This window comes from Algoriphagus marincola DSM 16067 (genome assembly GCF_000429405.1).
Classification (GTDB): domain Bacteria; phylum Bacteroidota; class Bacteroidia; order Cytophagales; family Cyclobacteriaceae; genus Algoriphagus; species Algoriphagus marincola.
On sequence record NZ_AUBU01000013.1, the window covers coordinates 1 to 115,343 of the forward strand.

Here is a 115,343-nt window from a genome sequence, read left to right on the forward strand (position 1 = left end):
AGCGACTGCGATCCAGAATCCGGGCATCGGCTTGATCAAGGTATCGGACAAGAAGGAATACAGCCAGGTAGGCGAGGTGTTGACCTATACGCTGACGGCGGTGAACACGGGCAACGAGACGCTGACCGATGTAACGATCACTGATCCGCTGACCGGACTGACGCAGAACGTGGGCAGCTTGTCACCGGGCGAGAGCCAGAGTGTGACGACGAGCTACACGGTGACCCAGCAGGACCTTGACAGCGGGCGTGTACTGAACACGGGCACGGCGAGCGGCACGGATCCGAACCAGACGGTGGTGAGTGCGGATGCACAGGCGGTTTCATTTGCTTTAGCAAATCCACAAGTTGAATTGAGAAAAATTGCTGAAGAAAGCACCTTTAGCAAAGTTGGAGATGTAATCAATTACCAGTTGGAAATTGAAAATACCGGAAATATCACCATTCGAGATATTGTCGTTGAGGATCCATTAACTGGTTTGACAGAAGAGATTGAGCAGCTCAATGTTAATCAGACGATCACACTTTCTACCACATATACTATAACTATTGAGGATGTTCAGCGTGGATTCTTTACCAATACGGCTTTTGTAAGTGGCAGCTATTTTGGTTCTGAACTAATTGAAGCTAATGGATTTGCAACCTCTAATTTTATTCCGTTTGAAATCATTGCAAATAATGATGAGTTTGGAGTATTCCCATTGAGTTATGCCGGATCATTAGGCAATGTGTTGAATAATGATTTAGTCGGTGGATCCAGTCCTGATCCGGTAGATATCATTATTGAATTGATTGATGCAGGTGGTTTAGCCGGCGTAAGTTTTGACGATGAAGGAAATCTAATATTGATTCCAGGTCTAAATGAACCGGGTATTTTCCAATTGACATATAGAATCAGTCAGGTTGGATTTGAAACAAATCAGGATGAAGCAACTATCACTGTGGAGTTGGAAGAAGACAGAGTTGATATTTCTGTTCAAAAATCGACTTTGGCAACGGAAATCTTTGAAGGAGATGAATTTGTATATGAGATTTTGATTCAAAACTTGGGAGAGACTCCAGCCAAAGGAGTGGTCATACGGGATGAGTTGCCAAGTGGAGTGCAGCGAATCAGTGAGGAAATTATCCGAATCAGCGATCCTCAAATAGTGATTACACCTGTTGTTTCTGGTAGTGTACTCACTTGGGAAATTCCTTTCCTTCCAAGTGGATCTGAAGTTGTTATTCAAATCAAAGTTAAAGCCGGAGACCCAGGAATGGTAACCAACGTGGTTTCAATCGAATCTGAAGGTGTAGATATTGATATGAGTAATAATCAAGATTCAGTGACAGATGAAATCCGAGCATTTAGAATTACAAATGTGATTACTCCGAATTCAGACGGATTCAACGATGAATTTGAGATCAAAGGTCTTCATAAGTTCACCGAGAATAGATTGGTTATTTTTAACAGATTGGGTGATTCTGTATTAGAAGTAGACGATTATCAGAACAATTGGTCTGCCGAAGGCCTGAGTCCAGGAACCTATTTCTATGTTCTTAAGGCTAAGAATTCTTCCAATGAAGAATTTGTATTTCAGGGCTGGATTCAAGTAATCAAACGTTAAAGTATGAGAGCTATGATGAAATCTTTTTTCCTTCTTGGAATGGTATTGATCCTCTTGAATTCAAGTCTGAAGGCTCAGCAGCTTCCTCAGTTTAGTCAGTATATTTTTAATGGGCTTCATATCAACCCCGGGTATGCTGGGTATAAAGGGGAACCTTACATTCAGTCTACATATCGTAGTCAATGGCTGAATTTCCCAGGCTCCCCTTCTACCTTTTCATTGACAGCAGATTTAAGCGCAAATGAAGGAACGATGGGATTTGGCCTTTCTATACTAAGTGATGAAATCGGGCCCACGAATACTTTTTCGGGAATGCTCACATATGCTTATCGAATACAATTGGGAAAAGAAAGCTTTCTGGGTCTCGGAGCAAGTTTTGGAATTTCAGAATATAAGATTGACGGGAGCCTTTTGGATCCAAACGACCCTAATGATCCAGAAATCCCTGATGGAACTCTGAATATGTTTACACCTAATTTAAATTCCGGATTGTTTTTTCATACTCCTACATTCTACGCTGGGTTTAGTGTTTTCAATATGATCGGTCGCAAATCCTTAGAACGTGAAGACCTCGCGTTGGCATATCATGATTTCCACTATTTCTTGACATTCGGAGCATTGTTTAATATTTCGGATCAGGTAGCCTTTAAACCCAATATTTTATTTAAAGAAGTAAAAGGTGCCCCGACTAATGTGGACACCAATGTGATGTTTCTTTTTTATGAAAGAATATGGCTTGGAGCTGCTTACCGGTCGAATCTTAAAATTTGGAATGAAAACTTGCAAGGCAACCTGTCGAATAGAAATGCTATTGCGGGAATCCTAGAGGTCTTTATGACAGACCGGTTACGTTTGGGCTATGCTTACGACCATAATTTGAATGTTCTTCAAGACTTCAGAAGCAATTCACATGAATTTTCCCTTGGTTTTTACATGATTCCAAGAAAAGCAGTAATGAAAAATCCTCGCTGGTTCTAGATTCTACAAAATAATTAGGTTCCTATCAGCGGCCTCCGCATCATCCAATCCAGCTGCTCATCATTGCCTAGTTTGAAAACATGTTGGTCGAAAATCTGAAATCTGTTTTTTTGGTAAAAATTGATTGCTTTGGTATTCTTTTCCCATACACCAAGCCAGAGCCAATCCAATCCCAGCACCTTTCCTAAATCATAAGCTTGTTTTAAAAGTAATACCCCAATTCCTCTTCCCTGAAAGCCCTTGTCCACGTAGATTCGGGCGATTTCTAAGGAAGAATCCAACGTTTCACTTTGCGCTTTTCCCCAATTGAGTTGAATGTATCCGACCACCTTGTTTTCTAGTTTGACAAAAAAGAATTTGATTTCGGATTCAGTCAGAAGTTGCAAGATTCGTTCTTCGGAAAACTCATCCCGAAGGTAGAGATCCATGTTCTCCGTCGTGTTTTGACTGGCGTAGGTATCCACAAAGCAGGCACGTGCAAAACGATGTAGCATTTTCAAATCAGAAGCTTGAACTTCATGGATCTTGTAGGTACTCATGGAAGCTTAAAAATCTACTTTTTCACAATTACCACTCCCTTACCCAGCATTTTTCGCTCTAAGATCGCATTCAAAGCTTTTGGTGCTTCTTCAAGCGAATACTTTCCTCCGATATGCTGAGAAATCTTTTCTTGCTTTATCCATTGCATCAATTGAGCGATATTCTGAAAACTCAATTCAGGCTCAAGTTTTGAAAATTGCCCCCAAAATACTCCGACTATAGAGCAACCTTTCAGGAGGGGCAGATTCATCGGGATTTTCGGAATTTCCCCATTGGCAAAGCCGACGATGAGATAACGTCCCTTCCAAGCCATTCCACGCAAAGCGGCTTCGGTGTATTTGCCACCCACAGGATCATAGACCACATCCACTCCTTTGCCTTGAGTTAGTTCTTTGATGCGAGCCTTCAGGTCTTCTTTTTGATAATTAATGGTTAGTTCAGCTCCTTTTTCCTTACAAAGAGCCAGTTTTTCCTCGGAAGAGGCTGCTGCGATGACTTTTGCTCCCATCGTTTTTCCCAGCTCTACTGCCGCGAGGCCTACTCCTCCCGCCGCACCAAATACCAGCAAGGTTTCTCCGGGCTGTAGATTTGCACGGTCCTTCAAGGCATGATAGGAGGTGCCATAGGTGTAGAGAGTCGTGGCTGCAATCTCGGAAGGAAGACCAGATGGAAGTTTGAATACCCGGTCGGAATCCACAGCTACCTTCTCTGCAAACCCACCCCAGCCGCAAAGTGCCAAAACGCTATCTCCAACTTGGAAGTTTTTTACTTCGCTACCAATTTCAATAACTTTTCCAGCGACTTCTCCGCCCGGCGAAAAGGGTAATTCAGGTTTGAATTGATATTTGTTTTGGATGATGAGGACATCCGGAAAGTTGACCCCACAGGCATCGACTTGGATCAGTACTTGGCTAGGGCCGGGAGTTGGATCAGGTAGTTCTCCGTATTTGAGGGTTTCAGGAAGTCCAAATTTTTCGCAAATAACTGCCTTCATTGCTTTCTGTATTTTTTGTCACTGAGAAAAGGTCGGTGGAAAATAGGCATTTCCTCCCGAATCAGATAATTTTGGGGACATTCAACAAAGTAAGCTCATGTCAGTCAATCAAATAATCCAAGAAAATAAAGATCGATTTTTAAACGAACTCCTCGACCTATTGAGGATTCCTTCCGTCAGTGCCGACCCTAAATTCAAAGAGGATGTTTTCAAAGCAGCCGAATTTGTAAAAGAGAGTTTGGAGAAGGCAGGTGCGGATGTGGTCGAAATTTGCGAAACCCCAGGCTATCCGATTGTTTATGGGGAAAAAATCATTGACCCCAATCTTCCCACTGTTCTTGTTTACGGACATTATGATGTGCAGCCGGCAGATCCTTATGAGCTTTGGGATTCTCCGCCTTTCGAGCCAGTGATCAAAAAGACGGCAAATCATCCTGAGGGAGCGATTTTTGCCCGAGGCTCGGCTGATGACAAAGGGCAGTTTTACATGCATGTGAAAGCTTTTGAAGCCATGATGGCAGCAGGTGATTTGCCCTGCAATGTCAAATTTATGATTGAGGGTGAAGAGGAAGTGGGCTCTGACAATCTGGAAGGCTTTGTTTTGGCTAACAAGGAGAAATTAAAATCTGACGTCATTCTAATTTCAGATACGCATATGATCTCCATGCAAGATCCTTCGATCACAGTAGGGCTCCGTGGATTGACTTACATGGAGGTGGAAGTAACTGGCCCCAATAGAGATCTGCACTCAGGTACATATGGAGGAGCTGTCGCAAATCCTATAAATGTTTTGGCCAAGATGATTGGTTCGCTGAAAGATGAAAATGAGCATATCACCATACCGGGCTTTTATGACAAGGTGCAGGAACTGACTGCTGAGCAGCGTAGTAGATTGAATGAAGCTCCTTTTGACTTAGAAGAGTACAAGGCCAAGCTTGAAGTCGATGAAGTTCATGGGGAGAAGGGCTATACGACGATTGAGCGCGTGGGAATCCGGCCAACTTTGGATGTCAATGGAATCTGGGGAGGTTATATCGGTGAGGGTGCGAAGACCGTCCTCCCTTCCAAAGCTTACGCAAAAATTTCGATGCGATTGGTGCCGGATCAGGACTGGAAAGAGATTGCTAAACTTTTTGAAGATCACTTCCGCTCTTTGGCACCAAAATCCGTGAAGGTAAAAGTGAAAAGTCATCATGGAGGTTCACCAGCGGTCGTGTCGGACACTTCCGTAGGATACAAGGCTGCTGAAGCTGCCATGGAAGAGACTTTCGGAAAGCGACCCATTCCTACTCGGGAGGGTGGTTCCATTCCGATTGTAGCGCTTTTCCAGAAGGAATTGGGATCTGATCCCATTCTTTTCGGTTTTGGTTTGGATACAGATGCGCTTCATTCACCCAATGAGCATTATGGGGTTCAGAATTATTTCATAGGAATTGAGACTATTGCAGCCTTTTTCCGATACTTCCGTCAGATGAGTCAATCCTAATTGCGAACTATCTTTCCTTCATTTTCCTTTTCTATGCTAACCTGATAGCTTGGTATGAATCAATTTTCCATTTGGCTGAAAAGCATTTTGCTAGTTGGGCTCTTTTCGGTCAGCTTCCTTGCCAAAGCCCAGATAATCTCTCCACCAGAATGGACTGTGAGTGTTTCACCTGCTCAACCCAATGCCGGAGAGGAGGCTGTCTTACGATTGGAGGCAAAAATTCCGATTGGTTGGTATATCTATGGGACTGGATTCGATCCGGATTTAGGCCCTTTGGTGACGACTTTAATTATGGAAGATTCCGAGAGTTTTGACCGAATTGGCAGTTTGCAGGAAGTAGATGCCAAGGAGAAATATGATGAAATTTGGGAAGGAGATATTACCTATTTCATGGGTTCTGGACTCTTTGAGCAAAAAATCTTAGCCAAAAAATCAGGAACTATCCAAGGTGTATTGGAATATCAGATGTGCTCTGACCTTACAGGGCAATGCATCAATTATGAAGAGGATATCTCCATTTCACTGACAGTGCCTGGAGGCGAAATTCTTTCTCCCGAAAATGCATCGGAGTCGACTTCCGTCCAAGAAGAGGATTCAGATGCCACTGACTCTTCCCAAAATGCTTCGGACCTATTCAATTCGGTAGATTCAGGTGAATCTAGTGGGATAGAAGATTCTGAAGTCCAGGTGAGTTTTGAACCGGAGGGCGATGTGGAAGAAAGTCTTTGGGGCTTTATGATTTTGGCTTTTTTGGCCGGACTTGCTGCGCTGGTAACGCCTTGCGTCTTTCCGATGATTCCTATGACGGTGAGTTTTTTTACCGGAAGGGCAAAATCGAAAGCCGCCGGAATCCGAAATGGATTTATTTATGGCCTCTCAATCATTGGAATTTATACCATAGCCGGTACTGCAGTGGCAGCCATTCAAGGACCTGAGTTTGCCAATTGGCTGGCCACTCATTGGCTTCCGAATTTATTCTTTTTTGGAATATTCATCTTTTTTGCTCTGGCATTTCTGGGATTATTTGAGATTACCCTTCCATCGGGCTTTGTCAATAAGATGGATGCCAAATCAGAAAAAGGAGGCTTGATTGGTATTTTCTTTATGGCCTTTACGCTGGTTTTGGTTTCATTTTCCTGTACCGGTCCGATCGTCGGGTCGATTTTGATCTCATCTGCTGGAGGAGAGTTGATCAAACCGGTTTTGGGAATGTTCTCTTTCTCCTTAGCATTTGCGATACCATTTACCCTTTTTGCGGTCTTCCCAGGATGGATGAGTAGCCTTCCTAAGTCCGGCGGTTGGCTCAATTCGGTAAAAGTGGTTTTAGGATTTTTGGAATTGGCTTTAGCCTTCAAATTCCTGTCTATTGCAGACCAGGTTTATCATTGGGGGATTTTGGATCGGGACGTATTTTTGGTGATTCATATCGTGATTTTCTTTGCTTTAGGACTGTATTTGCTAGGTAAAATCAGGCTTCCTCACGATTCTCCTTTGGAACATTTAGGCGTACCTAAACTTCTACTGGCTTTATTCAGCTGGATGATCGCCTTGTATATGATCCCTGGGCTTTGGGGTGCTCCTTTGAAGTACCTAAGTGGGTATTTGCCGCCACTGACTTCACAGCAGTTCAAGGTTGGGGGTTCGGTTGCTGTGGCAGATGATGCAGGATATGCTTTGGATGAGTCGGTCAAATACGCAGATTTGCTGGAGATCCCTCATGGGATCAAAGGTTACTTTGATTATGATCAGGCACTCAGAGCAGCCAAGGCTGCGGACAAACCCCTATTGATTGATTTTACGGGGCATGGCTGTGTGAATTGCCGGAAGATGGAAGAGAATGTATGGGTGGACCCGGAAGTCTTGAGACGATTAAAGGAGGATTTTGTGATGGTGGCGCTCTACATCGATGAGCGATTGGAGCTTCCTGAGACTGAGTGGTACACCTCCGAATATGACGGGAAGGTCAAAAAAACGCTGGGTAAACAGAATGCTGATTTTCAGATAACACGCTTTCAGAATAATGCTCAGCCTTATTATGTGATTTTGGATCATGATGAGGAACTTATCACAAAACCCAGGGCCTACGATACGGATGTACAGGCTTTTGTGGAGTTTTTGGTTGGGGCAAAAAAAGAATTTGAGCGGAGGAAATGATTGATTTTAAACCGAGCTTGTGAAAATTCAGGAGTCTTGAAAAAAAATCCCGCACGAGGCGGGAATGTTTGTTCTCTAAAGGGCCGGTAAGAAGTACCGATTGAGTATGGGTTCGTGTGTTTTTCCAAACATCCGATAACACCAATCTCGAAACTCCATCAACTCAGCGGGTAAAATAAGTCTCAGGCCCTTGCGCAGTTCTTTCTCGAAAAGATATCTCGAGAAACTCACTTTCTGCAAAATGGTCTTTACATATTCTATCATAGCTAAAAGAGTTTAAGGTTAATTAAGAGATTTATTTACCATACGGAGGCTTTTCCTCCGTTGTTGCGTAAAATAAGCTACCCTGATTGGGATTAATCCTTAATTTCGCAACCATGACTAAAACGCTACTAACTTCTGTTTTGGTATTCGTCCTTTCCTTTTTTGCTGGGAAAGTTGTAGCTCAAGAGGTTACTGTTGAGCTAGGGTCTGATCAAATTGGGCTGAATGAAACATTCACCATTAAAATAAGTGTAGCCAACGAAAAAATCAAATCCTACGATCAATTTCCTGACATACCGGGATTCCAAAAACAAGGGGTTTCGCAGTCATCCTCCATGAATGTGATCAATGGGCAAGTAACAAGCTCCAACAGTATCATTCAGTATTACAAGCCTACTAAAAAAGGTGAGTTTCAGTTGCCTTCCTTTTCTATCAATATCAATGGGCAAAATTTCGATTTCCAAGGAAAAAAGATTACGGTAACTGATGCTGTGTCCAATCAAGGCGGTGGACGAAGTGGTGGGCTTTTCGACCCCTTCTCCGATTTTTTTGGGAGAGCTGAGGAGGAGCCGGAATACATTGAACTGGATGATGAAGCTTTTTTCTCTGTAACAGTAGATAAGGAGGAAATCTACGCCCGAGAAGGTTTTACCGTAGCTTTGGCTTTCTACATGTCAGAGACCAATCAAGCTCCTTTCAATTTCTACAAGCCAGGAGAGCAGTTGGATAAGGTCTTGAAACAAATCAAGCCTTCAAATGCCTGGGAAGAAAATTACAACATCACCAATATAGAACCAGAGCAAGTCACGATCAATGGCAAACGCTGGGTACGATACAAGGTCTACGAGGCTACATTCTTCCCATTTTCCGAAGGCACGATAGAGATCCCAAGTATTCCTTGGGAAATGATCAAATACCGGGTTGCCCGCAATCCATCTTTCTTTGGGGCAAGCAGACAGGAAGATTTCAAGACCTTTTACTCCTCTCCAAAAACTGTGACAGTGAAGCCTTTGCCTCCGCATCCGCTACGTAATGAAGTGGCTGTAGGACAGTTCCAACTTCGGGAAAATATCACGGACTTGGAGGTCGAAACTGGACAAGGCTTTAATTACAATTTTGGGGTGACCGGTGTAGGAAATATCAACTCACTTCCTGCTCCGAAACTCATTTCTGGTGCAAACCTCAATACCTATGACCCGAATGTCCGGCAGCAAATCAACCGCGGATATGGAAGAGTTTCGGGGATCAAGGAATTTTCTTATTACCTGACAATCAATGAGCCTGGTGATGTCAATCTAGCCAATCATTTCGAATGGATTTATTTTGATCCGGAGCAAGCAGCCTATGATACGCTCAAGCCAGCTGCACAAATCCGGGTCGTAGGCGAGAGTAAGACCAATCAGGCGATTTCAAATCAGCGACTGGGAGGGGTCTATGACCGGATAGGCACGGAGGATAATGAGTTTTCAAACGAGCGATATAAATACTATTTTGGCACCGCCATTAATGTACTCCTGCTAGCAGTGCTGATACTACTGGCAATCATTATACTTCGTAAAAACAATGGGTAATTCATTTGGAAAGCTTTTTAAGATCACCACTTTCGGGGAGTCTCATGGCAAAGCTTTGGGCGTGACTATAGAAGGATGCCCGGCGGGACTAGCTATCGATGAGGAATTTATCCGGCAGGAAATGCAACGTCGAAAGCCAGGGCAATCCAAGATCACTACCCAGAGACGAGAAGAGGATGACATCGAGATTCTTTCTGGGGTTTTTGAGGGAAAAAGCACTGGTACTCCAATCGGGATCGTGATCCGAAATGCTGATCAGAAGAGTAAAGACTATTCGCATATTTCGGATAAATTTCGCCCTTCCCATGCAGATTATACCTATTTTGAAAAATATGGGCTTCGTGATTACCGCGGTGGAGGCCGAAGTTCAGCAAGGGAAACAGCTGCAAGGGTAGCGGCAGGAGCTATCGCCAAAATGCTATTGAAGGCTAAAGGAATTTCCGTTCAGGCCTATGTCTCTCAGGTTGGAGACTTGACTTTAGAAAAAAACTATCAGGAGCTGGATCTTAGTCAGACCGAAAATAATATCGTTCGTTGTCCAGATCCAGAAATTGCAGAGGAAATGATTTCGCTGATTGACTCTGTTCGAAAAGATCGAGATACCATTGGAGGAGTGATTTCTTGTGTCATTCAAAATACCCCTCCCGGCCTTGGTGAACCGGTTTTTGATCGTTTGCATGCAGAGCTGGGCAAGGCAATGCTCAGTATCAATGCAGTCAAGGGGTTTGAATATGGTAGTGGCTTTGAAGGAGTAAAAATGCGTGGCTCCCAACACAATGACAGTTTTGTCAAAGAAGGAGATCGTGTGCGCACCACAACCAATCATTCTGGAGGTATTCAGGGTGGAATCAGTAATGGGGAAGACATTTATTTTCGGGTAGCTTTCAAGCCGGTGGCAACCATTATGCAGGATCAGGAATCTGTTAATGAGTCAGGAGAAAATGTCACTGTTTCGGGTAAGGGTAGACACGATCCTTGTGTAGTTCCAAGAGCTGTTCCTATCGTAGAGGCTATGGCTGCCTTGGTCATAGCAGATTACTTATTATTAGCAAAAAGCGACAAAATTCAAGATATATAAACCCAAGCTGGATGAAGAAGAAAATACCCTTGCACACCAAAATCATCATAGGATTGGTCCTTGGACTGGTTTTTGGATTGGTAGTGATCAAAACCGATATCCCCAATTCATTTACACTCGATTACATCAAGCCAGTTGGGACTATCTTCATCAATGCTCTAAAAATGATCGCGGTACCGCTGGTGTTGGCATCTTTGATCGTAGGAGTTTCCAATTTGGGTGATATTTCCAAATTAAGCCGAATAGGAGGTAAAACTATTGCGACTTACCTGATCACCACAGTGGTGGCTATCTCCACAGGGTTGATCTTGGTCAATGTTTTTAAGCCTGGTAAAAGTTTGCCGATCGAGACTCGTGAGAATCTCATGAACATGTATGAAGGTGATGCTGGAGCTCGGGTCGGTCAGGCTGCGCAGCTTCAGGAGCAGAGTCCTCTGCAACCACTGGTAGACATCGTACCCCAAAATTTCTTTCAGGCAACCACGGATAATGGAGCGATGCTTCAGGTTGTTTTCTTCGCTATCATTGTGGGAATTGCGCTTCTTCAGATCCCAAAGGAAAAGGGGAATCCAGTCATCGCTTTCTTCGATGGCTTCAATGATGTGATCATTCAGATCGTCAATTACATTATGATGATTGCTCCTTATGGTGTTTTTGCCTTGATGGCATCACTCATCGTAGAGATAGCAGGAGACAATCCCGATTCGGCTGTGGAGTTGCTTTTGGCCTTGTTGAAATACAGTTTGGTAGTGACGGGAGGCTTGCTGTTGATGGTAATGGTTGTCTATCCGATGATTTTGATTTCCTTCACTAAGGTGAAGTATTTGGATTTTTTCAAAGCGATTCGGCCTGCACAGCTTTTGGCATTTTCCACGAGTTCCAGCTCTGCGACACTACCAGTCACCATGAAGCAGGTCGAGGAGGAGATTGGGGTATCGGAAGAGGTTTCCAGCTTTGTGTTACCACTTGGAGCCACGGTGAATATGGACGGAACCAGTCTTTACCAGGGAGTAGCGGCAGTTTTTATTGCTCAGGCCTTGGGAATGGATTTGACCCTTACTCAGCAGTTGATGATCGTTTTGACAGCTACCTTGGCATCGATTGGCTCGGCAGGAGTTCCGGGGGCGGGCTTGATTATGTTAATTATCGTGTTGGAATCAATTGGAGTGCCTGCCGCAGGTATTGCCTTGATTATTGCTCCGGATCGAATTTTGGATATGTTTAGGACGGTGGTCAATGTCACAGGTGATGCTACCGTTTGTACCATCGTGGCCAGTACAGAGGGAGAATTACCGGATGGGTTGATCCGAAAAGGTAATCCGCTCACACCAAACGAATAAGATATAGAAAGTTTCAATCGAAAGGTCAGGCTAAAACTAGTCTGACCTTTTGTCTTTTGTGACAAAAGACAACGAATTCAGAAACTTATACCTTATTTTTGCGCTTGAAAAAGCCAAATTACCCTATGCGCCAATCCTGGTGGAAAATTCTGGCCGTTGCACTTCTTCTGTACACGATCACTGCAGGCCTACTGATGGATGTACCCCGATTACCCATTTTGAATGAAACGATTCGGGCATTGCATTTCCATGTGACCATGTGGTTTGGGATGATCCTGATGCTGATGGTTTCGGTTTACTACAGTGTGCGATATCTCAGAAGCAATGATCTTCGCTTCGATGATCTAGCCATCGAGTTTACCAATGCGGCGATTCTATTTGGAGTTTTGGGAATCATTACTGGAATGCTCTGGGCCAAATTTACCTGGGGAGACTACTGGAGTGGCGATCCAAAGCAAAATGCTTCTGCTATCGGATTGCTGATGTATTTTGCCTATTTAATTCTTCGCAATTCCCTGACCGATATGGAGCAAAGGGCCAGAATAGGTGCGATTTACAACATCTTTGCTTTTGCAGCTTTTATCCCGTTGATATTTGTTCTACCTCGACTGACGGATAGTCTGCATCCCGGAAATGGTGGTAATCCCGGCTTCAATGCTTACGATCTTGATTCCAAATTGAGAATGGTGTTTTATCCCGCAATAATTGGATGGACACTTTTTGGAGCTTGGATCGCAACTGTCCGCGTCAGAATGCGTAGGGTGCAAAGAGTACTTGAAGATCAACTGATCAATTCCTGAAAATGAAAAAATACCTCGTTTTATTCCTCCTTTTTGTCAGTTTGCACGTAATAGCACAAGAGAAGATTCCTGTGACTGAGTCGGACTATTCCAACAACAGCGTAGACATGGCTGATAAGATGCGTGAAGATGGAAAAATCTATGTTTTAGTGGGAATAATTGGAATCATCTTCGCTGGAATTACGGTTTACCTTATAAGCACTGAGCGGAAGATTACAAAAATCGAAAAATCTATTACTCAAAAATAAGATGAAGAAAGGACACTTGGTAGGTATAGGCATTATCGCTGTCGCAATTGTGATCATCATGACCTCTATTGGCGATGCGAGTAGCTATGAGACCTTCAATACAGCTCTAGAAATGAAAAAAGATGGCGATGAAAAAGCCATTCATGTGGTAGGGCAACTTAAAAAAGATGCACAGGGAGAAGTTCAGGGCCTTCAAATCCGAGAGGATAAAACCTCATTTACCTTTGTATTGGTGGACAATGAGGGCACGGAGCAAGAGGTCTTTTATAATGAACCTGTCCCGGCCGACTTTACCAGATCTGAATCCGTAGTGGTAATCGGGTCCTACAAAAATGAAGAGATATTTATTGCAGATAAAATCCTGATGAAGTGCCCTTCTAAATATCAGGAGACTGACGTGCAGGCGGCAGGAATGTGAAGTAGTAGCAACTCAACGAATCAATGATCAATACCTTTATCGGGAATTTGGGCCACATGATGACCATCGTGGCCTTTGTGAGTGCATTGGTAGCAGCTTTTGCCTATTACCAATATTACAAGGCCAATGAGCTGGAGAAAAAAAGCTGGCAGCGCTTTAGTCGCATCGCTTTTTACATCCATGGTGTGTCCAGTGTGTTGATCGCTTTTTCACTTTTTGAGATCATCTACAATCACCGCTTCGAATACTTCTATGCCTATTCCCATTCGAGTAAGGCTCTTCCGGTACATTACATGATATCAAGTTTCTGGGAAGGACAGGAAGGTGCATTTATCCTCTGGATTTTCTGGAATGTGATATTGGGAGTGATTCTGATTCATACCAATAAGCTTTGGGAGGCTCCTGTAATGATCGTTTTTGCGCTCGTGCAGGCCTTTTTGGTTTCAATGATTATGGGTGTGGTGATTGGCGATTTGAAAATCGGTAGCTCACCGTTCATTCTACTTCGCGATGCAACTCCCGCACCGATTTTCGAAATCAATCCCGATTTCGTTCCTGAAGATGGGACAGGTCTCAATCCACTACTACAAAATATTTGGATGGTCATCCATCCACCTACCTTGTTCTTAGGCTATGCTTCTACTTTAGTACCATTCGCTTTTTTGATAGGAGGACTAGCTTTGAAGCGGTATTCAGAGTGGATCAGACCTGCTTTGCCTTGGGCGATTTTCTCCGCTATGATTTTGGGAATGGGGATTTTGATGGGAGCCTATTGGGCCTATGTGACGCTTAATTTTGGAGGATATTGGAACTGGGACCCGGTAGAAAATGCAGTTTATGTCCCTTGGCTGATTTTGGTGGCAGCAGTGCATACCATGATTACTTTCAAGAAAAGTAGTACTGCGCTGAAGACGTCCATCGTCTTGGTAATCCTTTCATTCATTCTTGTATTGTATGCTACCTTCTTGGTGCGATCTGGGGTACTTGGAGATGCATCTGTGCACTCATTTACCGATCTAGGTCTCTCAGGGCAATTGTTGATATACATGTTGTTTTTCACAGCAGTTGCCTTATTCTTCACGATTCGAGCTTGGAAGCACATACCTACTTCTGAGCGGGAGGCATCAGTTTACTCCAGAGAGTTTTGGATTTTCATCGGTGCTACCACCTTGGGCTTGATGGGGTTTCAGGTAATTCTCCCTACCTCCATACCGGCATTTAATGCATTGATTGAAAGCTTTGGAGGTATCTCCAATATGGCTCCACCCGCAGATCAAATAGAGTTTTACACAAAATTCCAATTGTGGTTTGGGATTGCCTTGGCGCTGCTCACAGCAGTTGGACAGTTTTTCTGGTGGCAGAAAATGGACAAAAAAGCGCTGAAAGATGCGCTCTTGACTCCATATATCGTTTCTGTAGTCGCTTCGGCATTGATTATTGTTGCTGCAAAAGTATACGATTGGAAATATATGATCATCGTCGTGGCTGGTACATTTACCGTAGTTGCCAATGCTGTTATTTTAAGTCGACTTTTGAAGAAATCTACCTTCAAGCTAGCAGGAGGTTCTTTGGCGCATATCGGTTTGGGGATGATGCTGATTGGGATCATGTTCAGCTCCGGTTATTCCGAGACGATCTCGATCAATATGTCAGGATTGACTTACAGCAATAGCTGGGAGGATGAGCTCAATAAGGAGCATGTATTGCTTTGGATCAATAAGCCGACCCAAATGAAAGACTATACGGTCATCTATCGAGGAAGGCAAAAGAAAGTGGTGGGCGTACCTGAATATGTCCCTGCCAAAATCTTAGAATCCACAGGAAATGTGAATGAAGCCATTGCTTTAGAGGATTATAAAGACTTTTTCAAGAAAGGCGATGTGGTTGATATTGTATTGGAGGAGAATGATTATTTCAAAATTGATTACTTCCAAAATGAGGTCTTGAAATTTTCCCTAGCTCCCATGTCCCAATTCAACCAAGGAATGGGAGGTTTGATTTCTTCACCTGATTCAAAAATTTACCTCAACAAGGATCTATACACCTACGTAGCGGCGATGAATGACTACGAAGATCCCGAATGGAAAGATGATGAGTTCTATGAAGCAAGCCCGGGTGAGCAATTCCATATCGCTGATTTTGTCACTTATTTTGATGGAGCTGAAGTACTTCAGGAAGTGGAGGGTTATGTACTCCAAGAAGGTGATGTGGCTGTTCGTGCCAACCTTCGGGTGCTTGATTATGATGTTGAGAAAAAGCTCACTCCCACATTCATTATTCGAAATAACCAAGTCGGTAAATTACCTGTAGTGGACAATGAGCTCGGGATCAAAGTCACTTTGGATAACATCGTTCCTGAAGAAAACAAGTTTGTTTTCAAAGTCAACCGCTATCAAAAGGACTATGTGGTGATGAAAGCTATCGTCAAGCCATACATCAATTTGTTGTGGTTAGGATCTATCATCACTTTGATGGGATTCACTGTGGCGATCTATCGAAGATTCGATGAGTTTAAGAAAATGAGAGATAAAGGGATGGAATAAATTTCCCCAACTTTTTCCAAAAGGAGGTTAGCGCCTCCTTTTTCTTTTTTCACTCCGCTTCAAAAAGCCTATATTCAGGTCCATTTTAAACCAGTTTTACCTAATTTTTAACTAACAAAAAGATTATGAAGATCAGTAAGAAGGATTTCGATCAGATGCAGAAAAAGTATGATAAAGAAATCCAAAAGGGGAAACCCGCTCGAGGACCAAAGCAGGATGTAGAAAATCAGACCAAGTGGGTGTTTTTTGATCGAGAGACTCTTGAGGAAGTGCTAAGTAAAGCGGATAAGGATCCCAAGAAAGGTGGAATCAAGTTTTACCTAACTGAATACACGGAAGAGGTAGCAAAGAAGCTTTACCCTGAGAACTCAGAAGAATACATCGGAAGGCTTGCCATCGTCATGTCTCCTGTAAATGAAGCCAAAAAGGGATTGGAAGAAGGGGAAGAAGATTATTACAATCGAGGTACTACTTGTCCTCCTAAATGTGAATAAATTTTATATTCATGGTTAAAGACTTTCTTGCCAGGATTGGAGATAATTATTACATCTATGCTGTCATAATTTGTGGAGTATTGGCTATTGTTTTTTACGGATTTCTCAATCCTGAAAAGAAGCGTAGCCCGTACTTCCTTCTTCCATTTCTGATAGTTTTCCTAGTTTTTTTCTATGAGATTTTGAGCATTTGGATGCTGGTTAATAAGAGTTTCAACCAAAAAATTCACTACTTCCTGACAGACGATCCATTCCAAGGTTGGAATATCTGGGTTGTAAATATTTTCAACTATCAGGTATCTAAGCTGCTACTATTAGGTTTGATCGGAATCAATTTAAGAAAAGTCCTTAGTCAAAAAATCATCTTGTCCCTTGGAGTGATTTTTCTTGCCTATTGTATTTATACCTACTTTTCAGAAGCCACTCCCATTTATGATTTCCAGCCGGTCCTATACTTTTTCGGCAATACCATTTTGATTGTGGCCAGTGGTTTATTCTTCGTGGATTTGGTGTCTGAGGATTATTACATCAATATCAATCCCCTTAAATACTGGCCTTTTTGGTATATCACCTTGATTTTGTTTCAATCAGTCACTTTATTTTTGGCGGATGTAGCCTTTGAGTACTTGGTATTTGAAAATGAAAATGTGTACTTCTTATTCAACTATGTTTCAATGATCCTTTACATTATTTTATTGGTAGTTTTTAACATGCTACTTTACACAGGGAGTAATACAATTTCAAAATGGGCTAAAGCATAATGGAGGGAGAAGATAATCAGATCATTTTTATACTTTTTGCAGGGGCATTTCTGGCAGCCGTTATGGCCACATTTGTGGTCTCTATGGTTATTTTGCACAGGCAGCGTCAGGTCCAAAACAAACAAAAGATGGATCAGATTAAAGCAGAATATGAGAAGACCCTATTGAATATTGAGAATGAAATTCAGCAGGATACCCTGAGGCATATCGGTCGGGAACTTCATGATAATGTAGGCCAGTTGCTTTCCCTCGCAAAACTCTATCTCGGCTCCAGCAAACCTGAAAAGCAGACTGAAGGACGCCTCCTGATCAATCAAATAATTAACGAGGTTAGGGGCCTTTCAAAGACCCTGAACCTAGACTGGGTAGAGTCCATTTCATTGGAAGAATTTATAAAACAGCAGTTGGATAAGATCCAGTCAACTGACTTCTGCGAAACGCTCCTTGTGGAGAGTAATGAGGCCTGGAAATTAAATAAAGACACGAAACTTGTTCTTATACGCGTTATTCAAGAATGCCTAAACAACGCCATCAAGCACGCCAGCCCATCAAATATAAAAGTCCAGATGAAAGAATCAGATGGAAGGTATTTGGTTCGGATAGAAGATGACGGAAAAGGCTTTGACACTTCTCAGCAATCAAAGGGTAGTGGCATGACCAACCTTCGAAAGCGAATGGAGACCATTGGAGGTGCATTTGAAATCATATCATCACCCGGAAACGGCACTCAAATAAATCTTTCTTTGCCTGTATCAGTTTTAGTCCTAAATTAGACTTCACCCTTAAGTAACATGATACGGATTGCTATTGCAGACGACCACACCCTTTTTGCAAAGGGCATAGAAGGATTATTGGATGAGCAGGAGGATTTCTTTATCCGTGGGCTTTTCAAAAATGGATCTGAGCTAATGGATTTTCTAGCCGAAAACCCAGTAGACATCGTTTTGACAGACCTCAATATGCCTGAAATGGATGGCTTTGAGGTATTGGCTGCTGTGAAGCAGCTTGACTTTCCAATCAAAGTCATCGTCCTTTCCATGTATGATGAGGAAAAAATCTTCAAAGAATGCGTTGAAAAAGGGGCTGACGGGTTTATTCTAAAAGATGCTGATCCGGATGAATTGGTTTTTACCATTCGAGAAGTTCATGAAGGAAGGCATTTGATCAATTTTGATAGAATCATTGAGCAGGCACGTCCCAATGCTTTTTTCGATTCCTTTCGGGATAAATATCGTCTTTCCCGGAGGGAGGTTCAGATTATTAAGCTTATCAAAGAAGGTTTGACGAGTAAAGAAATTGCCAAGCAGCTTGTATTGAGTAAGGGGACAATCGAAAGCCACCGGAAAAATATTTTTCAAAAACTCAGCATCAATTCACGGGTAGAACTAGTGAATAAAGCTCACGAAATGAATATCTGATGAATTCAACCAAACCAATCAAAACTGCTATCGTCGGATTCGGTGCCGTAGCAGAAAAAATGCACGCTCCTTTGATAGATGTCTGCCCGGAATTGGAATTGGTCGAGGTGGTCGAAAGGCATTCCAATCTATGTGAGCAACAGTACCCAGAGGTTAAAACTTTTCGCTCATTTGAGGAGCTATTGAGTGAGGGAAGCTCTGAACTCATCGTGATCACGACGCCTAATGAGTTTCATTTTCCTATGGCCAAATTAGCCTTGGAATCAGGGAAGCATGTGGTGGTGGACAAACCAATCACTATACATTCATGGCAGGCCGAGGAACTTCAAAAGCTTGCATCGGAGAAAGGATTGATTTGTACTGCTTTTCAAAACCGCCGTTTCGATGGGGATTTCCGAACTGTTCAGGAGATTTTGCAAAATGGATCGCTAGGGGAAGTTCATTATATCGAAAGTCATTTTGATCGCTTTAGGCCTCAGCCCAGAGATAATTGGCGGGAGAAAGAGGTCCCTGGAAATGGGATTACTTACGATTTGGGCACACACTTAATTGACCAGATTTGTGTACTTTGGGGAGCTCCTGAATCCATTACTGCTACTATCCGCAAGCAACGCCCACAAGTAGTAGCCGATGACTACTTTGATATTCAGCTGGACTATGGGAATCGCTTGGCCCGGGTCACCGCAGGAGTCCTGGTCAATGCACCTACTCCCAAATTCCTAGTATTAGGGGAGAAAGGGACTTATCAAAAATTTGGACTGGATGTACAGGAAGCGGCCTTTAAGGAAGGGCGAAAGCCTATAGGAGAGAATTGGGGATTGGAGGAAGCTGATAAGTGGGGGAAGGTTTATTTAGAGGAGAAGATAAATCCTTATCCCACCTTAAGAGGTGATTATCGTTTTTTCTACAACAATATTGCTAAAGCTATCCTTCTTGGAGAGCCATTACTAGTTCGGCTAGAAGAGGCAATTATGGTTTTGAAATTGATCGAATCAGCTTTTTTGAGCTCCGAGCAAAAGAAAACCATCACTAAGTCGGAAGGAGGCTGGTGAAAAGGTTTAGAATGGAAGCTTCCCTAGGTCCACATTTCCACCGGATAATATTATCCCGACTTTTTTGCCTTTAAAAAGCGCTTTATTTGCCAACAAGGCTGCCAAAGGAACTGCGCAAGAAGGCTCGATCACAATTTTCATCCGCTCATAAATAAGCCGCATCGCATCGATGGTTTGATTATCTGTTGCCAAGAGTATGTCTTTGACGTAGCGGCGGATGATTTCAAAATTCAAGACGCCCAAAGAGGTAAGTAAGCCATCTGCAATGGTATTTGGCTTGGTTTGAGGAATGATTTTTCCTGCTTTGAAGGATCGATAGGCATCGTCTGCTCCTGAAGGTTCTGCTCCGTATACTTCAATGTCTTCATCCCACTCATGACTAAGCAAGGCTGTCCCACCGAGAAGCCCTCCTCCACCTACTGGAGCCAGGATTACTTCCAGGTCTGGTTCATCCTCCAAAAACTCCAAGGCACAGGTGGCTTGTCCTTCGATGACATCCATAAAATCATAAGGAGGAATGAAGGTGGCTCCGGTTTCTTTGACCACCTTTTCAAGGGTAGTCTCCCTCGCCTGAAGGTTAGGTTCGCATTCGATGATTTCTCCTCCGTAGCCTTTGACAGCCTTCTTTTTGATCTCTGGAGCACTAGATGGCATGACAATGTATGCCGGTATACCTGCAATCTGTGCTGCCCGAGCCAAAGCCGCTGCATGATTTCCACTGCTGTGAGTAGCTACTCCCTTGGCTTTCTCTTCATCTGATAATTTCATGACCGCATTCGCTGCCCCCCGAGCTTTGAAAGCCCCTACTTTCTGAAAGTTTTCGCATTTAAAATATATCTCACACCCTGCCATCTCATTGATCGCTGAGGAAGTCAGTATGGGCGTTCGGTGTATGAAAGATTTGATCCGAACGCGAGCATGTCGGATATCATTGAGGGAAGGGAATTGCGGCTTTTGCATGTAATAAAATTATAAAACTACTTCCAAAGCTAACTTCACAAACTGTTATTTTTTCATTTTTCTAGCTGAAAGAAAAGTCTTTTCTTCGGATATGAATTGGAATGTATTGGATTGCTTTCCCGTAATGGGAGAGGCTTTAAACTCGAAAAATACACTGAGGCTGGACTTTAGTGCCAAAAATCAGGCTTTGGAAGAGGTAGACCTTAGCAACACGGAGGCTTTTGATCAATTTGTTTTTTCACAGCTTGAGCGATCTGGCAAACGCTTTGGAATAGGGGGGTATCTGGAAAATCGAGCCATTTACCGTAGATCCAATGTATTTGCTACGGATGCAGAGGATTTTCGAAATATTCACTTAGGAGTGGATGTTTGGTGTGAGGCAGGAGCTCCTATTTTTTCTCCATTGGAAGGAAGAATCCACAGTTTCCAGGATAATGCCGGTTTTGGTGACTATGGTCCTACGTTGATTTTGGAGCATTCCAACCAAGACAAGGTTTTTTACTCATTGTACGGGCACCTTACCCGTACAGATTTGAAGAGTTGGGAGGTTGGAAAAATCGTAAAAAAAGGAGCGATCATTGCACATGTAGGTCCTTTTCCAGAAAATGGCGATTGGCCACCCCATCTACATTTTCAGTTGATGTGGGACATGGAGGGTAAATCAGGAGACTACCCAGGCGTCTGCTCTCAGCGGGAAGTTGCCCATTATTCCGCCAACTGTCCTGATCCCAATTTAATTTTGGGATTTCAGGATTGACTCGATTTCTGGTTTGCTCGTGTAATCCATCGAATCCCATTTAAAGTCAGATAGCGATCGATCTCTTCAAAGTCCTTTTCCAAGGTGGTCAAAATAGCAGAAAGTCCTCCCGTAGCAATGACCTTGAATGGCAGGTCTTTTTCTGTTCGGATGGTTTCTAGCATTCCCTGTACCAATCCAGTGTAGCCATAAAGGATGCCTGCCTGAATCGCATGGATTGTATCTTTCCCAATTGCTGATTTGGGCACTTTCAGGGGCACCTCTGGTAGTTTGGAGGTGCTTGTAAATAGGGATCGGATGGCTGTTTGAAGACCAGGAACAATATTTACGCCCAATACCTTCCCATTATCATCGACGACAGTGAATGTGAGTGCTGTTCCAAAGTCCACGATGATCAAGGCTTGCTGATACTTTTGCCAAGCAGCCATGACATTACACATCAAGTCAGTCCCTATTTCTTTGGGACGAATCGTGCTGATGGGAAGTGATTTATAGCTTTTTGGGCCGATTTGGTAGGCGGCTTTGCCAAAAAACTTTTCGCAAAATTCCTGAATGGGTCCTTGCACTTCAGGAACCACGGTACTAAAACCTATTTCGCTAATGTCAGATGGGGAAATGGAATGCTCCAAAAAATAGAGGGGCACCTTCTTGGTGAGCTGAGAAATTAGGAGTTCGGTTTTGGTTTCTAGACGAAATTGATTGGTCCACTTTTCGGTTTTGGGATCAAATAATGCGAATACCACATTGGAATTGCCTGCATCGATGGCTAGGAACATATTTTTGGAGCTTTTGACTAATTTAGGTTTTCATTCTTGAAAATTAAATCAAATATCCCATGTATACCGTCCGAAAAGGAAAAATCGAAGACTTACCCCGAGTTCTTGAATTGATCAATGAACTAGCCATCTATGAAAAAGCACCTGAGCAGGTGACCAATACAGTAGAAATGATGGAGAAAGATGGTTTTGGACCCCAACCGGTTTTCGGACTTTTTGTCTGTGAAAAAAACGAAACCTCAGAGATCATTGGGATAGCGATCTATTACTATCGATACAGCACTTGGAAAGGAAAGCGCATGTATTTGGAAGATATTGTGGTGACAGAATCCGAACGTGGCAATGGTGCTGGAAAATTACTCTTTGACCGAGTCATGGCTCAGTCTCTTGAAGATGCATGCACCGGCATGATGTGGCAGGTGCTAGACTGGAACGAACCCGCAATTAGTTTCTACAAAAAATATGGAGCATACTTGGAGGCAGGCTGGCTCAATGCGCATTTGCAGTCGGAAGAGATTAGGGAGTTGTTGGATTAATTGCAATTGCAATAATCTCAAATTGCAAATAAAATAAAAAACCGTATCTTTGAGAAAAAAGAAATTATGGATCAGCTATGGAATATTCGTTTTCCGGATGGAAGTAAGCAGGCTCTTTCTACAGGGAAAAGTGGCCATTACTTTTTCCAAAGAATGATAGACTCAGTGAGTGAGCCTGCAGCTATTTATGAGACAGCATTCAAGTATGAGGACACCAAGGATTTTTTTGACTTTTTGGGCTTTACGCAGCAGGATATTTCAGAAGTGATGGAAGTGGACCCGAGTACGCTATTTCGATGGCGCAAAGAAAATCGACAGTTGACTAAGGCAATTACCAAGAATATCCTAGAAATGGATCAAGTAGTGGCAAAGGGAGTTCGGATTTTTGGCTCAGAGCCGCTTTTTTCAGATTGGCTGAGCACCACCAATGTCTCTCTAGGTGATCGCAGACCCATAGATTTGCTTAAGACTCCGTATGGAGTGGATCAGATCGACAGTGTACTAGAGGGGATGTCTTGGGGAGCTTTTCAGTAGTTTGATGCGCTGTTTTCGACTTATTGAAGCCTTACCGGGTAGATCTCCTTTAGGGTATGGCATTGGTTCCGGGCGATGGAATGACTTCGGTGTTCCTATGATCTATGCCTGTAGTGTCAGTTCGCTTAATTTCCTTGAACTTCTAAGTATCAAAGGCCCAATAGTCACTCAAAGTGCATGGCAATTGATTGTGTTGGAAATAGCTGTAGAAATACCGGAGTTGGAAATAGCTGAGCTACCTAGAGATTGGCGGAATCGTCCCTATCCTAGAAGTACGCAGGAGTTTGGCAGTACTTGGTGCAAGCAGTTTTTGTCTCCTGTTTTGAAAATACCCTCTTGTCGGATTCCTTTGGCAAACTACCAGCAGGAATTTAATCTATTGATCAATCCAATTCACCCAGATTTTAATAGAATTGTCAGCGTGAAGGATGTATTGGATGTGAGCTTTGAGGTGAATGGTTCCTAGATTGACAGATGAATTTTTGAGTTAGTTTCAAGATGATTTAATCAATTAAGTTGTCCATAGGTTGATTGGCGATTTGTCGCTGACCGCTTAGGATTCTAGTGCTTAATTCATCTCTAAAATCTTTTTGCTCATTTGAGTCCAAATTTAAATTAGGATCCCTCAAATCATTCCATACGGCATCATTTGTCGGTTTTCTGGCAATACCTTCCATTTGCGTAACATCAAGACTTAGCTCATTTTTCAAGTGAGCGACAATTTGAACTCGTTTCTGAAGGTTTGACAAAGAGGGCGAATTATCGATTCTATCCACATTTCCTTTGAATGTAGAAGAAGGAGCTCTTCCATAAGTTCTTCCCGCCCGGTGTCTAAGCTCATGGAGATTGATTGTCCAGCCTAGCGCCGACCTGTTTGCAGCCCTTCTTTTTAGATTATGCTTTCCGTCAAAAGCTGTTTTCTCAGATGCATATTCAAGTGCTGAATTTTGAGGCTGATGATCAGCTTCAAACTGATCACCGACAGCACCAGCCATCTCACTGTACCTACCAACGGTTCCTTCCAAAGCATACCTTTCTTTAACATTTTCTAGATTGGCTTTACTTCCCATGATTTCTTTTAAAAGCAGAGATAAATAAGAATTATGTTGAAGGATCGCTTCTATTTTTGGTAATCTTGTGCTTTCAGGCTCTCCCCTATCTTCAGATGCTTTAATTTCTTGAATCAGAGGACTGATTTGTTGATTATAAAGTGTTCTTGCCTCGGTTATTTTTTGTTTTCTTTTATTGCTTAGTTTTGGTTTCCTTTCCCAAAAATCAAGAAAATCTAATATGGTGGTAGGTGTACTAGCTACCATCAATTCTGGGGAATTGTTATTGTTATTAAAGAAAATCCGATGATTTTCACCGTTTTCATCTTGGAACCTTTTTTCGGCTCGATTCCAAGGCGTCAAAAATTCGATTGCCGAATTGACAGCATTCCTTCCTGCTTGCAAAATTGCCCCACCCACGCTAAGTGCTTTATCAATTAGCCAGTCAATAGCAGCATTGATTTTTTCTCTCAACCCAGCTATCATCTCCCCAATTCGGGTACCCAGTCCTCTCAAACCAACCTGATTCGCCAAAAATCCTATGGCAACAGGTATAGCTCTTGCCAGTGCATTTTCGAGGTAATTTGCGGCATCTGCGATACTTCCTCGGGCAATATTGGCAACTCCGGCTACGAAACTGTTGACAATCTCAAGCATTTCGCGCAGCTTCTCAATGAAGGACTGTACCGCACGATAGAAGGCGATGAAGCTATTCACGACAGCCATAATACCAGTCGGATCAAGCATACCGAGCAGCTTCACTGTGACTTGCTCGATAATGCGAGTCATAATCCAGTTTTGGATTTGACTGAGAACGATGGACCAGAGATCACTGATTTTCTCCTGGATATATTCCCAAATGGCGACCGGCCCTCTTTCCCACACATCTTTGATGAATGTCCAGATACCTGTCAAGGTATCGATCGCACCCCGGATTTGAGCTACCCGTTCTTCTCCAATTTTCAAGGCAAGACGTTGCCAGATATTCTCCATCGTAAGCCCGAGGACTTCTAGGACAAAGCCTAGAATGGACTGGAAACTCAAATCGGCCGGTGGAGTGATGCCTGCTGAGGCTAGTTCTCCAAACAACCAGTCTCTCAGCCCACCTAGCAAGTGGGTGACAATATTTCCAAAAAACTGTACAAAGCCCTGTTTGACAGCCCGGAGTAGATTTTTCAGGAATCCTATCGGGTCCCGTTTGATATCTTCGAAAGCCGACATGGCATTGGCGATAATCTGCTGTACTGTCTCAATCGGGAAGTTCATCACCACCAGCAATACCTCAACCAGAATCTTCACGATGGTCACCACAAAAGCAAAAAGTCGTTGGATAGGACTTGCCAGCGTTTGTATGATGCGCACAAAAGCCTGGATCGGCGCAAAGACATCCTGGATAGTAAAGCTGTTCCAAAGCGTCATAAATAAGCCTGTGATATACTCCCAGGTGAAATTCAGTGTGGCTACGGCAGCTTCAACTCTAGAAACTGTCTGTTCGATTGCCCCCGTTTCCTTCATTTGCTGATACTGCTCCTCTCCTCCCGGCATCAATCCCATAAATCCCCGAATGATATTCTCGGTTGTCCTGGGGACTTCCTCTTGGGTAAATGGATCTTTGCCTAGAATGACTGTGATCAGGTGAAAGCCCTGCTGCTCTCTGGCATAGGCTGATAGCTGAGATAGGAGGGCATTTTTGATGAATTCGAGAACCTTCACAGCGACATTTGCAGCAAAGGTGAATACCCGAGATAGGAAGGGTGTAAAAATCCCAACGGTTCGCTGAAAAGCACCGAGTGGATCCCGAAGGTCTTCAAGGGAGAAGGCATTCCAGGCAGTTTCAAAAAGTAAGCGAACCTCTTCAAAGCTGAAATTCAATGCGGCTAATTCTGCATCTATCCAGTCTGCAGTCTCCTGAATAGTTCCTTCGGCTCGCATTCTCTCTAGTTCTTGCTCCTTCCCAATCAGGGTAAGGAATGCTTCGATCTTTTCGGCCGTGGTACTGATAACCTCCTCCCCAGTGAGCGGATCTCTACCGAGTAGCTTTGTCAAAAGCGGATATCCCGGCGTCGACTCTGCCAAGGCTTTGAGTCCTGCCATCAAGGCTTCCTTGGTCAGTTCAAATATTTTGTCTTTTACCCTTCCGGCAAAGGATACGATATCGCGGTATAATTGCCCAAAAGTCCGGTCAAGCACTGCCATATTCCCATCCCAGCTATTCCGGATGGATACTTGATCCCAAGCGCTTTCCAGAGTTCTTTCGAGTCGGTTTGTGCTGAGATCCAATGCAGCCATTTCGCTTTGCACCCAGGCAAATGCCGAATCGATAATTCCCAGTTCTGAGAGTTTGGTGAAAAGTAAGGTTCCAAAAACTGGAATTAGTCCCAGCAACCCTCCAAGCAAGTTGGTAGCATTTCGGGCGACAGTTCTTCCAGCCAATGGATCATAGCCAATAATTACTGTTAACAGTGAGTATCCTGGAATATAGCTGGCAAACCTTGATAGTCCTTCCCGAACTGCCCATGGAAGCCTTTGAACCTGCGGTTCGGCTTCAGAAACATTCATTTCTGGCGAGCGTCTTACTGCTGCCCCTTGCTGCACGGTGTGGGTCAACTCGTGAGCAAGCAAGTGTTTCCCCTCTGAGGTGCCTGGCTGGAATTTGCCTTCATTGAAATAGATGTCATTTCCGTGTGTGAAGGCTTTGGCTCCTAATTGCGAACTCATTTGAGCTGCATCTGGTCCCGTGTGGATTTTAACAGTAGAAAAATCGGCTCCAATCTTTTGTCCCATTTCTGCCTGAATGGGACTCGGGAGGTTTTGACCAGAGCCTTTGCTTTGGATGATTTGGCCGGAAACATCACTTGAGACAGTACCACCGCCTTCTCCAAAAAGTTGGACTTGCTCTTCCTCATCTGTGGAAAGCTGAACTTCTTCCTCTTCCTCCTGTCTGCTGACCATTGATATGGTGGAGGAAATAGGCATCATTTGGATTTCCTCTTCTTCCTCCTCCACTTGCATTTGGATCCCATTGCTGAGTGGGCTCATCATAGCAGGTTGAGAATTAGCCGGCATCATCATGACCTGGTTGGCCACAGATTCAGCTTCCTGCTCAAATCTGTCTCCCGGCTTTCCCACTTTGAGGGCAGGCTGTACGATTCCCGTATGCCGAGCGATCGGCGGAGTAGATACTCTGGGAATTCGTTCTGCCTGTGCTGCCATGATTAGTTATTCAGTGGATTCATGGGGCTTTCAGACTCTTTGGGTGTCATCTGAATTCTTTCCTGCTCAACAGGGCTCATTTTTTCAGCTTCCTTTTCTTTTTCAAGAACGGGAGCTTGTTCTTCTACCTCCTCTTCGGGTTCAGGTTTTCTCCTTACTTTTCGCTTCATAGAATTAGGGATTAAATGGTGCGACCTACTTTCTGAAATTCTCGCCGGATACCTTCCTGAATATCTTCCCGATGAACCCTTCGCTCTGGACGGTCCAAGGCCATCAGCAAGCTGTGCTGAACCACATTGATAATTGCTCCTCCGCTGAGCTCATAGCTGTTTGCGAGCTCCTTCAAATCAATTTTCTCTTCTAGTTTTGCTTGGATGGGGAATCCGTTTTTCCAAAGTTGATAGCGCTCTTCAGGATTTGGCACAGGGAAAAATATCGTGGACTGAAACCTTCGCATAAAGGCATCATCCAAGTTGCCTTTTAGGTTGGTGGCCAAAATGACCAAGCCATCATAGTCCTCGATGCGCTGCAAAAGATAAGATACCTCCTGATTGGCATAGCGATCATGTGCATCATTGACAGCGGTACGCTTACCGAAAAGAGCGTCAGCCTCATCAAAGAAAAGAATCCAGCCTTGGTGCTCGGCTTTATCGAAGACTTTTGAGAGATTTTTCTCGGTCTCGCCGATGTATTTGGAAATCATCCTCGAAAGGTCAATTCGATATACATCCAGGTCCATCTTTTTACCCAAAAGTGCTGCTGTTAAAGTTTTCCCTGTTCCAGGAGGTCCGTAAAAAAGGGCTTTGTAACCGGGCTTGAGAATGCGTTTCATTCCCCAGTTTTCCATCAGAAAATCTTTGTTTCTCAGCCAAGACTCTAACTCCCTCAATTGCTGCATCGTGTCATGTGGAAGGATGAGATCCTCCCAGTCCAGATTGGTGCGAAGCGGGTGGGCTGGAAAATCATTTCCAAATCTTGGATTTCGCTTTCTGCCGGTGGTCATGACATCTAGGATTTCTGGCTGGATCAAGAGTGTGCCGGATAGAAATGACTCTTCAGGGTCTACCTCTCCCATCGAAAGGATTTTCTCACGGAAAAGGATGCTTTCTTCCTCAAAAAGTGACTGGTACTTAAATCGCTTTGCCAAATCTCCTCCTGCAAGGATAAACATCACCGTTTCTCCTGTGGGTAAAATTCCACTGGCTCGCTTGCCCTTTTTCACACCAAACTCCGTATAGATTTGCTGAGTCTGTTGATTTCGGCTCATAAACATATCCAAGAGTTGTGGGCGGATATGTGGAACTGCAGCCATCATCAAGAGGAATCGATGTTCAGGACCTAAGTCGTATTTTTTGACCAACTCGACAAAAGGCGCATCCATGCCCTCCAAATCCGGGGCGGGGATTTCTAAAAGGTCACTCGGTCCTGTGCCTGGTTTAGCATTTTGGATGGAACGAGCCTTGAGTATTTGCTGTAGCCATTCGAGCTCCAATTGAATGCAGTGGGCGTTATCATTGTGTAAATTCACCATTCTGTGATTAGGGTTTGATCCATCCAGGGCAGCTTGATAATTGAAATCGCCCAAGGTAATCGGTCTACCAAAATATCGATCGATAGGCGTTCTATTTGAAGTTTGAAGCCTCCATCTGCAGGTCTTATACTACCTTTCCTAGGGAGAAAGCCTTTGGCCATAAAATCTCCAGATGTACTTTTCAATGCTGACCAATGATGAGCAACGGAGTCAAGCAGAGTCCTACACTCCACTTTCTCAAAGTCAGAGAATTCGGCCTTTACCGGGATGGGGTCATGCAATGGTATACCACATAGGATTTTATTTAAAATGAGTTCTTCTTCAGCATATTCTGTTGAGGGATTCAAGAGAAACTGTAGCAAGAGTGCTGCTTGGTACTGAGACTTGTGGTTTTTAAATTCCTTTTCAGAAAGGTACCCTACTTGCGCAAAAAAATGCTTTAAAAATGGAGCTAATAGAACAAGCCCGGCATTGGAAACTGTAAAAACCGCTTCATCATCAACAGAAGGTCCTGTGATTTTTTCAGAAATGAGGTTATTAGGCTTTTTGGAATACTGTTGGTAAGCATGAATGAAACGCTGAAGAAGTACTTTTTTACTCACCGAAGTAGACTGCTTTTTCCTAAACAAACCTAATGTCAACCCCTTCTTTAGCAGCTCTTCAGCTACGCGTTCTATTTCCTGAGACTGGAATGATAAGTTGTTTTTTGCAAGAAGCCATGCCATCAGATGAATAAAAAAATCACTCTCATTCCCTGAGTCATTTTTGAAGAAGCGGGAGCTATACTTTCTGAGTTCCAAATCAGTATCTGAAGCAATAGGCCTAAATTCCAATAAAAGGAAATGGATCAGGTGTTCTTCTAATTTTTCTAGGCTCAGCCATTGATTGACCAGTAGTTTTTTGAATAAGGAATGGATTCTTCTCACATTTCCTGAGAAGTGAGGGGAATACAGGGAGAGCAATTCGTAAGTCGTTTGGAAGTCAAGGCTGTTTTTCAGTCTTTCCCACTCTTGCATGGTAAACTCCTTGGAATTCAAGAAAGCAAGGAGCTTTGAGTCTTCGCTTTCTAATAGTTTTTGAAGAGTTTTTTTTAGGGTATTTTGTCCTGAATAAGTTGCCCACCAAGGACGGACCCCATACTGAAGTAAATGGATGAAAAGCTCCCAGGTATTTTGTTTTTCCGAATCTTCATCGGTTTTTATTTCTGAATTATCAGGACTTTCTATCCCATTGCCTTTTGCTTTTTTATCAGCTGAAATACTGAGTTCGTCGATAAGCTTTTTTTTAAGTCTGTCTCTTAAGATATCGAGGTCCAGTGAAGGAGAGATTCTTCCTAAGTTTAAATCAAGCTTCGTTATGCGTAAATGAATGCCTTTTCTTTCATGGTCATCAAAAACCTCCTCTATGACTGGAAGCAATTCTTGCTCATAGATAGCTGCCCAGCGATTTTGATCCGTCCGGGCATACTCCTCGTTTTTGTAGTCGAGCTCCAGTCTCTGGGTATGGATGACGTGTCGGGACATCAGAAGCGCTTGAATTTATTGATCAGTTCATTCTTGTTTTCACTGGCTCCAAATTCGATTTTTTTGTCTTCCAGAACTTTCTTCAGGGTGTCTTTCTTCAAAACCTTAAGCTCCTCTTCTTTGAGTTTGGATTCAGGATTTTCTTTCAAGAAAGTGGCTATTAATTTCTCTTTGTCAGAGTCCTTTTCATAGGTGATCTTTCTATTGTCAAGTAGTTTTTCGACCTCCTTAGTCTCCAGGTGATCCAAAGTAACTACATAGCCATCTGAAGGAGCTACAAGACGGAAGGGCACCAGTTGGAAATCAGCCCTTTCCTCCGAACAGATAAACCGTTCCTGGGAAATAAACCCAATTCTGTTCACGACAATAGTTTGTCCCGGATTTGGGAAATTTAAACTATAGTTTCCGTTTGGATCAGTGAGGGTCTGAATATCTGTGTCTTTTATTTGAATACTCGCAGCTCTTATGGCTTTTCCATTGGCGTCTGTGACAGTTCCTTGGATGCCTTGGCTTATGCAGGTATTCTCAGAGCCCCCACAATTCGCCTGTTGATAATTTAGAATAAGGCGGTTTAATTTTTCGCCTGATTCGCTGGAGGAATTGATTCCAAGACAGGAAAGGAGTGCCCGCTTATCTTGGATTGCTTCAAGTGGTCCCTGCGTCAATTCCAGAGTTGTAAAGCCTTTGGTTTCTTGGAGACTGCTTAGGAGCAATTGGATTATTTGATCAGGAGTATATAAATCAGGGATATTAATTTCTCGGAAATTCAAAGTTGCTCGCACATTTTTCTCTCCCCAGCATTTCAAAATATCAGCGGAATAGCAGGTTTTGGCGTTTTCATAAACCAAGATGGTCACCTTTCCGGTATCTGATTTCCCCGTTGCTTTGTCCACAAGTTTGTATTCAAAACTATCAATTCCTGAAAAGTCTTTCTTTGGATTAAAGAGGAATTTGGTCTTGTTTTCATCTTGTTTTACTTCACCTCCCTGCTCACTTAAAACAGAGATCAAAACCACTTCATAGGTTCTTTCAATAGGTAGGCGGTCATTTAGACTTGGTTCTACCAGTATGGGCACATTGGCTAGGGTGACGGCGTAGTCCGGTCGGGCAAATGGAGGTAAAAGTCCCCAATCCATATTTTCACAGGCGTCAAAGCAACCTTCGCAGGAGCAGATTTCTCCCGGTAATGAAAAGTCTCCTATTATTCTTTCGGACTTCTGGTGATAAAGCAAAATAAAAGTCCCTCCCCGATAAGCTCCGGCTTGATGCTCTATACCGGGATTTTTTTTCAGAAAATCAGAAAACAGATTACTTTGGTTGATTTGCTGGATTCGATTTAGATAGGAAAGGTAAAGTCGCTGGATCTTGCTAAAGAATACTAAATCCAATAAACGATAAATCAAAGGAGACATTCTTGCGATGATTCCATTGTACATCTGAAGAACAATGTTAGGCGTCTGAGGAGTAACTCGGAGCCGGTTGATCAGGCGAAGCTTAATGAGTAGAAATTCCAACACCATATCCAGGATTTCTTTATAGGATTCCTGAAATTTTTCCCAATTCAATTGATCCAAGCACTCCGGGAGGGATTCACTTACCCGTTGCAGAAAAACCTTACCCGTGTCTTCCTTGATGTTTTCTTTTGCTGTCCGTAAATTTTCAGAGTTAAACTCAGCCTGAATATTTTTGACATAATCGATTACCTCTCGAATATCCCTCGCTGTACCGATTAGCAGCAGGCGCTGATGGGCATATTCTTCCTGCAAATCATGCCATCCGCATCGATCTAGGCTTCTTCCTTCCCCTTCATCAAAATGCAAAGTGTGGAGATGGATAGGTAAGTTAAACCGTTGAATTAGTTGTTGAACCCTTTTTCTAGCTTCATCCAGACTTTGGCTTAGGTGTCCTTCCACTCTAAAAAATGGATAGGGGTCCAAGTCAAAATGAAGTGGTGCTTCCAGGAAACCGCCTTTTTCTGATGGAGAATCAGGCTGATTATCGTAAGAAAGAACTTCGCCTCGACGTGGCGACCAGGTATTTCTTCGCTCAGGATCAGGCCATGATTTTTCTAAGGAAAACCATGAACCTGTTTTGCCTTTGCTTTTGATATCGTAGTAATAGGGAATGCTTCGATCTCCCAGAATTCCATATTTTTCCTTAGAAGGAGTGATTTTCACGGGATGCTCTTTTCCTCCTTCCCGAATGATGGAGAGTTCGAAGGTCTCAATCATGAGTATCAACCGGCGATACTGTTGGGCGAGCCGTTCTATTTCGGCTTTTTGACCGTTGTAAACCGGGGGCTGAACGAAGCCATGCCGGAAAGTATAGAATTCTGCCGCTGTTTCAGTCTGTACTCTGGCCCGTCCGATCATTAGATGTAGGGGAAAGAGCGAGCTGTCAGTAGGGCAACTGTACCAGAGATTCCTTCCGGTTTCCAAAAATTCCGTCCAAGCGGTTACCAGTTCTTTAAAGAAATCATACAGGTATTGAACCCCCAAAATCTCTTTTCCATCAGCAGCGACCAACTCCCCAATTTCTTTGATTTTTTGTCGAAGACTATTAGTTTCAAAGGGATTGCTAAAGTCGAAGGTCTTTCCCAAAATGGGAGAAAAAACCTCAAAGCCTTTTGCCAGGTTTTCCCAGAAATCTTCCTTCAGGAGCTCATTGATAGGGCTTTGGTAGTTTTTTATAAAAGCTTTCCATTCTTTGGATTCTGCTCCCTCTGGTGAGAAGAGTGGGCGCTTGATAAAAAAGTCTTTTAATTCAAGTGCCTGAGCGAAATCTCCCGATACATTACTGGTTCGTTCAGGGAGGATTTTTTCCAGATCAGACTTCGAAATCAAAAGTCTTCGTAAAGTGATGAGCCGATTCTGTCCCCGGTCATCACAGGAGTTGCCAAGACAGGATTTGAGATCCTGATCGAAAATCTCCAGAAAAAGCAATACAAACTTGTCATTCAAAAAATTGGAGGGGTTTGTCAGCTTTTTGACCGTATTGTCTTCTTCTGGTTCTTCGCTCAGAATTTCGAAAAGATCGATGTCTTGCTCGGGAAAACCAAAAGGTTTGTAGCTGACTCCTTCAGGAAGCGTGTAGGGTCGGTAAAATTTGCCATCGAAGTCTTTTCCGATTTGAATCAAAAAGCCCTCTGAGGTAATTCCTAGTCCTTTACTGATTCGTAGACCTCCTGAAAGTGGTTTTATTTGCAAACCACAAACGATACCCATCCCGATAAGTTTGGACCGGGTGAGGCGGTTTTGCTGATCAAGGTAAGCCCCAAGCTGATTTAGCTGGGTACTGGTGAGGACTTGGCTTCCTTCAAAAATCGGATAATTGGAAATAAGCTGGCTCATAGTATTCGGATTAAAACTCTCCCAGAGATGAGAAATTGAGAATGATGGAATTGTCCAAATTTTCGTCTTCATCACAGTCGTGTAAAGTGCCTGCAGGGTAGACATTTCGGACTTTTTCGAGCGCTTCGATCAGCCTTTCATGGGCTTGGGAAAGATGAAGCGGGTGGGATACGGATTTTTGAGCTTCGAGATGCCAAACTTTCCAGGCCATCTCAAGCTCCTCCATACGCACAGGACTGATCCAGCATACTGTCAGAAAGACATGAGCCGGAGTTTCCAGTTTGATCTTTTTTTCAATGAATTTTCGGAAGTCCCTATTGGTGAATCGACCTGCCCAAAATGGTAAAATAAAATGTCCCATGCAGGTGTAGGGATCATCTAGGATACAGTCACACTCTTCTTGAAAGTGCGGATCCATCAATCGATCTTCGATAGTTGAAGTGGTCGGATTACCCATATCATCCGGATAGGTGTATTTGCCTTGGTGCTTGGGCCTCAACAGAATGTGCTCGAACATGTGGCTCCCTTCCAAATCAAAAAATTCCTTCAAAATGAATTCTTTTAATGAAGCCATGGCTTTTGTTTCTTCACCTCCTGCTATCAGCACCTTGTCTGCGATCACCTGCCGAACTTCGAATCTTCTTCGGAGAATTAACTCAGCATTTAGCAAATCAGGTCTAGGGGCTTTTTTGGTAATCAGAATTGTATCAGATTCGGAAAGTCGGGAGTCAAATATTTCATATGAAACAGTCCTTTCTTGTCCATCCAGTATAAAATCTATGTGAATGATGTCTCCTGCTTTCCAAAGGAAAGTATGGTCGCCGTTCAGGGTTATTTCATGCTTCTCTACATCCAGGCCCACAATTGGGAAGACCCTTCGGAATTCAATCCAGTCATTTTTTTGGGGAATTTGATCAAATTTCAGCAGGATTTGACTGCCATTCCCATCTGCTTGTTCGAGTGTTAATTGGATTTCAGGAAAGCCTTCTTGCTGCAAAAAGGGTATTCCAAAAAGACCTGACTGTAAGTCAGCGGCAAGTGAATCATTGAAGTTAAATTCGAAGGATTTGGCTAAAACCCCACCAAAAACAGGATCTACCACATAGTAATGATAAGGGTCTGAGGTATCAGGGTCCAATTGGTATCCTGTGGCGCGAGAGGCAGCGGCCACAAGCTGCCAAATGTGAGTTTTTATTCGTTCTTCGGCGAGATTTTCCAGCTCCTCTTCGGAGACGGCATCGGGAACCTCCTGGGTGATTTTGCCACCTAGGATTTGGTTTCCTTGCCCAAATGGAGCATCAAAAAATTCGAATTCAATTTCGTAAGATGGCGGTGCAGGAGTTAAATAAACCTGAATTGTATATTGGTACCAGTTTTCCAGGTGAAGGCTTAGGCTTTTTCGGTTTGCACGGGCATTATGGAGGAATTCTTCCTTAAAAATAGAGTGAACTTTATCTAAAAGAAGCACTGCATTTCCACCTGGATCGGCATCAGGAAAATCTTTTTTGACGCTTTCGCCCAGGATTTCACCATTCAGAAGAAGCTCAATCAGAAAATTCCCCGCAGTGCCGGTAATGCTGTAGCTTTCCGAACTCGCTCCTAGGCTGATGGCCTTTTCCAAAGCCAAAGAAGCGTTTTCTACCGACTCGAATACTTCTATCAGCGTGAAAATGTCTTGATTTAATTCATCCTTGACCCAAACAGTCCAACCTGTTAGACCCTCCCGAATTTCAAATGAGGGACTAAACCGTAGCCAGCTCCAGTCCTTTTTCTTAAAACCATAAAGAGCTCCTACTCGATCCTCCAGACCCGATTGATTGTCAAGGTGAAAAAACGATTCAGGCAAAGAATAATCATAGCCTTGTCCTCTTCTTGAAGAAATTCTAGGATACTGATTGAGAAGCCAAAGCTTATCATCTATCAGCTGGCGCTTGGCATTTGGATTTCCAATCCTTATGCTGAGACTAGCATAGTCTACCACCTGCTCAGCAAATCTTCCCAATAGGTGGTTCAAAAATTCGTTTCGTCTCGCTAGATAGGTTTCTTTTGATTCAGCCAGGTTTTTTACCAATTCTTCCAAGCCAACCAAATCTCTCCAAATCTCTTTCGAGTCTGGGACTAGGTTTTCAAGGCTTTTGGTGAAAAAGGTTCGGTCAATGATTGGATTCCCAAAAGTATCCCGATCTGCAGATATCGAAAACAAATCCTTGATATGTGTGAGTTGCTGGAGGTAATTGACCAGGAATTGTTCAAAAACCATCAAATAGGCCTTGAGCTGCTTGACTTCATGTTTTTTTGGCCTACCGGGGGCAGCTGGCATCATCCCATTTTCTCCTATACCATAGACTTGGGGAAAGTCATTTTGGATGGAATAGTAGTCTCCCGGGTCCATGTAAGTTCCTCTTGGAGCTTCAAAGTCCAATTGTGGATATCGGATTTTTTGAGGTCTTTCTTGATCCCTTTGATCAGCTAGCAGATCTTCTACCTCCTCCCGATTGGCTACAAAGGGGAGCTCTTCTTTGTAGTATATCAATTTGCTTTCAGGAATATTCAGTCTCGGGACATAGTTTTTGTCAACGGCTAGTTCAAGACACCACTTGACACTTTTGCTGGGAATTGAGCTGCTTTCATTGTCTTGTGGTTTATTGGCAATCTGAATACTCTTTACTGCTTTGACCCCTGGGATATTCATGATCAGGTGGATCAAATCAGAAACATGGATTTTGGATTTTCTACTGGCTTTTTCCAGCTCCTCTTCCACAATAAAGCCATGTTTCAACAGCGGGCCTTCAAAGATCTTCTCGGTTGGGGTGCATTGTTCATCGGACCAATTGCCGATAAAAACCCGGTCATCTTCCTGCAAAATCGGACTGCTGAAGGCAGGGCTGACATGGATTTGAGCGAGATTTGGCTTCTTTGGGTCAGGGCTTACAGAGATGACGGTGTAGTTTCCGCTATTATTTCCCGAGCCTACAATACTGATCGAAGTGCCCTCTTTTGGATATTCTGATTCGGAAAGCTCCAACCAAATTTTCCCAGGCTTTTGCTCAAATCGCCGGATTTCGAGATTCCCTGATTTACAGCGATGCAGCATCTCTTCCAACTGATAAAAATTAACCTGAGGGGAAAGAAATTTGGAGATTTGGGTGAAAATAGCAGCCTCTGTAGCTTCCACATCGGCCTCTGCATGCAGCTCGATATCCGCACAAATAAGAATTTCCTCTACACGAAGGGCATGGAAATTGACGAAATCCTCACAAAGGTTGCGGTTGGCATACAGTGTTTTTTTTGCCTCAGCTAGAATCTCTTTCACCTTCTTGATTTTTAGAAGGTAAAAACTCAAAATCCCATCTTCGTTTTTGAAGACAAAGTTGTTTACTTGGGTATTGATAGCGGTAAGCCCATCTATGGCTTTTGGTCCAGATGGGGTCAATTCACTCCCTTCAATTTTTATGTTTTTGGAAGAGGTAGTGCGATAGGTTAATTCAAAATTATCAGGGACATTCTGGTATTGGACGACAATATCGATAATCGATTTTTTGATGGCCGTGGGATCATTCCAATCGATATCAGCATCCCATCGTGGGAATTCTACTTGGATATCGATGACCATTCCCGCAAGGTCAGGGTGCTCATCGAGTTGGATTTCCATTGAGATTTTATTCTCATTCAGATCTCCGAGCCGTTCGTTTTCATCAAACTCCAATAGTACATCATACAAAATACCCATTTGAAGAGCCTTCTCCGTAGTGGGGAAGGGCTTGTAGGCCAGCTTTTTTTGTTTTCTATCCGGAAAAACCGGGATTTCATTTGATTCCCGAAGTTCAATCCAAGCATTTTTTATTCCGGCAAAATGTAGCTCTTCTCCGATTCTTTCTACTACTTCTACATCCATCAGTAGTTTCCGGTAGTCATTGATTGTCAGGGCTTTCGAAGGGAGTATTTCTGAAGCTTTAAAAAATTGTCCCTTTATGCTGCCCTTTGGGTCAGCAAGCAAATCCGCTATGGGAAGATTACTTCGATAGCCCAAATCAGTAATTGCATAGCAAAGGACCTCCAAGATGGTCATTCCTGGATCATGGGCATTGAAATCTGTCCAGACTTTGCCAGATAGTCGCTGGATATAGGCTATGGCCTCCTTCCGCAGAAGCTCATAATCCATCACTGCGTTTTGCGGTTTTTCCTTCGATATGGTGGTAGGTGTAAGCATAGTTTAAGTATCGTAGGCTTCATCCATGTCAGAATCTTCGACTGAGCCAATGCTGACAGCGGCTTTTATTTCATTATCCGGACATTCGCAGTCATCACCCTCTAGGATTTCCAATTTGTGATCTCCATGATTCCCGATGGTTCCTGTAGATCCCAAGATGGATATTCCCGTACTGCCCTGAGCTTCGTCTACCCGCCTTTTGGAAAGAATACTTCCATCAATGGGGTTTTTGATGATCTGATAGAGTTCGAAACAGGTGAGGAAGTCCACATAAGATCTTTTTTCAATGAAATGAAGGATCTGAGAGCTGTGAATCTCACCGGCAAAGTCAAATCCTTCTGGCAACTGATAGGCCCAGGGGGAAAGAAAGGTCTTGATTTCATCCTCCAGCTTTTTGGTAAAAAAGCTGCTGTCGATACCCGTGTGAAATTTGATCTTGGTTTTAACCTGGAGTTCTTCATAGATCGGATTCACTACATGAAGAAACACCCCAGGAGGATTGATTTTTTCAAGAAATTCCTTTACAGAAGCTATCAAGGCCACGCTTGCCTTTGGTCTCAAAGGGTCAATGGCATTTTGATTGAGTACATTTGCGATGATCACCACTGTGATATGCCGGGGTGACAGAGCACGATATTTTTCCAGGTTGCCGTTGTAAAAGGTGTGGTTGAGCACTTTAACCTGGTAGATTTCCGGAAATTTCTCCAGTACCAGATGCTCATAATCCCATCGGGTAATGGCTCGTTGCTTATGACGAATCCGCTCGGAAACCCTCAGGTAAAAATCCTCCGGTTTTTCCTGAGTTTTTCCTCCAAAGGAAGCAAAGGGCTGAGAAATTTTGCTGATTTGACTTTGCCCTGTCACCAGCTTGGATATGCTTTTTGCAGGGAGTGCTTCTGACAGGCGGTCTGGATCATTTCCTTTGTCTTCAAAAGTCACCCGTATTGCTTGTGTAATGATGTGGGTAAAAAGCGGGATGGTATCGCTGTTGTTATCAACGGAGGCTTTGATCCAGGTGAGTCCATCTGTATGGATGGTATGGGAAGAATTCGCTGCTTTGGGAGGTGTAAATCCAATAATCCCTGTTTGAATCAATCCATTGGTCTCGTCTCCTGTGATATCCAGCTTGGCAAAGGGCAACCAGGTGTTATCACTTAAATAGCTCCAACTTACCGTTGGGACTGGCTTTTCGGGATTTCCGCTTCCGTCCAAGACTCGGATCAATAATTGTAATGACTGGGCCGGCAGATGGTTTTTCAGCCCTATGTATAGACTTCCTTCTGCCTCATAGCTTGGCAATAGGTCAAAGCCCTTGGGGTCCCAATTGATGCTTGCTTCTCCGAATGCACCAATGTGGAAGAATGCAAAGTCTGAATTTCTGCCTTCTGAGTAGGTTTCTACAGCTGTATAGTCCAATTTGACCGATTTGATTTCCGGAGAATATGGTTCCTTGGGAAGCGGTGTCTTAGGCGCTTTATTGAGGGCAATAATAGCCTTGGCCAGATCGGCTGGATATTCTTGATGGCCAAAGTCTTTTCCTGCCAAGTTGAGCCGGATGACCCCTCTTCGGAGCTTGGGGGACCACTCGCTGAATTCATTTAATTCAGGCTCGGCCTTTAATTGATTTAAGAAGGCACTTTCAAAAGAAAGGGTTTGATTGGTCTGAAGGGTTTGGTTGTTGTTTTGATTAAATAATCTTTTTTGTGGGCCAGTCACCCAAGTTTTGTCATCCAATAAGGCTGTTTTCACCAAAAAGCTCTCATTGTCGCGGTCTTTATTGGTATAATTTGCATAATGCTCTCCCAAATTGCCGGGAAGACCAAACCATTCAAAATGAAGATTCAGGCTGTCGAGTTTTTTGGAAAAAGCTTCCCTGCTGCCTATATAAAAAGAGGAGCCAATCTGAGGTCTAAATCCAAAGGGAAAAATATTTTTTCCAACAGGAAGAACGGACTGATCATTTTGGAGAATAAGGCTTTCAAGACCTTTGACTTCCGTTTGGAGTCTGACTTTTGAAACTTTCAGTCCCTTGAGAATGCTGTAAGGGTAACTTTGAAACGTATCAGCCAGCTCTACTTTTAATACAGGTAAGCGGGTTTTGAATTTTTGAAGGAGAATTTCCTCCAAATATCCTACTACTGCTGCTTGGTCTGGGATTAGCTTAAAATTGAGGGCTAAAACGAGGTGATCTCCTTTATCCTGGACCCAGTGTGCCTGCTTTCTGAAGCTGTATTTGAGGTCTTCAATCTTATCATCTCCTACACCTCGGACTTTTCCGACATCTTTTAATTCGAGGAATCTTCCTCCCAGTGCGGTTCTTCTCGCTAGAATATTCTTTGCCGCTACCTCTCCGATGTCATATCCTTGAAATGGCCGATGCTTTCCAATTTCAGGATTATCGAATACTCTACCCATCTGAGGTTCAATTCCTGCGATATCTACCCAATTGTTGGCAGAATTAATGAAATAAAGCGCCTCATCCTCAGCCTCTTCTTCTGTAGCGGCCAGAGCGGGAAGTGCTTCGATCCATTCTTCTTCCCCGCTTAGCCAAAATCGGAATGATTTATCCAGATGGAGAGATTGGAGTCGTTCGAGCAGTCCATCTGATTTTTTGAGTTGAAGGGAAAGTTCGATTTTTCGATGTCCTTCCTGTAAAAAAAGCATGGGCGAAGCAATGGCAAATCCCAACGTGGCTAGTTCTCTTTCGGAATTCGGGAATAGGATCTTAGGTCTTCCAAAAGGTTGCCATCTTCCATCTGATTCTGATATTTCTCCGCCTTTTCCATCGGAAGAATTGGCGATGGAAGATTTATAAAAACGTGAATTTTCATCTTTGAATAGTGCCTGAATGGAAGCAACTTCTGATTTGTTGAAAACCTGATTATGGGGGTTTTCAAAAATGACCTCATTTCCTAAATCGTCTTTGCCGGCTTTGAATCCAGTTCCTTTTAGGAGTAAATGTTCATGTACATGCTTCGCCAGCTGCAAGATGAGATAGGCTTGATCAGACTCTGCAGGCTTTTGCCGAAGTCTCAATACATCTCGGAAGAAAAAGTCGAGATGCTTTTTGCTCAAAGCGTTAAGTTCTTTTTGAGCGATAGAGAATGCATTCAAAAAGGCCAAAAACAAAACAAAATGGGGTGAATTTCGCTGGTCTTCGCTTATTTTTTTGTCAAAAAATGGCTTCCAATCTCCCTTGAATTCAACAGTCTCCTTATCTCCGACCTTTTTGCCTTCAGCAAATTTCAATTCAGCTGCAAGGTTTTTGGCAAATGCCTTTAATTCCTCCAATTTCCGAGGGTCTACTGCTACGTAGTCAGGCAATAGGCTTTCCAGCAGCCGATTTCCCCGGTTGGTGCCGCTCCCTGGAGCAATCAAGTTATGGCAATTGTCCTGACTCATAGTTCGGTGTCTGTAGCTTCAATGCTGAGGTATGGATAGACTAGGTTTTTCCGATTGTTGGTGGCGATAATTCGATAGTTGATGAGTACTTCTACTCTACCTTCCTCGTAGTTTGGCCGCATATCAATCTCGTCTGCCTTCACTCGGGGTTCATGAAATAAAATGGCTCTTTTGATTCGGTTGATAATGATGGTAGCGGTGGTAACATTTAGCGCTTCGAATAGCAAATCTTCCATATTGGCGCCATAATCTGGGCGCATGACTCGCTCTCCCACGGTAGTATTTAGGAGGATGATCAGACTTTGACGAATATCTTCTTCTTTCTCTGCGAGTAATACCTCAGTAGAGTCTCTTTTAAATGCCACAGGGAATCCCCAGCCTCTGCCTAAAAATGAATTATTATCTTCCATATCATCCAATAATTACTGTGGGTTCACCGACTGCTGCCGAAGCACCGCAGCCGCAGGTATCTCCTACTCTTAGCGCAGGCATTCCTCCTATCATAACCGTAGCGCTCCCAATCGTAAAGGGACTGGAAGTCGGTTGATGTCCTGAAGGAGGTAAAGCACAGAGGTGCATATCCCCCATGACTGCAGCGGGCATTCCACCGATCAGCACATTCGGTTTACCGGGCCCGACGATGGTACCTCCGTGATTAGTAAGATCTGTGACTCTGGCTGCTGCTGGCATAGCTTAGTTTATTTGCACGATTGATCCTTTTACTTCTGTATTTCCAGATGAATTCAAAGAGGCAGAGGCACTGCCATCTGCCTTAAATTCAGCACTGGCTTTGAGTTCGATATTGGTTCCTTCCATTTTGATATCCCCATTTGCTTTAATGGTGATATTGTTTTCGCTTTCCAAGTCAATTCCTTCACTGCCCATTTGAAATAGGTTTTTGTTTTCATCTTCAATTTTTATCACTCCTTCATCTTCACTAAGTAGGATTTTATTGCCATTGGGAGTTTCTATGGTGAGGGCAACCAAATCGTCATTGAAGACTAATCGCATACCGGAGCGAGTAAAAATCCCTTTTTCATGATTATCGTCGGAAGGTTCTAAAGGCGCAGCCTTGGCACTGCTGTATAGTCTGCCGAGAACTACCGCATCTCTTGGGTCTTCATTGATAAATCCAATAATGACTTCATCACCTATTTCAGGATAGAAAAAGCTGCCTCTTCCATCTCCTGCATCCATTTGAGCCATTCTTGCCCAGATGCCTTCTTCTTCTGGATTGATCAAAGGGATGACTACTTTCACCCTGAATTCTCCATCAGGATCATTTTCTAGGGCCGTCACCTTGCCGATTTGGAGGCCTTTGATGGCAGGTAAGAGTCCTGCCGCTGGTACATCTTCAATGTCGTCGTAGGTGTATGCGATTAATTTAGGGTCTAATCCGAGACCTATATGAGTAAACCACTTCTGATTAGGGGATATTTCATGGTAAACCGATGAGACAAAGGCTTTGCCGTTAAATCGATCCCCAAAACCTATTAATGAAACCATGTCACCGGGCCGGATCCTGTTATCTCCGAGAGTTTTTAACCTTCCCTGTATTTTTGACAGCCTACTGCGGAGGAGGTGGGTATCAGCCCAAGATTGGAGTTCCTCGTCCTTTTTTGGCCCCCCATGTTGAAGTTTGTTTTCACTGAGGCCGATCACTGCCGCCAGCTCATCCGGGCTGATATTTCCCAGCAAATCAAGACCTGGATCGGTAGCTTCCTTTTCTTTGATCTCTTGAATAGCTGCATCCCAGCTCAAGGTTATACTGGACGAAAATTGCTTTCTTGCGTCCATTTCTGCCTCAAAACTGATGACATTCATCCCAAACTCAAGATCCAAAACGGCCTCGCCTCCAGTGTCAGGTTTGAATATTTCTACTTCACCCCCTTTCACTCTGACGATTTTTCCACAGGACTCAGCCCTTGTCAGAATAAAATCCCAATCGGTACAATAGTATTGAACCATCTCGGCATGAGTGGGCTGCGTGCTTTCGACCTTGGCGTTCAAGTCCGAGTAGTTGCCTATCAGAGACTCCATAATTTCTGAGTCGGAAGAGTCGAAGTAGTAATTGTTTTTTCGTCCTACCGTCATTCGAATTACCGGATCCCGAAGTTCCAGAACTAACTTTGAGGAGTCTTTACTGATATCGAGGCCATGCTTGATAATGATTCCTTCAAAAATTTGCTCCTCGTCATTATTGTAGCCTGCTTTGATTTCGATTTTTTTACCGGGAACAAATAAATCCCCGTCACTTAGGTTAAATTGTCCTGTGGCTACATCTCCATCAAAAAGAACCAGCTTGGCTGCAGGTACTTTGTTGATGGCATAAGTTACAGCAAGCATGGCTACTCCTACAGAAGCAGGCAATTCCTGACCTTCCGATAGGATGGTGAAGGTGGCCAAATCTGGATTGGTCCGTGTGCTGACAGGTAATATTGGCATAGATTAATTTTTTTTGACAGGAGGAAATGAAAGCTCCTCGCCTATTTCTAGTTTTCGAAAATTTTTGAGCTGGTTGATCCTGGCGATTTCCAGGTAATAATCTGGAGTTCCGTAGATTCTTTGACACATGATCGGCAGGGTATCCCCGGCCTTCACTGTGCGGATGTGGGTCAGATCTGGAGAGTTTCTTGAAGTTTCTGCGGCCTGCTCCTCTCGGGAAATGGACTGCTTAAACTTCGCTGAAATGGTAGCCCTAATGGGTAATCCTGCTGAATTGAAGAGCTTGTAATTGATGGTGGCGCTTTCGAGCACTCCGCGGAATTGAAATGCTCCCCAATTGATCTGGAGGAAGTTGGGTTTATGGGTATCAGATTGGATTTTTTGTGTGATGTCCAGAAATTTTTGGATTGCCCGATCCACATGCTTATCCTTCTGAATGATCTGAATGGCTGAGATTTTATCATTACTGATCAAATCGGTATTGGGTTTACTGTCCCCCAAGTAGTCCAGATTGATGTCGCCAGGTGTATCATTCCCCGGTGGGGAGGCTGCGGTGGCATCAAACAGGAATTCAAAAGTGACAGATTCCGATTGATTGGATCGGAATTGGTTTTGTGCTCCGTCGGCCAAACCTTCCTCAGGAACCCATTTGTTTTGCACTTCTTGGCTGTAGGCCGTAGGATTGTACATGACGACATAAGTCTGTCTTGAAGACGTGAAAAAGTCATCAGAAAATGCAGTGATTTTCAGCTTTTCCAGACCTCTTAAGGGAGAAAATATGTCTTTCAGTGCCATGGACTTTTAGCGTTCGTTTTTGTCTTTGATCAATCGGATGATTTCCTCCATGCCTTTTTCCAGTGCTTCAGCCCTTGGAAGAGGGCGGTTTTTACCGGTAGGTTTTTCATCAGCAGAATCGACTGTGGTGCGGATGATGAGTTCTTTGACTTCTATAGGCATATTTAGATAGGTAAAAGGTCCGTAGGATCAATTCTTCGGTAATACTGATATGCAAACTCGATGGATTCTATCATTAATGAATTTTCCATCGCATTTAATCCTTCAATACTCCACTTTACGGGCCAGGAATTGATGAAATTCCAAGCTTGAAGCGGGAGGTGTTGGTCATTGAGTAAGATTACCGTAATGTCCTGGGCTTCAAACTGAAAGCCTTCCATGGAGTCTTTGAACCATTGCATCAATTGAGATCCGATCAGCATTCCTCGCTTCATCGTAAGGTTGGGATAGGATACCGGATTGGGCATTCTGTGCTTAAATCGGTTTTCCCCACCTTCGGCGTATTCCTCTACGCCAATTTCCACACTGAGCCCGCCGACTTCCTGAAAGCCCACGTCCGGGATACCAGGATACTTTAGGAGTAGCCCCTCAAACCGAACCAGAAAATGAAACCCGGTAGGTGGATAGAATAGCGCCATCTATTAGGGGGTTTCTATAGAAAGTCCTTCGTGACAGAGTTCAATGGTCTCAATGGCCACTTCATTGCCAGTAGAGTTTAAAGAAGGTCCTTCTACTTTGCAGGGCCATGCCTCTTTTACTTTCCATACCATCACAGGCTCATGCTCTTCGTTGAGGAGACTGATAGTGAGATCTCTGCGTTCGATATTGTTTTTCCTGACAGTATTCAGCCATTGGAAAAACTCGTTGTCTGCTCTAAAAACACCTCTTTTTAGAGTGATATTGCTGTATTGTGGGATTCCCGGCATCTTGCTGACGTGGTATTCCAAAGAACTACCTTCACGGTAGTCGATGGACTGAAGCTCCACAGTAAGACCGGATACTTCTGTAAAACCAATGCGGGTACCGCCCCATTCTACCTGGAAATGAAAGACGGAAACTGGATATGCTACTGCCATGGTATTGAAATTTTAATTGTTTATGATTCTTGAAGTTTATGAGAAAATTTGAGAATGATGAATTCAGCTGGTCTTACGGCGGCCAGCCCTATTTCCACATTCATGCGACCTTCCAAGATGTCTTGAGAAGTCATAGTCGTACCTAGTCCCACTCTGACAAAGAAGGCATCCTCAGGTTTAGCACCTGCCAGCGCTCCGTCTCTCCAGAGTTTGGAGAGGAAGTTTTCGATCATGGTTTTTACCCGGAGCCAAGTATTGGCATCATTAGGCTCGAATACCACAAATTCGGTAGCCTTTTTGACAGATTCTTCGATGAAAATAAATAGCCTCCTCACGGGGACGTAGCGCCATTCATTGTCATTTCCTGCTAAGGTTCGGGCTCCCCAGACTAAGGTTCCTTTTCCGGTGAAGCTGCGAATGACATTGATAGACTTTCCTGAAGCAGCATCTACATTCAGAGAGGCTTGTTGTTCGTGGGTCACTTTGAGAGAAGGGCCGACAACTGACCTGATGCTCACATTTGCAGGGGCTTTCCACACACCTCGCTGACTGTCGACCCGGGCATAGACTCCTGCAATAGCTCCACCTGGAGGTAAAGTGACATTGAGCTTGCTGATTTCAGCTAGGATAGCCCGATGAAGACTAGGATCATTTCCGGCTACCCAATCCAGAGTTTTACTATTGGCGTCAGTAGGAGTTGAAGGAGCTGGCGTTTCAGTGCCTTCATAGCTACTGTTTTGGACGATGCTTACTGTGGTATTGTCAAATCCATAGCTGAGGGCCGACTTAAGTTTTGGGTAGTAGACGGCCCCATATTTTAAATCTATATTGCCAAACGATCCCCGGAAATTCCCGGCATCTGCGATGGGATCGGTAGTTTCTTCCTTCACATCCATAATGACAAATCGATCCTGAAGCTTATCACACTGTTCCAATGCTTGCTCGTATACCAATCCCGCGTTGACAAGACTCAAATCGTCCGGAAAAAGAATCAAGGTGGGCTCATCTACTTTTTCCAGAGCAGCCAAGCCTCCCAATAATGAGGCGCTGTTGGTAGATTCTCCTACAATGGGGCTAGTCGAGAAATCCTGGACTGATACGATATAGCAGGGGCCCCCTCCATTGTCGAAGAACATTCGAAGGCTGTAATACATTTTGAATGCCGAGTCTGAACCGGTGAGTGCCGCAGTAATTTTTCGATTAATCAACTTGGTTGGTGGTCCTCCATAGGTGTCTTCAATGATGACTGAGATCGCCTCTGGATTTGCCTTTCCGAAAATGGATTCATATTCAAGCATGGATGAAATCCTTGTTGGGATTCCCCGTACATCTTCTCCATTTTTGGAGGCCAAAGCGGTATGTCCGATAAAGGCGGGAATTGCAGTTTCCACTGCTGCAACTGAGGCAGGGAGCGTGGAAATCTCCTCAATGTAAACGCCTGGTGTGAAATAATTTGCCATGATATATTTTGTTAATGGTTAGATCAGCTTTCTTGAAGCTTGTGTGAGAATTTCAAAATGATGAATTCGGCAGGCCGTACGGCCGCTAGGCCAATTTCTACATTCATTCGGCCTTCGAGAATATCCAATGAGGTCATGGTCTGACCCAGTCCCACTCGGACAAAAAATGCCTGCTCGGGTTTGGCACCAGCTAGTGCTCCTTCTCTCCATAGTCCGGAGAGGAAGTTTTCGATCATCGCTTTTACTCGCATCCAGGTATTGGCGTCATTGGGCTCAAAAACCACAAATTCAGTCGCTTTTTTGACAGATTCTTCGACGAAAATGTAAAGTCTCCGTACAGGGATATACCTCCATTCATTGTCATTACCGGCGAGCGTTCTTGCTCCCCATACGAGGTTTCCTTTTCCCGGGAAATTACGGATGGCATTGATTGATTTTCCTGAGGTGGCATCTACGTTTAATGGTTCCTGATCCGGTGCAGATAGTAGAATGTCTGGTTGGGATACGCCTCGGACGCTGACATTTGCTGGTGCTTTCCAGACTCCCCGCTGACTATCCACTCTGGCGTAGATTCCTGCCATGGCAGCGGAGGGATATAATGTCATAAACTTAGATTCCAGCTTTTTTTTGATCTCATTGTACAGAGATTTCTCTGCCTGGGGAATTCGAAGAGTACCTCCTGGGCTGATTGCTGCTCCTCCATCACCATTATCCGTATATGTCAGGACAAGGGTTTCCCCTGCACTTCCTTCTGTGGTGGCTTCGATGATTAGAGTGGCCCCTATTCTTCGGGCGGTGTAGTTTGGATTTGCGGCAGCTTGGATGGCTATTAGTAAATTTTCAGCAGATCCAGCATTCGCTGAAGGCCCCAGTTCTTTATTGAAATCTGTACCTTCTACAAAAGTGTCGGTGTCGATGGTAAATGAGTCAAGATCCAGATTGGCATTATTGGTTATCTGGATGATTCCTACAGCATGGGTTCCACCTTTTCCCAGCATTTCTAAGGGCATTTGATGGAAGGGGCCCTGTGCCGCTCCACCACGGTTATCAGTTAGAATGAGTGTTTTTTCATTGAAGTTTCTAAAGAGGAAAGTTCTCAGTCCGGGGTAATAAGCCGCTCCGTATTTCAGATCACCTGTGCCTACTTCGGCCCGAAAGGCTGTCGCGTCTTGCAAGGGGGTGTTGTTGGAGTAATGAAGCACATCCATGATGGCAAACCGGTCTTGAAGTTTAGCACACTGTGCAAGCATTTGGTCATGAAGGGTGGTCCGGTTGACATCGGACATAACCGCTGCCTCAGGTACTACCAACAGCGTAGGCTCATCCTCTTCCTCTAAGGCAGTCAGACCTGCCAATAGGGCTGCCGGATCAATTTCATTTCCACTGGGATTGGAAATGTGAGTACCTACGGATACGATGTAGCATGGTCCTCCTCCATTCAAAAAGTAGAGATAGACCTGATATGGAAGCAGGTAATGGGAAAAATGACTGGGGTCTGTGATGATAAACCCCGGCTCTGTACTTGATAGGCTGATTTCATAACGCTCGTAGAAGGAATCCCCAAAAATTTCTTTAAACTCTAAATAGGAGGTTATCCTCGTAGGTTTATTATTCGGTATGGGAGTCCCGTTTTTCTCCCGTTTGGCTGTATATCCGATAAATGCCGGAACAGCAGTAGCAACAGGCACTACAGAAGCAGGAAGAGTGGAAATTTCTTGGATGTAAACTCCCGGTGTTTTAAAGTCGGCCATGGTCTATAAGGCTAGATGAATACAAAGATTTCTGATATGGAATCTCCTCCGTCTGATTTGATAGGACTTTGTCGAAGGGGATTGGGAAGATGGGTAAGCAAAACCCTGTTGCCCGGATTTCGCCTGAGCTCTAAGTTGAGCTTTGGTCTTTCGAAATAGGGGATGGGTACCTGAGATCTGAAAATAACCGTATCCTGATCATTGATCCGGATATCCGGATGAGGCGCACTTCCCAACTGATCAAATTGATATTGTGAATAGGGAGAGCTTGGGGGATTTTCCCTGTCCTCGATGATCAGGGTAGATGAGCTCAAGTCTATTCGCTTATTTTGGTTGACGATGTAGTATGTCCACTTTGAGGTCTTTCTGTTTAGTTGTAGGCGATAAAACTCCTGCAATCCATATAAATGATCCGGTGAGTTGCTGTATCGAATCTGTACTACACCAAGGCTATTTGATAAATTTGGATCTGCGGATAAAAAAAAGTCACGCGTCCAAAGCGTCGTGGTATCTAAGTCATTTCGGAGTCGAATTGTGTACACTCCTTCCTTTTTTCCATTTAGATTGATTTCAAATCGAACCTTCCCATCGGGTTCAGCTTGGATATTTCGATCTACCGGAAATGCTTGGCCATTGAAATCCTGACCTGAGCTGATTTTGTTCCCATCCGAATCCAGGACTTGAAGAATGACTATACCGGGATTTGGATTTAGTACTAATTCTGAGCTGAATCTCATGGGACGTCTTCCATCCAATATTTCATGTTCTAGGGACTCTGGACTCGAGGAATCGGTGGAAGCTTGGGCAGGAAGATTTTGAAAATGTAAAAAGTCACCAGAAGAAAATTTTCTGGGTAGTTTATCAAAATCGCTGACAGTTTGGATAAAAGCCTGATCAGTACTCTGCAGCAAAAAAGTGAATGTTTTCGGTCGATGAAGATCTATTTCAGGGCTTACTAGGTCATTTTTTGCCCGATATAAAACTAAGGTGCCATTGGGAGTATCTCTAAAAAGCATTCGCCCACTTTTGAAAAGGTTCTGCGTTTCTTTGGTGGGAATTAGATTGAGGTTTCTTCCTTTCCCATTTGCGAAAAACTCGTGTCGTATAGAAAGCTCGAAAAGTCTCTTGTAGATGATATTCATGACTTGTGCTGGCTTTGTGTGAATATCTGCTCGATCGGCTCACCCTGCTCGAGGACTGCATTTTCCTGAATGCTGATGGTTTTGATTTTATACAGCACACTGGGCAGGTATTTTGCACCTACCACAGACCAGAAATTGTAAAGCTGCTCAAAGGAATAGCTGTACAATTCCACTACTATCTTTTGAAGATTGGGATCGAAACTCCCCAAACCGGGGCTGTTTTCAGGCGTAAAGACGTTTTTCGATTGGAAAAAAGAAATTGCATAGCTCAGCTGCTTTAGCCCTTCCACATAATCATCCGAGGAGTTGTTAGGGTTCTTATTTTGAAAATTAGCCGTGATTAGGACGTAGAGGTTGAGTCGGATTTCGGGGTTTCGCTTCTCGACTTTTCCCACTGCATTGACGAATCGGTTTTGCTGGTCTTTATTGACCCGCTCTTCTTCAATATTGATCAGGGAAATACCCAAAGATTGATCAGGGATGGCTATTCCAGCCTCGTTGGTTACTCCAGAGAGATAAATCCGAGTTGTCGTAGGATCGCCTACCTTTAGTTTGATAAAGGTGTTTAACTCATCCGTAAGAAATTCTAAAACAGAATGGATCATCGACTAAAAGTGAAAGAATGAAAGAATATAAAGATCCTCTTAAGGTATTGAAGTGGCTTGGGCTTTGATAGGAAAAAATAAGATTGAAATAACTTGAAAAATTCTCATGAAAATATTGTAAAATACTGAAAATCAATTAAATATAAACCAAAAAGAGTTTAAAAATAATCTCTATCTTTTTAAGATCTAAATTGCTTTTTATTTGAATAAAAAATTAAAAAAAATTAAATATTGAATTTTATCTAGAAATTATTTAACAATATTTTTATAAAACCACTGATCATAAGGAAGTAATTCAAATCCATCTGGGCGCCACTTGTATTCTCCTATTCTTTGGTTGAGTTTTTCCCATAGCGAAGATTCCAGAAGCCTTTCTACCTCGGTGTGTTGATGTAGATCTGAGAGCAAATGAAAGGCAGAATTCAATCGAATGCTAGCCTTGTGGCTCCATCGAGAAAGGAGTTTTCGAAAGTTTTCCATTTTGTACTCAAGCCAGTCCATATCTTTCTGCTCAAACAAAATCATTAACTCCAGCATTTTTGATCCCAAATAATAATCTGGAACCGACTTGAGGCGGGATTGGCAATCATGAATTAACTTCAACGCTGGTTTGTACTTTTCTAAGGAGAAAAACGTCAAAGCTTTCCAATATTCCCAGTGTGGATTTTTCTGAAGTTCGGGTCCATTAAGTTTTTGATGAATTACCTGTAATGCCTCGTCCCATTTTTTTTGATGAAATAGTGAAAGGAAATAATATTGAAAAAATGTCGATGGAACTTCCTGGTTTTTGAGTTTCGATTGTAGGTATTCTTCGCAAAGGGATTGGGCTGGGAGAAAGTCCATTTTTTCGAAGAGCAATTGCAGCTTGGCATGAAGAAATTCACACAAGGCAGAGTAGTCATCCGGTTCGGAAAACTCTTCACTTTCTACTTGCTCCATCAATAGGTTCGCCTCCTCATAATCTCTTTTTTGAATCGAATTTTTGAGGCTGCTTACCAGTCCCCATTGTTTCCGATTTGCATTCAGTTTTTGAATCATCTGTCTCAACCATCGATTGGAGCTATGCAATTTTCCATCAGCGTGTATTTCAGACTGGCTTACCAATACCTGCAAATGGCACTTGATGGCAAGCTCGAGCTCCGGAAGGTCTTTGGTACTGAGTACGTGGCCAGATCCATATTCTTGTCCAATGGAGAATACAGTCAGTGCCAAATCGTGAAAGCCGCCTTCAATGGCCAATTCCAGGCTCTTTTGAAGGAGTTTTGATCCTTCGTCTCGAAGATTTCGGGCAAGCAGCAGTTGAGATTGTAAGATTAATTCAGAACACCTGATGCGCTGATGGGCTTTGGTATTGACTGCAGATGGCTTGATCAAAACAGAGATTTCCTTGATCTCTTCCTTCAGCCGCTTTTTCAGCTGCGGAAAAGCATTGCTTTGATGATTAGGATAAAGTCTCTTTGCAAAAAAGTCATCCTCTTCATGTGGATTTCTAATCAGTAATCTAAGAAGGTCGAGCTTTTTTGACCTGGCTGTATTTCTTGCAGAAGCTAAATGAAGTAATTGCTCCTTTTCCTGTGTAGAAAAAGCATTCAAAATATCGTTGAGACGATCCATTTGTGAACTGGGTTAAAAAGTAAGAACCAGTCTCAAATAACACTTTAAATCACTGAAATACAAATGTTTGAACCCTTATTTCAAGATAAAGACATTCGTTTTTTCCATTTTATATTTTCGTTCAAGCTCCTTGAACTGACTCAGCAATTGACCAAAGTCACCATGTGGATCATAAACCACTTCAGGCATTTGCTTATTGATCATCCTAAAAAGCTGCACTTTTCTAGCGAAGGTTCGTTCCTTCTCCAAAAGCTCCTGGGATAAATAGTAATTTAGAAAGGGGCCTTTCATGGAATGTTCTTGGTATAAAGAAAGGTCACTGTCAAGCACTAGGACACTTTTTCCCGGCCATTGTGGATTTGCGGATTCTTTTAAGAAATATTCCGATTGTAGCGATCTGTTTTCTGCCCAAAACCACCAAGAACCCAAAGGTAGAAAAATGACCAAGCCCAAAAAGCCTATCTGTAGAGGTAATTTTTTCTTCACCCCCAAGAAAAAAGCAGTAATCAGATAACTTATTAGTGGGAGAAAAACCATCATTTCCAAAGCTGCGTGATGGCTGGAAATGAAAATGGCTAAGCCAGCGAAGATTGCCCAGAAAAATAAAATTTGCCGCTGTTTCTGCTGATTGATGGAGGCTCCTTTAGATAGTACTCCAAAAAAGTATCCTAAAAATCCCAAAACAAGTGGGAATGCAAAGAGAATTCCTAAGGTGGCGAAGGTATGAAACTGGTATGTTTCGGATGTGAAACTCAAAGGCCAAATTCTCAGAAAATCTTCCAGCCCATTCGACCAGAAATAATAAACCACGATAAGTAACAATGGTGTGAAGTAGCCAATCAGTGATAGAATCAACTGCCTAAAGCTAAATCCGCTAATAGTCACTCCAACGATAATCAAAAAGGGAAGAAAAACGATATAAATGGGATGAAAGCCCGTAGCCAACCCCCCATAGATTCCAATTAATAAGGTCGCCTCACTGCTTTCTTTTTGGAGGATGGTCTGGGAGAATAGCTGTGATAGTGCAAATAGCACAAAGGTACTACCCAATAGTGCCGGACTTAGGCTCAGCATATCAAAGCTAATATGGAATAGGCTCAGCAAAACAATAGCCGGGATAAATGTAATTTCATCAAAGACGCGGTATCTGATGAGAGCGCTGTTCCAGTAGATCACTTGTATGAAAATTAAAATCCTACCGATGATTTGATAGGCTAAAGAGCTGCCTCCAAATATCCAATCTATCAGAAAGAAAAAGCCAGCCGACAAGGGACCTGTGTCATCTACTAAATCGCGATAGAAGAGCAATCCATCTCCCAACCGCTCACCGAGTAGCATCCAACTCATTTGAAGCTGAGTGAGCGGAAGGTTCGCAAACACTAAATAAAGAATAGTCCAGAGGAGTAGAAAAAAGACTACACCGATTATTCGGAATGGATCGTTTAATTTGAAAAATTGAAACAAGGCTGTAGAATTGGGGTTAGCTGGGTCGAAATTAAAGCTTGCCCAAGTATTTCGCTAAATTTGTACCATAAATACTTCAAATGGAAAGCAAAAGACAACAAAAACACGCAAAACTTCTGCAGAAGGAGTTGGGAGAAATATTTCAAAAAGAGGCTAAACACCTGGTAGGGAAGGCGATGGTGACGATTACGAGGGTTTTTGTCAGTCCTGACTTAAGTGTTGCAAAAGTTTACCTTAGTTTTTTGCTTGCAGACACGCAGTCTACTTACGAGCTCATTCAGGAGCACAAAAAAGAAATTAGACATCATTTGGGAAGAAGAATCGGCAAGTCTGTTCGAATTATTCCTGAGTTGGCATTTTTTCCGGATGAGTCAGCGGCTTATGCCCAGCATATGGATCAGGTGATCTCCGGATTGGAGATTCCCCCAGCGCCAGATGAGGAGGAAGATGAGTCAGATGAAGATTAATTCCTTGGATACTTGAACCTCAGCTATTTTATAGCGGCCCGGTATTTTCGCAGTAAAAAGAAGCGAAACTTTATCACGGTGCTTTCGACTATCTCCATGATTGGAGTGGTAGTTGGTACAATGGCATTGGTGATAGTCATGTCCGTATTCAATGGACTAGAAGACCTGATCCGGGGACTTTTTGCCAGCTTCGATGCGGAGTTGAAAGTGGAGGCTGTTGTCGGGAAAAGTTTCGAAGTGGATTCCTTATGGCTAGATGGGATCCAAAACGTAGATGGAGTAGCTGTACTTACCGAAGTGATCGAAGACAATGCGCTTTTGGACTACAATGGCAATCAATTAGTAGCTACCATCAAAGGAGTTTCGGATAATTTTTTGGAGCAGGACCGTTTTTCCAAAGGATATTTTTGGGGTGACACTACGCTCGGAAATGATCTCAGACCGGGCGCCATTATGGGTCGTGGAGTTGGGTTTTTCTTGTCTGTAAATCTCAAGGATGTCAATGTCCCCTTGAAGGTCTATTACCCAAAGGCCCCTCGAAGCGCGGCCACTCTCAATCCCAATCAACTCTATTCCTCCGCTTCGCTTGAGCCGGTTGCATTTTTCTCAGTCGAGCGTCAATTCGATGATGAGTATGTAATTGCCCCTTTGAAGTTCACCCGAGAGCTATTGAACTATGGAAACAAACGGACTTCTCTGGAAATCAAGATTTCGGATGGATATTCCATTGATGAGGTACAAGAAAATTTGAAGGCTCACCTGGGACCTGATTTTTCAGTAAAAAATACTGATGAGCAACATGCGGGCTTGCTACGCACAGTCAAGCTTGAAAAGCTATTTGTTTTTTTGACCCTGAGCTTTATTCTGGCCATTGCCTCCTTCAATATCTTCTTTTCCCTTAGTATGCTCGCAATTGAAAAGAAAAAAGACATTGCTATGTTAAAGGCTTTGGGAGCAAAGGATAAGCTAATTCGGGAGATATTTTTGAAGCAAGGCGCGATGATAGCCGTGGTAGGTGCTGCAATAGGCTTAGTCTTGGGATTTGCTATTGTTTGGCTACAAGAGAGTTTTGGATTGGTGTCTCTAGGCATTGCCTCTGCAGTCGTGGATGCTTATCCGGTTCGAATGGTTTGGACTGACTTTGCTTGGATCACCGTGGTGGTCATTTTGATCACATTGGTAGCTTCTTGGAGACCAGCTTGGATCGCCTCAAGGGTGAAGACTACCGAAGAGCTCTAGTCCTGACAGGCTTTTTTAATGACTTCTTGGGCGGCTTCCATTCCCCAATTGGCTGCAAGCTGTAGGTTTTCGCAGGCTTCTTGATTTCTTTTCATCCGAAGGAGCGTGATTCCTCGGTGATAGTAGGCCGTAGGAATCGTGGGATCTATGCCTATCAATTGAATAAAGTCTGCCAGTGCCTCTTCCAATTTACTCTGTTGGTAGCGAGCTTGTCCCCTGGCAAGGATGATTTGCGTATTGGTTTCATCCAGAAAAAGCCCTTCGCTGTAGTACTTTTCGGCTTGAGCCCATTCTTGCTGCCTGGATGCAATTGTTCCTAGGTATAGATATAATTCAGCGTCTTGGTTGTCCAAAGCAAGGGCCTCCCTAAGGTCTCTCTCTGCCAATTTCCAATTTCCTCTTTCTAAAAAATAATAGGCCCGCTTTTTCCATACCTGAGGTTCATTAGGTTTGTTTTTTACGGCAATATTTAGCGGCTCGATCAATTCTTCTGGATTTTTCCCCCGAATCAAAGCAAGACGTTCTTGAGCAAGAAAATGATCCGGGTCTATTTCCAAAGCTGTGATTAAAGCAGATTCGGCCTCATTGCTCCGATCGAGTGAAAGCAAAGCCTGGCTTTTCTCAGTGAGATAGTCTGGTTCGGGTCGGATCTCAATCGCCTGGTCAAAATAATCATTGGCTTTTTCATAGTTTTCCATCCCCATCTGACAAAGCCCAAGGTGGTAAAAGACTTTTGCTGATAGATTTCCCTGGAGGGTGAAAATTCCCGATACGCCAGCTTGGGTGGAATTTTTTTCGAAAAAGATTTGATTGGTTTCTCCTTTGGGAAGATTCTGAAAGGTCAAAAAATCCTTTTCTGCAGCTTCAAACCTTTCCATTTGAAGAAATATTCTCCCACGACTGAAGTAGGCGGAGGCAAGTTGCGGGTTCAAATTGATGGCTTGATTGTAGTATTCGAGTGCGAATGGAGTGTTTTCTCCAGGAAAGGACTCATAGACCTGACCCATATACCAGTGAGCAAGCGCATCTTGGGGATAGCTTTTCAGCCAGTTTTCCAGATGAAAAAAAGCCGCTTCCTGATCCTCACGATCCATGGCTTCCAAGGCAGCCTCAAAGTTATTTTTTGGGCTGTTTTGTCTGGCAAGGCCAAAACCACTGAGGGAAATGAATAAAAGGACAAGAAAGATTCGGGTCATTCAGGAATTACTTTTCCCAAATTTAAAATTTAAAAGCCCACGGTTCAAAAGTGCATAGACACTTCCTAGCAATCCGAGTGAACCGGTTAGGTAAGCATAGGCCTCGGAGAAGAAATTCTGGTCGAAAATACCGATCAATGCAAGACAGATCAATGCGAAACTGACCAGTGAAACCTGAATGCTCTGGGCATTACCTTGTTTTTTCTCAAAAACCCGGAAAGCTTCAAGTTCTGATTCTGAGGTTTGGTCCAAAATATATTTCCTAAAAACCGGACTGTAGAGTTGCCATTCCAACCAAGGGTTTTCTAGCCAAACCGGTTTTTTGACTTTTGTATCCTTTGGTTTTAGGACTCCTTTTTGTGCCAGCCCAATCATGACATCCTTTCGGGCGGGGCTAAAGAATCCCTCATGAGCAAATGAATAACAGACTAAACGCTCTAAAAATGAAAGTTCTGCCCACATATTGGTAAAAAAAGCCTTTCTGCTTCGCATTTCTCTAAGTAGAATTTCTGGTTTTTCGAAGCCGGGTTCTGTCTCAAGGGTTTCATGGGGAATGGCTAAGAATTTAAATCGGAAATCAGAAAAAGCCTCCGAGAAACGCATGGACTGGTCATTGTCCTTGATTTTTGATAGCAACTCAGGCCAGGTTTTTCCAGAGCATATCCAAATGGACTTGCCTGGACCGTCTAGATTTTCGATGATTTCAATGGCTTTTGTAGGGTCAGCTAGACAGTGGAAATTTTGAAAAATATACATGTCGTAGCTCTTGTCTACTTTAAACTGCCAATTGATCTCTTGCGTCAGGAAGTCAATCTTAGCCACAGTTTTAGTGCTATTGGAATGCAATTGATCCAAAATCTCATCAAAATGCCCAGAGTCAATGCTGCATACAAAAAGTTTTGGCTGGCTGAGATCGAAATTATCCTCATGTACAGGTTCAAATGTGAAGAAAATGGTACGCTGCAAATAATAGATCAAAAAGCCAAAAAGGAATAGGAGTCCGATCACTCCAATCCAGCCAATTCCATAGCTCAAGTTTTTCGAGGTCCCTTGCATGGCTGCCCGAAAGACCGTCTGATTTGGTGTGATAAAGTCGAGAATTTTTTGATCAAAAGGATCGGTTACCGTCATCATGATCGATCTTCGGGATTTTTCCAGACTTTCAAGTTGAAGGTTTTGATCCTCTTTTCCAGAGCTTGTGACGCTATTCCAGATTTTTGATTCGAAAATCTGCGTCTTGGACTGAATAAGATAGCCGGGAATAAATCCCACCAATAGAAACCAAGTCACGAGATAAACAGGCAGTACTTTGGAGGCAGGAATGATTTTGATTCTTCCTGGGATTTTTTTGACGAATCCATGCCACAAATAAGTCAGGACAAGAGCCGATAAACTCAATATGAGAATAGGAATCCAACTAATTAAGCCAGATAAAACCGATACTAAAATGATCATAAGGTTGATCCCTAATGGTGCATAGGCAGTCTCATTGAGGTGGTATTTTTTCGAAGAGTTGCCTTTTGAGCTATTGGAATCTGTTGCTAGGTTGATGAATGAAATCCAAAGGGAGGAAATGATCAACAGGAGTAGTAGGCGGATCGGATCAAGTGGTAAATAGTAATAGATCGTAAGGACGATCGCCCCATAAATCAGGAAAGCGAAGGTCAGATATTTTAGCTTTCGAAGATTTTGCTGGGTCGGCTTAAGCCATTCAAACAGGAAGGTGTTAAATCCGAAATCAGTCAATAGTTGTCGAGATAGCCCCTGTGCGGCCATTGAAAGGAGAAGAATCAGAAAATACGCTGATAAAATCAAAACGGCCTCCAAGGATGAAAGCGAGGAAAACACATGGGTAAGGTTGTGATTGACTAGGAAGACCATCCAAACCGGTTGGTCAAATCCCGTATCCCGTATCCGTGAAAATACTCCAGTGTACTGATGACCGTTTAGATAGAAGGGCACCTCGAGAGTTTGGTTTTTACCCAAGTCTCTATTGTTTTCCAGAATAGATTCGATTTCCTGCCATTTGACTAGACTGACTCCTTCCTTAAGGTTGGAAATAGGGGAGATTATCTTCTGGCTTTTATATAAGATTCCTCCATCTTCTTTGATGAGGAGGAATCGGAAATTTTTACTGATATCTGCATCTGGTTGAAGCTTGAATGTTACAGCATGGATGTTTCCTTTATCTGTTTTCCTGCTGATTACTGACTCAAGCTGACCACTCCCCCTACTGTAATGAGAGTTGATGAAAACGGAACTATCGCCGTCTTTGAAATACGTGAAATAAGCCCGGTCACTCAAGTCAATGGGTGAATTTGAGCCATCTCCAAAATTCAAATCCAGGCCCGGACCTTGAAAATACATTTGTTTGGCAAGGCCATCATCAGAGAATTCTATCAGTTCATTTACCTGTCCAAAAGTGTTTTTTTCCCCTTGATCCTGAAAATCTCTCAAAATCGTATTAAAGCGACAAAGACTATCAGTGAACTGTTGGTCTAGGGTCAGGCGTATATTTTTAGTCTCTTGAAGTGGATCAGGTATATTTTTGAAAAAAGAAAAGGCAAATCCCAAAATCAAGGTTAAGCCCAAAAGAGATAAACCCACCTGAAGAATTTTGGATCTTGTCAGCGAATCTCCAAGCCCCAAATTTAAAATGGCCAAAATGGGCACAGAAGAAATGAGTATAACCAAGAAGAAAAGTAAAATGCTCAGCAAGGAAAAGTTGATCCGAAGGCCTACTTTCATGAATTGGGCCTCGGGAACTGTTCCTACTGCGAAAAGCTGAAGGTTTTCCAGTGTCACCGGAGCGATATAGGCTCTGTTTTTGAATCCGGAAAAATTGAGTACTTCGTGATAAACCCCTGATCTTACCACGCCTAGGCTATCTCGTGTCAGGGGGAAAGGCTCAAGTAGCTGAAGGCCTAATTGCTCCTCTGGATAGACTACTTCTCCTTGACTATTCAGTATAAAAAATTGCTGGAATACTTTGTTGTTTTCCTGCTTTCTAAGGAGCTCCTCGATAGGAAAGGTCACATCAATTATCACAGCATCTTTGATGGATTCTGAGCTGGCTTCAAACTTTCCTGTAAATCCATAACTCGTGAAATAATTCATTTTATCTGAGGGGATTTTCACCTTCAGATTCTTTCGCGAGAGTTCGTTTTGATCTAATGAAAGAGATGGGAGAGGAACTTGACTTTTACCTACCAAGCGGACCCTTTCGATTTCAGGTTGAAAGACATTGGCAAGCAGATCGACGAATTTTTGGGACTCCTTACTGATCGAATCTTCTGAAAAAACAGCGTAGGCCTCTCTGAAAATATACCCTTCCACTCGCTGATAAAAGTCAGGCAGAGCAGCTTGCATATCATTTTTGACTGCTTGAATACTTCTCAGGTTTTGCTCTTCCAGTTCGGTGATATTATTCGATGACTGGATATACAAGACAGTCCCGATGATGCCAATTACAGGCAAAAGAAAAAGCCAAACCTTTAGAATTTTTATACGCATGGTAAAAAAAATGGAAAAGAAATTTAATTATAATTATCTGAAAATCAACAAAAAAGGATTTTGACAAAGGGTTTTTACGGGAAGGTTTCAAAAAAAACAGGCTAAATTTGCCGGAAGGCACATTTATTGAATCACCCCTTGAACTCAAAAAATACGATAATGAACAAGCATATAGTATTTCTGGCGCTAACTGTGACACTACTTTCCGGTCAGCTTTTGGCCCAAGAAACCAATGAAAATGCACTTCAATCCGGCACAATCGATGAACAGTTTGACTATATCTACGGAGCTTCAAATAATTATCAAGAGTATAAGGTCGTCAGAAGGTCATTTTTGGATCGATTAAAATCAAATATGCTAGACTCCATCCAAACCATGCGAGGAGAGGTTTTGGAACTAAAAAAAGACGTACAAACCCGACAGGATTCTATTCAATCTATTCAAAATCTTCTTGCACAGACTGAGTCCGAAAAGCAGGAGGCTATAGCCGCCAAGGACAACTTCAACTTCCTTGGGCTTGGAATTCAAAAAGGGGTCTACTCTACGTTTATGTGGGTTTTGGTAGGAGCATTAGCGGCAGCTTTAGCCCTTTTCTCATTTAAATATTTCAGAAGTTTTTCAAAAATCAAAAAGGCCGAAAAAGACCTCGCCGAACTACAGGAGGAATTTGAACAGCACCGCAAAAATACCTTGGAGCGGGAGCGCAAACTCAAGCGAGAACTAATTGATGCCCAAATGGGTAAATCCTGACTTGAAAAGTCTCCATGAAGGATTATGACTATGTGGTAATCGGACTCGGGGCTGTAGGATCCGCCGCCCTTTATTTTCTCTCGAAGAGGGGAAAGAGGATTCTTGGAATCGACCGCTTTGACCCTCCGCATAGCATGGGCTCCTCACATGGGGAAACCCGAATCACCCGACTGGCTGTGGGTGAAGGAAGAGAGTATGTCAAGTTTGCTCGTCGATCCCAAGAGATCTGGCAAGAAATCGAAAAAGAGGCAGGAATTGAGCTTTTCAAACAAGCAGGAGGACTTTTGATCGAGTCCGGCCAAGAAGCTTGGGTGAAATATGGAGGCTCTAGCTTTTTTGATCAAACCAAACAAATCGCTGATTCAGAATCTATTCCACACTCGATTTTTGATCAGAAGAGATTGAGTGGAGAATTTCCTCAGTTCAATTTTCCGGAAAAGGTAAGAGGGTACTATGAGCCAAGTGCAGGATTTGTCTTTCCTGAGAAAACCATACAAGTACAATTGGATCTTTCCGTAAAGAATGGTGCTAAGGTCCGAGTTCATCAGCCGGTGTTGGGTATTCAGCAAAAAGCGGGATTCGTTGAAATCCAACTTAGAGAGGAAACCCTTCGTGCCAAAAAAGTAATCCTATCTACCGGCGGTTGGGTAAAGGACTTTGTCGATCCAAGCTTTCAGAAGAAGTTTAAAATCTGTAGACAAGTGCTTCACTGGGTGAAGATGAAGGAAGATAGTCCTTTGAAATCCTTGAACTCTGTATTTATGTGGGGATATGGTCCAAAGCCCACAGATTTCTTGTATGGTTTTCCAAGCCAAGATCAGGAAACGCTGAAGATAGCCTCTGAGCAATTTTTGGAAACTGAGCATCCTGAGCAAATCGATCGCTCTGTGAGCAAGCTGGAGCAAGAAAGGTTTTGGAAAGAGAAATTGGAAGGAAAGTTTGTGGGACTTTTACCTGAAATCGTGCGAAGTGAGGTTTGTTTCTACACCGTTACCGAAGACGCCCGATTTATTTTGCAGCCACATCCACAGATGGATCGCATTTCCTTAGTTTCTGCTTGCTCAGGTCACGGGTTCAAACATGCAAGTGCTCTTGGGGAAATGCTAGCTGCGCAAGTTTTGGCCGAATAACCCTTTCCTCAAATTTCCATGTTTTGGAAGCTTCTTTTCAATCAAAAGGCTATTTTTGCACCAATATTAATTCAGAATGGCTAAAAAAAGGGGAGCGGCGTTAGAAGATCACGAGAAGCGTAAGTTAAGCAAGCAAAATTTTCAAAAACTAGGCGGAATATTCCGTTTCATGGTTCCATACAAGGGAAGGTTTATCCTTGGTTTGGTGTTTTTGCTTTTGTCATCGCTTACCCTGCTGACCTTCCCCTTTGTTGCAGGCAAACTGATTGATACAGCTCAGGGCAGTGACTGGATCATTCAGGACATTGATTCCATTGCTTTTTTACTGTTGGGCATTCTAGCAATCCAAAGTGTCTTTTCCTTTTTCCGAGTTTGGTTGTTTGCCCAAGTATCTGAGCGCTCTATGCGGGATATACGTCTGGCACTTTATAGCCGAATGTTGAGATTACCGATGACTTTTTTCGACAAGCGAAGAACAGGGGAGTTGATTTCAAGAATCACTTCGGACGTCAGTTTGCTTCAAGACACCTTTTCAGTAACCTTAGCGGAGCTTTTTAGACAGGTAGTTACTCTTCTGGCAGGTATAGCCTTTCTTTTCTTTACTACACCGAAGCTTACCTTCTTCATGCTGGGATCCTTCCCGGTTTTGGTTTTGCTGGCAATGGTTTTCGGTAGGTTTATCCGCTCTCTGAGTAAGAAAACACAGGATGAACTCGCCTCAGCCAATGTCATCGTAGAGGAGACTTTACAGTCGATTTCAACTGTAAAGTCTTTTGTGGGTGAAGCCTATGAGTCTTTACGCTACTCCAATAAGTTGGGAGATGTGGTTCAAGTGGCTTTGCGTACAGCCAAGTTCAGAGGAGCCTTTATTTCTTTTATCATTTTTGCGCTTTTCGGAGGTATCGTAGCAGTAATGTGGTACGGAGCAAGCTTGGTGGCAAGTGGGGAGATGAGTGTGGGTGAATTGGTATCATTTGTTCTTTATACCACTTTTATTGGGGGGTCGATTGCCGGCTTGGGAGATATTTATAGTCAGGTCCAAAAAGCAATCGGAAGTTCTGAAAGAGTCTTGGAAATACTGGAAGAGTCAGAAGAAAAAAGCGGAAAAAGCAGTGCTCAGGAGGAAATTCGGGAAATCGAGCTATCCAACGTCGAGTTTCGATATCCAACCCGCCCTGAAATGGCTGTTTTGAAGTCACTTTCCATGCGAATTAATACGGGAGACAAAGTGGCATTAGTCGGTCATTCCGGAGCAGGAAAATCGACCATCATCCAACTTTTACTGAGGTTTTATGAGGTAGAGAAGGGATCCATTTCCATCAATGGAAAGTCTATCAATAACTGGAATTTGGACGAGCTCAGAAGGCATATCGGGATGGTTCCGCAGGAGGTTTTGCTTTTTGGAGGAAGTATCCGCGAAAATATAGCTTATGCACGTCCGGAGGCTACTGAGGAAGAAATCATTGATGCTGCCAAAAAAGCCAATGCATGGCAGTTTATCTCTCAGTTTCCAGAAGGACTGGATACATTGGTTGGAGAGCGGGGAGTAAAGCTTTCCGGTGGTCAGCGTCAGCGTGTAGCCATTGCTAGAGCTATTTTGAAAGATCCTAGCCTCTTGATTCTCGATGAGGCAACTTCTTCATTGGATGCCGAATCAGAAGCCCTTGTTCAGGAAGCCCTAGACGAACTGATGAAAGGAAGGACAACGATCATCATCGCCCATAGATTAGCGACGATTCGAAAAGTCGACCGAATCTACGTCCTTAGCGAAGGAAGAATAGTAGAGGAGGGAAGCCATCTGGAACTTGCTGATCGAGAGGATGGATTTTATTCCAACTTGGTTCGTTTACAGTTTGCAGAAAATTAATTATCCCAGATTGTTTTTTTCTATCAAATGAATCGAACAATCCCACAGTCCTTCTGTGTTTTCTCATTAAAATTTATTCATGAACAATCACCTGGATCAATTGATCTCGTCGGTAAGCAATGACCGACAAGAATTACTACATCACCCAATTTATCAAAACTTAAATACCCTAGAAGATTTCCGTGTTTTCATGGAATACCATGTCTTTGCGGTTTGGGATTTTATGAGCTTGCTCAAAGCTCTTCAGCATAGACTTACCGGGATGAGTCTTCCTTGGATACCGGCTGGAGATCCTCTCGTGGTCAGATTGATCAATGACATTGTACTTGCCGAAGAAAGTGATGATGATGGAAAAGGAGGCTTTTGTAGCCACTTTGAACTTTATTTAAGAGCCATGCAAGAAGCCGGTGCTTCTACCAAGTCTATCAATAGTCTTGTAAAGTCCGTTTCCGCGGGAATGAATCTTGACGATGCGATGAATGTCGCCCAATTACCAGAATTCGTTCAGAAATTCCTTCGGGTAAATTATCAAACAGCCTTATTCGGTTCTGCACACGAAATTGCATCAAGTTTTACCTTGGGAAGAGAAGATCTGATCCCTGATTTATTTAGAAAATTGGTGGACGAGCTTGTCAAAGATCAACCTGAGGAATTAAAAACGCTTGGTTTCTATTTCGACAGACACATTCATCTGGACGAAGAAGAACACGGTCCTTTGGCTTGGAGAATGGTCTCTCTTCTTCTTGAGACAGACGTTCACCTTGAAGGCGCCAAGGTTTCTGCCAAAGAAGCTTTGTCTGCCAGAAAAATTCTTTGGGACGGAATCAATCAAGAAATTTTGACTCGAAAAGCGACCTTGGTTCACTAAAGTAAATTGTGTGCAGTGATTGACTTGGTCAATCCTGCCACTTTTTCTTTTAGAATTTCTGAACTAGGGAAAAGTCTCTGCAATTCTTTCTCATCGAGTAGCCTGATCTCAGCGATATAATCCGAAGCTTCCTTGCTTGACCATTTTCTAAAACGGCTGAGTGGTGTCTTTGTGAGCGTGTAAAAAAGTAGCTTTTCGGGCCAATATTGGGCATAAGGCAAGGCATAATGCGCTTCGATCGGAAAGTATCGGTTTGGCGTCTGTACGAAATGCTTTTTCCCCACTCGCTCAATTTCTGCAGCCATTTTCTTCTGGTTTTCCCAAGTAAACAGATGCTCGATCACGGAATTTGAAAAGATGAGATCAAATTCATTTTCCTGATACTCTGAAAGGTTAGTTGCATCACCTGTGGTACTCTTGATAGCAGGATGAGAACTCTCTTCGAGATGGAGGTTGAGCAATGTGATTTCGACCTTTGGATGATCGAGTAGTGAGCTGCCTTTCCAAAAATAATCTGTACCTCCGACGTCAAGAATTTTAACCTGCTGATTTACATCGAATTGATTGTAAAAAAGCTGTTCAAATTGCTGTAAACGTTTTTTTCGAAAATACGCCCCAAGAGAATTGGGATCGTCGGAAGAAGCGAACAGCTTAGAAATTGAGAACATTTAGACTAAAAATCGTTTTGCATTTGAAATTACTCGCAAAAGTAAGCATGCTTGACGATTCTTTTCTTAATTTTGGTTTTGAAATCGTGTTTCGGCCAAAAAATGTAGTCTAGCGCGGTTTTTGCAAAAGTGTAATTGTTTGATCAGATTTTTATGAAGCGCAGATTTGACCGGTATTTTCCTTGGCTTTTCACAGCCTCTGATTTTATTGCTTCCCTTGTTTCGCTTTTACTGACCAATTTCTTTCTTCAGAAGTTTGGAGTTTTCGCCAAGGTTGAACTTGACGCCTTTTTGCCGCTTTCCGTGCTTTGGTTGTTGATTTCCCTTCTTCGAAAAGACTATAAAATCGGCCGCACTGATGAGTATGGGGACACACTGAAGCATCTCCTAGGCACGGTCTTTTGGTTTGTCGGTGCTACGGCTATTCTTTGGATTCCGTTCAATACGCCTGAATTGCAGGTTTTGCCAGTCCTTACTTTGGGAGTAGGCATGCTGGTATTGATGGGAAGTTATCGGGTATCTGTTCATATGATGCTCCGGTCCTACAGATCTAAGGGGAAGAATTATCGAAATGCTGTCATAGTCGGCAAAGGAGGAACAAGTCCCCGGCTAGCTGATGTATTTCGGATTCGAAAGGATTTCGGAATCAATTTTCTCGGTTATTATGATAATCTCTCCGATTGTGCACAGACCCGTGGAGGGATTCAGCAGTTTTTCGAACACGCCCCAGAATTAGACCTTGATCTGATCTATATCCACGAGCAATTAGAGCCAGGATTGGTCCGAAAAATCATTGACTTCGCAGATGAAAATTACATCAAAGTCAAGATGATTCCCGGCGGATCCCTTCAATTGGAGAAGAATCTATCATTTTCTAGGTATGGGGATTTCTTTGTCATCAATGTCAATGAAATTCCTTTGGACAATGCCTTCAATAGCTTTGCAAAAAGAGCTTTTGATATTGTATTTGCCAGTTTGGTTATTGTATTTATCCTTTCCTGGTTGATCCCTCTAGTCGGGTTTTTAATCAAACTCGAATCAAGAGGTCCTATATTTTTTATCCAAAAACGAAATGGAGTCAACAATCAAGTGTTCAGCTGCCTGAAGTTTCGGTCTATGACTCCTAACGATTATGCAGATACTGTGCAGGCAAAAAAAGGAGATCCTCGGGTCACAAGAATTGGGTCCTTTTTGCGCACGACCTCTTTGGATGAAATGCCACAGTTTATCAATGTGCTGCTAGGGGATATGTCAATTGTAGGTCCTCGACCTCATACGATTCCTATGAATCAGACATTTCAAAAGCAAATTGAGCGGTATAATTCCCGACACAAGATCAAGCCGGGAATCACAGGTTTGGCTCAAGTGAGAGGTTTTAGAGGGGAAATTGAAAACCCACATCAGATTCGCTCACGGGTACGATTAGACTCTTTTTATATCAATAATTGGTCATTTTTGCTGGATATGGGTATCATGGTGAAGACAGTTCACGAACTGCTTTTCAACCGGGAGAATGCCTATTGATCGATGAATCGCTGTCATTTTTGTAATAGCGAATCGCTTCGGGATTTTCAGGCAGAAGAGAAAATGCTCGGTCTGGGAGAGCAGTTTACTTACCAAGAGTGTCAGGATTGTCAATCCCTTCAAATCAAATCTGTGCCGTCTGATATTTCTGCTTTTTATAAGTCAGACACCTATTATTCCTTTTCTTCTTTAGTCACTTCAGGTTCGCTAAAAAATTTCCTGAAAAAGGGAAGAATGTGGCTCTTTTTGAAAACAGGAGCCTCGGCATTCAGCCCTCCCTATGGATATTGGCTTAGGGAGTTAAATCCTGCCTATTCGGATCGAATAGTTGATATCGGTTGTGGTAGTGGACAGCTTCTCTATGAGTTGTGGGCATCTGGCTTTGAAAATCTGACTGGAGTGGATCCTTTTTTAGATAGTTCAAAGGATTTGGAACCAGGACTGTCATTGATCAAGGGTGGACTGGAGGACCTTCCGGGAGAATTTGACATTATGCTCATGCATCATGCTTTTGAGCACATGGCAGAGCCAAAGAAAACTTTGGAGACTTGTCGCCAAAAGCTTAAAAAAGATGGAAGACTGCTAATCCGTACTCCTTTGGCAGGAAGTAGCGCTTGGGAAGAATTTGGAGATAATTGGGTTCAGCTTGATGCTCCAAGGCACTTGAATATTCCTAGTTTGGAGGGGTTCAAAAAGCTAGTAAATGACCAAGGTCTTAAGCTCGAAAAGATTCTTTTCGACTCTACAGCCTTCCAATTTTGGGGATCCATTTTGTATCAGCGAGGAATTAAGCTTGTAGGGACCAATTGCGAAGCCCATTTTTCGTCAAATGAATTAAGAGAATTTCAAAAAAAAGCCCTCCGGTACAATCAGGAGGGCAAAGGGGATCAGGTTTGTTTTTATCTGCGCCGAGTAGATTAAATTCGGAATAGGGCATCGAAAAAGCCCATCGTTTCACCTTTCTTTTTGAAAATTATCATTGGAAGCGAATTATTGACTTCGATGAGTTTCTCGGCTGTGCTTCCCAATAGAATTGCTGCCGATTTGGTCCGTCCGCGAGAGCCCAGGATAATCATATCCACGTCCATTTTATGAGCTTCTTCCAGCAATTGTTTACCGGAGCTTTCGCCGCTATCTAAGATAAACTCACATTTCAATTCCGGATGATCGTGTTTGGATACGAATTTTTTGAAGTCTTTTTCGGCATTGAGCCGCATGATTTCAGAAAATTCCTCGAAGGATTTACCAGTCTTGGAGTAGCCTGCCGGGACATGGAAAATATGAACTGGAATCAATTCAGCTTTTAATTCATAAGCTATTCGCTCCCCAAATTCATAAATCATGTGATTGTGCTTGGAAAAGTCCGTGGGTACCATAATACGCTTAGGAATCCCAGGAGGGCGCTTTTCCTGAAGCAACATGATGGAGCAGGGGGCTTTTTTTGCCACTCCGTTAGCAAGTGCACCACTACCTACTAGGCTTTCTTTCCTTCCCATCACAATGAGGTCCACATCTTTGATTTTGGCCCATCGGAGGAAGGTCTCTAAAGGATGGCTTCCTTCCTCGGCAAAAATTTCGATCTCGATATTTTCAGGAAATTTCTGCCGTTTGATTTTCTCCTCCATGATTGCCTCGATAGATTCGTCTCCTGGGGCCAAGAGGTCTGGATATTGGCTGAGAATGTCATCTGGAATGGCCAGGTTTTTTGCCACATGCACAAAATAGCATTTTTCAACTCCTAAAAACTTCAAGAATATGTTGGTCTTTTGGATCAGGATTTCATCCATTTCGGTCAAGTCCAAACCGATCATGATTTTTGGAAAAATCTTCATGTGTCTGCGTTTTGATTAAAGGCTTTTGCCCTAATTCGATCTTTCACTCTTACGGAGAGCTTCTCATCAGGGTATTTGATAGCGCTTGTTGGTTTCAAAGGCTTAATTTAAGAGATTGATTGAGTTAATTAAACTGTTTTTGTGAAATTGAGCTTTTCAAAGGTTGATCGGGTAATTTAATGGCTGACTTACAAAAATATTTTTTAGCAATACTTCCTCCTAAAGAATTTAGGGAGCAAGTTCACGATTTGAAACTTTCGCTCAAGGAAGAGTTTGGGGTAAAATATGCCCTGAAGTCTCCGGCTCACATCACCTTGAAAATGCCCTTTCTGTACAACGCCAACAAGGAGGATCGTTTGGTGGAAGCACTAAAAAACTTCAACCAAGGATTTTCTCCTTTCCCCCTGAGCATTCGAGGTGTGGATCAATTTCGGAGGCGTGTTTTGTTTTTGAGTGTGGCGAAACAACCCAAGCTGTTTGAACTGCAGGATGGCCTGAGAATTTTTGGTAAAAGACATTTAAAATTGAATCTAGAGTTGAGCGATACCAATTTCCATCCTCATCTAACGGTTGCCTTTCAGGATATCAAGAAGGAGCAGTTTGATTCTATTAGGTTAAGAGTAGAAAATGCAGGTTTAGAAATAGATTTTAAAGTAGGAAGTTACTATTTGTTAAAGCGAAAAAATGGACTTTGGGAACCCCAAACGGAGATATTTTTAGCAGAAACTTGACCTTTTGCCCATTTTTTAATCCATTCGAATAAATTTTTAACAAAAATTTAATTTTGACAGGTGCTTAAAAAGCTTTTTAAAATTCCGAGAATATGATTTTCAAAAACGAACATCATCAGAATAATATTTTAAAAATATGATTATGGGTTTAATATTCGGAATAATATATCTATCAAATCAATTTTTGCAGAACAAAAAATTAATTGAATTATTCCAAGTTTAAAAATAAACTAGACTGTTTTTTATCGTTTTCAGAATTTATTATGGAGAATTTGAAAATAATATTAAAAATTCGTGGTTTTTGAAATCCGGACACTGATCGGACACATCTAATTCCAAATATTATTTCTAAAATTTGGCATTTTCAGTATTATAGTATGATTTTTACCTTTTTTTTGAGCGTCTGCCAAATTTGCTCTTTCACAAATTAGTTTCGTCTTTTATCTCCACGAAAATTAAATCATTTTATTAAAACTAAACCTATGAAGAAAATTTTACTGGGTTTTGTTTTTGTATTGCTGGCATCCGTGTCGGTAATGGCGCAAAACAAAACCATCACAGGTAGAGTGACATCACCAGGCGAACCTGAGGGTTTGATCGGAGTGAATGTCCTAGTGAAGGGTACGACCATTGGTGTCGTAACGGATTTGGATGGAAGGTATACCCTTTTGGCTCCAGAAAGTGCCACTACATTGGTGTTTAGCTACATCGGCTATCGCAGTGTGGAAGAGCAAATTGGCAATCGTTCTGAGATCAATGTAGTGATGGAAGAAGATTCCCAGAATCTGGAAGAAGTAATCATTACCGCCTATGGTGGTACCGTGGACAAAGGAAACTTTACCGGTTCTGCTGTAGCATTGAAAGGAGATCAAATCGCAAACAGACCGATCAACAACGTAGTAAACGCGATTGAAGGTCAGGCTCCTGGTGTAATCACTACTTCTGCTTCCGGTCAGCCAGGTTCTACTCCAGCTGTTCGTATTCGTGGTATTGGTTCTGTAAACTCTTCTTCTTCTCCACTTTATGTGGTGGATGGGGTTCCATATGATGGAGCACTTTCCAATTTGAACCCAGAAGATATCGAGGACATGACCATTTTGAAGGATGCTTCTTCAGCAGCTCTTTACGGTTCTCGTGCCGCTAACGGTGTGATCATGATTACCACTAAGACTGGTAAGAAAAACAAGCCGACTTTCAATTTGAGATTACAGCAAGGTATCTCAAGCCGTGCACTTCCAGAGTATGATCGCGTAAATGCAGATCAGTACTACCCGCTAGTGTGGGAATCTCTCAGAAACTCACAGCTTGGAAATGGTGCCAGCGGTGCTGATGCAGCTGCTTTTGCTTCTAACAACCTGATTGACATTCTTGGTTACAACATCTACAATGTGCCAAATGATCAAATCGTAGGTCTTGACGGTACTTTGAATCCAAATGCAAGAAACAACTTCCAGGGTCTTAACTGGTTCGACGAGTTGGAGCGAATGGGTGATCGTAAGGAATACAACATGACTTACTCAGGTGGGTCTGAGAAGACTGATTTCTACACCTCTTTCAACTATTTGAATGAGAAAGGATTTATCATCCAGTCTGATATCGAGCGATTCACTGGTCGATTGAATGTAAATACTCAAGCTACTGACTGGTTGAAGACAGGTATCAACCTTTCTGCAACTTTGAGTGAAGGAAACAATGCAAGAGATGGTGGTAGCAATAGCTTTGTGAACCCATTCTTTACTGCAAGATCCATGGGTCCAATCTATCCGGTATTTGCTCAGAATATGCAAACTGGTGGTTTCATCCTTGACGAATTTGGAAATAGAATCTATGACCTAGGTGACTTAGAAGAGCTTGGTTTGCCTCGTAGAGGTGCTGGTGCTTATCCAGGTCGTCACGTAGTTCAGGAGACATTGCTAAACGTAGATAGATTTGATCGTGATGTGATCTCTTCTCGTGCTTACGTTGAGGCTAAGTTTTTGAAGAACTTCACTTTCAGAACCAATATTGCTACTGATATCACTTCACTTCTTGACATCGGATACGACAACACGATTGTGGGTGATGGTGCTCCAGCAGGACGTACTCGTAGAGAGAATGTGCGAATCAACTCTTTGACTTTCAACCAGCTATTGACTTACACCAATACGTTCAAAGAGAAGCACTTCGTAGAGGTTTTGGCAGGTCATGAGAACTATGATTATCAAGTAAATCGTCAATTTATTTCCAAGCAAGATCAAATCTTGGCTGGTAATATTGAGCCAGACAACTTTGTAACGATCAACTCTGCTACAGGACGTCTAGACCGTGACAGAATTGAGTCTTACCTTTCTCGCTTGAACTATGTGTATGACGACAAATACTCTTTCTCTGCATCTTGGAGAACGGATGGTTCTTCTCGATTCTTCGAGGACGTTAGATGGGGAACATTCTTCTCAGTTGGTGCTGCTTGGTCTATCGATCAGGAAGACTTCTTTAACTCAAATTACTTCCAGTTATTGAAGTTTAGAGCTTCTTACGGTGAAGTAGGTAACAACGCAGTGGGTGGTTTCTATCCTTGGCAGGCACTATATGATCTTGGATTCAACAATGCTAACGAGCCAGGTATCTTGCAAGCTTCACTTTCTGCACTTGACTTGCAGTGGGAATCAAACAATACCCTTGACTTCGGTTTGGACTTTGCTTTTGCAAACAGATTCTCAGGTACCATTGAATACTTCAACAGAGAGTCTAGTAACCTTCTTTTCGAAGTCCCACTTTCTTTGACTACAGGTTTGAATAGCCGATTCCAAAACATCGGTACTATGTCTAACAGAGGTATTGAATTCAATATCGGTGGTGACTTGGTTCGTTCCGGTGATTTCCGTTGGAATGCAAACGTAAACGTATCTACCTTCGAGAATGAGTTCAAAGAGCTTCCATTCGATGAGCAAATCGTAGGTACTAAGAAATATGTAGTAGGTCGTTCCATCTACGACTTCTGGTTGAGAGACTGGTATGGAGTAGATGCTGAGACCGGTGAAGGTCTTTACAGAGCAGAAGAGTATGCAGAAGATGATCCTCGTGATCGTATTGTGAATGGTGATACACTTACTACCAATTTCCAGAATGCACGTTTCCACTTCGCTGGTAATGCAATCCCTGACTTCTTTGGTGGTTTGACCAACACTTTCACGTACAAAGGATTCTCCTTGAATATCTTGATGAGCTTTGCAGTGGGTGGTGATATCTACGATGGTATCTACGCTGGCTTGATGTCTGCCGATCCTGATGGTGGCGCACTTCACGTGGATATTCTAAACAGATGGCAGCAGCCAGGAGATGTAACCGACGTTCCTAAAATGGACGTAACGGGTGCAGCTCAAACCAACGTGGCATCTGACAGATGGTTAACGGATGCTTCTTATCTGAACCTTCGATCTGTCAACTTGTCCTACACTTTCCCGCGTACCCTGTTGGAGCGTTGGAAAATGAGAGGAGCTACAGTTTATGTAGCAGGTGAAAACTTGGGATGGCTTTCTGGACGTTCCGGTATGTATGTATCCGGTACATTCAGCGGTACGACTTCCAATACCTTTACCCCAGCTAGAACATTCACGCTTGGTGTTAACTTACAACTGTAATTTACCAAAACAATGAAGAAATTATTAAGTAAAATATTCTTACTCGGAGCAATCCTAAGTTTTGGTTGCGCTGAGGACTACTTGGACACCCTCCCTACGGATGCGGTATCCGAAAATGCTGTCTTTACGACTACAAAAAATGCTTTTACAGCTCTAAACGGTATCCATAGATCCATGTTTATCCGCTATGATTCTCAGGGTCAGCCTGGTGAAGGTGGTGTGATGATCATGAGAGAAGCGCTTGCTGAGGATTATGTATTGACTGGAATTGCAAATGGTTGGTTTATCTCTATGTCTAGATGGCTAAACCATATCAATGAAAACAGTGGTGATGTTCGTTTTGTCTGGAGATTCTACTACAAAATCATTGGTAATGCGAATATGATCATCGCTAATATTGATGATGCTGAAGGTCCTCAGGCTGAAAAAGATGAGATCAAAGGTCAAGCTTTGGCCTACAGAGCTTGGGCTCACTTCAACTTGGTTCAGCTTTTTGCTGAGCGCTATCAAGCAGGTGGTGGTAATAGCCAACTAGGTGTTCCAATCGTATTGGAGCCAATCACCGAAGGTGGTGCTCGTAATACAGTAGAGGAAGTTTATACTCAAATCAATGCTGACATCGATGCTGCTATCGCTCTTTTGGATGAAGGTAGAAACGCAAAGTCTCACATCAACATCAACGTGGCTCGTGGTATCAAGGCTCGTATTGCTTTGACGCAAGGTAACTATGCAATAGCTGCTCAATTGGCTAGCCAAGCTCGCGAGGGCTATGACTTGATGTCTGAAACTCAGCTTTACGAAGGATTCAACAATGTTGATAATCCGGAGTGGATTTGGGGAAGCCGTCAGATTGACGATCAGCAGACATTCTTCGCTTCTTACTTCGCTTACGTTTCTTTGAACTTCAGTTCGACGAATATCCGTGGTAATCCGAAGGCGATCAATAGTAAGCTTTATGCTGAAATCTCTGATACAGACTACAGAAAAGGCCTCTGGGATCCGAATGCCTCTGATCCTGCCTTGAGAGATCCATTCATCGATGAGGTTACTTTGAGCTCCTTTGCAAAGCGTGACTACATGAACCGTAAGTTTATCGCTCAAGCAAATGCAAGCTCTGTAGGTGATGTGCCTTACATGAGAGCTTCCGAAATGTTCTTGATCGAAGCGGAAGCTTTGGCAAGAGCTGGAAATGACAGCCAAGCTGCTCAGGTTTTGTTCAACTTTGCTTCTCAGCGTGATCCTGAGTATACCTTGACTACCAACACTGGTGCAGCTTTGATCGAAGAGATCATGATACAGCGTCGTATCGAGCTATGGGGTGAAGGCTTCAGATTCTACGACTTGAAGCGTCTGAACCTTCCATTGGATCGTACTGGTGCAAACCACGTAGAGACTGTGATCAACTCTAAGTTTGAAGAGCCTGCTGGTACTTCAAACTGGCAGTTCAAGATTCCTATCTCTGAATTGAATGCAAACGAAAACATGGTTCAGAATCCTTCTTAAGGATTTCTAAATCTATAAAAGTAAAAGTCCGGGCTTAGGCTCGGACTTTTTTGTTTTCAGAATATCTACTGCCATAATATTGATTGATCTATAACCTTTTTTAGGTCAGTAATCAAAGAGCACCGTTACAAGAACCTTAGAGGTTCAGAATCAAGGAGCTTCGATCTTCATTCTTCCGACTTCCTTCTGGGAAGTATAGAAATTAGGCTACAGGAATCATTCAGCATATTCAGAATCACTTTTTCAAGCTATTTCAATTCCAATTCATCCGTTTCCTGTCCTTTTCCCAACAGCAAACTTCTAGGGCTTCGGCTATTTCCCTTATAAACATGCACGATGTTTTGCTGTGTGGAGAAGTCTTCAATTAGCACTGAGTTTTTTACCCGAATGCTATTCTCCAGTTTGACCGGGTCAGATTCGATATAAAACCATGCAGCATCTTCTTCTACCTCAAAGCCAAGAAGAACCCAATTGACCTCCTTTTCAGCGATCCAGATTTGAAAATTCTCCTTCAAATAGGCTTCTACTTGCTTTTGAAGAAGTTCAGCGTTTTCAGGATTCAGAAAGTCTATGGATTGCTCATGAAAACTGCTTAAACCTACTTCCAAATCATCCCAAAAAATTTTGGAGGCAATCTCCAATCGTTGGGAATTCGGGTTTTGACGGATTTCTGTCAAGGAAATGTAAAATGGGTGGGATAAAACCATCCATCCCAGGGAAATCATGGAGATGTAAAACTGTTGCATTTGAAAGAATTTGGGGACTATATTATGGGAATAAACCTGTATTATTGCCGCAATTTACTTCAATTGGAAGATTTATTCCCTTATGGATTCATTCGAACTCTATTTCCGCATCGGACTTCAGCATATACTCGATATTCAAGGGTATGATCATATCCTATTCGTATTGGCTCTATGCGCAGTGTATATTCCACGGGATTGGCGCAAGATCGTGATATTGGTTACAGCCTTTACTATTGGTCACTCACTAACTTTAGCCTTGGCGACATTCAAAATTGTGCAGGTAAGATCCGACGTGATCGAATTTCTTATACCGGTCACCATAGCGATTACTGCTTTTTTGACTATTCTGAAGCCAAGACCTTCTTCGGGTAAAAATATTCAGTTAAATTATTTCCTCGCTTTGGTTTTTGGATTGATTCATGGTTTGGGTTTCTCCAATTATCTTCGAGAATTGCTCGGAAAAGAAGCGATGATTTGGAAGCCACTTTTGGCTTTCAATGTGGGATTGGAAGTGGGTCAGTTGGTTATTGTGGGAATATTCTTGACAGTGACTGGAATTCTAGTAGGAATCGCTGGAGTCAATCGTAGAGATTGGACTTTGGTCATTGCTTCCTGTGTCTTTGGGATTGCCCTTTCATTAATGTTAGAAACGAAATTTTGGTAAAATATATAGTATCATGATTAGAAAATTAGGACTTGCATTAGCAGTTTTTGCGCTGGTATCGACCGAATCTTGGTCACAGGCGCGTCGATCTGAGCAAAATCATGCCGAGCGATTTGAGCAGCTCGGAACCATGCTTCGCTCTCCCAATGTCTATCGCACTGCCTCCGGTGCTCCCGGTCATATGTATTGGCAGCAGCAGGCAAACTATGTGATCGATGTCGAACTGAATGATGACAATCAATCCATCTCAGGAAGGGAAACTGTCACCTATATCAATAACTCGCCTGATGTCTTGACTTACCTCTGGGTACAGTTGGAAGAAAATCAGCGAGGTCCGGAATCGGACGCCCCTAAGGTGGCCGAAAGCTCTATCAATTCCCGTATGACCATGCGTACGCTAGAAGGTATTCTTTGGGAAAATGAGGAGTTTGGCTACAAGGTTTTGAATGTCAAAGACTCCGAAGGGAATGCCCTTCCGGTTGCTGTCAATAAAACCATGATGCGAATTGACCTTCCTGAGCCTTTGAAATCAGGGGAAAGCTTCAGCTTTTCCGTAGACTGGTCTTTCAATATCACCGACCGTATGTCTTACATTTCCGGTCGTCCAGGCTATGAGTTTTTTCCAGAGGATGGAAATTACCTCTATACCATGGCAGAATGGTTCCCAAGAATGGCTGTTTACTCTGATTTCGAAGGTTGGCAAAACAAGCAATTCTTCGGAAGAGGAGAATTTGCCCTGGTTTTTGGAGACTATGAAGTTCGAATCACCGTACCAGCAGACCACATGGTAGGTGCTACGGGAGTTCTTCAAAATCCAGAAGAAGTGCTTTCTGCTACCGAATTGGAGCGCTGGAACAAGGCCAAGCAGACCTATGACAATCCTGTCATCATTCGTACGCAGGCAGAAGCTGAAAAGCTGGAAAAAGGAAAATCAAAAGACAAGAAAACCTGGATTTTCAAGGCTGAAAATGTTCGGGACTTTGCCTGGACTTCTTCCCGTAAATTTATCTGGGATGCCATGGCCGTAAAACAAGGCGGGAAAGATGTAATGGCCATGTCTTACTACGCCAAAGAAGGCAATCCACTTTGGGAGCAATATTCCACTAGAGTAGTCGCTCACACCATCAAATCCTATTCAGACAAGACCTTTGACTATCCTTATCCGACGGCGATCTCTGTGGAAGGTAGCAATGGCATGGAGTATCCGATGATTTGCTTCAATTATGGTCGTCCTGATAAAGACGGTACTTACTCTGAAGCTGTCAAATACGGAATGATATCGGTAATTATCCATGAGGTGGGTCACAACTTCTTCCCGATGATCGTCAACTCGGATGAGCGTCAGTGGACCTGGATGGATGAAGGCTTGAATACTTTCATGCAGTTTATGGCCGAGCAGGAATGGGATAGAAATTATCCTTCCCGTCGCGGTCCGGCCCATAAGATTGTACCTTACATGAGAAGCGAAAAGCAATACTTGGAGCCTATCATGACCAATTCTGAAAACATCATTCAATTTGGTCCGAATGCCTATGCCAAGCCGGCAACTGCCTTGAATATCCTGCGTGAGACGGTGATGGGCAGAGAGCTGTTTGATTTTGCTTTTAAGGAGTATGCGAGAAGATGGATGTTTAAGCATCCAACACCAGAAGATTTGTTTAGAACCCTAGAAGATGCTTCTGCAGTAGATTTGGATTGGTTCTGGAGAGGTTGGTTTTACGGGACAGAGCCTGTGGATATCGCGATTCAGGATGTGAAATGGTTTAAGCTGGACAACCGCACTCCGGCTGAGAAAAAGGCTGCTGAAAAGGCTGAATTCGAGCGTGAAGAAACTTACATCAGCAAGGAATTTAATAAAGCGGACGTTCCACAGACCGTTTTGGAAGCGGATCCGGCTACTCGCGATTTCTACAACAGCTATGATCGATTTGCCATTACTCCTGAAGATGAGGAGGAATACAATCGATTCATGGCGAGCCTTTCACCAAAGGAGAAAGAATTGATGAACTCGGATCTAAATTTCTACGAGCTCACCTTTGAGAATGTAGGTGGCTTGGTGATGCCTTTAATTATCGAATTCCAATATGCTGATGGTACTTCGGAAATCGAGCGGATTCCAGCTGAAATCTGGAAACTGAATGAAACTGAAGTGACTAAAGTATTTGCAAAGGAAAAAGAAGTGGTTCAATTTGTGCTAGACCCGATGCGCGAAACTGCCGATATCGATGAGTCGAGCAACTACTGGCCGAGACAGTATCAGCCTAGCCGCTTTGAGCTTTTCAAGGGACGTGGTGGAGCAAGAGGTGCTTCTACCGGAGACAATCCTATGAAAAGAGCTCAGAGTAAAAGGAAGTAAGTTTAAGTTGTGAGTGGGATCCGCCTAAGGAGGACAGGCTACTTACAAAGTCAACAAATAAACGAAGAACCCTCCAAGAGTCTCGATATCTGTCGGGATTCTTGGAGGTTTTTTATTTTTTATTCGCCATTTCCTTGCTATCTCGCTGTCCTGCATCTTCAGACGCTGGACATATTGCTCGGTATTCCTCTGACATAGTGAAAAATGGAACGGAAACCCTATGTGCACTATGTTTCTATGTGGTTTTAAAAAAGAGGAACCACATAGCCACATAGCTATTTAATTTTGAGATGGATACTTTGATTAGGAAGCCTCTCTAGGTTCATTTTTGAAGGTTTTAACTCTTTATTCCAAGTAGGAAACCCTATGTGCACTATGTTTCTATGTGGTTTTAAAAAAGAGGAACCACATAGCCACATAGCTGTTGAATTTTGAGATGGATACATTGATTAGGAAGCCTCTCTAGGTTCAGTTTTGAAGGTTTTAATTCTTTATTCCAAGTAGGAAACCCTATGTGCACTATGTTTCTATGTGGTTTTAAAAAAGAGGAACCACATAGCCACATAGCTGTTGAGTCCTAGGTGAACCTGCGGATTTAATTAATGGTCTCCTGTATGCTATTGAGGGGGATGGAGTCAATGCTACCTTAAGTGTTGTTTCTGCCTTGCCTTTTTACGGATATATTACTTCGGGACCTAAAATCGGATTTAAAGTAATTCAGTCTGCTACAGACCTTCAAAGTAGAAAAGTATTAAGGTGGATTGTTGATCATGAAGGTTTTATAACTTTTGGAGATCAGAGCCAATTAAGACTTGTTATCGGGTTGACTGATACGAATATGCGTGCGCATCATATAATTCCATGGCAAAAAAATATTCAAGAACATCCAGTTGTTCAAAAAGCAGCAAGGTCAAAAAATTCTTTTCATATGAATGAAAGTTTAAATGGAATGCCAGTTCAAAAGAATAGGAACATATATCACAAAGATTATAATAATCTAATATTAAATAAACTAGATCAAATCTATAACCCAAGAAACCGAGATAGAAGTAATGAATTTTTCTATGATGAGTTAATGAATTTGATCAACAATGCAGAAAATGCAATTAATAAATCACCAAATTTGCCAATAAATGATATAAAATTTTGATGTGTTATTATGAATTAGTTCCACATGTCCATGATATTGGAATGGGAGATTTTATTAGGGAATATCATTTAGATGGTACAATCAATGAAAAGAATTATTTAGGAAACTATTCAGATAGAGAAAGAATTATTACTCTTCCCATTATTCCATCTATAGAAATAGGCCGAAATCATACAATTCCTGATTTGTTCAAGGCTGGAGGTGGGATCTCACCAAGGTTTGTCATTTCGAAACGATTAAAAGAATTGCTTGAAAAATATGAGGCAAATAAAAAGATCCAGTTTTTTCCCATTAAAATAGTTCAACAAAAAAGTTCTTTCAAAGATTATTTTGTAACTAACTTTTTTGGAAATGACGATTCTTGGATTGATTTTGAGAAAAGTGAATTTATTGAGCAAATAATTACTAAAGAAGGGAATCGGTTCATAAGGCTAACTTTTAAAACTGAAAATATTGAAAAAAGGTATAGAAACCTTAGTGAGTTCCTAGAACGTGCTGATGATCTATATAATAATGACAATAAACTATTCGCTAAAAGGGTCTTCATTTCATCATCATGTAGTGAAGATGTGTTAATCTTGGATTCCTGTGTATCGCTCAACATGATAATTTCAGATGAATTGAAAAGAACTATTGAAAAGCAAGGGTTTTTTGGTATTGAATTCAAACCCCTGGAAATCTCCGACAAAGAATGGTATGGCCCCAATGGTTTGAGAAAGCAGTTTTACAAATAAATCGAAATCCGGTCCTGAATATTCAGGGCTGGATTTTCTTTTTTACTTGATACTAGTTGTTCTGCGTCTCCAGACGCTGGACATTCTGCTCGTTATTCCTCTGCCATAGTGAAAAATGGATCGTAAAACCCTATGTTCACTATGTTTCTATGTGGTTTTAAAAAAGAGGAACCACATAGCCACCTAGTTTGGAGTTGACTAATTGCAAATGAATTTGAGAAACTGTATGAGTTGAGGGACTCGAATTAAAAGATTGCAAATCTCCCGATCTTACTTCGAGATTACATCCGAGATACTTATCGGGACTCGAAGAGCGGTTTGGTTTACGATTTTATTTCTGATTGATTCCTGACAATTCTATCAAATATCCCCACCCCCGTTTCGATCAATTCATCCGGGAAATCATAAGTTGGTTCATGGAGTTGGGGAGAATTCTCTCCTGTACCCAAACCAAATAAATAAGCGGGACAACTTTGGCTGAAAAGTCCAAAATCCTCGGACCAACGGAAGGGATCTTCTTTTTCTACCACTTCTAATGCTAAATTTTCAAAGGCTTGCTCGGCTAATTTTGCTGCGGCAGGGTCATTCTTCGATACAGCAAAGCTTTCCTGGAATTGCATGTTAATGTCCAGGTTTTCAGTTTTTGCTAGCTGTTTTGCTTTGTTCTCTACCTCTTCGATAAGCTGTTCTAGGTTTTTTTGATCAAAAGCCCGAAGGGTCAAACTCACACTGCCTGTACCCGCACTGGTGCCAAAAGCCAAACTCCCGATCTGAACATGGATGACCGTAGCCAAACAATATCCCGGTATACCTTTACGTATTTCAGGCAATGCCAAAATTAATTTGGAAATGGCCTCTGCAGGATTTCGCCCGTCCTCCGGATGGGCTGCATGGGAGGTTTTTCCTATGAATTGGAGAGTCATGCCCGTACTTCCTGCGGCAAAGCTTCCTTTTCGGGTAATGATCTGATGCAAGGGAAATCCGGGTAAATTGTGAAGGGCAAAAGCAAAATCAGGTCGGATTTTATCAAATTTTGGATCTTCCAAGACGCCTTTGGCTCCCTCGCCGGTCTCTTCGGCAGGTTGGAAAAGCAGGACTACCTCCCCGGATTCGGGACGGTTTTGGGATAGTTTTTCTCCCAAGCCACAGATAATAGCCATATGGCCATCATGTCCACAGAGATGGCCTTTTCCGGGGATAGTACTCCGATAGCTTGGATTTCCTGTTTCAATAATAGGCAAAGCATCTAATTCGCAGCGAAAAAGCAGACGTTTACCGGGACTTTTTCCTTTGAAAATGAAAGCTAAGCCTGTTCCCCCCAATTCTTCTATAATCTCATCTGGCTTTAAAGGCCTGAAAAAATCCAGAATCCGTTGGGCGGTTTGATGCTCATCTCCTGCGATTTCGGGATGTTGATGAAGGCTGTGTCGAAGTTGGATGAGTGGGTTCATGCTGTTAATGTGGGGTTTCCCGAATTACTTTGCAAATCATTTGATTTTTAAAATCCATAATAACTTGAGCTACCGAAGATTTAAAAGAGATTGATCGCATTTTAGCCTTTGGTTTTTGTCTTTTTTTCACCAAATAGGGAAGGGGTTTATGAACACTTATTCCAAATTAGTCTACAGCGATTCATCACTGCTAATATTCAGGATGTGTTGGCTACCATCAACCCATTCAAAATACTCTTTTCAGTCCCGTGAGGACATAGCATAATATTGCTTGTGGTTTTGATCTCTAGAATCCTTTGCTTCTTCTAAACTTTGCGGGAGAGAAATTGCCAAGCCCCGCATCCTTTTGAAAAACTTTGAGACTGCCGCGCTCCGTAAACTACGCTCGCAGTGACGCTCAGACTTTACCTCTTCTAAGCTTTGCGGAAGAAATAATCAAGGCATTAAATTTTTTCTGCCTGATTTTCAATTGGAATCATTTTTGCCCCAGCTTTTTTACTAGCAATCGGGAACTTACGTTTCATTCTTGCTATTTTAACCCATCAATCAACCTTTAACCACAACTTTTATGAGCGAATTACAATTGAAAGAACTCGAAGCACAGATTGCCGAATTGAAAGGCAAGCTTACAGGAGATATGTTTCAGGACATGGATATCCGTGATCAGATCCACAATCTCGAGATGAAACTGAAGGGCGTCAAGCCCATGGATTCCAGTATTGATTGCATCGGTTGCGGAAGCTGATCAGTTTTGAACCGGTACTTTATCATTTACAAACCCTTTGGGGTTTTGAGCCAATTTAGCGGAGAGGGGCAGACACTAGCCTCTCTTTTTCATTTCCCCAAAACAGTCTATCCAGTCGGTCGTCTCGATAAGGACAGCGAGGGCTTGCTCATCATCACCGATGATAAGCAGCTCAATCACCAACTGCTGAACCCCCGGTTTGCCCATCAGCGAACTTACCTGGCGCAGGTGGAGGGAATTCCCGATCAAGAGGCCATGCGCCAGTTGGAAAATGGCGTGACGATCAACGTGGATGGGAAAATGTATTCCACCAAGCCTGCCATCGCAAAAATCCCGGAAGAAATCCCATCCCTGCCAGATCGGAATCCTCCTATCCGCTATCGCAAAAACGTGCCCGATACCTGGATAGCCTTGACCTTGATCGAAGGAAAAAACCGGCAGGTGCGAAAGATGACAGCCGCAGTGGGCTTTCCTACCTTGAGGCTGGTTCGCTGGTCAGTGGAGAAGTTGACGATTGAGGGCTTTCAGGTGGGTGAAGTCCGGGAAATGGGTAAGGAAGAAATATACAAATCCCTAGGCTTGACTGGTTTTCGGAGGAGGTAAGTTTTGGTTTATGCTCACCACGACGCAGTGGTGCCAGGATTTTTTATTTTGGAAAGGGGGAAAATGCGAAGGTTTGATCCCAAAATAGCAGAAATATTGGTTGTAGAGGCTGTCAAATGTGTTTAAGCGCAAATGGGGTTTGGGTTGATACTTGAGCAGGCAGGTCTTATTTGAATAAGGAAGAATTATAAAAAAGATGAAATACATTTCCATCAAATTTAGAAACCGACAATGGGATGCACAAATTAATAGTGGTAGGTATTCTATCATGTTTGTGGCTGTAATTGCTAAGTCTAAGGGATTGGAAAAGTCATTTATCGAACTTAGAGGGAAAAATTTTGTCACAAAAGAAATACATTCTTGGATCAAATTAGAAGACATACAGGCAGAAGAAGAAGTTCAATTAGAACTATGTAATGGAGAACAGTCCAGAAATAAAAATTCACAGCCTGAGGAAGTACAATCTCAAATTGTTCAGCAATTATCTATCGATAGGCCGAGTCCCAATTACTTTACTGTAAGTTTTAATGATCAAATGGTGGAAGGAGTAATCAAATCGGATGCAAATGATACCATATTTCTACTTTCTGTAAAGGTATTTGATAAGGATGAACAGATAGAAGCCTTACTATTTGGAAATGCGGCCCATAATCAGGACGATGAAGGGAGTATTTCGCTGGATATTGGAAATGCACGACATTTTACCCTTCGGTTCAAGCACAAATAAATTGTATTTCTATGGCTGGTGGCTAGGTTTTTCGGTTTAAGGCATATGGAAATTATAGAATGTAATATTGGAAAAAGGAAGGTAGTATTTGGCTTGCCGAATGCTGGAACCATTCACTTTAATTTAATCTGCAAGTTGAATGCACGGGGAGTGATTGAAGGAGCAGAATTAGACATTTCGGCAATTCAGGATGAAATTAAATACAATTTCCTCCACCTGAAGTCAAAAGATCTTTTCCCCATAGAAGTTCAATCTAGTTCGGAGGATACCATCAATTTACCTGCACCGATTTTCAGGAATAAACCGAGAATGCCAGTTGAAGCGAAGCTATTCTGGTATAAAAAGCTGAAAAAAGAGCTGCAGGATAAGGGTTTACTAAAATAAAACGAATAATACGCTATGGAAACACTTTGCTATGAAGATGTTAATAGTCCCAAGCTAATCGCAGGATTCCCAGGGGAAGGAGATTTGGTGTTTTCTATTCTGTTTGATACGGATGAATCAGGTCAAGTCAAGCATACCAGGACAGAAATATCTGGCGCCTATCAAAATTCCTCCTATCTTTTTTATAAAACAATGGAGACAACCATACTTCCTATCAGGATCTCTAAAAAACGTCAAAAAACAATTCAACTACCGGACAGTATCAAGCAAGAGGAACATGAGATGAGCGATGAGTCAAAATTAGATATGTATCTGAAGTTAAAAGCAGACCTGCAAAAAGAAGGACTGATCTAGATGTTGCTGTTCTCTTTCTTTTCCTCTGAAATTATCGGAAGTTGAGTTTGTAAAATTTGGTGACTTTATAATACTGTGTGGAAATTTTTACCATAATTGGGTAGATTTTTTGTCTTGAAAATTTCGGAACTCAAGGAACTTGGACGGAATATAGGTGCCTATTGTAGTGTGAGGTCTAGAATAAAATAATTTAAAAATTGTGAGAGAATGATTGGATTCAAAATAGAGGGTAAAGGAATAAAACTATCAGTTGCCTCAGATGCCATACATGTGATTTTCGCTCTATTGGCCAAAGAATCTGAAGAAGAATTAAGCCTTCATATCAGAGGCTCTAATGATTTCTTTCAAGAACAATTAAACTGGGGTTCAATAAAATTAGAGCCTGGAGATAAGTTTCATATAATGGTTGAGGAGATAGGCGAAATTTCAAAACCAAAAAAGAAAGAGTTTCATGAAATCTCAGAAGAGCGATTAACAGAGGAGGTGGAGACTTATTTTGCTCTTAAGCAGGAACTGGAAGATGCAAACTGGATATGACTTCTAGCCTGATTAAAAAAGCAAATACTAAAATGATGGTATTTATGTAAGATTCTCCCCAAATCGAGATTGTGAAAGATTATGTGACACCTAGAAGATGTAAAAAGTATGAGTAAGGATAAAGTATTGGGGTTTGAATTGATTCATCAGGGAAAGAAGGTATTTGGTGGATTTAAAAATGCATCAATTACTTTGATTTTTTCTAAAAATACCGAAGCTCATGAAAAAGACCTAGAGATCATGTTTTCAGGTCAAAATCTTGAGTCAGACGAATCCGTTGAATGGTTGAATAAAGACATTAAGGTAGGGGATGAGTTTGTCATCAAAGTAAAGGAAACTGATAACATCAGTCCTTACAGAGTCAAAGAGAAACCGCTCCCCTATGCAGAAGTATTGGCGAAAATGATCGAAGAAGAAATATTGGCTATGAAATTCAAGCAGTTTAAATATTTGGAGAGAAAGCTTAAAAGCAAAGGATTGATCTAGCAGATTATCCTCTCCTGCTTTCGGAAAAGCAGGATAACCTACTATTAAAACCCTTTGGTCGTAGTGACTTTGAGAAAGGAATCCCGATTAAAATTCCTTTTGCTATGCTGAGATTGCCACTTTATGCCTTGAAAAATTCAGTCTACTAACCACCTTTTTAATATATTCTATGTCTTGCTGGCACATTGATTTTCATTTCCGTTTTAAAATCATGGGCCAGCGCTTGGGTTGGAAATTGCTTTAAATCCCCGGGATGCTCCCGGGGCTATTACAAGCCGTGCCTTCAGCACTCTACTTTTCCACTTCGCGCCTTTGCGAGAGATATTCCCTCTTAAAAATTCCTAAAAATCCACTTACTCCCCTGAGATTACCGCTTCAAAGAATTAAGATTGCGCTTGGGACAAATTATTCTATTTTTACACTTCTCACAGAAAAATTAAGCAGATGTATCAGGACAAAATCCAAGCTGTCACAGAGGAAGTTCGTAAGGTCGTCGTCGGTCAGGACAAAATGGTCAACCGATTGTTGATCGGCCTTTTTACCAATGGTCATATTTTGCTCGAAGGGGTGCCGGGTTTGGCGAAAACCCTGACCGTTAATACCCTGGCCAAAGTGCTTCATTTGGATTTTAACCGGATACAGTTTACCCCTGACCTTTTGCCTTCTGACCTGATCGGTACCATGATCTACAATCAGCAGAATGGGGATTTTGAAGTGAAAAAGGGACCGATTTTCTCTAATCTGATCTTGGCGGATGAGGTCAATCGATCCCCGGCTAAGGTGCAGTCAGCTCTCTTGGAGGCTATGCAGGAAAAGCAGGTGACTATCGGAGAAACTACCTTTCAGCTAGATCGTCCTTTCTTGGTTTTGGCTACGCAAAACCCAGTGGATCAGGAAGGAACCTACCCCTTGCCGGAAGCTCAGGTCGATCGATTTATGATGAAAGTGCATATTGACTACCCATCCAAGGCAGATGAAATGGAAGTGATGCGCCGCATGGCGAATATGTCCTTTAGCTCCGAAGTCAATGCGGTCCTTTCCAAAGAGGATATCTTTGGTATTCGGGATGAAATCAATGGAATCAAAATCGCCGAACCCCTCGAGCAATACATCATCGAATTGGTATTTGCAACCCGATTCCCAGATCAGTACGGTCTGAAAAATGAAGCTAAGTATATCCAATTTGGTGTATCCCCACGTGCGAGTATCAATCTAAACCTCGCATCCAAGGCGGTAGCCTACATGGATGGGCGGGATTATGTACTTCCGGAGGATATCAAGGAAATCGCCGAGGATGTGCTGAATCACCGGATTATTCTCAATTACGAGGCAGAGGCGGATGGAATCGACACCCGTGACTTAGTGAAAATATTATTGGAAAAGGTGCCGATTAATAAGTCGGTAACATTGAAATAACATGAAAACTTGATTTAAGTGGCTTTCTGAAAGGAAAGCCTTTTTTTATGCTAAATCTGTTAATCCAATATTAAATTCTGAATTCATTTTTAAAAAAAGCATAATTCGAATAATTCTCTTGTGGTAGAAAATTGAATCAGTTTTGCATCGAAATAAAAGCAAAACCAAAATTCAATCTATATCACATGAAAAAGTTTAATTACCTATTCTTGATGTTCGCAGCCATCACTATCGCCTTCACAGGCTGTGATGATGACGAGCCTACGCCTGATAATGGTGTGACAATTTCAGGAATTCCCGCTACAGCTACTATTGAAGCTGGTGGAACTCTAGGTCCTGTTACCGCAACTGCCACCGCTCCTGACGGCTTGGCTCAATTAGTAATCACTAAAGACGGAAGCAGCTTTGCTACTGTTCCTTTGAGCGGTACACAAGCTTCTGCTCCTTTTGAGTACACCGCTCTTCCTGAAGATGCAGGAAAGAATGTAGTTTTCACTTTCACTGTAACTGATGTTGACGGTGATCAGGCTGTAGCTACTCACGTATTGACTGTAGGTGCTGAAGCTACTACTATCAGAATCGAAAGCAATATCACTGCTGACCAGACTTGGGAAACAGGTAAGACTTATATCCTTGGAGGACGTATCGTAGTAGAAGCTGGCAATACTTTGACTATCGAGCCAGGTGTAGTTGTAAAAGGTGAAGTAGGAACTGGTGCCAATGCATCTGCTTTGATCATCGCAAGAGGAGCTACTATCAACGCTGAGGGTAACGCTACTTCTCCAATCATTTTTACCACTGTAGCAGACGAAATCGCTCCAGGTCAGATCGCTTCTCCTAACCTTGATCCAGACCTTAATGGACTTTGGGGTGGATTGATCGTCCTTGGAAATGCAAAAGGTTCTTTCGCGGGAGACGTTGCTGAAATTCAAATCGAAGGTATCCCACCATCAGATACAAATGGTCTTTATGGAGGAAATGATGATGCTGAGTCTTCAGGTATTTTGAAATTTATCTCTATTCGCCATGGTGGTGCAAACATTGGTGAAGGAAACGAAATCAACGGTTTGACACTTGGTAGTGTCGGCTCTGGAACAGTTATCGAAAATGTAGAGGTGATCGCCAATCAGGATGATGGAATCGAATGGTTCGGTGGTGCTGTTAATGTAAGCAACGCTATCGTTTGGAATGCTGGTGATGATGCGCTTGATACTGATCAGGCTTGGTCTGGTACTTTGGATAACTTCATCGTCATCACAGGTGGAGAGACTGATCATGCGCTTGAAATTGATGGACCTGAAGGATCTTTCAATGCTGGTCACACTTTGAGAAACGGTTCTGTGAAAGGCAACGATGTTTCCGAGCTAGGTGACTTCCGTGATGGAGCAAGAGGAACTTTTGAAAACATCTACTTCTTTGGATTTGCAAATCCTGCCGATACAGACGGAAGAGGTGACTTCTCTCTAAGTGGTGACAAAACTCTTGCAACATTTGCTGACGGAGCATTGAAGTTCATGAATCTTGAAATCACACTTGCTGAAGGAGTTGCACTTAGCACAGTGTTCAAAGCAGGAACTGATGCTGCAGCATCATCTGTAGCAGCTGGTGCCAATACTGTTGGTGCTGACAAGTCTGCATTCGCAGGTTGGACTTGGGCTGATGTAGCAGGAGAGCTAGCTGACTTCTAAATCCCGATTAAATCTCAATAAAAGAGGAAGGAAAGACTCGCAAGGAACTTCCTTCCTCTTCCTTATACAAGATCAAATTGCTGTATGAAAACAAAATCCACCCAGCCCATCATGAAAAAATTATTGATTTTAGGGGCTATCGTTCTCACTCAGTTCCTCACAGCCATGGCTTTCGCCCAAAATGGCACCATCAGAGGAACTATCTATGAAGAATCAACTGGAGAACCGCTATTTGGGGTTTCAGTTTTAGTAAAAGAAACATCAACCGGAGCCGTTACTGATTTCGATGGAAAATTCGAAATTCAAGTTGCTCCCGGGACTTACAATCTTCAAATCTCTTACATTTCTTACTCTACTGTAGAACTTACTACCGTGGAGGTGAAAGCAGGTGAAGTCACAGTTTTAGACGATATTCTGATGGCAGAAGAAGCCTCTGAATTGGAGACTGTGACCATTGCGGCTTCTGCGATTCGTACGACAGAATCAGCCTTGATGTCTGTAAAGAGAAATGCTGCCAATCTGATGGATGGTATTTCTGCCAGTTCATTCCGTAAAATCGGTGATGGAGATGCCGCTTCAGCAGTGAAGCGAGTTACAGGTGTATCCATCGAAGGCGGAAAATATGTTTACGTCCGTGGATTGGGTGACCGATATACAAAAACCGTTTTGAATGGCGTAGACGTACCAGGTCTGGATCCAGATCGAAATACCATTCAAATGGATATTTTTCCAACCAATGTGATTGACAATATCATTGTTTCCAAGTCTTTCACAGCTGACCTTCCTGCTGATTTTACTGGTGGGGTGGTAGATATTGAAACAAAAGACTTTCCTGAAGAAAAGGTTGCTAGAATCGGAATTTCTGGAGGCTACAATCCTTCCATGCACTTCAATAGTAACTATGTTAAGTATGAAGGTGGAAAAACAGATTGGTTGGGATTCGATGACGGAACCCGTGCTATCCCCACAGGAGGCCGTACCGACATTCCTCAGTATGCTGATGTGGTAGGAAACCCTAATTCCCCATTAGGTCAGGAGTATCAAAGTATTCTGGGCAACTTCAACCAAACGTTGGGTGGCTTTCGAACCAACAGTATGATGGACTTTGGTTTGAGTTTTTCACTAGGAGATCAATTGGTTCGTCCAAAAGCTACCTGGGGTTATAATTTGGCTTTGACTTATAAAAACGACACCGAGTTTTATCAGAATGCAGAGTTTAATCTCTATGGAAAACCAAGAGAGTCAACTGAAACAGAGCTTGAGGCACTCGAAAGACAGCGTGGAGACTACGGTGTCAACAATGTTCTTCTAGGAGGTATTGCTGGAATTGCCCTTAAGACAGAGGCTTCTAAATTCAGATTGAACTTTATGCACCTTCAGAATGGTGAGACGAAGGCCGGGGAGTTCGATTTTGTCAATACGAACCTCGGAGCAAACTTTGAAGCCAAACAATATAACCTAGAGTATTCTGAGCGAGCCTTAACCAGTATTCTTCTTGGAGGTACGCATTACTTAAATGGTAGAGATTGGGAAATCAACTGGAAAGTAGCACCTACTCGTTCCAGTATCGAAGATCCAGATGTGCGATTCACTCGATTCAGAGTACCAAATAATACGGTGGGCACCGAGGTAGGTCTTCCAACTCGAATTTGGAGATTCTTAGAGGAGGAAAACCTAGTGGGTAAATTGGATCTGACCAAGCAAGCTTTCCTTTTTGAGCGCGATGCCAAGGTGAAGTTCGGTGGAAATTATGTATACAAAAACAGAGATTTTGACATTCAAAGCTTCCAGTTCCCTACCGGAAATGCTGATTTGAATGGGGATCCTAATCAAATTCTAGCTCCAGAAAATCTCTTTTCTGCAGCCAACAGAAACGGGGTAAGATACAACCCGGACTTCATTCCAAACAATCCTAACCAGTACAACTCAAATGTGACGAGCTATGCAGGATATGTATCAGCTGAGTTGCAGCCGGCAGAGCGTCTTAAGGCAATTGCTGGAGTGAGAATGGAAAAATACACGCAGTTCTACACCGGTACCAACCAAAATGCGACGATCGTATTTGATAATGAGCGGGTGTTGGATGATTTGGACTTCTTCCCTACGCTGAACTTAATCTACAGCCTGAAGGAAAATCAGAATCTTCGACTTTCTGCTTCACGTACGATCGCTAGACCTTCTTTCAAGGAGTTGTCTTTTGCGGAAATTTTGGATCCAATCACTGGTCGTACCTTTATCGGTGGCTTGTTCGAAGAGCGAACAAATGGTGGAACAGAATTGCTATGGGATGGTAATCTGACAGCAACCCGAATCAATAACTTTGACCTTCGATGGGAAGCATTCCAGGAAAGAGGCCAAATGCTTTCTGTGAGTGCTTTTTACAAAACCTTTGACCGTCCTATCGAAATCGTACAATTCCTTTCTGATCCGGGAGCTTTCCAGCCTCGAAATGTAGGAAATGGTACTGTGGCTGGTTTGGAACTCGAGTTTAGAAAAGAGTTGGGCTTCATTTCTCCTGCATTCGAGAAATTTAGCTGGAATACAAACGTGACTGTCACTGAGTCTCAAATCAAAATGTCAGAATCTGAATTTAGATCCAGATCCTTGACTGCCCGTGAAGGGGAAGAAGTAAAAGATACTCGTGACATGGCAGGTCAGGCACCTTACATCATCAATACAGGAATCAGCTACCAGGATTTCAATTCTGGCTGGGAAGCAGGGATATTCTATAATGTACAGGGACCAACCTTGAACTTGGTAGGTTTCGGTAACCGTACAGATACCTATACTGTGCCATTCCATGCCTTGAATTTGAACGTGAACAAGTCTTTTGGTGCTGATGAGCGAATCCAGACTAGCTTTGGAGTATCCAATATTTTGAATGACAAGAGACAACTCGTCTTCCGTTCATTCCAGGCTCAGGATCAGTTCTTCACGAACTTGGCACCTGGAACGGAGATTAGCTTTAGCTTCTCTTACTCATTCTAAGATATATTTTGAATTTTGGGAGCCGGTTTGCATTTAGCAGACCGGCTTTTTTATTGCATTTCCAAAAATGAAATAAGCACTGGGGAGTTTCTTTCAAATGCTTAACTTCGGATCAAAGCGCTAGTTATTTATGCCTCACCATCACCACCATCATTCGGCATCCAAGAATCTGGGATTGGCATTTTTTCTCAATTTGGCATTTACCATTCTTGAGATGGTCGGAGGTTATTGGGTCAATAGTGTGGCTATTATTTCAGATGCCATTCATGATTTGGGAGATAGTATCTCCTTAGGGTTTTCTTGGTTGATGGAGCGAAAAGCTAATTCGGCCCCGACCAAGCGCTTCTCTTTTGGTTACCGTCGTTTTTCTCTTTTGGGAGCTTTGATCAACAGTATCATCCTGATTCTAGGATCTGTTTTTGTGATCAAAGAGGCCATAGATCGATTGATCTCACCTGAAATACCGGATGCTAAAGGGATGCTGATATTTGCTGTATTTGGAGTAGCCGTCAATGGCTATGCAGCTTGGAAGCTCAGTGGAGGCAAGACGCTAAATGAAAAAGTGATTACCTGGCATTTGCTGGAAGATGTCCTTGGCTGGGTGGCAGTTTTGATTGCCTCTATTGCTATCTATTTTTGGGAAATTCCTCTTTTGGATCCCATTTTATCTTTAGCCATTACAGCCTTTATCCTATGGAATGTCATCAAGCGATTGAAGGAGACTATCCTTATTTTTCTGCAAAGCCAACCTGCTGAAATTGATCGTAAGAAAGTTGAGAAGGAGCTATTGGAAATAGCGGGAATCTGCTCCGTGCATCATACACATATTTGGTCTTTGGATGGAGAGCGACACGTGTTCAGTACCCATTTGAAATTAAAAAAGGAAACAGTACTCGAAGAGATCGCCACTATTAAACAAAACGTAAAAAAGCGGCTTGAAAAGTTTCACTTTGAGCACATTACCTTAGAGACAGAATTAGAGGGGGATCCCTGTGAATTTGAATGAAGCAAAATGGAAAATGACCAACTAATTGAACTTTGGAAAGAAGGGCGAACGCGATTCACCAAGCTTTTGGATAAGGCTACGGAAGCAGATTTAACCAAAAAACTTGGAGATAGCCCTAATTCAGCTGGTTTTTTGATCCGGCATGTAGCAGAGGTTGAATTGCTTTTTGCAAAAAATGTATTTGGGAAAAGTGATGTAAAAATCACTGCCAAAACGCTCATTGCAGGGAAAGATACAGGCGAGTGGACCAATCTGACTGATTTGAGAGAATATGCAAATTATGCGAGCGAGGAGCTTGAAGCTGCCATTCGTGCGCAGAAGGACTGGTCATCGGTGGTTGAGACAAAAGAATTTGGTATGAAGACCAAGTCAGAAGCTTTTGGAAGGATCCTTACGCACACAGCATACCATTCAGGTCAGTTGGCTTTGGTCCTGAAGTACGGGAATTGATATCAAGTCAATTTTCTGATGATTTCTTCCGAATCTGGATATTGATTTAGCAAGAATTCTATATCCATCAACTCAAAATCCTTAAAATCGAATCCGGGTGCCACTGCACAGGAAACTAAAGCGTAGCTGTTAGGGTGGTCCACTGTACTTCCAAAAATCGTATTTGCAGGCACGAGTTGCTGTGGTGAGCAGCCAGATTCTCCCACTGGCCCAAGGGCTAAAATTTGATGTCCCTTTTCTCCTAAAATATGAACCGATAATGGGCTCCCTTCATGCCAAAACCAATGCTCATCACTTTTGATTCTGTGGAAGTTGGAGTGATTTTCCGAGGTCAGAAGAAAGTAGATAACAGTAGCCAAGTTTCGCTTTCCAGAGGCTGTTTCCAATTTCTCCAGACTTCGATAGGTTTCTGCGAAAAACCCGCCTTCGGGATGAGGCTGAAGTTTGAGCTCCTTTACTAATTGAGCGATGCGTTTCTGGCTATCCATTAGGAGTAGTGCTGGATTAAGATATCTACGATTCGCTCAGCAGTTTTTCCATCCCATTTTGGGATTCCTTGGTATTGCTTCCATTCCCCTGCCATGACCTTTTCCAGATAGGGCTTTAGCTTCGCTGGGTCTGTTCCCACCAGCTCATTTGTTCCTAAATGGATGGTTTCGGCTCTTTCGGTATTGTCACGGAGTGTAATGCAAGGGACATTCATGACGGATGCTTCTTCGGTGATGCCACCTGAGTCAGTGATTACCCCTTTGGCATTTTTGACGAGGTAATTGAACTGCAAATAGCCAAGCGGTTCGCAGAGATGGAGATTAGGTGAGGATATTCCCAAAGCTTGGAGGTTTTTGGCTGTACGGGGATGCACCGGGAAGATAATCGGCAGACCCTGCGTTCCTTCCAAAATGGCTTCAATCATGGCCTTAAGCTTTTGTTCCTGATCTACATTGGCAGGTCTGTGCATGGTCATGACGAAGTACTTCTTCGGTTTCAGTTGCTCGAAAAGCTCTCCTTCAGGTTTCTCAAATCGAGGCATTTGAGCTAGGAGTGTATCGATCATGGTATTGCCTACATAGTGGATTTTTTCTTCAGAGAAGCCACTTTTTCGCAAGTTTTCATTGGCGATTTCGGAGGTGGTGAAAAAGTGATCGGTGATGGAATCCGTGACCATTCGATTGATCTCCTCTGGCATAGTTAAGTCACCGGAGCGAATTCCTCCTTCCACATGGGCTACATCGATGCAGAGTTTTTTGGCAGCAATGGAGCAGGCAAGGGTACTGGTGACATCGCCCACTACGAGTACCAGATCGGTAGGGTTTTCCAACAACTCCTTTTCAAATGCTACCATGATAGCGGCTGTTTGCTCGGCTTGGGTACCGCCTCCTCCACCCAGATTGGCATCAGGCTCGGGAATATTGAGTTGCTCAAAAAAGTCTCCCGACATCTTTTTATCATAGTGCTGACCCGTGTGAATCAGACGGAATTTGATTGCTGGGTTTTTAGCTTGTTGCTTTTGTAATTGGTGGATGATGGGGGCGATTTTCATGAAGTTGGGTCTCGCTCCCGCCACGATCGTAAAAGTAGGCATGTGATTTTTTAAAATTTTATCCAAAAGTAAAAAATTAGGAGCAAGCGACCTGATAATTTGCGAGGATTATCTGCTTCAATTCTGGCTCCTTTTTTGTTTCTTTGTCAATCAAAGATTTTAGGTAATATTCATGAATTCAGCTTTTTGGAGAAGAGTAGTAGGGGCGTTTACAATCTTGATTCTTGCTTTCTTGAGTTCATGCACAGATACTTTGGAGCGTTCTGAAGTGGTGTATGACAATGATTTTTCAAATCTTGATTTAGCAGGCTTTGAAAATGGAAAGCTTTTTATCTTTCAGAATGATACGATTGCCGGCTTTTATCATAATGAGGAGGTTTCTGTGCAACTGGAAAATTTGCCCTCTCATAATATGCTGAAGGTCACTACCGAAATCCTCATTCATGACAGCTGGGACGGGAATCCTGAAGACGGTGTTTCCGGTCCGGATTATTGGTTTTTTGGTTTAGACAATACTGAGATCTTCCGAACCACCTTTTCTAATTCACCTTGTGAATCGACTTTTTGTCTTTATCAATCTTATCCCAATAGTTATTTCCGACAAAATCGTCCAAAGGAAGGAGCAATTCAAACCAATATGCCTGGACTTTGTCTGTTTGGAGCTTTCAGTAATTATACCACCCGCTATCGAATCGAAGAGATTATTCCTCATTCCAATAACTCCGTGAAGATTTTCTGGAATAGCGAATTGCGACAAGAAGAAAATCCTAACCCTGCTTGCGATGAGTCTTGGTCTTTGGCTAGAGTTACTGTGGAGGCATTTGTAGTAAATTGAGATGATGGGCAAAAAAGGACATATCGCGTTAATTTTTTGGATTTTCCTGATCGGAAATGTTTCTGCTCAGACCATTCCTTTAGGCATGCCGGTCTTGGATGATTACCTCCGGAGGGCCCAATTATTGGGTCGGGTAGATTCTGCTTCCAGCTGGATGATTCGTCCGCTTTATCCTACCGAAGCATTTGGAGTGAAAGATGGCTTTGATCTCGACAGCTCTATAGTGGACTTTGATCAAAGTAGATTTCATCGGTTCGTGGATGTGGATTCCGCCCGACAGTTGAAGTTATTGATGCTGCCGGCCAGTTACCGCCTGCAGTACAATTCGACTTATGCTTTTGGGGTCAATGATGGGGCCATGATTCCCAACAGGGGATTTCAGCAGGTTTTATCATTTGGAGCCTATGCGGAGTTTGGTAAGTGGTCATTGCAGTTTCAGCCGGAGATCTTGATGGCTCAAAACAGAGACTACATCGGATTCCCAATTGAGCATCAGGCAACGGTACTCTTTTACTATGAGTACATGAATCGGATAGACATGCCTGAGCGATTTGGCAATAAAAGCTTTAATCGCTTCTATCTGGGGCAGTCTAGCTTACGATATAATGTCAAGGAGTTTTCGATCGGTATGTCCACTGAGAATCTTTGGTGGGGACCGGGAAGAAGAAACTCACTTCTTTTAGGTAATAATGCGCCGGGTTTCTTTCATTTCACCCTAAATACTCGAAAACCTGTTTCCAGTCCAATTGGCTCTTTCGAGGGTCAGTTGATTAGTGGCTTTTTGAATTCCACAGATTTTCTTCCGCCACATCCGGATTATTCCATTCAGCAAAACCCAGTTTACATTCCCAAACGGGAAAATGGCAACCGCTACCTTTCTGGAATCGTCCTGACCTATCAGCCCAAGTGGGTTCCAGGTTTATTCCTTGGCTATGGTGCCACGAATCATCTCTATCGGGATGAGGTGCAGGTGATGGGAGACATTCTACCTATTTTCAACGGTCGCAAAGGGCCGGAAAATGTCTATGACCCGGTTCGTGATAGAAGACAACAGTTTTCTTCAGGCTTTTTCCGTTGGTTGAGTCCTGAAGGACATTTCGAATTTTATGGAGAGTACGGGACCCGAGGGAATAGCCGTAGAGTGAGCGATTTTATGATTACGCCTGAAAAGGGGAGAGCATTTACTTTTGGGTTTTCGCACTTGATGGAATTGGGGAAACCGGGCAGCTACTTCCAAATCAGCTCCGAAATGACTCAAACTGGGCAGACGATTCGTGAAGAAATCCGACAGCTTCGGACTTGGTACATTCACGATCATGTGCGTCATGGCTACACCCATCAGGGTCAGGTGCTTGGAGTAGGAAATGGTCCAGCAAGCAATCAGATTTTTGTAGAGTTTGCATGGGTAAAGGATATGAATCGTTTGGGCTTTCAGATGGAGCGAATTGTTTACAACAATGATTTCTACTATTTCCGCTATGAGGCTTCGAAGGATTTCCGAAACAAATATGTGGACTTAGTGCCTTCTATAGTTGCGGATTGGCGGTTTGGAAATGTATTACTCAGCGGAAGATTCCAATTTGTAAATACTTTGAACTACAAGTGGTTTCTAGAGAATCAACCTGATCAGTATTTTGTGCCAGGTTATGATCGAACGAATTTCGTAGCCAATTTGGGAGTGGCTTATTTATTTAGATAAGATTAGAAGTCTCCTTTTAATCTTCGGTATGAAGCCAAAGACTATGATTTTTAAAAGTTTGATTTTATCCTTTAGAGGAATTTCCGAATCTAGAATTTCCTGAATAGTGACAGCCCAAAGGGAAAATTTTTGATGACTGGTATGCTTCCAAGATTGTGATAGGGTCTTTTTTGAATAGCTCTTTTCAAATAGTAAGTCTGGGATAGTGATGAATTTACCGTAAAAGGCCATTTTCATCAGCCAAATCAAGTCCTTTGAAAATTCTCCTTTACCGAAGAATCGCTTTTTCATTGGAATAATCTTCAAAACTATATCACTTCGGTGTAGCCCATGATAGGCAGCCCACCAAAAGTTTGTATTTCTTCTGATGATTTCTGTGACTCGCTCTACCAAGTTTTCTGACTCTCCTAAGCTATTTATTTGAGACTTGGACACCTCGCCCGTATCGTAGCGATTTATCATTTGGGGACAGCATAGTACCGCCTCTTGGTTTGCCATTAATGCTTCCAATTGCTTGGAAATGAAGTTTGGGTAGGGTGGATCATCATGAGGATTGATGAAGCAGTATTCTGAGTCCTTGGCGCTAAGTATCCATAGTTTTTCTGAATTTTTTAGCCATCCTAAGTTTTCTTTATTTTGGAAGACTTTGAATCTTGAGTCTTGGCCTGCAAAAGTGTTGGCAATTTCAAATGTCCTATCAGTAGAGCAATCATCTCCAATGATTATTTTGAAATTGGGATATTGTATGGCAGCCAAAGCTGTCAGGGTTTTTTCTAAAAACTTCTCTGCATTATAGGTAGGAACAAAGCCGATAACTCTGGGTGATTTCATTCGCCTAGTATTGAATTTACAAAGTTGACTGCGATCATGGGTGCTGTTGTCAACTTCCCGGTTTCGATTGAGTGATAGTTTCCGATACTTCGAAACCCAAGGTCTGACCTATTGTGTAAAGTGCTTTTTGAATCATCAACATCTGTTTTTCCATAGGCTACGATTGGTCCTGCATCAATAATTTTTGGTTTGGAACTAGAGATGCCTGGATACCATTTTTCAATTTCGATAAGGAAGCGATCTGATAGATTTTTTGAAAGTTCAGGTTCTACGATTCCCTGTGCTGCCAATTGCCATTCTTCCGGTGGCTTTACTGCATGGCTCCATCCAATACATGCTTCTGGATACCAACTCAGGTAAGCTGTTCCATTTTTTTGATTTACAACATCGCCATATCTCCCTATCACCATGGTAGCGGATGGTTTATTCCGCAGGTTCTCTGGCAAATCTACAATTACTCGATATTTCAATCTATGGAGTAGCTCAGGAGGGAGAGGGACTTTCATCATTTGGTCCAGAATGTATTTTCCATCCCATGCACAGTTGATAAGTACCTCTGCACTCAAGGAATAATTACCCTTAGAATCAGTTATTTCCACATTAAAAAAACCCCCAAAGGACTCGATTTTTTCAACATTTGAATTGGTTAGTACGGTGATGTTTTTGTTTGATAAAACGGCGTCTCGAAGGTGATTGCGGAGTTTGCTGGTATCAACCGCTAATTCAGCAGTTAGAAAACCTTCTTCGACCAGTTGATTTCCGAAGATTCTTTGAATTTCACTCTGCGGTTTTCTCTCGTAAAGCTTTTCGGGTTTAGTACCCAAATAGTCCCAATCTGGATTATCTTCTTTCCATGCTTCAAATTGCTCTTGGAGTTTTTGATATCCTTTTTCGAGTTCTTCTGCTTTCAAAAAAGAGTCCTTTGCAACCAAGTAATAGAATGGTTCACTAAGACCAAGATCAAAGGATTTTTTTCCAATCCATCTCTCCAGAGATTTTCTGAAAAGTAAGGCGCCTTTAAGCATAAGACTAGGGGTCTTAAAGGAAGGATCATTCATATAAACCAAGCCGAGGTGAACTTTGCCTTCATTGCGTAAACTAGCTCTATTGAATATTAATTTATCTCTTTCAATGAGTGTTACTTTTTTTCCTTTTCTTGCGAGCTCTAAAGCAATTGTACAGCCCTGGATTCCGGCACCGATTATTTTGTAATCGTTCATTAACTTTGTTCGAATTTGTTTGGGTCAATTTATCAAGAAAATGCAGCTAAAAGCAGAAAAAAATAAAGTCATTACCATCTCCTATCGCTTGCTGGCGGATGACGGAGATTCCGGAATGGAATTTTACGAGGAAGTTACTTCCGAACAGCCTTTTGCCTTTCTTTTTGGCCAACAGTACATCCTTCCCAAGCTGGAAGAGGCCATCGCAGGCAAAGAGGCAGGTGAGACTTTCTCGGTTTTTATTGATTTTGAAAATGGATACGGAGATTATCTCGAAGAGCGGAGAGTTATAATCCCTAAAGCCAACTTCAAAGAAGAAGGGAAAAAGAATAAGGATGTCCTTCGTGTCGGAAATGTCATCCCTATGAAAGATGATCAGGGAAACCAAATGCGTGGAGAAATCATCAAAGTGGATTACATGGGAGTTCATATGGATTTTAATCCTCCCTTAGCGGGCTATGATTTGCAGTTTGATGGAAAGATTGAGTCAATCCGGGAAGCTACTCCTGAGGAGATTGAGCACGGTCATGCGCACGGTCCGGGCGGTCATCAACACTAGTTTATAGGGCATTTGACTTATTGATTGGAGAGCCTAGGATTGATTCTTTTGTGCATAAGTCATTGATTCATGCAAAAAGTATTACCCATCATCAGGTTATTAGCTCTGTTATTATTTATTCTAATCTTTCTATTGTAGAGAAGAAATGGACTTGCGAAATATCGAGTGGATTTATTTTTTCCCTAAGTCGGTTCCTGAGCTCTTGTAAGCCTGATCAATAGTCAACTCATAGAGTCCTTCAATTCGCTCGGAGGGATAGAGTTCCAAGGCTTTCTTAAGCTGAACCTCCGAGATTCGGTATGCTTGTTGGTTGAAGTGAAAAATTGCATCGTTGTAATACTGCAATCCAGCTAATTCGCGAAGATTGATCGATCGAAAAATGGTCTTATCGCTGTAGTCTATTTCGGTAGAACCAATTCGCTGATTTAGCGAAAGGTAATAAGAGTCCTCTTCAGGTTTGTAGGCATCAATATACTTTTTGACTTCCGATGATCTCGTGATCATTCCGCCGATTTTCAGTGTGCTTTCCAAAACGATCGGTTGCTCGTCGATCGATAACATCGTGAAGACATGGTAATCGGTTTCGATGATTTCGAAATCAAATCCGTATCTGTCGAGAATCATTCCTAGTACAGCCGTTCCACTGACACAGTCAAACTTTCCAGACTCCATCATTTCATTGAAAGTGGCGTGTTGCTGGTATTTTTTAAAAAGCTCTTTATGGGATAATTGAAAGGCATATCGAATGAAAGCCAACGACTCACCTTTCTTTTGGAATTTGTGGTCTAGTTTAGCTAAAAAGCTTTCCCATTTCTGCTCGGGAAAATCTGAAATGGGATGAACTGCACGAAATAATGCTAGCTCTTGATCTGAAGATAGGCCTTCCTGCCAAAGTTCCTTTTCTACAGTCGAGTCAAAAAGTGTTTCATTGGACTGGGCAAAGGTCACCTGGGCTGCTGATTTTATAATCAACAGACAGGTAAGTCCGATGATAAGCCCAAGATTCTTCATTTCTCTGTAATCCCAATGTTAATTTATTTTCTTAAAGTTAACAATTTGGTAACATTAGAAACAAGAGAATGAGGTAAAAGTTTTAAAAAAGGCTGTTTTGGAGCTCTGGGAATAGTATTGACCTAGATTGATATTTGGGGAGTAGGGAGTGAAGTAAATGGTAAATAGGGTTGGAAGGTTTGAGAGTGGGAAGGTTTGCTGAAAATTCTGATTCTCGATACAATTCTGCTCTGATGCTCGTAATTCGTACTTCGTAAAAAGTGTTGGAAAGTTAGAAAGTTGAAAAGTGGTAATGTTTGCTAAAAATCCCGAATCTCGGTTCAAATCAGCTCTGCCGCCCGTAAATCGTATTTCGTAAATCGTAATTAGGTTTTAAGATAAGTTTAGAAGAGACCTTAAACTTTAACTTGTTTATCAATATTTTACAGAAAAAGCCCCTACAATCTATTCATGATGATAGGGTTCGCCACGAAGAATCGTGAAGGCACGGTAAATCTGCTCCGCTAAAAATATTCGGATCATCTGATGGGAAAAGGTCATTTTTGAAAGGGAAATTTTTCCATTTGCACGTTGGTAAACAGCATCAGAGAATCCATAAGGTCCGCCGATGACTAGCACTAGCTGCTTGATACCAGCATTCATTTTCCCTTGTAAAAAAGTCGAAAATTCCACGGATGTCATGCTTTTCCCTTTTTCATCCAGAAGTAATACCCAGTCTGTAGTACTGATTTTTTTAAGGATCGCCTCTCCTTCTTTCGCTTTTTGTTGGCTTTCTTGTAGAGATTTGGTGTTTTTAAGGTCAGGGATAATTTCCCAATCCATTCGAATGTAGTGTTGTAATCTTTTCGAATAGAGCTCTTGTAATTCAAGAATGGCAGAATGGTCTGTTTTGCCGATAGCGATAATTTTAAGCTGCATAGGAGATCCTACTAGGTGATAATGAGGGCTTTTAGGTTTAAATCAATTATTTACCGTTTAAAAATCTTCAAACGAATTTAACAAACATATTAATAATCAAACTGTTCTACTCCAACAAACCAAAATCAACTATCATGAAAAAAGTAGTAAGTATGATTGCGATGGCAATGTTTTTCGTTGCCTCCTCATTTGCACCAAAAACAGATTCAGTTCACGAAGTAGAGGCTGACATCGTAGACTTGGCAGTAAGTACCGATTTCTTGTCCACATTAGTTGCCGCAGTGAAAGCTGGTGACTTGGTAGACGTTTTGAAAGGAGATGGTCCATTTACTGTTTTTGCACCAACCAATGATGCTTTCGCAGCACTTCCAGCAGGTACACTCGAAAGCCTTTTGAAGCCAGAAAACAAAGAAAAGCTTGTGGCGATTTTGACTTACCATGTCGTACCTGGTAAGGTGATGTCAACTGACCTTAAGAATGGTCAAAAAGCTAAAACCGTACAAGGCGGGGAAGTAACTGTCACTTTGAAAGATGGAAAAGCGATGATCAATGATGCTACCGTAACTGCTGCTGATATTGAAGCAGACAATGGAGTAGTTCACGTAATTGACAAAGTGATTCTTCCAAAAATGTAATCCACTACCAACAAAAATTTCAAAGCCTGTTTGGATTATTTTCCAAACAGGCTTTTTTTATTTTATAAGCTCTTTTCGCTTTAGAATTGTCTCCAAAAATTTCCGCTCATTTTCAGAGTTGAAGATTTTATAGGGTAAGTGAATAAACTGAGCCTTAGATAGGTAAAGTACAAAGGCGTCTTTAGGCATTTCAGCTTTTTTGATCATATTCCACTGAATGGGCATGCCTTGTTTGGTATTGACTTTCATCATGATTTGACGAGAATCTATTTCGTAGGCCAATTTCTCAAAAATCACCTTATTCTGTTCCATTTGGGTTACACCCGCGAATTGAATTACCCAAAACAGCACGTAGAGACCATATCCAAGCAATCCGCCGATAATCCACCAAATCGATGGAATCCAAAAGTAGCCGCAGCAAATAGCCAAAGCGATAAGGATAACCCACCATTGCTCTTTGAGTACATTCACAAGGCCCATCTTGATGTAGGTACCAGTTGGAAGTTGGTATTTTTTTGTTTTTATAATCATTTTATGGTCTTTTTCAGGGCGCAAATATCCATGTATCCGTGGGATTAACCAAATCACTTGCTAAGGTTCTGAAAGTCTAATCCAAACAAAATGGCTTTCGGATTGCTTCGAATAGTGTATTCGATTAACTTAAGAAAAATTATTTGGGTATGAGTAGCTTGATGATCAATCTTTTCTTGGCGGGCTTTGCATATGTTATCATCATATATTTTGTCGCGATGATGACCAAAAACAGCCTGCGAAATGGAAAGAATGGAAGTGATGATGGAGATGGGGGAATCGAGAACTTCAAGCCTCCTAAAATCGATTTACCTCCCGGAGTCATCTGGCCTAAAGACTCCCCAAAGAAAACCAAACCTGATCCGGTAGAACTCTAGCTACATTTGGGACAAATACCAGTCACCAATAAGCTCATTTCTCGCTTTTTATATCCCTTGGGTAATTTCACACCGGGTAAGGAAATATCCTCTAAGCAGCTAGTATCTCCGCAAACCTCACATTTGAAATGTACATGCTCATGATCGTGATCATGTTCATCCTCATGCGAGCAGAGAGCATATTTTGTGGCCCCGCTATCATCCAAAACTTTATGAATAATATCCTGCTCTAAAAAAGTATTGAGCGTTCGATAGATCGTCACCCGGTCAAAGTTACTCTTGAGTTTTTCTTCCAAATCACTATGTGCCAAGGCTACCTGCCGATCCAAAAACTCCTGAATGATGTCTAATCGACAATCTGTGATCCGAAGCTTATGACTTTTTAATATTGTATGTGGGTTGACCATATCGTAGCATTCCAAATTACTAATATAAATAAAACGAAAAAAGGGCTTCCTTTCGGAGGCCCTTTTCAAGTATTTTAGAAGGATTTTACTTGGGCTCGAAAATCATATCGATGCGGGCATCCAAATCTTCTAAGTGTAACTTAGACATGCGGTCGGAAGTTCTCGGAATGGCTCCTTTTATTTGTCTTTGGAGGGTTTTCAATTCTCCTCTTACCATTGGTCTGATATCAGACTGAGAAGCATTGATCTGAGGTCCAAGGAATCTACGGAACTGGGCAGGTACTTCTACCTCACCAGTCATAAGAAGCTCCAATCGCTCAATATGAGCACGTTGAAGTGCTCTTCTGTGCACATCGATGCTAGAGCCTCTGCTCAATTCTGTCCAAATTCCTTTGCGAAGATCATCGAATAGCTCGGTCATTCTGTAAGCCTCGCTTCCGTTAAGTGCTTCATTTTCTATTACTCTACCCAAGCGACCCCACTCAAGGATTCCATTGAGTGTATTGACTTGTAGGCTACGGATTCGCTCTAGCGCACCGAAATCTCCTGTACGGGCAATGATTTCTTCTTCCATCAACCAACTTGGCGTTTGGAAGAGGTTTTCATTCAAGAAAGCCACAGCTGATTGCTGCATTTCTTTAGAATTGTGTGTGTAGACTGGCTCTTCCTGACCTGAAGCGCGATAGACTTCCATCACACCACCTACGTGAGTTCGGACATGTCCCATGTATCGGTTGAATTGACCCAAAACCTGGCCATACATTTCCTCTAGATCGCTAAAGTCCTTGTAAGGCTTTTCTTCTTCTCGCGTCCACTCCATCAGGTTTGGCATGATACGCTTTAGGTTTTTGATACCGTACTCAGATGCAAGCATGGAGTTGTCTCCCAAATCTTCGCTCTGAGTAGTAGGATCGTAGCTATTGCCTTGACGGCCATATCGGTAGACAGGATCTCCCTGCTTTTCCATGATCCATTGATCTAGTATAGCCAGTTCTTCTTCTGGAGTGCTGGCCTCAGGAATTGGCTTGTAACCCCACATGATCGCATACTTATCGTATGGTCCCACATCTGGCATCAAAGAAACACCCTCGTCTTCCGGCTGTGCTACATAATTGAATCGAGCATAATCCATGATAGATGGAGCTGTTCCCATTGTTTTGGTGAATTCCGGGTCACGAAGCTTCTCGACCGGATAAGCATTGGAGGAGGCGAAGTTGTGCGGAAGACCTAGTGTATGTCCTACCTCGTGGGCAGATACAAATCGGATCAATCGTCCCATCACCTCATCCTTAAACTTCACGCTTCGAGCTTCAGGATTTACAGCTGCTGTTTGAATGAAGAACCAGTTTCTCAATAGGTTCATCACATTATGGTACCAGCCGATATCAGATTCGATGATTTCACCTGATCTTGGGTCGGATACGTGTGGCCCATATGCATTTTGAATGTCAGAAGCGAAATAACGGATTACAGAATAACGTGCATCTTCTGGACTCCAGCTTGGATCTTCTTCTGGGCTAGGAGCTTCTTTGGCGATGATAGCATTTTTGAAACCTGCAGCTTCAAAAGCCTTTTGCCAGTCCTCAACTCCTTGCTTTAAATAAGGCACCCACTTCTTAGGAGTAGCTGGATCGATGTAATAGACGATTGGTTTAACTGGTTCAACCAATTCACCTCTCTTGAACTTCTCCATATCTTCCGGCTTGACTTCCAATCTCCAACGATCCAGGTATCTTCTGGATTCAGCTTTTTGGGCATCAGCACCATAGTCTACATAGGATCGGCTAAACCAGCCTACTCGTCTGTCTGATAATCGCTGCATCATTGGCTCCTTTGGCAGAAGGACCATAGAAGAGTTCATCTCCAAAGTAATCAATCCGGTAGAGCTATTTGATGGAGGGTTCTGCGCTGAGTAGGTCATGACATAGCGAGCCTCAATATTGATTGGGTAGGTGTGAATGTGCTTGATGTAAGATCGATCACTATCCAACCGCTGTACTCTGTATTGTGTACGTCTGTTGCGAGGTAAGCCTAAGGCCTGTACATCTTTTGCAAAAAGATCTGTTGCCTCGATGACGATTCCAGTGGAATCAGTTGCATCGGACTTGACGTCAAATTTTTGAAGGATGGGCTCCAAATTGGAGTTTTTTACCGCCTGAGCGATCGGAAGAGAATCAGCTGCAAAATTGTCAACCGAAACTACTTTCAGGAGAATCATATCTCCTTCTTTTTCCCATCGTAGCATCATGGTATTGGTACGCTCGCCACCATAACCTAGTCCGTCTGCGGTTTTAGCGATGGTAGTGACCATGAGCATGTCTCTGCCCAGCAAAGAGTCTTGAAGCTCATAGAAGTATTTATCATCTATTTGATGGACTTTGAAAAGCCCTTCCATAGTTTTTGCCTCCTTGGTGATGACATCCTTGTAGGGTTTAGGTCCCTTTTTGTTGCCATTGCCATTGGAAGGCTTAGCTGCGGGGGCTGCGGGAGTATTTTTGGCATCTTTTTTCTTTTTCCGCTGCGCAAAGCTGTCCTCGGAATAGAACATAACACCAAGAATTCCCACTAGAAACATTAATCTCCTGAGAAATTTGGGTAGTGTGTTTTTCATAAACCTTATTTTTATTTTCATTTAAAGTAACTTTCAAAATTAAGCTTGTGCACCCATCCGAACTTATTATTTGATGGGCGGTTAATAATTAAAATTAAAGGCAGAACCTTGGGAATTAGGAAAAATATAGGAATTGTAGGGGGAGGGCTTGCCGGCTTGGTTTCTACCTATCTACTGGCCAAAAACGGACATTCGGTCCAGCTTTTTGAGAAAAAAAACTATCCGTTTCACCGTGTTTGCGGTGAATACCTATCCAATGAAGTGGTCGATTTCCTCAAGCGTGAAAGTCTCTTTCCGGAATCCTTGGATATTCCACAGATCGATACTTTTGAGTTTTCGGATACTAATGGGCAGAATGTCTTTGCCGATTTGGATCTTGGTGGAATTGGTATCAGTCGCTTTGCCCTAGATGATTTTTTATTTCAAAAAGCAAAAGCAGCTGGGGCGACTATTCATACGGGAATTCAGGTTCAAGAAGTGATCTTTATTGAGGGAGGAAATTCCTTTGAACTCACTTTGGCTGATGGGAAGACTTTTTCTTTTGATTATGTCATTGGTGCTTTTGGAAAGCGTTCTCGGATTGACTCAGAGATGGGGCGGGCTTTTACGCAAAAGCGTTCTCCCTTTATTGGTGTCAAATACCATATCCGGATTGATCGGCCAAAAAATGTGGTGGCTTTGCATAATTTCAAGCGGGGCTATTGCGGTATCAATGCAGTAGAAGGTAATCGTTTTAACCTTTGCTACTTGGGTAGAAGAGAGGATTTACGGAAGTATGGTTCTATTCCTGATATGGAGCAGGAAATTTTATGGAAAAACCCACATTTGAATCGGATTTTTCAGGAAGCTGAGTTTCTTTTTGACAAACCAGAAGTCATCAACGAGATTTCTTTCGAGAAGAAATCACCTGTGGAGCAGCATATCCTGATGACAGGAGATGCTGCTGGCCTCATCACCCCGCTCAATGGAAACGGGATGGCGATGGCTATTCATGCCGCTTATTTGGTGGCTGAGACTTTAGACCAATTTGACAAGCGGGAAGAAATCGAATTAAATTATCGAAAAGTGTGGAAGGCGCATTTTGAAAATCGCCTCACTCTAGGAAGGTGGCTTCAGCGACTTTTTGGATCGAATATGACTTCATCTTTCGCCCGAAAGCTTTTGGCTGACTATCCCTATTTCTCCAGAAAAATAATTCAAAATACACACGGAGAGCCTTTTTAATACCCAAACACCTGCATCACTTGGGTGTATTCCAAGAAGAAATAGATGAAGAAAGCATTCAAAACGATCGCTGAAATCCAATTCATTCCCATTGCCCAGGAGTAAGTAGCATAGCGTTCAGGCTGTCTGCGGACAAAGGCAAACCAAATCAAGAAATACAGTACGATGGGAGCCATCGCTCCCAAGAATACCCAAAGTATAGGCTCTAGACCCTTATCTAGAAAATACCAGCCAAATCCTGCTCCGGTAAGTGTGAAGAATAATGCTGAAAAGGAAAAGGTCCCGATTATTCCCAGTTTTCTACTTAAAGTCATATCCCCACGTCTTGCATCCTCGGAGTGCTGATAGACTTGTGTGAGCGGGTAATTCCCCCAAAGCATCAAAGAGGTTAGAAATCCCGGGATCACTACGTGGGACTTAACTATCACATCCCATCCAAAATCACTCAGTCCCGCATAGGCCATGGCAAAGGTAAAATAGCCCTGAAAAAGGCCGGCGATTAGCCAACTTAGCCAAGGATATTTCTTTAGCCGGATGGAAGGATGTGAATAGGCCATGCTTACTAGTCCATAGACCAGAATCATACTTGCAAATTCCCAGTTGATCAGCCATCCTAAACCAATAGCTATCAGGAAAAAAACCATGGATAAAGCCCATAGGTCTTTGGTGACCGTGGGTGGTTTTTTCAAACCTCCAATGCTCTCAGTATCCTTGTCATAGTAGCTGTTGTATCCATTGGAAGAAGGGTAGAGGAAAAGATGTAAGGCTAAGAAAACGTACAATAATCTACTCTCATTGAGATTGGGAGTAAGTCCCAAGGCAAACAGAAATACCGGCATCAAAAAGATTGAAAAAGGGATGCGGAGGTGAAGAATACTGGATCGGGTAATCATAGAATGAATAACCTTTGCGTTAAATTTAGGTTTCCTAAGAAGTGCTTCTAATGTAAAGATTATCCGCTAACTTACCTGCATGCCTTTTATCAATCGTATCGGCCGGGCCAATCCCGGAAGCCCTGTAGCCCAAGAATCCATCGCTAAATTCATGAAAATTGCTCATGGATTGGATGCATTGGAAGGGAGAAAACTTGATTTTTTATATCGAAAGTCAGGTATTCAAAGTCGATACAGTGTGTTGGAAGATTTTGAGCAGGATTCGGTGGAGGATTTCTCTTTTTTTCCAAAAAATGAAACCCTAGAACCCTTTCCAGGCACAAAAGCCCGGATGGATGTTTTCGCCAAAGAGGCACCTAAGATTTCGCTGGAAGCTGTCCAAAACTGTCTAAAAGATTCTCCGGTTCAGCCTGGTGAAATCACGCATATGATCTTGGTGTCTTGCACAGGCATGCTTGCTCCTGGGGTCGAGATGCAATTGATGGAAGCGCTGGGAATGAATCCGGCCACAGAACGCTATTGCATTCATTTTATGGGTTGCTATGCAGCTTTTTCAGGAATCAAATTGGCTGATAAAATCCTTCGCGCCGAGCCGGATGCCAAGGTGCTTTTGGTAGCAATAGAACTTTGTACCCTGCATTTTCAGAAAGCCTACACAGAAGATAATTTATTGGCTAATTCTCTTTTTGGAGATGGAGCGGCTGCGGCCTTGCTTTCCAATCAGGCGGAAGGCTTTGAAATCATAGATTATTCTTGCGCTATCCTTTCACAGGGAGCCAAGGATATGGCTTGGAGTATCGGTGATTTTGGATTTGAAATGTCACTCAGCAAATATGTGCCGGGGATTTTGAATGAGGGAGTGGAGCAATTGAAGGCTGAATTTGAAAGCCGGTTCAAGCTTTCAAAGATTCGAAATTTTGCCGTGCACCCTGGTGGAAAGCAAATTTTGGAAAAGGTCCAGGAGGCTTTTGGCTTTGATCCTAAGTGTAACCAACATGCTATGGGCATTCTTCGGCAGTTTGGCAATATGTCTTCTGTTACTATTTTATTCGTGTTGCATGCTATGCTTTCGGATCAGTCACTTTCAGGAGACATACTTAGTATGGGTTTTGGTCCGGGACTGACACTAGAGACACTTTTGCTTGCTAAATCATGATTGATTTCTCCCAAAGAAGTACGCAGAAAGAGTGGATGGATGATCTGGAATGCGAAGGTGAGGTTTTGGAGCAAACTTTAAAGGAACTCAAGACAATCAATCGCTGGCTAGGAGGGAATCATGTCACTACCGATGGAATTCAAAAATTAATCAATGCGGCACCGCCAAAGGGCCGATGGAAGGTAGTAGATATAGGATGTGGAGGAGGGGATATGTTGCGTGTCATGGATGATTGGGCGATCAAAAATGGTCAAAACATAGATTTTGAGGGAGTTGACGCTAATCCAAATATCATTGATCTCGCCAAAACTAGATTATCTGACAAACCTTCTATAAATTTGTCAGTACAAAATGTCTTCGAAGAGGCATTTGTGGAAGAAAAGGCGGACATTATTACTTGCACCCTTTTCACCCATCATTTTACGGATAGCGAATTAGTGGCCTTGCTTAGTACTTTACTTCAAAAGGCCAATCTTGGGATCGTCATCAATGACCTGCACAGACATCCTCTAGCTTATCATAGCATTCGACTTTTGACCAAGGGATTTAGCAAATCCCCGATGGTTGTGAACGATGCGCCCCTTTCGGTGCTGAGAAGTTTTAGTCGCCAAGATTGGAATAATATCTTGGGTCAAGCGGGAATATCCGATTTTTCGCTCCGTTGGTTTTGGGCGTTTCGATGGCAAGTGGTGATTTCTGTTTGAAAATAGAATTTACTTTAATTTAAAATCAAATAGTATGGAAATTACACCAGAAATGGTCGATTCACTTATTGCACAAGGGATAGATCTTGTGTGGCTTATTATTCCCAAATTGATCTATGCGGCCTTATTTTACCTGGTAGGTCGATTTATAATTGGTAAAATTCTCAAGGGTTTCAATAAAGTGCTGGAAAAGCGTGACAAGAATCCCTCATTGAATGACTTCTTAAGTGGCGTGGTAAAAGCTGCGCTGTATGTTTCCCTTTTTATTGGAATTGCTACCGTCTTGGGAGTTCCCTTGACCTCCTTCGTGGCAATCTTGGGTGCTGCGGGTTTGGCTATAGGTCTGTCACTTCAGGGATCCCTTTCCAATTTTGCGGGAGGAGTATTGATCTTGGTATTTAAGCCATTCAAATCCGGAGATGTGATCGTCGCACAGGGTCATACAGGAGTAGTCAAGCAAATCGGGATTATTTATACCCGAATGACCACTTTTGACAACAAAGAAATCATCATCCCCAATGGTGGGCTGGCAAATTCGGATGTAGTCAATATGAGTACGCAAGAAACCCGAAGAGCTGATTTGACAGTAGGAGTGGCTTATGGTACCAATATCAAAGTAGCCAGGGAGACTATCTTGGATATTTTCAAAAATGATAAGCGGGTACATCAGGATCCAGAGCCAGTAGTCTTCTTGAATAATTTTGGAGATAGTAGCCTGGACTTGGTAATCAGAGCCTGGACTGATGCGGGTGATCTTTGGCCAGTCTATTTTGATACCATGGAAGCCATCAATACTGCCTTTGAGGAGAAAGGAATTGAGATCCCTTTCCCACAACGAGTGGTGCATCAGGGTAAAGACTGATTGCATTGGCATTTTCAAAAAAAGGAGGCTTTCGGGTCTCCTTTTTTTTGGTTTTGAAGTAGCAGTATAAGTCTTCTGACTGATTTATTAAATCAATCGCAATTTGAAAACTGCCTCTAATTTGATCATTGCCAGATTTGGGCTAGGATAATCGGGGTAAAATTCACTCTGACTTTCGATTAAAACACTCCGGAAAACTGATAAATGTCATTGGTAAGGCTTTGGAAACTTGATAAGTTGTAATAGGATTAGAATCTATTTGACCTGTAAATTCTTAAAACATGAAGCTTTTCCGAAGTCTCTTGATGATTGTGGTTATTTCTCTTTCAATTTCTTGTTCGCAGGAGGATATGGAAGAGGTACTTGTCAAAGAAGGTCCTTTCAAAATCAGTGAACTGGCTGGCAATTGGGAGGCCACGAAAGCCCAATACAGTGTGAGTTCCCTATCCGTAGATGTGGTAGAAAATGGGGGTAGTGTTAGTATGTCCGTTCAAACCAATGGTAGGTTCACATTAATGGTTGATCCAATTGACAGGGAAGTATATACTGTCAGCGGAGAAATGTTTTGGGAAGAGTGGCAACAAACCTTCCGCTTTGCGATAAGATGGGATAAATCTCCGGAAGTATACGAAATATATGCACACACCTATGATGGAGGAACACTCTCCTTAAATGGAGGAGAGGGTAGTGGAGAGTATGATTTTAACAATGACGGTGATTTTGAAGAATGCACAGTTCATTTCATTTTCAGCCTTTCTTAGGCGTACTAGTCATGCTTTCCTTGACATTGGATTTGACCTGAACAGAAATACATTCAAGAGAAGCATTTCAATAGATCCTGCCCTCCCTAATGAAAGCAAGTCTTGAGCCTAGTACGAAAGTGATATTTCAGGTTATTAGAAATGAAAGTGGCGATTCAAAGGAGGTTTTTCAAACTTCCCTGTCGGACAAGTTCAATAACCTTCATCAAGCCAAATCATCCACCAAAACCTTGTAGGTAGGATCTTCGATGATATTGACATCGATGATTTGGTCTGCCTTGGAAAGGAGCTTTCTACAGTCTGGGCTTAAATGACGCAGATGGACTTTTTTGCCCACCTTTTGGTATCGCTCCGTGATTTTATTCAATGCTTCGATTGCTGACATATCCACCACTCGGCTTTCTTCAAAATCGATAATCACCTCTTCTGGGTCATTCAATACATCAAACTTTTCGCCGAAGGCAGTCACCGAACCGAAAAATAAAGGCCCAAACATTTCATAGTGTTTCACGCCCTTTTCATCCACATACTTTCTGGCGCGGATTCGCTTGGCATTGTCCCAAGCAAAAAACAAGGCAGCCAAAATTACCCCGATCAATACTGCGAGAGCTAAATTATGGAGAACAGCAGTTATCAAAGTGACTAAAAACATTAAGAAAATATCCTTTTTGGGCATTTTGGTGATGGTGCGGAAACTCGCCCATTCAAAAGTCCCAATCGAGACCATGATCATCAATCCGGTCAAGGCAGCCATGGGTACTTGTTCGATTAGGCTAGACCCAAACACGATAAAGACCAAAAGCATCACTGCAGCGACAATTCCCGAAAGTCTTGCTCGGGCTCCAGAAGACACATTGATCAAGCTTTGACCGATCATTGCACAACCACCCATCCCGGAGAAGAATCCGGAGGCAACATTGGCAGCTCCTTGTGCTATGGCTTCTTTGTTACTTCTACCTCTTGTCTCGGTGATTTCATCAACAATATTGAGGGTCAAAAGCGACTCGATCAAACCTACCCCCGCCATAATCGCCGCGTAGGGGAAGATGATTTGTAAAGTTTCTAAGTTGAAAGGGATAGCCGGAATGTGAAAAGGAGGAAAACCACCTTTGATACTTGCCATGTCCCCCACTGTTTTGGTATCTATTCCAAAGGCCACCACAATTCCAAAGACTACTAAGATAGCTGTAAGAGAAGCGGGAACAGCCTTGGTGAGTTTGGGAAGTCCCCAAATGATCAACATGGTCAAGAGTACCAAGGCAAGCAGAATATACAAGGTCTCTCCAGTAAGCCAGTTGCCATCTGCACCTTTAAACTGATCCAATTGAGACATGAAAATGATAATGGCAAGCCCGTTGACGAAGCCAAAAATGACCGGGTGAGGAACCAAGCGGATGAATTTTCCCAGTTTGAGGCTACCTGCCAGAATCTGTATCAAACCGGAAAGAACCACTGCTCCAAACACGTATTCCACGCCATGCGTAGCCGCTAAAGTGACGATTACCACTGCGATAGCTCCTGTAGCACCAGAGATCATACCCGGACGTCCTCCAAAGATGGAAGTGACCAAGCCCATCACAAATGCCGCATACAAGCCGGTCAGCGGGGAAAGTCCCGCAATAAATGCGAAAGCAACCGCCTCCGGTATCAAAGCAAGGGCAACGGTCAACCCAGACAAAACTTCGGTTTTGTAATCTACTTTTTGGCTAAAATCAAATAGGTTGAAATACTTCTTCATAAGGCTGTTCAAATCAATGAAAGAGGAATGTTTTGGTGCGTTGAGGTCCCGGGTCCAGATTGGCAGTCCTGTGCTTCTTAGACAAATAGCAAAAATTAATGTGGCTTTTTTCGGGGCTTAAAGAATATCATTGCGTTACAAAGGTAATGGAATTGTTTTTGCCAAAGAAAATTTTGAAAAATAGAAGGTTAAGCTGACTTGTCTAAAGCGCTTTAAATCAGGCTTATCTCAGTTTGCAATCGATTTAGAGTTTGTAAAAAATCTTTGAAAGATATTCGTCAAATCCAAGCGGCCTCTGGCGAAGGTGACAATTTTTCGCACGAATGAATGGAAATGTGGCTTTTAGCCTTTAATACTCAGCGAGGCTTTTTGAGAGCACTGAAGATGCGATAGATAGTTTACAGATCGTGCCTTCAGCACTCTGATTGATTTTACCGATTCTAGCCCGGCATTTCATACCGGGCTTTTACAAAAAATGCCTTTGGCATTGGGCAGGATTTTAAATACCTCTTTTGAATAGGAATGCGGCTTTTAGCCTTTAAGCCTCAGCGAGGCGTTTTGAGTGTAGCCTAGGTATTTGAAAAGAGAAAACAGAGCTTCGGAGAAGCGATTTGATTCTTAATTCTAATTCCTTTTCGTAAGGATCTTACTGTCTCTCAGACAGGCCCGAACCGGGGCGGAGTTTTTAGGGTCAGGAAAACCGAATCATCGGATTTTATCCAATTCTTCACCGCAGTGGCGACAATAGAGGTCACTTAATCCCAAACCTTCTTCACCGCAGGAATGGCAGGCCTTCGTATGAATGATTTCTTCCGGCTTTCGTCTTTTGGCCATCTCCGAACTTACAATACCTGTTGGTACGGCAATGATTGCATAACCCAAAAGCATAATCAGGGATGCGATAAACTGTCCAAGAGGTGTCTCCGGAGTGATATCTCCAAAACCCACAGTAGTCAAGGTGACAATTGCCCAATACATCCCTCTCGGAATAGAGGTGAAGCCAGCTGCTGGACCTTCGACGAGATACATCAGGGTTCCCATGATTAATACTACTGTCAATACAGTAAACAAGAAAATCTGAATTTTGGCCATACTAGCCTTCAGCGATTCCTTGATAAAATCTGCCTCAGAAAGGTATCGTCCAAGCTTCAATATTCGGATTACGCGCAAAAGGCGAAGTGCTCTGACCACGGTAAGCAACTGTATATTGACCACAAAAAAACTGAGATAAACTGGGAGAATAGCCAGAAGGTCTACGATCCCAAAAAAGCTGGTAACATAGCGAAAGGTCTTGCTCGTCAGCCAAATACGAAGGATGTACTCGATCGTAAACAAAAAAGTGAAAAGGAGCTCCAAAAGATAAAAAGTGTCTCCATACACATCATGCAACTCGGCAACTGAATCCAAGACGGCCACTAGTACGGAGCCAAATATGAGAGCTAAAAGGACTAGGTCAAATGTGCGGGAAGCTTTGTCATTATGATCAAAGACAATCTGCGC

Annotated in this window: 100 protein-coding genes (1 of these 100 running past the window's edge); 57 read left to right on the forward strand and 43 right to left on the reverse strand. The window is 42.6% G+C overall.

Features of this window, described 5'->3' with window-relative positions; translation table 11 throughout:
- Together G457_RS0111880 and G457_RS0111885 are read left to right on the forward strand one after the other, a co-directional pair.
- Positions 1–1,606 (forward strand): DUF7507 domain-containing protein (locus G457_RS0111880; RefSeq protein WP_051260812.1); only part of this gene is annotated, 1,606 nt, incomplete at its 5' end.
- Positions 1,607–1,618: 12 nt separating this feature from the next.
- Positions 1,619–2,584 (forward strand): PorP/SprF family type IX secretion system membrane protein, encoded by a 966-nt coding sequence (locus G457_RS0111885; RefSeq protein ID WP_035483826.1) that lies wholly within the window; start codon positions 1,619–1,621, stop codon positions 2,582–2,584.
- Between the two features lie 14 nt (positions 2,585–2,598).
- Here the strand turns inward: G457_RS0111885 and G457_RS0111890 are convergent, their stop codons facing one another.
- Both G457_RS0111890 and G457_RS0111895 read right to left on the reverse strand, forming a co-directional pair.
- Positions 2,599–3,123, reverse strand: coding sequence for a GNAT family N-acetyltransferase (locus tag G457_RS0111890; RefSeq protein WP_026946683.1), 525 nt, complete (start codon positions 3,121–3,123; stop codon positions 2,599–2,601).
- Positions 3,124–3,137: 14 nt separating this feature from the next.
- On the reverse strand, positions 3,138–4,118 hold the full coding sequence (locus G457_RS0111895; RefSeq protein WP_026946684.1) for an NADPH:quinone oxidoreductase family protein: 981 nt from the start codon (positions 4,116–4,118) through the stop codon (positions 3,138–3,140).
- Between the two features lie 97 nt (positions 4,119–4,215).
- On the opposite strand from G457_RS0111895, the gene G457_RS0111900 reads away from it, so the two are divergent.
- Both G457_RS0111900 and G457_RS0111905 read left to right on the forward strand, forming a co-directional pair.
- The gene (locus G457_RS0111900; RefSeq protein ID WP_026946685.1) at positions 4,216–5,604 is read left to right on the forward strand and encodes a dipeptidase; all 1,389 of its coding nucleotides are present in this window, start codon (positions 4,216–4,218) and stop codon (positions 5,602–5,604) included.
- A 54-nt stretch (positions 5,605–5,658) separates the two neighbouring features.
- Positions 5,659–7,758 carry a protein-disulfide reductase DsbD family protein gene (locus tag G457_RS0111905; RefSeq protein ID WP_026946686.1) on the forward strand — a complete coding sequence of 700 codons (2,100 nt, stop codon included), beginning with the start codon at positions 5,659–5,661 and terminating at the stop codon, positions 7,756–7,758.
- A 75-nt stretch (positions 7,759–7,833) separates the two neighbouring features.
- On the opposite strand, the gene G457_RS0111910 is transcribed toward G457_RS0111905, so the two are convergent.
- Positions 7,834–8,022: a hypothetical protein gene (locus G457_RS0111910; RefSeq protein ID WP_026946687.1), complete on the reverse strand. Its 189-nt coding sequence runs from the start codon at positions 8,020–8,022 to the stop codon at positions 7,834–7,836.
- 113 nt (positions 8,023–8,135) lie between these two features.
- Here G457_RS0111910 and G457_RS0111915 point away from each other — a divergent pair, with 113 nt between their 5' ends.
- The 12 genes from G457_RS0111915 to G457_RS0111970 all read left to right on the forward strand — a co-directional run bounded on the left by G457_RS0111915 (position 8,136) and on the right by G457_RS0111970 (position 19,745).
- Positions 8,136–9,593 (forward strand): BatD family protein, encoded by a 1,458-nt coding sequence (locus G457_RS0111915; protein ID WP_026946688.1) that lies wholly within the window; start codon positions 8,136–8,138, stop codon positions 9,591–9,593.
- Complete coding sequence (gene aroC, locus G457_RS0111920; RefSeq protein ID WP_026946689.1) at positions 9,586–10,671, forward strand: chorismate synthase; 1,086 nt, start codon at positions 9,586–9,588, stop codon at positions 10,669–10,671. Before G457_RS0111915 ends, aroC begins: the two co-directional genes overlap by 8 nt.
- 11 nt (positions 10,672–10,682) lie before the next feature.
- The gene (locus tag G457_RS0111925; protein ID WP_026946690.1) at positions 10,683–12,011 is read left to right on the forward strand and encodes a dicarboxylate/amino acid:cation symporter; all 1,329 of its coding nucleotides are present in this window, start codon (positions 10,683–10,685) and stop codon (positions 12,009–12,011) included.
- A 125-nt stretch (positions 12,012–12,136) separates the two neighbouring features.
- A complete protein-coding gene (ccsA, locus tag G457_RS0111930) occupies positions 12,137–12,811 on the forward strand; it encodes a cytochrome c biogenesis protein CcsA (RefSeq protein WP_026946691.1) in 675 nt (224 codons plus the stop codon).
- Positions 12,812–12,813: 2 nt separating this feature from the next.
- A complete protein-coding gene (locus G457_RS0111935) occupies positions 12,814–13,059 on the forward strand; it encodes a CcmD family protein (protein WP_026946692.1) in 246 nt (81 codons plus the stop codon).
- A 1-nt stretch (position 13,060) separates the two neighbouring features.
- Positions 13,061–13,477: a cytochrome c maturation protein CcmE domain-containing protein gene (locus G457_RS0111940; RefSeq protein WP_026946693.1), complete on the forward strand. Its 417-nt coding sequence runs from the start codon at positions 13,061–13,063 to the stop codon at positions 13,475–13,477.
- A 23-nt stretch (positions 13,478–13,500) separates the two neighbouring features.
- A complete protein-coding gene (ccsA, locus tag G457_RS0111945; protein WP_026946694.1) occupies positions 13,501–16,020 on the forward strand; it encodes a cytochrome c biogenesis protein CcsA in 2,520 nt (839 codons plus the stop codon).
- Between the two features lie 125 nt (positions 16,021–16,145).
- Positions 16,146–16,514 carry a hypothetical protein gene (locus G457_RS0111950; protein ID WP_026946695.1) on the forward strand — a complete coding sequence of 123 codons (369 nt, stop codon included), beginning with the start codon at positions 16,146–16,148 and terminating at the stop codon, positions 16,512–16,514.
- Positions 16,515–16,525: 11 nt separating this feature from the next.
- Entirely contained in the window at positions 16,526–17,275 is a 750-nt protein-coding gene (locus tag G457_RS0111955; RefSeq protein ID WP_026946696.1) for a hypothetical protein, read from the forward strand.
- The gene (locus G457_RS0111960; protein WP_026946697.1) at positions 17,275–18,048 is read left to right on the forward strand and encodes a sensor histidine kinase; all 774 of its coding nucleotides are present in this window, start codon (positions 17,275–17,277) and stop codon (positions 18,046–18,048) included. The genes G457_RS0111955 and G457_RS0111960 overlap by 1 nt, the downstream gene beginning before the upstream one ends.
- A gap of 18 nt (positions 18,049–18,066) precedes the next feature.
- Positions 18,067–18,693 carry a response regulator gene (locus tag G457_RS0111965; RefSeq protein ID WP_026946698.1) on the forward strand — a complete coding sequence of 209 codons (627 nt, stop codon included), beginning with the start codon at positions 18,067–18,069 and terminating at the stop codon, positions 18,691–18,693.
- Positions 18,693–19,745, forward strand: coding sequence for a Gfo/Idh/MocA family oxidoreductase (locus G457_RS0111970; protein WP_035483774.1), 1,053 nt, complete (start codon positions 18,693–18,695; stop codon positions 19,743–19,745). Before G457_RS0111965 ends, G457_RS0111970 begins: the two co-directional genes overlap by 1 nt.
- A 6-nt stretch (positions 19,746–19,751) precedes the next feature.
- On the opposite strand, the gene G457_RS0111975 is transcribed toward G457_RS0111970, so the two are convergent.
- Positions 19,752–20,705 carry a pyridoxal-phosphate dependent enzyme gene (locus G457_RS0111975; protein ID WP_026946700.1) on the reverse strand — a complete coding sequence of 318 codons (954 nt, stop codon included), beginning with the start codon at positions 20,703–20,705 and terminating at the stop codon, positions 19,752–19,754.
- 91 nt (positions 20,706–20,796) lie between these two features.
- Between G457_RS0111975 and G457_RS0111980 the strand changes: the two genes are divergently transcribed.
- Entirely contained in the window at positions 20,797–21,462 is a 666-nt protein-coding gene (locus tag G457_RS0111980) for a peptidoglycan DD-metalloendopeptidase family protein (protein ID WP_026946701.1), read from the forward strand.
- Here the strand turns inward: G457_RS0111980 and G457_RS0111985 are convergent.
- On the reverse strand, positions 21,453–22,238 hold the full coding sequence (locus G457_RS0111985) for a type III pantothenate kinase (RefSeq protein ID WP_026946702.1): 786 nt from the start codon (positions 22,236–22,238) through the stop codon (positions 21,453–21,455). The two genes, G457_RS0111980 and G457_RS0111985, sit on opposite strands and share 10 nt — an antisense overlap.
- 59 nt (positions 22,239–22,297) lie before the next feature.
- Here G457_RS0111985 and G457_RS0111990 point away from each other — a divergent pair, with 59 nt between their 5' ends.
- The 3 genes from G457_RS0111990 (at position 22,298) to G457_RS0112000 (ending at position 23,774) form a co-directional block, all read left to right on the forward strand.
- Entirely contained in the window at positions 22,298–22,774 is a 477-nt protein-coding gene (locus G457_RS0111990; RefSeq protein WP_026946703.1) for a GNAT family N-acetyltransferase, read from the forward strand.
- Between the two features lie 66 nt (positions 22,775–22,840).
- A complete protein-coding gene (locus tag G457_RS21410) occupies positions 22,841–23,308 on the forward strand; it encodes an antitoxin Xre/MbcA/ParS toxin-binding domain-containing protein (protein WP_051260813.1) in 468 nt (155 codons plus the stop codon).
- Positions 23,309–23,312: 4 nt separating this feature from the next.
- Entirely contained in the window at positions 23,313–23,774 is a 462-nt protein-coding gene (locus G457_RS0112000) for an RES family NAD+ phosphorylase (protein WP_026946704.1), read from the forward strand.
- A 37-nt stretch (positions 23,775–23,811) separates the two neighbouring features.
- Here G457_RS0112000 and G457_RS21415 read toward each other — a convergent pair whose 3' ends face one another.
- The 20 genes from G457_RS21415 to G457_RS0112100 form a co-directional block, all read right to left on the reverse strand.
- Positions 23,812–27,570, reverse strand: a complete 3,759-nt coding sequence (locus tag G457_RS21415; protein ID WP_051260814.1) for an eCIS core domain-containing protein — start codon at positions 27,568–27,570, stop codon at positions 23,812–23,814.
- A gap of 2 nt (positions 27,571–27,572) precedes the next feature.
- The gene (locus G457_RS22805) at positions 27,573–27,740 is read right to left on the reverse strand and encodes a hypothetical protein (protein WP_155847145.1); all 168 of its coding nucleotides are present in this window, start codon (positions 27,738–27,740) and stop codon (positions 27,573–27,575) included.
- 11 nt (positions 27,741–27,751) lie between these two features.
- Complete coding sequence (locus tag G457_RS0112015; RefSeq protein WP_026946705.1) at positions 27,752–29,101, reverse strand: ATP-binding protein; 1,350 nt, start codon at positions 29,099–29,101, stop codon at positions 27,752–27,754.
- Complete coding sequence (locus G457_RS22255; RefSeq protein ID WP_026946706.1) at positions 29,095–30,624, reverse strand: contractile injection system tape measure protein; 1,530 nt, start codon at positions 30,622–30,624, stop codon at positions 29,095–29,097. Before G457_RS22255 ends, G457_RS0112015 begins: the two co-directional genes overlap by 7 nt.
- Positions 30,624–33,974, reverse strand: a complete 3,351-nt coding sequence (locus tag G457_RS0112025) for a carboxypeptidase-like regulatory domain-containing protein (RefSeq protein WP_026946707.1) — start codon at positions 33,972–33,974, stop codon at positions 30,624–30,626. The genes G457_RS22255 and G457_RS0112025 overlap by 1 nt, the downstream gene beginning before the upstream one ends.
- Before the next feature lie 10 nt (positions 33,975–33,984).
- The gene (locus tag G457_RS0112030; RefSeq protein WP_026946708.1) at positions 33,985–38,184 is read right to left on the reverse strand and encodes a hypothetical protein; all 4,200 of its coding nucleotides are present in this window, start codon (positions 38,182–38,184) and stop codon (positions 33,985–33,987) included.
- A gap of 3 nt (positions 38,185–38,187) precedes the next feature.
- Positions 38,188–41,586 carry a baseplate J/gp47 family protein gene (locus G457_RS0112035; RefSeq protein WP_026946709.1) on the reverse strand — a complete coding sequence of 1,133 codons (3,399 nt, stop codon included), beginning with the start codon at positions 41,584–41,586 and terminating at the stop codon, positions 38,188–38,190.
- Positions 41,583–41,996 (reverse strand): GPW/gp25 family protein, encoded by a 414-nt coding sequence (locus G457_RS0112040; protein ID WP_035483777.1) that lies wholly within the window; start codon positions 41,994–41,996, stop codon positions 41,583–41,585. The genes G457_RS0112035 and G457_RS0112040 overlap by 4 nt, the downstream gene beginning before the upstream one ends.
- Before the next feature lies 1 nt (position 41,997).
- The gene (locus tag G457_RS0112045; RefSeq protein ID WP_026946711.1) at positions 41,998–42,276 is read right to left on the reverse strand and encodes a PAAR domain-containing protein; all 279 of its coding nucleotides are present in this window, start codon (positions 42,274–42,276) and stop codon (positions 41,998–42,000) included.
- Positions 42,277–42,279: 3 nt separating this feature from the next.
- Positions 42,280–44,031 (reverse strand): type VI secretion system tip protein VgrG, encoded by a 1,752-nt coding sequence (gene vgrG, locus G457_RS0112050; protein ID WP_035483779.1) that lies wholly within the window; start codon positions 44,029–44,031, stop codon positions 42,280–42,282.
- A gap of 3 nt (positions 44,032–44,034) precedes the next feature.
- Positions 44,035–44,826, reverse strand: coding sequence for a CIS tube protein (locus tag G457_RS22260; RefSeq protein ID WP_051260815.1), 792 nt, complete (start codon positions 44,824–44,826; stop codon positions 44,035–44,037).
- A 6-nt stretch (positions 44,827–44,832) separates the two neighbouring features.
- Entirely contained in the window at positions 44,833–44,988 is a 156-nt protein-coding gene (locus G457_RS22810; protein WP_155847146.1) for a DUF5908 family protein, read from the reverse strand.
- A 2-nt stretch (positions 44,989–44,990) separates the two neighbouring features.
- Positions 44,991–45,464, reverse strand: coding sequence for a phage tail protein (locus tag G457_RS0112065; protein WP_026946713.1), 474 nt, complete (start codon positions 45,462–45,464; stop codon positions 44,991–44,993).
- Between the two features lie 3 nt (positions 45,465–45,467).
- Entirely contained in the window at positions 45,468–45,902 is a 435-nt protein-coding gene (locus G457_RS0112070; RefSeq protein WP_024283984.1) for a phage tail protein, read from the reverse strand.
- Between the two features lie 20 nt (positions 45,903–45,922).
- Positions 45,923–47,362, reverse strand: coding sequence for a phage tail sheath family protein (locus G457_RS0112075; RefSeq protein ID WP_026946714.1), 1,440 nt, complete (start codon positions 47,360–47,362; stop codon positions 45,923–45,925).
- A 23-nt stretch (positions 47,363–47,385) separates the two neighbouring features.
- The gene (locus G457_RS22550; RefSeq protein ID WP_026946715.1) at positions 47,386–49,113 is read right to left on the reverse strand and encodes a phage tail sheath family protein; all 1,728 of its coding nucleotides are present in this window, start codon (positions 49,111–49,113) and stop codon (positions 47,386–47,388) included.
- Between the two features lie 11 nt (positions 49,114–49,124).
- Complete coding sequence (locus tag G457_RS0112085; protein WP_026946716.1) at positions 49,125–50,255, reverse strand: hypothetical protein; 1,131 nt, start codon at positions 50,253–50,255, stop codon at positions 49,125–49,127.
- The gene (locus tag G457_RS0112090) at positions 50,252–50,860 is read right to left on the reverse strand and encodes a DUF4255 domain-containing protein (protein WP_024283980.1); all 609 of its coding nucleotides are present in this window, start codon (positions 50,858–50,860) and stop codon (positions 50,252–50,254) included. Before G457_RS0112090 ends, G457_RS0112085 begins: the two co-directional genes overlap by 4 nt.
- Before the next feature lie 249 nt (positions 50,861–51,109).
- On the reverse strand, positions 51,110–52,474 hold the full coding sequence (locus G457_RS0112095) for a hypothetical protein (RefSeq protein WP_026946717.1): 1,365 nt from the start codon (positions 52,472–52,474) through the stop codon (positions 51,110–51,112).
- Positions 52,475–52,549: 75 nt separating this feature from the next.
- Entirely contained in the window at positions 52,550–53,938 is a 1,389-nt protein-coding gene (locus G457_RS0112100) for a hypothetical protein (RefSeq protein WP_026946718.1), read from the reverse strand.
- Between the two features lie 80 nt (positions 53,939–54,018).
- On the opposite strand from G457_RS0112100, the gene rbfA reads away from it, so the two are divergent.
- Positions 54,019–54,405: a 30S ribosome-binding factor RbfA gene (gene rbfA / locus G457_RS0112105; protein WP_026946719.1), complete on the forward strand. Its 387-nt coding sequence runs from the start codon at positions 54,019–54,021 to the stop codon at positions 54,403–54,405.
- Between the two features lie 12 nt (positions 54,406–54,417).
- Positions 54,418–55,644 carry an FtsX-like permease family protein gene (locus G457_RS0112110; protein ID WP_026946720.1) on the forward strand — a complete coding sequence of 409 codons (1,227 nt, stop codon included), beginning with the start codon at positions 54,418–54,420 and terminating at the stop codon, positions 55,642–55,644.
- Here the strand turns inward: G457_RS0112110 and G457_RS0112115 are convergent.
- Positions 55,641–56,840 carry a tetratricopeptide repeat protein gene (locus G457_RS0112115; protein WP_026946721.1) on the reverse strand — a complete coding sequence of 400 codons (1,200 nt, stop codon included), beginning with the start codon at positions 56,838–56,840 and terminating at the stop codon, positions 55,641–55,643. The genes G457_RS0112110 and G457_RS0112115 overlap by 4 nt on opposite strands.
- Complete coding sequence (locus G457_RS0112120) at positions 56,841–60,353, reverse strand: PDC sensor domain-containing protein (protein ID WP_026946722.1); 3,513 nt, start codon at positions 60,351–60,353, stop codon at positions 56,841–56,843.
- 159 nt (positions 60,354–60,512) lie between these two features.
- Between G457_RS0112120 and G457_RS0112125 the strand changes: the two genes are divergently transcribed.
- The 4 genes from G457_RS0112125 (at position 60,513) to G457_RS0112140 (ending at position 64,968) form a co-directional block, all read left to right on the forward strand.
- Complete coding sequence (locus tag G457_RS0112125; protein WP_026946723.1) at positions 60,513–61,103, forward strand: hypothetical protein; 591 nt, start codon at positions 60,513–60,515, stop codon at positions 61,101–61,103.
- Between the two features lie 14 nt (positions 61,104–61,117).
- Positions 61,118–62,233: an N-methyl-L-tryptophan oxidase gene (solA, locus tag G457_RS21430; RefSeq protein WP_051260816.1), complete on the forward strand. Its 1,116-nt coding sequence runs from the start codon at positions 61,118–61,120 to the stop codon at positions 62,231–62,233.
- Positions 62,234–62,309: 76 nt separating this feature from the next.
- Positions 62,310–64,100 (forward strand): ABC transporter ATP-binding protein, encoded by a 1,791-nt coding sequence (locus tag G457_RS0112135; RefSeq protein ID WP_026946724.1) that lies wholly within the window; start codon positions 62,310–62,312, stop codon positions 64,098–64,100.
- A 79-nt stretch (positions 64,101–64,179) separates the two neighbouring features.
- Positions 64,180–64,968, forward strand: a complete 789-nt coding sequence (locus G457_RS0112140) for a DUF3050 domain-containing protein (protein WP_026946725.1) — start codon at positions 64,180–64,182, stop codon at positions 64,966–64,968.
- On the opposite strand, the gene G457_RS0112145 is transcribed toward G457_RS0112140, so the two are convergent.
- The gene (locus tag G457_RS0112145) at positions 64,965–65,636 is read right to left on the reverse strand and encodes a class I SAM-dependent methyltransferase (protein ID WP_026946726.1); all 672 of its coding nucleotides are present in this window, start codon (positions 65,634–65,636) and stop codon (positions 64,965–64,967) included. The two genes, G457_RS0112140 and G457_RS0112145, sit on opposite strands and share 4 nt — an antisense overlap.
- Positions 65,637–65,789: 153 nt before the next feature.
- Here G457_RS0112145 and G457_RS0112150 point away from each other — a divergent pair, with 153 nt between their 5' ends.
- Entirely contained in the window at positions 65,790–67,160 is a 1,371-nt protein-coding gene (locus G457_RS0112150; protein ID WP_026946727.1) for an exopolysaccharide biosynthesis polyprenyl glycosylphosphotransferase, read from the forward strand.
- A gap of 3 nt (positions 67,161–67,163) precedes the next feature.
- Positions 67,164–68,081 carry a class I SAM-dependent methyltransferase gene (locus G457_RS0112155; protein ID WP_026946728.1) on the forward strand — a complete coding sequence of 306 codons (918 nt, stop codon included), beginning with the start codon at positions 67,164–67,166 and terminating at the stop codon, positions 68,079–68,081.
- Here the strand turns inward: G457_RS0112155 and G457_RS0112160 are convergent.
- A complete protein-coding gene (locus G457_RS0112160; protein ID WP_026946729.1) occupies positions 68,078–68,992 on the reverse strand; it encodes a universal stress protein in 915 nt (304 codons plus the stop codon). The genes G457_RS0112155 and G457_RS0112160 overlap by 4 nt on opposite strands.
- 179 nt (positions 68,993–69,171) lie before the next feature.
- On the opposite strand from G457_RS0112160, the gene G457_RS21435 reads away from it, so the two are divergent.
- From G457_RS21435 to G457_RS0112175, 3 genes are all read left to right on the forward strand, one after another.
- Positions 69,172–69,723 carry a 2'-5' RNA ligase family protein gene (locus G457_RS21435; protein WP_035483781.1) on the forward strand — a complete coding sequence of 184 codons (552 nt, stop codon included), beginning with the start codon at positions 69,172–69,174 and terminating at the stop codon, positions 69,721–69,723.
- Positions 69,724–70,205: 482 nt separating this feature from the next.
- Complete coding sequence (locus tag G457_RS0112170) at positions 70,206–73,343, forward strand: SusC/RagA family TonB-linked outer membrane protein (RefSeq protein WP_026946730.1); 3,138 nt, start codon at positions 70,206–70,208, stop codon at positions 73,341–73,343.
- Positions 73,344–73,355: 12 nt separating this feature from the next.
- On the forward strand, positions 73,356–74,846 hold the full coding sequence (locus G457_RS0112175) for a RagB/SusD family nutrient uptake outer membrane protein (protein ID WP_026946731.1): 1,491 nt from the start codon (positions 73,356–73,358) through the stop codon (positions 74,844–74,846).
- 248 nt (positions 74,847–75,094) lie between these two features.
- Here the strand turns inward: G457_RS0112175 and G457_RS0112180 are convergent, their stop codons facing one another.
- Positions 75,095–75,592, reverse strand: a complete 498-nt coding sequence (locus tag G457_RS0112180; RefSeq protein WP_026946732.1) for a DUF6702 family protein — start codon at positions 75,590–75,592, stop codon at positions 75,095–75,097.
- A gap of 82 nt (positions 75,593–75,674) precedes the next feature.
- Between G457_RS0112180 and G457_RS0112185 the strand changes: the two genes are divergently transcribed.
- The 4 genes from G457_RS0112185 (at position 75,675) to G457_RS0112200 (ending at position 80,496) form a co-directional block, all read left to right on the forward strand.
- On the forward strand, positions 75,675–76,256 hold the full coding sequence (locus tag G457_RS0112185; protein WP_026946733.1) for a HupE/UreJ family protein: 582 nt from the start codon (positions 75,675–75,677) through the stop codon (positions 76,254–76,256).
- A gap of 13 nt (positions 76,257–76,269) precedes the next feature.
- A complete protein-coding gene (locus G457_RS0112190) occupies positions 76,270–78,612 on the forward strand; it encodes a M1 family metallopeptidase (protein WP_081701434.1) in 2,343 nt (780 codons plus the stop codon).
- A gap of 664 nt (positions 78,613–79,276) precedes the next feature.
- Entirely contained in the window at positions 79,277–79,762 is a 486-nt protein-coding gene (locus tag G457_RS0112195) for an AHH domain-containing protein (RefSeq protein ID WP_026946735.1), read from the forward strand.
- Positions 79,762–80,496: an imm11 family protein gene (locus G457_RS0112200; protein ID WP_026946736.1), complete on the forward strand. Its 735-nt coding sequence runs from the start codon at positions 79,762–79,764 to the stop codon at positions 80,494–80,496. The genes G457_RS0112195 and G457_RS0112200 overlap by 1 nt, the downstream gene beginning before the upstream one ends.
- A 323-nt stretch (positions 80,497–80,819) precedes the next feature.
- On the opposite strand, the gene G457_RS21440 is transcribed toward G457_RS0112200, so the two are convergent.
- Entirely contained in the window at positions 80,820–81,947 is a 1,128-nt protein-coding gene (locus G457_RS21440) for an amidohydrolase (protein ID WP_035483785.1), read from the reverse strand.
- Positions 81,948–82,515: 568 nt separating this feature from the next.
- On the opposite strand from G457_RS21440, the gene G457_RS22975 reads away from it, so the two are divergent.
- The 12 genes from G457_RS22975 (at position 82,516) to G457_RS0112265 (ending at position 93,331) form a co-directional block, all read left to right on the forward strand.
- Positions 82,516–82,692 carry a hypothetical protein gene (locus tag G457_RS22975; protein WP_166669344.1) on the forward strand — a complete coding sequence of 59 codons (177 nt, stop codon included), beginning with the start codon at positions 82,516–82,518 and terminating at the stop codon, positions 82,690–82,692.
- A 6-nt stretch (positions 82,693–82,698) separates the two neighbouring features.
- The gene (locus tag G457_RS0112215) at positions 82,699–83,295 is read left to right on the forward strand and encodes a pseudouridine synthase (protein ID WP_026946737.1); all 597 of its coding nucleotides are present in this window, start codon (positions 82,699–82,701) and stop codon (positions 83,293–83,295) included.
- Positions 83,296–83,491: 196 nt separating this feature from the next.
- Positions 83,492–84,022, forward strand: a complete 531-nt coding sequence (locus G457_RS0112220) for a hypothetical protein (protein ID WP_026946738.1) — start codon at positions 83,492–83,494, stop codon at positions 84,020–84,022.
- Between the two features lie 45 nt (positions 84,023–84,067).
- Positions 84,068–84,406: a hypothetical protein gene (locus G457_RS0112225; RefSeq protein WP_026946739.1), complete on the forward strand. Its 339-nt coding sequence runs from the start codon at positions 84,068–84,070 to the stop codon at positions 84,404–84,406.
- A gap of 15 nt (positions 84,407–84,421) precedes the next feature.
- Positions 84,422–84,760 (forward strand): hypothetical protein, encoded by a 339-nt coding sequence (locus G457_RS0112230; protein WP_026946740.1) that lies wholly within the window; start codon positions 84,422–84,424, stop codon positions 84,758–84,760.
- 207 nt (positions 84,761–84,967) lie between these two features.
- Positions 84,968–85,297, forward strand: a complete 330-nt coding sequence (locus G457_RS0112235) for a hypothetical protein (RefSeq protein WP_026946741.1) — start codon at positions 84,968–84,970, stop codon at positions 85,295–85,297.
- 108 nt (positions 85,298–85,405) lie between these two features.
- Entirely contained in the window at positions 85,406–85,783 is a 378-nt protein-coding gene (locus tag G457_RS0112240) for a hypothetical protein (RefSeq protein ID WP_026946742.1), read from the forward strand.
- A 444-nt stretch (positions 85,784–86,227) separates the two neighbouring features.
- A complete protein-coding gene (locus tag G457_RS0112245) occupies positions 86,228–87,199 on the forward strand; it encodes an AAA family ATPase (protein ID WP_026946743.1) in 972 nt (323 codons plus the stop codon).
- Between the two features lie 185 nt (positions 87,200–87,384).
- Positions 87,385–88,887 carry a hypothetical protein gene (locus G457_RS0112250; RefSeq protein ID WP_035483845.1) on the forward strand — a complete coding sequence of 501 codons (1,503 nt, stop codon included), beginning with the start codon at positions 87,385–87,387 and terminating at the stop codon, positions 88,885–88,887.
- 111 nt (positions 88,888–88,998) lie between these two features.
- Positions 88,999–91,875, forward strand: coding sequence for a TonB-dependent receptor (locus G457_RS0112255; protein WP_026946745.1), 2,877 nt, complete (start codon positions 88,999–89,001; stop codon positions 91,873–91,875).
- Positions 91,876–92,005: 130 nt separating this feature from the next.
- The gene (locus G457_RS0112260; RefSeq protein WP_026946746.1) at positions 92,006–92,881 is read left to right on the forward strand and encodes a cation diffusion facilitator family transporter; all 876 of its coding nucleotides are present in this window, start codon (positions 92,006–92,008) and stop codon (positions 92,879–92,881) included.
- Positions 92,882–92,887: 6 nt separating this feature from the next.
- Positions 92,888–93,331 (forward strand): DinB family protein, encoded by a 444-nt coding sequence (locus tag G457_RS0112265; RefSeq protein WP_026946747.1) that lies wholly within the window; start codon positions 92,888–92,890, stop codon positions 93,329–93,331.
- A gap of 2 nt (positions 93,332–93,333) precedes the next feature.
- Here the strand turns inward: G457_RS0112265 and G457_RS0112270 are convergent, their stop codons facing one another.
- Both G457_RS0112270 and wecB read right to left on the reverse strand, forming a co-directional pair.
- The gene (locus G457_RS0112270; RefSeq protein WP_026946748.1) at positions 93,334–93,819 is read right to left on the reverse strand and encodes a cupin domain-containing protein; all 486 of its coding nucleotides are present in this window, start codon (positions 93,817–93,819) and stop codon (positions 93,334–93,336) included.
- Positions 93,819–94,913: a non-hydrolyzing UDP-N-acetylglucosamine 2-epimerase gene (gene wecB / locus G457_RS0112275; protein WP_026946749.1), complete on the reverse strand. Its 1,095-nt coding sequence runs from the start codon at positions 94,911–94,913 to the stop codon at positions 93,819–93,821. The genes G457_RS0112270 and wecB overlap by 1 nt, the downstream gene beginning before the upstream one ends.
- Before the next feature lie 130 nt (positions 94,914–95,043).
- On the opposite strand from wecB, the gene G457_RS0112280 reads away from it, so the two are divergent.
- Positions 95,044–95,706, forward strand: coding sequence for a hypothetical protein (locus G457_RS0112280; protein WP_026946750.1), 663 nt, complete (start codon positions 95,044–95,046; stop codon positions 95,704–95,706).
- A gap of 1 nt (position 95,707) precedes the next feature.
- Positions 95,708–97,405, forward strand: coding sequence for a capsule assembly Wzi family protein (locus G457_RS0112285; RefSeq protein ID WP_026946751.1), 1,698 nt, complete (start codon positions 95,708–95,710; stop codon positions 97,403–97,405).
- Here the strand turns inward: G457_RS0112285 and G457_RS0112290 are convergent.
- Both G457_RS0112290 and G457_RS0112295 read right to left on the reverse strand, forming a co-directional pair.
- Positions 97,394–98,236, reverse strand: coding sequence for a glycosyltransferase family 2 protein (locus tag G457_RS0112290; protein ID WP_026946752.1), 843 nt, complete (start codon positions 98,234–98,236; stop codon positions 97,394–97,396). The genes G457_RS0112285 and G457_RS0112290 overlap by 12 nt on opposite strands.
- The gene (locus G457_RS0112295; protein ID WP_026946753.1) at positions 98,233–99,456 is read right to left on the reverse strand and encodes an FAD-dependent oxidoreductase; all 1,224 of its coding nucleotides are present in this window, start codon (positions 99,454–99,456) and stop codon (positions 98,233–98,235) included. Before G457_RS0112295 ends, G457_RS0112290 begins: the two co-directional genes overlap by 4 nt.
- A gap of 40 nt (positions 99,457–99,496) precedes the next feature.
- Between G457_RS0112295 and G457_RS0112300 the strand changes: the two genes are divergently transcribed.
- On the forward strand, positions 99,497–100,015 hold the full coding sequence (locus tag G457_RS0112300; protein ID WP_026946754.1) for an FKBP-type peptidyl-prolyl cis-trans isomerase: 519 nt from the start codon (positions 99,497–99,499) through the stop codon (positions 100,013–100,015).
- Between the two features lie 171 nt (positions 100,016–100,186).
- On the opposite strand, the gene G457_RS0112305 is transcribed toward G457_RS0112300, so the two are convergent.
- Both G457_RS0112305 and rlmH read right to left on the reverse strand, forming a co-directional pair.
- Complete coding sequence (locus G457_RS0112305; protein ID WP_026946755.1) at positions 100,187–101,026, reverse strand: hypothetical protein; 840 nt, start codon at positions 101,024–101,026, stop codon at positions 100,187–100,189.
- A gap of 444 nt (positions 101,027–101,470) precedes the next feature.
- On the reverse strand, positions 101,471–101,944 hold the full coding sequence (gene rlmH / locus G457_RS0112315) for a 23S rRNA (pseudouridine(1915)-N(3))-methyltransferase RlmH (protein WP_026946757.1): 474 nt from the start codon (positions 101,942–101,944) through the stop codon (positions 101,471–101,473).
- A gap of 134 nt (positions 101,945–102,078) precedes the next feature.
- Between rlmH and G457_RS0112320 the strand changes: the two genes are divergently transcribed.
- Complete coding sequence (locus G457_RS0112320; RefSeq protein WP_026946758.1) at positions 102,079–102,579, forward strand: fasciclin domain-containing protein; 501 nt, start codon at positions 102,079–102,081, stop codon at positions 102,577–102,579.
- Positions 102,580–102,636: 57 nt separating this feature from the next.
- On the opposite strand, the gene G457_RS0112325 is transcribed toward G457_RS0112320, so the two are convergent.
- Positions 102,637–103,110 carry a YcxB family protein gene (locus tag G457_RS0112325; protein WP_026946759.1) on the reverse strand — a complete coding sequence of 158 codons (474 nt, stop codon included), beginning with the start codon at positions 103,108–103,110 and terminating at the stop codon, positions 102,637–102,639.
- A 149-nt stretch (positions 103,111–103,259) separates the two neighbouring features.
- On the opposite strand from G457_RS0112325, the gene G457_RS0112330 reads away from it, so the two are divergent.
- Positions 103,260–103,487, forward strand: coding sequence for a hypothetical protein (locus tag G457_RS0112330; protein ID WP_026946760.1), 228 nt, complete (start codon positions 103,260–103,262; stop codon positions 103,485–103,487).
- On the opposite strand, the gene G457_RS0112335 is transcribed toward G457_RS0112330, so the two are convergent.
- Positions 103,484–103,894, reverse strand: coding sequence for a Fur family transcriptional regulator (locus tag G457_RS0112335; RefSeq protein WP_026946761.1), 411 nt, complete (start codon positions 103,892–103,894; stop codon positions 103,484–103,486). The genes G457_RS0112330 and G457_RS0112335 overlap by 4 nt on opposite strands.
- Positions 103,895–103,979: 85 nt before the next feature.
- Positions 103,980–106,505, reverse strand: coding sequence for a zinc-dependent metalloprotease (locus G457_RS0112340; protein ID WP_026946762.1), 2,526 nt, complete (start codon positions 106,503–106,505; stop codon positions 103,980–103,982).
- Positions 106,506–106,613: 108 nt separating this feature from the next.
- On the opposite strand from G457_RS0112340, the gene G457_RS0112345 reads away from it, so the two are divergent.
- Positions 106,614–107,729 (forward strand): NAD(P)/FAD-dependent oxidoreductase, encoded by a 1,116-nt coding sequence (locus G457_RS0112345; protein ID WP_026946763.1) that lies wholly within the window; start codon positions 106,614–106,616, stop codon positions 107,727–107,729.
- Here the strand turns inward: G457_RS0112345 and G457_RS0112350 are convergent.
- Complete coding sequence (locus G457_RS0112350) at positions 107,726–108,568, reverse strand: UbiA family prenyltransferase (RefSeq protein WP_322786341.1); 843 nt, start codon at positions 108,566–108,568, stop codon at positions 107,726–107,728. The two genes, G457_RS0112345 and G457_RS0112350, sit on opposite strands and share 4 nt — an antisense overlap.
- A 133-nt stretch (positions 108,569–108,701) precedes the next feature.
- Between G457_RS0112350 and G457_RS0112355 the strand changes: the two genes are divergently transcribed.
- The 4 genes from G457_RS0112355 (at position 108,702) to G457_RS0112370 (ending at position 112,105) form a co-directional block, all read left to right on the forward strand.
- A complete protein-coding gene (locus G457_RS0112355) occupies positions 108,702–109,778 on the forward strand; it encodes a type III polyketide synthase (RefSeq protein WP_026946765.1) in 1,077 nt (358 codons plus the stop codon).
- Positions 109,775–110,482: a methyltransferase domain-containing protein gene (locus G457_RS0112360; protein ID WP_035483790.1), complete on the forward strand. Its 708-nt coding sequence runs from the start codon at positions 109,775–109,777 to the stop codon at positions 110,480–110,482. Before G457_RS0112355 ends, G457_RS0112360 begins: the two co-directional genes overlap by 4 nt.
- A 34-nt stretch (positions 110,483–110,516) precedes the next feature.
- Positions 110,517–111,344 carry a mechanosensitive ion channel family protein gene (locus tag G457_RS0112365; protein ID WP_026946767.1) on the forward strand — a complete coding sequence of 276 codons (828 nt, stop codon included), beginning with the start codon at positions 110,517–110,519 and terminating at the stop codon, positions 111,342–111,344.
- A 281-nt stretch (positions 111,345–111,625) separates the two neighbouring features.
- Positions 111,626–112,105 carry a hypothetical protein gene (locus tag G457_RS0112370; RefSeq protein ID WP_026946768.1) on the forward strand — a complete coding sequence of 160 codons (480 nt, stop codon included), beginning with the start codon at positions 111,626–111,628 and terminating at the stop codon, positions 112,103–112,105.
- A 205-nt stretch (positions 112,106–112,310) separates the two neighbouring features.
- Here the strand turns inward: G457_RS0112370 and G457_RS0112380 are convergent, their stop codons facing one another.
- Positions 112,311–113,843 (reverse strand): SulP family inorganic anion transporter, encoded by a 1,533-nt coding sequence (locus tag G457_RS0112380; protein ID WP_026946769.1) that lies wholly within the window; start codon positions 113,841–113,843, stop codon positions 112,311–112,313.
- Between the two features lie 705 nt (positions 113,844–114,548).
- Positions 114,549–115,343 carry the 3' portion of an ion transporter gene (locus G457_RS0112385; protein WP_026946770.1) on the reverse strand. It continues 24 nt past the right edge of the window, so only the last 795 of its 819 coding nucleotides appear in the window; the start codon falls outside the window, past its right edge; its stop codon occupies positions 114,549–114,551.

Bases quoted from the DNA above. Each gene is read 5' to 3' on its own strand.
- G457_RS0111885 (WP_035483826.1), top strand. From the start codon at position 1,619: ATGATGAAATCTTTTTTCCTTCTTGGAATGGTATTGATCCTCTTGAAT.
- G457_RS0111890 (WP_026946683.1), bottom strand. From the start codon at position 3,123: ATGAGTACCTACAAGATCCATGAAGTTCAAGCTTCTGATTTGAAAATG.
- G457_RS0111895 (WP_026946684.1), bottom strand. From the start codon at position 4,118: ATGAAGGCAGTTATTTGCGAAAAATTTGGACTTCCTGAAACCCTCAAA.
- G457_RS0111900 (WP_026946685.1), top strand. From the start codon at position 4,216: ATGTCAGTCAATCAAATAATCCAAGAAAATAAAGATCGATTTTTAAAC.
- G457_RS0111905 (WP_026946686.1), top strand. From the start codon at position 5,659: ATGAATCAATTTTCCATTTGGCTGAAAAGCATTTTGCTAGTTGGGCTC.
- G457_RS0111910 (WP_026946687.1), bottom strand. From the start codon at position 8,022: ATGATAGAATATGTAAAGACCATTTTGCAGAAAGTGAGTTTCTCGAGA.
- G457_RS0111915 (WP_026946688.1), top strand. From the start codon at position 8,136: ATGACTAAAACGCTACTAACTTCTGTTTTGGTATTCGTCCTTTCCTTT.
- aroC (WP_026946689.1), top strand. From the start codon at position 9,586: ATGGGTAATTCATTTGGAAAGCTTTTTAAGATCACCACTTTCGGGGAG.
- G457_RS0111925 (WP_026946690.1), top strand. From the start codon at position 10,683: ATGAAGAAGAAAATACCCTTGCACACCAAAATCATCATAGGATTGGTC.
- ccsA (WP_026946691.1), top strand. From the start codon at position 12,137: ATGCGCCAATCCTGGTGGAAAATTCTGGCCGTTGCACTTCTTCTGTAC.
- G457_RS0111935 (WP_026946692.1), top strand. From the start codon at position 12,814: ATGAAAAAATACCTCGTTTTATTCCTCCTTTTTGTCAGTTTGCACGTA.
- G457_RS0111940 (WP_026946693.1), top strand. From the start codon at position 13,061: ATGAAGAAAGGACACTTGGTAGGTATAGGCATTATCGCTGTCGCAATT.
- ccsA (WP_026946694.1), top strand. From the start codon at position 13,501: ATGATCAATACCTTTATCGGGAATTTGGGCCACATGATGACCATCGTG.
- G457_RS0111950 (WP_026946695.1), top strand. From the start codon at position 16,146: ATGAAGATCAGTAAGAAGGATTTCGATCAGATGCAGAAAAAGTATGAT.
- G457_RS0111955 (WP_026946696.1), top strand. From the start codon at position 16,526: ATGGTTAAAGACTTTCTTGCCAGGATTGGAGATAATTATTACATCTAT.
- G457_RS0111960 (WP_026946697.1), top strand. From the start codon at position 17,275: ATGGAGGGAGAAGATAATCAGATCATTTTTATACTTTTTGCAGGGGCA.
- G457_RS0111965 (WP_026946698.1), top strand. From the start codon at position 18,067: ATGATACGGATTGCTATTGCAGACGACCACACCCTTTTTGCAAAGGGC.
- G457_RS0111970 (WP_035483774.1), top strand. From the start codon at position 18,693: ATGAATTCAACCAAACCAATCAAAACTGCTATCGTCGGATTCGGTGCC.
- G457_RS0111975 (WP_026946700.1), bottom strand. From the start codon at position 20,705: ATGCAAAAGCCGCAATTCCCTTCCCTCAATGATATCCGACATGCTCGC.
- G457_RS0111980 (WP_026946701.1), top strand. From the start codon at position 20,797: ATGAATTGGAATGTATTGGATTGCTTTCCCGTAATGGGAGAGGCTTTA.
- G457_RS0111985 (WP_026946702.1), bottom strand. From the start codon at position 22,238: ATGTTCCTAGCCATCGATGCAGGCAATTCCAATGTGGTATTCGCATTA.
- G457_RS0111990 (WP_026946703.1), top strand. From the start codon at position 22,298: ATGTATACCGTCCGAAAAGGAAAAATCGAAGACTTACCCCGAGTTCTT.
- G457_RS21410 (WP_051260813.1), top strand. From the start codon at position 22,841: ATGGATCAGCTATGGAATATTCGTTTTCCGGATGGAAGTAAGCAGGCT.
- G457_RS0112000 (WP_026946704.1), top strand. From the start codon at position 23,313: ATGCGCTGTTTTCGACTTATTGAAGCCTTACCGGGTAGATCTCCTTTA.
- G457_RS21415 (WP_051260814.1), bottom strand. From the start codon at position 27,570: ATGGCAGCACAGGCAGAACGAATTCCCAGAGTATCTACTCCGCCGATC.
- G457_RS22805 (WP_155847145.1), bottom strand. From the start codon at position 27,740: ATGAAGCGAAAAGTAAGGAGAAAACCTGAACCCGAAGAGGAGGTAGAA.
- G457_RS0112015 (WP_026946705.1), bottom strand. From the start codon at position 29,101: ATGGTGAATTTACACAATGATAACGCCCACTGCATTCAATTGGAGCTC.
- G457_RS22255 (WP_026946706.1), bottom strand. From the start codon at position 30,624: ATGTCCCGACACGTCATCCATACCCAGAGACTGGAGCTCGACTACAAA.
- G457_RS0112025 (WP_026946707.1), bottom strand. From the start codon at position 33,974: ATGAGCCAGCTTATTTCCAATTATCCGATTTTTGAAGGAAGCCAAGTC.
- G457_RS0112030 (WP_026946708.1), bottom strand. From the start codon at position 38,184: ATGCTTACACCTACCACCATATCGAAGGAAAAACCGCAAAACGCAGTG.
- G457_RS0112035 (WP_026946709.1), bottom strand. From the start codon at position 41,586: ATGAGTCAGGACAATTGCCATAACTTGATTGCTCCAGGGAGCGGCACC.
- G457_RS0112040 (WP_035483777.1), bottom strand. From the start codon at position 41,996: ATGGAAGATAATAATTCATTTTTAGGCAGAGGCTGGGGATTCCCTGTG.
- G457_RS0112045 (WP_026946711.1), bottom strand. From the start codon at position 42,276: ATGCCAGCAGCAGCCAGAGTCACAGATCTTACTAATCACGGAGGTACC.
- vgrG (WP_035483779.1), bottom strand. From the start codon at position 44,031: ATGCCAATATTACCTGTCAGCACACGGACCAATCCAGATTTGGCCACC.
- G457_RS22260 (WP_051260815.1), bottom strand. From the start codon at position 44,826: ATGGCACTGAAAGACATATTTTCTCCCTTAAGAGGTCTGGAAAAGCTG.
- G457_RS22810 (WP_155847146.1), bottom strand. From the start codon at position 44,988: ATGCCTATAGAAGTCAAAGAACTCATCATCCGCACCACAGTCGATTCT.
- G457_RS0112065 (WP_026946713.1), bottom strand. From the start codon at position 45,464: ATGGCGCTATTCTATCCACCTACCGGGTTTCATTTTCTGGTTCGGTTT.
- G457_RS0112070 (WP_024283984.1), bottom strand. From the start codon at position 45,902: ATGGCAGTAGCATATCCAGTTTCCGTCTTTCATTTCCAGGTAGAATGG.
- G457_RS0112075 (WP_026946714.1), bottom strand. From the start codon at position 47,362: ATGGCAAATTATTTCACACCAGGCGTTTACATTGAGGAGATTTCCACG.
- G457_RS22550 (WP_026946715.1), bottom strand. From the start codon at position 49,113: ATGGCCGACTTTAAAACACCGGGAGTTTACATCCAAGAAATTTCCACT.
- G457_RS0112085 (WP_026946716.1), bottom strand. From the start codon at position 50,255: ATGAATATCATCTACAAGAGACTTTTCGAGCTTTCTATACGACACGAG.
- G457_RS0112090 (WP_024283980.1), bottom strand. From the start codon at position 50,860: ATGATCCATTCTGTTTTAGAATTTCTTACGGATGAGTTAAACACCTTT.
- G457_RS0112095 (WP_026946717.1), bottom strand. From the start codon at position 52,474: ATGGATCGTCTCAACGATATTTTGAATGCTTTTTCTACACAGGAAAAG.
- rbfA (WP_026946719.1), top strand. From the start codon at position 54,019: ATGGAAAGCAAAAGACAACAAAAACACGCAAAACTTCTGCAGAAGGAG.
- G457_RS0112115 (WP_026946721.1), bottom strand. From the start codon at position 56,840: ATGACCCGAATCTTTCTTGTCCTTTTATTCATTTCCCTCAGTGGTTTT.
- G457_RS0112120 (WP_026946722.1), bottom strand. From the start codon at position 60,353: ATGCGTATAAAAATTCTAAAGGTTTGGCTTTTTCTTTTGCCTGTAATT.
- G457_RS0112125 (WP_026946723.1), top strand. From the start codon at position 60,513: ATGAACAAGCATATAGTATTTCTGGCGCTAACTGTGACACTACTTTCC.
- solA (WP_051260816.1), top strand. From the start codon at position 61,118: ATGAAGGATTATGACTATGTGGTAATCGGACTCGGGGCTGTAGGATCC.
- G457_RS0112135 (WP_026946724.1), top strand. From the start codon at position 62,310: ATGGCTAAAAAAAGGGGAGCGGCGTTAGAAGATCACGAGAAGCGTAAG.
- G457_RS0112140 (WP_026946725.1), top strand. From the start codon at position 64,180: ATGAACAATCACCTGGATCAATTGATCTCGTCGGTAAGCAATGACCGA.
- G457_RS0112145 (WP_026946726.1), bottom strand. From the start codon at position 65,636: ATGTTCTCAATTTCTAAGCTGTTCGCTTCTTCCGACGATCCCAATTCT.
- G457_RS0112150 (WP_026946727.1), top strand. From the start codon at position 65,790: ATGAAGCGCAGATTTGACCGGTATTTTCCTTGGCTTTTCACAGCCTCT.
- G457_RS0112155 (WP_026946728.1), top strand. From the start codon at position 67,164: ATGAATCGCTGTCATTTTTGTAATAGCGAATCGCTTCGGGATTTTCAG.
- G457_RS0112160 (WP_026946729.1), bottom strand. From the start codon at position 68,992: ATGAAGATTTTTCCAAAAATCATGATCGGTTTGGACTTGACCGAAATG.
- G457_RS21435 (WP_035483781.1), top strand. From the start codon at position 69,172: ATGGCTGACTTACAAAAATATTTTTTAGCAATACTTCCTCCTAAAGAA.
- G457_RS0112170 (WP_026946730.1), top strand. From the start codon at position 70,206: ATGAAGAAAATTTTACTGGGTTTTGTTTTTGTATTGCTGGCATCCGTG.
- G457_RS0112175 (WP_026946731.1), top strand. From the start codon at position 73,356: ATGAAGAAATTATTAAGTAAAATATTCTTACTCGGAGCAATCCTAAGT.
- G457_RS0112180 (WP_026946732.1), bottom strand. From the start codon at position 75,592: ATGCAACAGTTTTACATCTCCATGATTTCCCTGGGATGGATGGTTTTA.
- G457_RS0112185 (WP_026946733.1), top strand. From the start codon at position 75,675: ATGGATTCATTCGAACTCTATTTCCGCATCGGACTTCAGCATATACTC.
- G457_RS0112190 (WP_081701434.1), top strand. From the start codon at position 76,270: ATGATTAGAAAATTAGGACTTGCATTAGCAGTTTTTGCGCTGGTATCG.
- G457_RS0112200 (WP_026946736.1), top strand. From the start codon at position 79,762: ATGTGTTATTATGAATTAGTTCCACATGTCCATGATATTGGAATGGGA.
- G457_RS21440 (WP_035483785.1), bottom strand. From the start codon at position 81,947: ATGAACCCACTCATCCAACTTCGACACAGCCTTCATCAACATCCCGAA.
- G457_RS22975 (WP_166669344.1), top strand. From the start codon at position 82,516: ATGAGCGAATTACAATTGAAAGAACTCGAAGCACAGATTGCCGAATTG.
- G457_RS0112220 (WP_026946738.1), top strand. From the start codon at position 83,492: ATGAAATACATTTCCATCAAATTTAGAAACCGACAATGGGATGCACAA.
- G457_RS0112225 (WP_026946739.1), top strand. From the start codon at position 84,068: ATGGAAATTATAGAATGTAATATTGGAAAAAGGAAGGTAGTATTTGGC.
- G457_RS0112230 (WP_026946740.1), top strand. From the start codon at position 84,422: ATGGAAACACTTTGCTATGAAGATGTTAATAGTCCCAAGCTAATCGCA.
- G457_RS0112235 (WP_026946741.1), top strand. From the start codon at position 84,968: ATGATTGGATTCAAAATAGAGGGTAAAGGAATAAAACTATCAGTTGCC.
- G457_RS0112240 (WP_026946742.1), top strand. From the start codon at position 85,406: ATGAGTAAGGATAAAGTATTGGGGTTTGAATTGATTCATCAGGGAAAG.
- G457_RS0112245 (WP_026946743.1), top strand. From the start codon at position 86,228: ATGTATCAGGACAAAATCCAAGCTGTCACAGAGGAAGTTCGTAAGGTC.
- G457_RS0112250 (WP_035483845.1), top strand. From the start codon at position 87,385: ATGAAAAAGTTTAATTACCTATTCTTGATGTTCGCAGCCATCACTATC.
- G457_RS0112255 (WP_026946745.1), top strand. From the start codon at position 88,999: ATGAAAAAATTATTGATTTTAGGGGCTATCGTTCTCACTCAGTTCCTC.
- G457_RS0112260 (WP_026946746.1), top strand. From the start codon at position 92,006: ATGCCTCACCATCACCACCATCATTCGGCATCCAAGAATCTGGGATTG.
- G457_RS0112265 (WP_026946747.1), top strand. From the start codon at position 92,888: ATGGAAAATGACCAACTAATTGAACTTTGGAAAGAAGGGCGAACGCGA.
- G457_RS0112270 (WP_026946748.1), bottom strand. From the start codon at position 93,819: ATGGATAGCCAGAAACGCATCGCTCAATTAGTAAAGGAGCTCAAACTT.
- wecB (WP_026946749.1), bottom strand. From the start codon at position 94,913: ATGCCTACTTTTACGATCGTGGCGGGAGCGAGACCCAACTTCATGAAA.
- G457_RS0112280 (WP_026946750.1), top strand. From the start codon at position 95,044: ATGAATTCAGCTTTTTGGAGAAGAGTAGTAGGGGCGTTTACAATCTTG.
- G457_RS0112285 (WP_026946751.1), top strand. From the start codon at position 95,708: ATGATGGGCAAAAAAGGACATATCGCGTTAATTTTTTGGATTTTCCTG.
- G457_RS0112290 (WP_026946752.1), bottom strand. From the start codon at position 98,236: ATGAAATCACCCAGAGTTATCGGCTTTGTTCCTACCTATAATGCAGAG.
- G457_RS0112295 (WP_026946753.1), bottom strand. From the start codon at position 99,456: ATGAACGATTACAAAATAATCGGTGCCGGAATCCAGGGCTGTACAATT.
- G457_RS0112300 (WP_026946754.1), top strand. From the start codon at position 99,497: ATGCAGCTAAAAGCAGAAAAAAATAAAGTCATTACCATCTCCTATCGC.
- G457_RS0112305 (WP_026946755.1), bottom strand. From the start codon at position 101,026: ATGAAGAATCTTGGGCTTATCATCGGACTTACCTGTCTGTTGATTATA.
- rlmH (WP_026946757.1), bottom strand. From the start codon at position 101,944: ATGCAGCTTAAAATTATCGCTATCGGCAAAACAGACCATTCTGCCATT.
- G457_RS0112320 (WP_026946758.1), top strand. From the start codon at position 102,079: ATGAAAAAAGTAGTAAGTATGATTGCGATGGCAATGTTTTTCGTTGCC.
- G457_RS0112325 (WP_026946759.1), bottom strand. From the start codon at position 103,110: ATGATTATAAAAACAAAAAAATACCAACTTCCAACTGGTACCTACATC.
- G457_RS0112330 (WP_026946760.1), top strand. From the start codon at position 103,260: ATGAGTAGCTTGATGATCAATCTTTTCTTGGCGGGCTTTGCATATGTT.
- G457_RS0112335 (WP_026946761.1), bottom strand. From the start codon at position 103,894: ATGGTCAACCCACATACAATATTAAAAAGTCATAAGCTTCGGATCACA.
- G457_RS0112340 (WP_026946762.1), bottom strand. From the start codon at position 106,505: ATGAAAAACACACTACCCAAATTTCTCAGGAGATTAATGTTTCTAGTG.
- G457_RS0112350 (WP_322786341.1), bottom strand. From the start codon at position 108,568: ATGCCGGTATTTCTGTTTGCCTTGGGACTTACTCCCAATCTCAATGAG.
- G457_RS0112355 (WP_026946765.1), top strand. From the start codon at position 108,702: ATGCCTTTTATCAATCGTATCGGCCGGGCCAATCCCGGAAGCCCTGTA.
- G457_RS0112360 (WP_035483790.1), top strand. From the start codon at position 109,775: ATGATTGATTTCTCCCAAAGAAGTACGCAGAAAGAGTGGATGGATGAT.
- G457_RS0112365 (WP_026946767.1), top strand. From the start codon at position 110,517: ATGGAAATTACACCAGAAATGGTCGATTCACTTATTGCACAAGGGATA.
- G457_RS0112370 (WP_026946768.1), top strand. From the start codon at position 111,626: ATGAAGCTTTTCCGAAGTCTCTTGATGATTGTGGTTATTTCTCTTTCA.
- G457_RS0112380 (WP_026946769.1), bottom strand. From the start codon at position 113,843: ATGAAGAAGTATTTCAACCTATTTGATTTTAGCCAAAAAGTAGATTAC.